Here is a 115343-nt window from a genome sequence, read left to right as displayed (position 1 = left end):
CGGCCTGGGAAAAGGTGGGCGCGCAGATGACGCACGACGTGCTGCCGTATGAAAAGATGAAGCTGCGCCTCTTGAATGCCAGCCACCAGGCCCTGTGCTACATCGGCATGCAGCTCGGTTACACGTTTGCGCATGAAGCGATGGGTGACCCCGGCATCCGCCGGCTGGTGCGGCGCATGATGGATGACGAGGTCACGCCGCTGCTCGATGCGGTGCAAGGCATCGACCTGGCGCAGTACAAGGATACGCTGATCGAGCGCTTTTCGAATCCGGCCGTGCGCGACCAGCTGGCGCGCATCGGCACGGAAGGCTCGGCGCGCATTCCGAAATTCGTGCTGCCATCCGTGCGCGAAGCGCTGGCCCGGGGTGGCGCCATCACGCTGCTGGCGTTTACCGTGGCGTGCTGGTTCCGCTACCTGGAAGGCCACGACGAGCAGGGGCGCGAGATGCCCTTGAACGATCCGTACGGGGCGCGCCTGCGGGCGCTGGCGCTGCAGGGCGGTGCGGACGCCACGGCGCTGCTGTCCTTGCGCGAACTGTTCGGCGACTTGAGCGACACGCCAGCGTTCACGCAGGCGGTGCGGCAGGCGCTGGCCAGCCTGTATGGGCTGGGCGCGCGCGCGGCGCTGGAACAGAGCGTGGCCTGACGGGGAGGGTGCGCCATGCCAACCTCCTTGCCGCAGATGGAGCTGGAACAGCAGCGCGACGCCACGCCCGGCTTCGAGCCGAAAGGCAGTTTCGGCTTCATCCGCTACCTGGAGCATGGCTATCCGAATGCGCTGGTGCGCTGGCATTATCACGACGAGTACGAACTGCACCTGATCGTCGAGACGAGCGGCAAGGTGTTCGTCGGCGACTACATCGGCCAGTTCACGCCGGGCCACCTGGTGCTGACGGGACCGCGCGTGCCACACAACTGGGTCTCGCTCGACACGCCGCCGGAAGGTGTGGCCTTGCGCGACATGGTGATTCAGTTTGGCCATGCGCCGCTGGCGTCGATGGCCGCGGCCATTCCCGAATTGAAGGATATTTTCCCGCTGCTGCGGCGCGCCCTGCATGGCGTGGAATTTTTCGGCGTCAGCGAACAGTCGCTGCGGCGCTTCCTGCGCATCCGCGACAGCAGCGGCCTGCCGCGCTTCATCGAATTTCTCACCTTGCTGGCGGAGCTGGCGCAGACCAGCGACTACCAGCTGCTGTCGACGGTGCCCATGCAGTCGAGCGACGACGACGTGGCGCTGGCGCGCATCAGTTCCGCCATCAACTTCATCGTGCACAATTACAGCAGCCAGTTTTCGCTGAAACAGCTGGCCGAGCAGGTGGACATGCCCGAGCGGACCTTCTCGCGCTTCTTTCGCCACGCCACGGGCAACAGCTTCACGGACTTCGTCAACCGCCTGCGCATCAACAAGGCGTGCCAGTTGCTGATGGAGACGGAGCGGTACGTGAGCAACATCTGCTACGAGGCGGGATTCAACAACGTGGCCAATTTCAACCGGCGCTTCCTGGAATTGAAGGGCATGACGCCGAAGGAGTTTCGCCAGCAGGCGCTGGGCCGTTTTGGCGCCTGAGGCTTTTTTAAGGTACATTCGATGGCACGGGCGGGGACAGCCTGGGAGAGACGAGCATGGAACACCTGCGGCAGAAAGACGGCGAGCGCAAGGCGCCCGAACTGGAACGCGAAAGCTACGATGGCATCATCAATTACCTGGAACACGGCTATCCCAGCTCGCGCGTGCGCTGGCACTGCCATGAAGAATACGAGCTGCACCTGATCGTCGCCACCAGCGGGCGCTTGTTCGTGGGCGACTATATCGGCGAGTTCTCGCCCGGCCACCTGGTGCTGACGGGCCCGCGCCTGCCGCACAACTGGATTTCCAACGTGATGCCGGAAGGTGGCGTGGCCCTGCGCGACATGATCGTGCAGTTCGCCCACGCGCCGCTGGCCGGCGCCGCACGCGTCATCCCGGAATTGCGCGAACTGCTGCCGCTGCTCGAGCGCTCCAGCTATGGGGTGGAGTTTTTCGACATGGGCCATGAGGCCGAGGGGCACCTGGCGCGCATCCGCGCCACGCACGGTGCCGAGCGCTTCGCCGAATTCGTCCAGCTGATGAGCAAACTGGCGCGCACGGCCAACTACCGTTTGCTGTCGAGCGCCTCGCTGCGTTCGTACGACGATGACGCCACTCTGGCCAAGGTCAATTCCGTCCTCAACTACATCACGGACAATTATCGCGAGCCGATTTCGGCGGAAATGCTGGCCGAGCAGGTGGGCATGTCGCTGAGTAAATTCTCGCGCTTCTTCCGCAAGGCGACGGGCAACAGTTTTACGGATTTCATCAGCCGGCTGCGCATCAACAAGGCATGCCAGCTGCTGATGGATACGGACCAATACGTCTCCAACGTCTGCTACGACGTGGGCTTCCAGAACGTGGCCAACTTCAACCGCCGTTTTTTGCAGGTGAAGGGCGTCACGCCCAAGGAATTCCGGCGCCAGGCCGATGGCCGCTTCGGCGGCATCGGCGGACCTGTTGTGGATACGCCACCGCCGTGACGCCTGTCATGGGCTTGTCACTTTGAACAGTTATCCTCCACGGCTTCAACCCCACCCTAGCCGAGGAATGCATGAAGACTGCCGTAACGTCCACCCCGAAACTGACCCTGCTGGCCATCGCCGCCGGCCTGGCCCTGGCCGCCTGCGGCGGCAGCGATAATCCGCCGACGGAGCCTTCCAAGCCCGTGGCGCAGACGGGCGTATTCCTCGACGGCGCGGTGGAAGGACTCGATTACGTGGCCGGCGGCGCGGCCAAGGCCAGCACCAATGCCAAGGGCGAATTCATGTGCAACCCGGGCGACACGGTGGCCTTCAGCGTGGGCGGCCTGGCCCTGGGTTCGGCGCCATGCGGCGCCGTCGTCACCCCGCTGGCGCTGGCCGCCAGCACGAACGTGGCGGACGACAAGGTCGTCAACCGCCTGCTGGCGCTGCAACTGCTCGACGATGACAGCGATCCCTCGAACGGCATCAGGCTGACGGCCGAAGTGAAGGCTGCGCTGGCCGGCAAGACCCTGGACTTCGCCGCCGCCCCGGCCGTCTTCAACGCGGCGCTGGCCGCGCATCTGGCCACGGTGGGCGCGAAATTCGCCGGCCGCACGGTCGATGCGGAGCGTCGCGCCCTGGTGCGCGAGCATTTTGAAGATACCCTGGCCTCGAAAGCGGGCGCGCCCGTCAACGAAGCGCTGACGCAAGCCAATCCGGTCGGCGAAGTAAAAGTGACCGTGACGCGCTACCAGATCCAGGCGGCCGACAAATTCTACGTGCCGTACGAAGGCGCCAACGCCAAGATCAAGGGTGAATTTCCGACCGGCTTCCTGCCGTCGTACGGCTCGGGCCTGGCGTATAAAGGCAAGAACGCGGCGGGCGACCTGGAATTCTATGGCTTGACGGACCGCGGCCCGAACGGCGACGGCCCGCTGGTGCCCGACCCTTCGGGCAAGGGCACGATCGGCAGCAAGATCTTCCCGTCGCCGAGCTTCACGCCCTCGTTCGGCGTCATCACGGTGGGCAAGAACGGCGCCGTGCTGTCGTCCAGCACGCCGATCAAGGTGTCGGCCACGGTCAACAGCTCGGGCTTGCCCGTGCCCGTGGGCGCGGTCGGCAACTCGGCCGAGATTCCCGTCATGGATGCGATGAAGTTCGACGCGACCGGCAAGGCCGTCTTCAACGCGGGCGGCCTCGATTCGGAAGCCATCGTCGTCGACGCCAAGCGCAATGCGCTGTGGGTCTCCGACGAATACGGCCCGTTCATCGTCAAGATCGATGCGGCCACCGGCATCATTCAGGCCAAGTACGAGCCGGGCAAGGGCTTGCCGGCGCTGTTCGCCAAGCGCCGCGCGAACCGCGGCATGGAAGGCATGACCCTCGACACGAGCAACGACAAGCTGTACGCCTTCCTGCAAAGCCCCCTGTCCGACGGCACGGCGCCATACACGGTGACGAAGAAGAATGAACAGGTCGAGCGCTTCGCTCGCTTCACGCGCTGGATCGAATTCGACCCGACGACGGGCACCAGCGGCAAGATGTACGCGTATCCGCTGAACGCGGCCGATTACCAGGATGGCCGCACGGGCAACGCCAAGCTGGGCGACATGGTGGCGCTGGGCGGCGGCAAGTTCCTCGTCATCGAGCAGGGCGCCGCGCCGTCGGGCAAGGTACTCAATAAACTGATGCTGGTTGAATTGAAGGGCGCCACCGATATCGCGGCCGCCGCCTTCAATGCGACGACCTCGGACCTGGAAAAGAGCAGCATGGGCGGCGTGGCCGTCAATGGCGCCGACTGGACTGCCGTCACGCCGCTGAAGAAAACCCTGCTGCTGGACTTGAACGCCATCGGCTGGGCGGCGGAAAAGGCGGAAGGCTTGACCCTGATCGACGACTCCACCATCGCGCTGGCCAACGACAACGACTTCGGCCTGAAAACCAAGATCTTTGACGCGAACGGCGTGGAAGTCGATGGCGCCGACGTCACCAAGTGCACGGTCGACGCCAACGGCGCCATCGTCACGAGCAGCGCCGCCGGCTGCAACGCGGCCAACACCATCCGCGTGGCGCGCGGCGACGACCGCGAGCGTCCTAGCCGCTTGTGGATCGTGAAGTTCTCCAAGGCGCTCAATACGTATTGATGGTGTATTGATTTGGCTTAATTGATGGGTGAAAAAAAGCCGCACAGTGCGAACTGTGCGGCTTTTTTACGCTGGAACAGGCTTACTTTTTAGTGTAAGTATTGAGCCAATCGAGCACCGTGTGATGCCACAGCAGCGAATTGGCCGGTTTCAGCACCCAGTGGTTTTCATCCGGGAAGACCAGCAGCTTGCTCGGGATACCCTGGCGCTGCAGCGCCGTGAAGGTGCCCAGGCCTTGCGCGGTGGGGATGCGGAAGTCCAGGTCGCCTTGCACCACCAGCATCGGCGTCTTCCAGTTCTTCACGAAGTTGACGGGATTGAACTGTTCGTGCTTGGCCGGCGCGTCGTAGTACGGGCCGCCGTTTTCCCACTCGGTGAACCACAGTTCTTCCGTCGCGTAAGCCATGCCGCGGTTGTCGAACACGCCGTCATGGTTGACCAGGCATTTGAAGCCGTCCGGCCAGTTACCGGCGATCCAGTTCATCATGTAGCCGCCGTAGGACGCGCCCAGCGCGCAGCTGCGTTCGCGGTCCAGCCACGGGAATTTCTTGGTGGCCGCCTCCAGGCCCTTCTGCAAGTCGACCAGCGGCTTGCCGCCCCAGTCGCCGCTGATGGAATCCGTGAACTTCTGGCCATAGCCGGTGGAGCCGTGGAAGTCGATGAAGACGGTGGCGTAGCCGGCGCCCGCATACACTTGCGGATTCCAGCGGTAGCTCCAGCTGTTGCCGAAGCTGCCTTGCGGGCCGCCATGGACCAGGAAGGCGACCGGATACTTCTCGCCGGCCTTGGCGTTCCATGGCTTCATGACGTGGCCGTAGACGGTTTCGCCATTCGCGCCGGCGAACGAGAACTGTTCATATTCGCCGAAGCGCACGTCGGCCAGGGCTTGCGCATTCTGCGTCGTCAGCTGCACCATCGGCGCGTTTTCCGCCTTGGCGTCGAGCTTGCGCGTGTACAGCTGCGCGCCCGAGGCCAGGTTCGCCTGCGTCAGCACGATGGTATTGCCGCGCACGTCGAAGTCGCCCACGGCGCCTTTGCCCGTCAGCGCATTGACCTTGCCGCTGGCCGCGTCGATGTGGAACAAACGGTGCTGGCCCACGTCATCGGCGGCGACGAGGAAAGCCTTGCCGTCCGGCGTCCAGCGGAAGTCGGCCACGGAACGGTCCCAGTCGTCGGCCAGGGTGCGCTTCTTGCCGGTGGCGACATCCATCAGCACCAGGTGGAAACGGTCCGCTTCGAAGCCCGGCTTGGTCATGGCGACGTACGCCAGGGTGCGGCCATCGGGCGAATACGTGGCTTTCGCATCCCAGGCCGGATTGTCGGCCGTGAGGTTGCGCGGCGCCTGGCCGCCGATAGCCGGAATCGTGTAGACGTCGAAGTTGGTCGACCACGCTTCCGTGCGGCCCGCCACGCGCACGGAGAAGGCCACCGTCTTGCCGTCCGGGCTGAAGTGGTATTCGCCATTGTCGCCGAACGGCTTCGATGGCGCGTCGCCATCGAGGGTGCCGCTCAGGCTCACGGGCGTGGCGCTGACCTTGCCGGTGGCGTCGATGGGCGCCGAGTACAGCGCATTGCGGCGGCCGTCGGCCCAGGTATCCCAGTGGCGCACGAACATCTGGTCGTAGACCATGCCGGACGCCTTGTTCTTCGCTTTTTCATCGAGGCGCTTCTTGGTGCAGGCGAGGTCCGCGCAATCGAGGAAGACGCCCATGCTGAAGGCCAGGCGGTCGCCCTGCGGCGACAAGCGGTAGGTGTCGACGTCCAGCGCCAGGTCGGTGACCTTGGCCGCTTCGCCGCCGTTCAGGGGCAGCTGCCACACTTGCGAGGAGCCGGAGCGGCCGGACAGGAAGTAGATGGCGTCGCCGTTCGGCGACCATTGCGGGTCGCTGGCGCTGGCATCGCCGCGCGTGAGCTGGCGCGGCGCCGCATTCGGCGCGCGCAGGTCGATCATCCACAGCTGCGTGTTGCCGCGGTTCTTGTCCAGGTTGGTGGTACGCACCGTGTAGACGACGCGCGTGGCGTCCGGCGACAGCACCGGACTGCCCACGCGTTCCATGGCAACCATGTCCTCGACGGTGAAACCGCGCGGCGCGGCCAGCGCAGGGATGGCGGCGGTGGTGGCCATGGCGGCACTGAATGCTCCCAAGAGCAGCAGACGTAAACTCATTCAAACTCCCGATTCTGATGACGACGTTATCGATATGGTATTGACGTGGCCGGCTGTACCGCCGGCAGCCCGACATCATAGCAATAAAGACGCGCCCGCTGCGGGAGTTGACCGCCGGTTAGCCGGCCTTGTGCGCCAGTTGGTCGAGCGCCACGTGGCCCAGGAAACCGCCCTGGCTGGCCGCCGGCACGCCGTCCTCGATGGCGTGGGCGAAGCGGATGCCGGGGTCTTGTTCCAGCGCCGCCAGCACGCGCGCCACGTGCGGATAGTCGGCCAGGCTGGCCAGCTGCAGCGGTTCCGCCCAGCGCGCCGTGGCGGCAAGGTAGGCGTCGGCGATGGTGGGCGCCGCGTCCGAGGCTAGCCAGGCGCGGCCAGCGAGCAGGCGCTCGAGGTGCGCCAGGCCTTTGTTGACCTTCTCGACGGCCATCTCGCGCCAGACGGCCGCGCGCGTATCGCCGGCGCTAGCGCGCGACGCCTGGAAGGCGGGCATGAAGGCCGCGTGGAAGGTCGTGTGCAGGAATGACAGCACGCTATTGAGGCGGTCGTATTGCGGCGTGCCTTGCGCAAAGCCCAGGCGGCTCTCCGGTGCGCGCGCGGCGAGGTGCAGCAGGATCGCCATGCTTTCCAGCAGCGGCGTGCCCGCGTGCGTGAGCAGGGCCGGCGTCTGGCCCAGGGGATTGATGGCGAGAAAGGCCGGATGCTGCTTGCTGGCCGGCTCGCGCGCTTCCACGCGGGCCAGGTGAAAAGGCAGGCCGCTCCATTCGAGGGCGGCGATGGCGGCAAACGAGCAGCCGAACGGCACGCTGTAGATCAGGGTGGTTTCCAAGTCGAAACTCCATAGGGGCTGAGGGAAGGGCAGTCTACGGCGTATGGTTACTATTTGGAAGAAGACAGAATAATGTGGTATAGGTACATTTTTTATACCAGGTAGGGAGCGAACCATGAAAGACAATGTCTCCGGCTGCGCCGTGGAAGAAGCCATGCGGTTGCTGGGCGGACGCTGGAGGATGGTGCTGCTCAGCTACCTGATGGCGGGGCCGAAGCGCTTCAGCGAAATCCGCCGCGCCGTGCCGAATATCTCGCAGCGCATGCTGACCCTGGACTTGCGCGCGCTGGAAGAGGCCGGCTTGCTGACGCGCACGATTTACGCGGAAGTGCCCGTGAAGGTGGAATACCGGCTGACGGACGAAGGCTTGCGCCTGAGGGAACTGGTGGAAATGCTGCGTGCCATCGGCCTGCGCCTGCGCGGACAGGCGGACGCGGGCGGCGCCTTTCTTGCGCCCGACGCCGGGTAAATGGTTCTAGAGAAACAGCTGTCTTTATGTAAAGTGCTAGACTGCCGGCCTTTGCTCACTACTTTCGACACCCATGCGCCTGACTTCCCTCGCCCTGACCGCCGCCGCCCTGTTCGCCGCCTTGCCGGCCCAGGCGGCCACCATGCCGACACTCGAACACATCCAGGCCGCCGTGCAGGCGGGCGTGGCCAAGACCCAGGCCAAGTCGCAATCGACTGTGCCGGTACCGATCGCCGTCAAGGTCACCAGCCTGCAGGGCTGCCAGGAGTCGCAGGAAGTGCCGGGCGAAGTGGTGTGCCTGGTCGCCATGAGCGCGGGTATGCGCGACGGTTTTAACGTGTTGCCGCTGCGTAACGAGAACGGTACCTGGGTGGGCGTCGAGCGCAAGCATGCCAAGTTCGCTGGGCCGTCGCCGGCCGAGGCGCAGGCGATGATACGCGCCTGGGCCAAGGAGGAAGTGGCGCGCAATCCGGAGGCGGCCAAGGATGTGCAGATGCGGGAAGCGCAGAGCACCATGCAGGTCACGGCCGTCAACGAGTGCGACGTCAAGCGCAAGACGGGCTACCTGGTATGCGACACGCAATTGAGCGTGCCGAGCCGTCCGGAAGGCATCAAGACGGAACTGACCTTCATGCTGGACGGCGGCAACTGGCGCTACGTGCCGCGCTAAGAGCCTGGCCCAGTAGAGAATACGCTCCCTACTGGGATAGGCACTTAGGCTGCCGGCCGCCACGCCGCCCGGGCATCATCCGGCGGCGGGCAGACATTCCTCTTCTCCTCGCGCCAGCCCCTCCGCAGGGCGCCTGAGCTGCACCTCCATGGCGTTCGCGCATTCCTTTCCAGCACATCATGCCAGTCCGGCGCCCCATGAGGCCGCTGACAGGCGTATCGCATCCCTCATTGGCCGGACACAGGCAATCCAGCGAGACCTGGATGGCTTAATTGATATATTTGCCGATTTAATATTTTTTATGTCGAAAACGATATAATTGGTGATTATTGCTGTATTTGTTGTGATTTGGCCATATAAGTAATTTATTTGGATTAATCATTATTTTTTGGAATATGATATTGATACAGCGCAAGTAAATGTCGCGATCTGCATGTCTGGAGAACCGTCGTGCTTGCGCCGGCCGTCATCGACCGCTACCGGGCCCGGGGCGGTGGGCTTGCCGTGGCATGACGACTGGCAAGGCTGGAGAGAAGTGCATTTTTGATAATAATAAAATATTAAAATAATGGTGCCAGTGCCGTGCCCGTTTTTTGTCTGGCAACCGTTCCTTGTCCGCCTACCCGTCACCGTACGGGCTACTTCCGAGGATGTCACCATGCGACTCAATCTTCCCGTCACCGATACCGAAGTCAACTTGAGCGATACCGAGACCATCGTCTCGACTACCGACTTGCAAGGCAATATCACGTATGCCAACCCGTATTTCATCGCCGTCAGCGGCTACAGCGCGGAAGAATTGATCGGCGCGCCGCAGAATATCCTGCGCCACCCTGACATGCCGGTCGAGGCGTTTGCCGATTTCTGGGCCACCATCCGCTCGGGGCGCTCCTGGAGCGGCATGGTGAAGAACCGCTGCAAGAACGGCGATTACTACTGGGTGCTGGCGAACGTGACGCCGGTGGTGGAAGATGGCGTGGCCGTCGGTTACATGTCGGTGCGCACCAAGCCCACGCGCCAGCAGGTGGCGCAGGCCTCGGCCCTGTATGCGCGCATCAAGGCGGGGCAGGCCGACGGCATCGCCCTCAGCCAGGGCGCCGCCGTGCGCACGGGCTGGCTGGCCCGTATCGCGGCGCTGCGCGACCTGGCGCTGGCCAAGCGCATCGGCTGGAACCTGGGCTTGCTGAGTTTCGTCTTGCTGCTGCAGCTGGCCTGGAATGCGGGCGTGTTGCCCGATGCCGTACACGGCTGGCTGACGGGCCTGTCGGTGGTGGCCTTGTGTGCGACCCTGTATTTCTGGCACGGCTTGCACCGCGCCGTGCTGCAACCCTTGCAGCAGGCGCGCCAGGCATGCGACGTGATGGCGGGCGGCGACCTGACGGGCGAGCTCGACACCACGCGGCGCGACGAGATGGGGCAGTTGCTGCGCTCCTTGCGCCAGTTGCGCGTGAATTTGCACTCCATCGTCGGCGACGTGCGCGGCAACTTCCTGCGCATCAGCATGGCCAGCCAGGAAATCGCCGCCGGCAATATGGACTTGTCGGGCCGCACGGAAGCGCAGGCGTCAGCCTTGGAGCAGACGGCGTCGAGCATGGAACAGCTGGCCGCCACAGTGCAGCAAAACAGCGGCAACGCCGTGCAGGCCAGCGACATGGCGGGCAAGGTGCATGGCCTGGCCGGACGCGGCGGCGAAATCGTCGGCCAGATGGTGAACATGATGGCGGACATTAACGCCTCGTCGAAGAAGATCGGCGACATTACGGGCATCATCGAAGGCATCGCCTTCCAGACCAATATCCTGGCCCTGAACGCGGCCGTGGAAGCGGCGCGCGCCGGCGACCAGGGGCGGGGATTCGCCGTCGTGGCGGGAGAAGTGCGCAGCCTGGCCCAGCGCAGCGCGTCGGCCGCCACGGAAATCAAGCAATTGATCACGGCGTCTTTGACGCAGGTACAGGCGGGCGCGAAGCTGGCCGAGCAGGCGGGCGCCAGCAGCGCCGAGATGCTGGGCGCCGTGCAGGGCGTGCACGGCATCATGGCGGAAATCGCCTCCGCCTCGCGCGAGCAAAGCAACGGCATCGGCCAGGTCAACAAGGCCGTCACGCAAATGGATGAGGTCACGCAGCAGAACGCGGCCCTGGTGGAACAATCGGCCGCCGCCTCGGCCTCGCTGCAAGACCAGGCCTTGCAGCTGGAGCAGGCGATGGCCCTGTTCAAGCTGGAACGGCGGCGCAGCCAGGCAGGACTGGCCACGCCCCCGCGTGCGCATGAGCGCCGCCGCGCTACAGCAGGCGCTCTGACAGCGCCTTGAAGGTAAGCTTGGGCACGAGAAAGGCGAACGGTGGTGACAGGGGCGGCAACTGCCCCAGCAAGCCGCAGTCGGCGCGCAAGGCCGTCAGCGCGCGGACTTGACCGATATCAACGGGCAGGTCGATTTCGCCGAAGACCAGCTTGCCGTTGCGTGGCACGTGCGCGATGGCGGCATCCTGGCAGGCGAGGAAGGTCACGGCGGCGCGCCAGTCGCCGAACAGTTGCCGCCAGTCTTCGTCAAGGGTCTGCTTGCCGGCGATGTGCGCCTGCACCTCGAGCGCGGGCGCGCTGCCGGCGCCGGACGCGATGCCGCAGCGCGCTTGCGTGGCGCTGACTTCCAGCGTCATGTTGGCGGCCAGGTGGGTCGGCAAGATGTCGCTGAACAGGCGCGTGCCCAGTGCATGCGGCAGGCTGTCCATGATGTTTTTTAAAAAAAACACGCAAGGCACGTCCGGCGCGCCCGGCGGCGTATGGCCCAGATATAAACGCCAGTTGCTTTGCAGGGGCGACGGTAGCAGCTTGCGTAACGGGCCCGGAAGGGCCGGACCGAAATGCCCGTGGCGGTAGGTCAGCACGGTAAACGGCGTCTTGCCGCCGCGCTGCCACAGGGTCGCGCCGGCCGGCAGCAGTTGCTGCGCGGCAGCGGCGTCAACCAGCCAGCTCACGTAGACGACGTCGCGCACGTCGCTGTGCAGGGTCAGGAAGGGCAGGCGCGACAGGATCGCCTGGCGCGCGTTGGCGACATGCGTGCAGTTGGCGAGCGCGGCAAACAGGCGCCCCGGCCAGCCCGCACGCGGGTGGCGGTAAGTGTTGTCTTGCAATTGGGAACTTTCGGGGTAGATACCGGGGGAATACGCTGATGCAAAAGCGCCCGTCCACATCATCGCGAGCGGCAGCGATGTGTGGCCGAGACGCGCAGCTGTGCTGGAGCACAGCGAGCATCGCAGGCCGCACAGGGCGCCGCGCAGCCGATGTGGGCGGGTGTCACTATTATTGCATGTGCCAGCCGTGGCTGACGACGATCGATTGGCCGCTCAGTGCGGTCGACGGGAAGGCCGCCAGGAAGACGGCCGTTTGCGCCACGTCCTGCGTGGTGGTGAATTCGCCATCAATCGTGTCTTTCAGCATGACTTTCTTGATCACGTCTTCCTCGCTGATGTTCAGCTGGGCCGCCTGTTCGGGAATCTGCTTGTCGACCAGCGGCGTGCGCACGAAGCCGGGGCAGATGACGTTGGCGCGGATGCCATCCTTGGCGCCTTCCTTGGCCACCACCTTGGCCAGGCCCAGCAGACCGTGCTTGGCGGCCACGTAGGCGCTCTTGAACGGCGAGCCTTCGTGCGAGTGCACGGAACCCATGTAGATGATGGCGCCGCCGCGGCCGGCCTTGATCATTTCGCGCATGCAGGCGCGCGTGGTGAGGAAGGCGCCGTCCATGTGGATGGCCAGCATCTTTTTCCATTGCTCGAACGGGTAGTCGACGACGGGGCTGATGATCTGGATGCCCGCATTGCTGATCAGGATGTCGACGCCGCCGAAGTGGGCCACGGCATCGGCCACGCCCTGGTCGACCTGCGCTTCGCTGGAGACATCCATGGCGACGGCAAACGCCTGGCCGCCCGCTTGCTGGATTTCCGCGGCCGTCTTGCTGGCCGCTTCCAGGACCAGGTCGGCGATGACGACCTTGGCGCCTTGTTTCGCGTATTCGATGGCCATTTCCTTGCCGATGCCACTGGCGGCGCCGGTAATCAGTGCGACTTTGTCTTTGAGTTGCATATTAATCCTTTGCAGTGCGGGTTGGAGTGATCGTGGAAAACCTGACTATGCGAGTATAGCGAGAAAACGGCGGCGCATGCCCCGCGCACGCCTAAACGGCTTGCTGCCGGTCAAGCTGCCGCTCCAGCCGCCTCTCCTGCATTTCCCGCAGGCGCCAGGCGCCGGGATTGGTGCCGGACCAGGTGCGAAACGCGTGGTTGAACGCGCTTTGTTCCTGGTAGCCGAGCAGGAAGGCGATGTCGACCAGCGACAAATCCGGCGCGCGCAGATAATCGCGCGCCAGGCCGTACCTGGCCTGGTCCAGCAGGGCCTGGAAGCTGGTGCCCGCGTCGGCCAGCTTGCGCTGCAGGGTGCGCGGCGTGACGGCCAGTGCGGCAGCCACGGTGGCCAGCCGCGCCGACCCCTGGCGCAAGCCGCCCACGATGGCCGCGTGCACTTGCGCGTCGATGGCGCCGCCAGTGTCCGTTTCGGCCTGGCGCTGCGCCAGCAATTGTTCCGCATGCTGGCACAGCACGGGGTACAGGCTGACGTCGGCGTTCGGCACGGGCCAGTCCAGCAATTGCGCGTCGAAGGTGGCCGTGTTGGCGTCCGCGCCAAAGGCGGGCAGGCTGCCCAGCACGCGCACGTATTCGTCGCGGTGCGCCGCGTGGCGCAGCAAGTCGCCGCCGCCATCGTGGGTGAACGCCAGCCGGGCCGGCGGCAGCGGCATGCCGGCCAGCCAGTCGCCGGACACCTTGACGCCGGCAAAGACGCTGTCGACCAGGTGCCGGCTGGCGCCCGGGTAGTTGCTGGCCCAGCGGTAGTGCGCGACGGCGCCATCGCGCTGCAGGGTCGAGCGGCCCAGGTCGTGCGCCAGCCGTTCGTAGCGGGCAGTCTGTTCCAGCGCCTGGCCCACGTTGCTGCAACTGAGCAATATCAAGCCATACGCGCTGTAGGTGCCCATGCGCACGCGCTGGCCCACGTGCAGGCCGAAATGCGCGTCGCCCGCCAGCCGTGCCGCCGCATCGAGCAGGCGCACGTAGTCGCGCGCCGCCAGGCTGGCTGCGCACGCTTCCAGCTTGTGCGGCGCCACGCCGGCCGCCTGCGCCAGGGTGTCGGCGGGGATGCCGTGCGCGCCGGCCGCTTCCAGCAGCGGCAGCAGATAGGCGCCGGCGACCCGGCCTTCAGTGCTTGTCATGATGGAACAATGCGATTGTCATGAAAAACCAATACCCTGGGCTCGTGGCAGCATATGCTGTTGATCAGGCAATAGATCAGGAAATACAGTATAGCAAGCCGCTGTGGCGCGCAACTGGGTGAAGATAGGGGATGTCGATGCGACGCTGGAATGGCTGGGGAGACGAGAGCATCACGTATGCGCTGAGCGAAGAGGCGCTGGTCTTCTTGCGCGAGCGCCTGGGGCCGGGCAGCGGCATGGTCGATGCCACCTTTGACGACGCCTGCGCGCAGGTTCCCGCCTCGCGCCTGGCGCCGCATCCGCTGATCGACACCCTGCCTGCCACGCGCGTGCGCCATGCGCTCGGCCAAAGCCTGCCCGACTGGTTTAAATTGCGCCATGGCCGCATCGGCGCCGTGCCCGACGGCGTGGCCTTTCCCGACAGCGCGCCGCAGGTGCGCCAGCTGCTCGCGTATGCGCGCCAGGCGTGCGTGGCCGTCATCGCGCATGGCGGCGGTACCAGCGTGGCCGGGCATTTGACGGTGGCGGCGGGGCCGCGCCCCGTGCTGGCGATCAGCCTCGCGCGGCTGTGCGCGCTGGGCCACCTGGACCGCGAAGCGCAGCTGGCCACGTTCGGCGCGGGCGTGTATGGTCCCGACCTGGAAGCGCAGCTGCGCGCGCACGGCTACACCCTGGGACACTATCCGCAGTCGTTCGAATATTCGACCCTGGGCGGCTGGATCGCCACGCGCTCGTCGGGCCAGCAATCGTTGCGCTATGGCCGCATCGAGCAGCTGTTCGCGGGCGGCGAAGTGGAAACGCCGGCCGGCACCCTGAGCATCCCCACGTTTCCCGCCTCGGCGGCAGGCATCGACCTGCGCGAAATGGTGCTCGGTTCCGAAGGCCGGCTGGGCATCCTGACGCAGGCGACGGTGCGCGTCTCGCCGCTGCCGCCATACGAAGCGTTTCACGCCGTGTTTTTCGCCGGCTGGGGCCAGGCGCAGGCGGCCGTGCGGGCGCTGGCCCAGTCGCGCCTGCCCCTGTGCATGCTGCGCCTGTCGAATGCGCTCGAAACCCGGACCATGCTGACCCTGGCCGGCCATGCCAAACTGGTGGGATGGCTGGAGCGCTACCTGACCCTGCGCGGCTGCGGCGATGGCAAGTGCATGCTGATGCTGGGCGTCAGCGGCGAAGCCGGGCCGGCGCGCGCGGCCCTGCGCGGCGCCCTGGCGCTGGCGCGGCGGCACGGGGGCGTGCACGTGGGACGCCATATGGGAGATAAATGGAAGCAGGGGCGCTTTCGCAACGTCTACCTGCGCAACGGCGCCTGGGAACACGGCTACGTGATCGACACGGTGGAAACGGCCGTCGACTGGCCGCGCGTGGCGCCCATGATGGCGGCGCTGGAGCAGGCGGGCGCCAAAGCGCTGGCGCGGCACGGCGAGCAGGTGCACGCGTACACGCACCTGTCGCACGTGTACGCGCAGGGCGCCAGCGTCTACACCACGTATGTCTACCGGCTGGCGCCCACGTACGAGGAAAACATGGCGCGCTGGCGCAGCCTGAAAGACGCGGCCTGCGCCGCCATCGTCGCCAACGGCGGCACCATCAGCCACCAGCACGGCGTGGGCACCGACCACGCGCCGTGGCTGATAGCCGAAAAGGGAGAGCTGGGCATCGCCGCCATGCGCGCGCTGCTGCGCCAGTTCGACCCGCAGGGCATGATGAACCCTGGCAAACTGCTGCCCGACACCGGGGGCGGCTTGTGAACCGGGCGGAGTTGCCTGGCATCCTGGCGCGCGAGTGGGACATCTTGATCGTCGGCGGCGGCATCACGGGCGCCGGCATCCTGCTGGAAGCGGCGCGGCGCGGCTTGCAGGCGCTGCTGGTGGAGCAGCGCGATTTCGCCTGGGGCACGTCGAGCCGCTCGTCGAAGCTGGTGCACGGCGGCCTGCGCTACCTGAAGCAGGGACAGTTCGCCATGACGCGCGAGTCGGTGCATGAGCGGCAAGCCTTGCTGACGGATGCGGCGGGGCTGGTCGAGCCGCAGGGCTTCGCCTTTGGCGATTACACGGGCAGGAAGCCGGGCCGGCGCCAGTTCATGCTGGGCCTGGCGATCTACGACGTGATGGCGGGCCGGCGCGCGCGCCGCTATGTCGATGCGGCCGACTTTGCCATGCTGGCGCCGCATGTCAACCGCGATGGCCTGCGGGGCGGCATGCTGTACCAGGACGCCAAGACGGACGATGCGCGCCTGGTGCTGCGCGTGCTGCAGGAGGCGCGGCGGCATGGCGGCGTGGCCGTCAATTACCTGGGCGTGGACTCGCTGCTGCGCGAAGGAGATAAGGTCGTTGGCGCCAGCTTGAGCGATGCGCTCGATGGCCGGGTGCTCGCTGCGCGCGCGCGCCTGGTGATCAGCGCCACGGGCGCCTGGGCCGACGCCTTGCGCGGCCAGGTGGGAGAACAGCCGAAACTGCGGCCCTTGCGCGGCAGCCATCTGCTGCTGCCGGCCTGGCGTTTGCCGCTGGCGCAAGCCGTCAGCCTGATGCACCCGCGCGATGGCCGCCCCGTGTTCGCCTATCCGTGGGAGGGCGTGACCCTGGTGGGCACCACCGATGTCGACCACGGCGCCAGCCTGGACCTGGAACCGGCCATCACGCGCGGCGAGCTCGATTATCTGCTGGCGGCGCTGTGCTGGCAGTTCCCGCAGCTGGCGCTGGGCGAAGACGATGTGCTGGCCACGTTTGCCGGCGTGCGTCCCGTGATCGGCAGCGGCCAGCTTGACCCGTCGAAGGAAGCGCGCGAACATGCACTATGGCTGGAAAACGGCTTGCTGACGGTGGCGGGCGGCAAGCTGACGACGTTCCGCGTGATCGCCCTCGACGCGCTGCGCCGCGCCGCGCCGTTGCTGCCGGGCTGGCAGGCCGATTTGACGCCCTTGCCGATTTTCGACGCCACGCCGCCCTTGTCGGGCAAGGCGCTGGCGCTCGACGGCGACCAGCGCGAACGCCTGCTGGGCCGCCATGGCGCGCAAGCGCAAGCGCTGTGCGAGGCGGCGCAGGACGGCGAGCTGGCGCCGATTCCCGGCACGCAGACCCTGTGGGCGCAGCTGCGCTGGGGCGCGCGCGCGGAGGACGTGCGGCACCTGGACGACTTGCTGCTGCGGCGCACGCGCCTCGGTTTGCAGCTGGCCGGCGGCGCGCTTGCTATCATGCCGCGCCTGCGCGCCATTTGCCAGGATGAACTGGGCTGGGACGATGCGCGCTGGGACGCGGAACAGGCGCGCTACCTGGCCCTGTGGCGCCGCCATTACAGCGTGCCGCAAGGCGATTGAAACACCATAACAATACAAAAGAGGAGAGCATCATCGAGACCACCCTGTTTGGCGAGGCCCTGGAACTGGGCGACGCCCGCATCACCTACGACAGCCTGTCGCCGCTGGACCTGCGCCTGGGCGTCGACGTCCTCGCCGACGACCTGGGCGAAGACCTGCTGCAAATCAGCTGCGCGAACGGCGACATCGTCGACGTGGGCTGGTATCCGGCCTGGAATGCGCAGGGACGCTTGCGCGTGGTGGCCGTGCGGGGGCAGGACTGGGAAGCGCCCGTGTTCAGCGCCCGGCCGGAAAAAGATCCGCAGGCGCTGCTGCAGGCGCTGCGCGCCGCGCTGGCCAGCCTGGGCTGAGGCCATGGCGAGCGTATCGGGCCAGGGGCCGTACATCCTTGCCATCGACAATGGCACGCAAAGCGTGCGCGCGCTGCTGTTCGACCGGGAGGGGATGCTGGCGGCCAAGGCGCAAGTGTTCCTGGAAGCGTATTACTCGGACCACCCCGGCTGGGCCGAGCACGACGCCGACGGCTACTGGCAAGCCGTGTGCGCAGCGTGCCAGCAGCTGTGGCGCGGCACAGATATTGCCAAATCCTCGGTGGCCGGCGTGGCCGTCACCACGCAGCGCGGCACGGTGGTCAACGTGGATGAACACGGCGCCCCGTTGCGGCCCGCGATCACCTGGCTGGACCAGCGCAGCACGCGCGACATTCCCCGGCTGGCGCCGTGGTGGCGCGCCCTGTTCCGTGCCACGCGCCTCGATGGCACGATCCGCTATTTCCGCCGCGAGGCCGAGATCAACTGGATTCATGCCCACCAGCCCGACATCTGGCACCGCACGCACAAATTCCTGCTGCTGTCGGGCTTCCTGAATCACCGCCTGTGCGGAAAGTATATCGATTCGACGGGCTCGCAAGTGGCGTATATTCCGTTCGACTACAAGCGCCATGCCTGGGCCGGGCGCTTCGACTGGAAGTGGCAGGCGCTGGCCGTTCGACGTGCCATGCTGCCGGAGCTGGTGGCGCCGGGCGCGCGCATGGGCGCCATCACGGCCGCCGCCGCCGCGGCGACGGGCATCCCAGAGGGCACGCCCCTGCTGGCGGCGGCCGCCGACAAGGCCTGCGAGGTGCTGGGCGCCGGCTGCGTCGAGCCGCATGTGGCGTGCCTGAGCTACGGCACCACGGCCACCATCAACACGAGCAACCGCAAGTACGTGGAAGTGACGCGCTTCATTCCGCCGTATCCGGCCGCCATGCCGGGCGCCTACAGCACGGAGGTGCAGATTTTCCGCGGCTACTGGATGGTCAACTGGTTCAAGGAGCAGTTCGGCGACCGCGAGCGGGCGGCGGCCGCCGAAGACGGCACGGGCCTATCGGCCGAGGCGCTGTTCGACCGCCTGGTCGAGGCCGTGCCGCCCGGTTCCATGGGGTTGATGCTGCAGCCGTACTGGAGCCCCGGCATCAAGGTGCCGGGCCCGGAAGCGAAGGGCGCCATGATCGGCTTTGGCGACGTGCACACGCGCGCGCACATTTACCGCGCCATCCTCGAGGGCCTCGCGTATGCGCTGCGCGAAGGCAAGGAGCGCATCGAACGGCGCAGCGGCGTCGCCATCACGGAGCTGCGCATCGCGGGCGGCGGTTCGCAAAGCGACGCGGCCATGCAGCTGACGGCTGACATCTTCGGCCTGCCGGCCGCGCGCGCCCACGTGTATGAAAGCTCCGGCCTGGGCGCGGCCATCGCCGCCAGCGTGGGCCTGGGCTGGCATGCGGACTTTCCAGCCGCCGTGCAGGCGATGACGCGCAAGGGCAAGGTCTTCCAGCCGCATCCCGAACACCGCAAAATCTATGAACAGCTGTACCGGCGCGTGTACCGCAAGATGTATGCGCGGCTGCAGCCCCTGTACCGCGAGATTGCCGACATCACCGGCTATCCGGAATAGTTGGCTCTGTAATCGTATTGCGAATCATTCGCATCCGTTATATGATGTGTTCCGCATTTCACTAAGGCAACTTATCCCGGTGACTGCGGTGCGCCGCCGGCCATGCGCCGGCGGCGTGTCCGCGCGGGCAGACTTCCGCCGCAACGCTTCCTTCAACGCCGCCGCTTGATCGTGCACCGCCTTCCTCTGCCCCAGCATTTTTTCATTCCAGCAGTATGCAAACCAGGCAAGGATAGCGATGAAGAGCAGCAGCAGACAAGTATTGACCCCGCTGGCCGCCGCGCTGGCGCTGGCATTGGGCGGCGCGCACGGCCATGCGTGGGCGGCGGCGATGGCCGACATGGCCGAGAAGTCTGACGCCGTGCAGATGCCCGCCATCAGCGTGTTTGGCGACGCCATCAGCGCCGGCACGGCCGGACGCTCGCACATCAGCAGCGCCGACATCGAACGCCAGCAGGCCGACAATGTCGCGTCCTTGCTCGACACCTTGCCCGGCGTGGACCTGGCCGGCACGGCCCGTCCCAGCGGCCAGAGCCTCAATATCTGGGGTTTTAATAAAGTGCAGGACGTGAAAGTCATCCTCGACGGCGTGCCCAAGGGCTTCGAGAAATACCGCCAGGGTTCCATCTTCATCGAGCCGGAACTGATCAGGCAGATCGAGGTGAACAAGGGCGCGCATACTAGCTTGTATGGCAATGGCGGCTTCGGCGGCGTCATCACGGTCGAGACCAAGGATGCGCAAGACTTGCTCGAAGGCGCAGAGAAGGTGGGCGCCATGCTGAAGTATGCGCGCCACTCGAACAATGGCGAAAATGACGCCACCGTGGCCGTCTACGGCCGCACGGAAGATGGCCGCTTCGATGCGATGGCCTTCACCACGCGGCGCAAGTCCGACGATTTGCGCAAGCCCGATGGCAAGCCGTTCCGCTTCTCCGCCATCGATGCGCCATCGAGCCTGGCGAAACTGAATATCCGCCTGACGCCGCAGCAGCTCCTGACCCTGACGGCGATGAAGAGCGGCAGCACGGGCTGGGGCCCGTTCGCCGCCATGGGCGAGGACGTGCCCACGCCGACGGAGGCGGAAATCAGGAAGTACGGGCTGGAGGAAGCGTGGCGGCGCAAGGCCGTGTACCGCGACCAGGACGACGACACGTATGCCGTGAAGTGGCAGTACGCGCCGCAGGACAATCCGTGGATCAAGCTGACGGCCAGCGCCGGCTATTCGCACACGGACCAGCATGACAAGCGCCTGCCGTCCGCTTCGCCGGGTTCCTACCTGGGGTCGCTGGGCAACGAGAACTGGGCTTCGTACGTGGACCGCATCGCGGAGGTGCGCAACGAAAGCGTGTTCGCCACGGGCGCCGTGTCGCACGTGCTGCAAACGGGCCTGCAATGGCACAAGAACGTGCGCGACACCCTGATGTACTACCCGTCGTCGACGGCGCTGAAGGACCCCAGCTACAACCATGGCTACTTCCAGCCCTACTACATGCCGGCCGGGCGCCAGGAAACGAGGGGCCTGTATCTGCAGGACGCGATGACCTATGGCAGCGTGACGGTGACGGCGGCGCTGCGCCACGACCGGGTCGTCTCCGAAGGCGTGCCGAACAAGGCGTCGCGCTACAACAGCCCGCTGGCGGCGGCCGGCCATGACTTCAGCGAGAAAACGCACGCGGACTGGTCGCCCCGCCTGGGCCTGTTCTGGAAGGCGTCCGCCACGCTGGCCTTGTTCGGCGACGTGAGCCGCACCTGGCGCGCGCCGACGATCGACGAGATGTATTCGAATGAATACTATGTGTCGTCCAGGCTCGGATCATCGACGCCGGGCACCAGCCGCGAGCTGGCCGTCGAACGGGTGACGGCCGTGCGCACGGGCGTCATGCTGCACCGGCGGAACGTGTTGATGGAGCGCGACGACGTGCAGCTGCGCCTGACGGCCTACCGCAACCGTGTCAGCGACAATATCGGCCCGCGCCTGGGCATCCTGATCGAAGGTTATGTGCCGGGATCGGGCAAGGTGCCGCCGGCCCTGTCGTCCTACCGCAACCTGGCCGGTTTCCGCACGCAGGGCGTGGAGGTCGAGTCCTATTACAACTCGCCGCGCCTGTTTGCCAGCGCGTCGCTGTCGAAGCAGCGCGGCACGCGCACCGGTTCCCAGCGCGACCCGTGGGGCCAGGATGAACCCGTGTCGACCATCGCGCCGGATAAACTGATGGCGGGCCTGGGCTGGCGCATGCCGGACCTGGGCGCCAGCATCGGCTGGCAGGGCCGCTTCGTGGCGAAGCAGGAGCGCGTCCTGCCGGTGGGGAGTGTCTACCGTTTGCCGCCGTCGCAAGGCTATGCGCTGCACACCATGTTCGTCTCGTGGAATGGCAGGCAGGGCATCTGGCGCGGCACGGAAGTGCGCCTGACGGTCGACAACGTCTTCAACCGCAACTACATGCCGTACTTGAGCGAAGCGGTTACCGGCGTGGGGCGCAATACGAAGTTGAGCGTGTCACGTAAGTTTTGATTAATTTTAAGAATGGCGGGCCGGAGACGCGGGGTGCCTTTTTTTGTGACTTGGGCCTACTCCCGGTTCGCCGTATCCTTAACGTAACACCAACGCCTTGACCGTTTCCCAGGATGCGCTGTCCGACTGCGTGACGCGCACCTGGTTGCGGCCTGCTTCCTTGGCCTCGTACAGGGCGCGGTCGGCGGCGACGAACAGCGCTTCGCGTTGGTCCAGCTGGTGCGGGCGGATGGTCGCCACGCCGATGCTGACGGTGATCCACGGCGAGGTGATCGATCTCGGGTGCGGCAGTTGCAGCGACTCGATGTGCGCGCGGATGGCTGCGGCCAGGCGCAGGGCGCCCTCGGCGTCCGTGTCGGCGAACAGCATGACGAATTCCTCGCCGCCGTAGCGCGCCGCCAGGTCGCCCGGGCGGGCGGCGTGCGAGGCGATGGCTTGCGCCACCTGCTGCAGGCAGCTGTCGCCGGCCGGGTGGCCCAGGCTGTCGTTGTACAGCTTGAAGTGGTCGACGTCGAGCACCACCAGCGACAGGGTACCGCTAGCGCGCACGGCGCGCTGCCATTCCTTTTCCAGGAAGCTGTCGAAATGCCGGCGATTGGCGATCTGCGTCAGCGGGTCGAGGTAGGCGGCGCGCTGCAAGGCGTCTTCCGACTGCTTGTGGTGCGTGATGTCGTGCAGCAGGCCGATATACAGGGGCTGGCGCAGGTACATGGGCGTCAGGGTCAGATCCATGCTCAGCGCCTCGCCATTGCGGTGGCGGATCGCCACTTCGCGCGTGCCGTGGTTGTGCGCCTTTTCCGGATTGGCTGCGTACATGGCGAAGTAATCGAGGTATTCCTGCGTTACCAGGGGGCTGAGCAGCTCGCCGATGAAGCGCCCGGCCAGTTCGTCTTCGCGGTAGCCCAGGTACTGGTCGCAGGCCGGGTTGGTGTACTGGATGCGGCCATCGGCTTCGATGATCAGCAAGCCCTCGGCCATGTTGTTGACGATGGTGCGCAGGCGCTCGGCCTGTTCCTGCTGGGTTTCATTGTTGCTGCGGATTTGCAGCTGGGCGCGCACGCGCGCGCACACTTCGGCCATGCGCAGCGGCTTGCTGATGTAATCGACGGCGCCGCAGTCGAAGCCGGCCACCACGTCTTCCGTATCCGTCTTGGCGCTCATGAAGATGACGGGGATGCCCTGCGTCAGCGGATGCTGCTTGAGGCGACGGCACGTTTCGATGCCGTCCATGTCCGGCATCAGCACGTCGAGCAGGATCAAATCGGGATGGGCGCGCTGGGCGATCGCCAGCGCCCGTTCGCCGGACGTGGCGACATAGGTTTGATAACCTTGCTCGCTCATCAGCTTGCGCAGCAGCTCAAGGTTGGCCGGCGCATCGTCGACAATCAAAATGGCGGCGTCGCGCCGCCGGGAATGCTCCACACTGCCTGGACTCATTGCTTCCGGCCTTCTCGATGTACTTTGCGCTGCCAGCGTTTGCTGCACTTTCGGAGATGCCGAGCGGGTTCAAATCCGCTACAGCGGTCAAATCATACCGCTTCGCCAATTTTTTGGGTGAAAAAATCGATGCCGCGGGAGATATGAAAATATTATTTTTATGATATTTTTAAAAATAAATAAACGAAGTTGCTGTCGTGAAGGCGGTTTTTGGGCGGAAAAGACGCGCGCCCCGTGGTGCAAGGGGGGCAGCAGTGACACGCCCCGCGGCAGGCGGGGCGTGGAGAGGAGAATTACATTTTTGCGGCGATCAGTTTGCCCAGGATGGCAATGCCTTCCCGGATGCGTTCCGGCGGCACCGTCACGAACGACAGGCGCAAGGTGTGCGTTTCCGGCGTGTTCGCGTAGAACGGCGCGCCAGGCACGAAGGCCACCTTGTTGGCGATGGCTTCATCGAGCAGTGTCATGGCGTCGATGTGCTTCGGCAGGGTGACCCAGATGAACATGCCGCCTTCCGGTTTCGTCCACGTGACGCCGGCCGGGAAGTGCTCTTCCAGTGCCGACAGCATGGCCTGGCACTGGTTGCCGTAGAGGCTGCGGATGCTGGGGATGTGCCGGTCCAGGAAGCCGTCCTTGATGACTTCATGCACGACCATCTGCGTCAGTTGCGAGGTGTGCAGGTCGGCCGCCTGCTTGGCCAGTTCCAGGCGGCGCACCAGCGGCATCGGCGCCACCACGTAGCCGAGGCGGATGCCGGGCGTGAGCACTTTCGAGAACGAGCCCATGTAGATCACGCCGTCCGGATTCATGTTGATCATCTTTGGATACGGCTCGCCGCTGTAGCTCAGGGCGCCGTACGGATCATCCTCGATCAGCGGCAGGCCGTGGCGGGCGCAGGTTTCCACCAGTTCCACGCGGCGCGCCACGGACAGGCTGCGGCCCGTCGGGTTCTGGAAGTTCGGCAGCGCGTACAACAGGCGCGCGCCATCGGCGACGGGGTTGATCGACGACGGCACCAGGCCTTCGTCATCGGTATCGACGGAAACGAATTCGGGACGGTAGACGGAAAACGCCTGCAGCGCGCCCAGGTAGCTGGGGGTTTCCACCAGAACCTTGCTGCCTTCGTCGATCAGGACCTTGCCCAGCAAGTCCAGCGCCTGCTGCGAGCCGGACGTCATCAGCACTTGTTCCGGCAGGATGGTGCCGCCATTGCCGGAGAGCGAGTCGGCGATCCACTGGCGCAGCGGCAGGTAGCCGTCGGTGGGGCCGTATTGCAGGGCCACCTTGCCATTGTTCGACAGCACCTTGTCGAACGCGGTCTTCATTTCTTCCACGGGGAAGGTGGCGGGCGAGGGCAGGCCGCCGGCAAACGAGATGATCTCGGGACGCTGCGTGATCTTCAGGATTTCGCGGATGAACGAGCTTTGCAGCTGGTCCGCGCGTTCGGCAAAGCGCCATTGGATCGGATTCGGATTTTCAATTTTCATACGAGTCTCACAGAAGATGCCGAGCTGCGCCGGCTGGATTTGGTGGCCCGCTTGTGGCGGTGCATGCGCAAGCGGCGCCGGATAGGCGTCGCCATGGTGCTGCGGTATTGTACGGCTTGCGCGCCGCCGTGCCCATCCGCACGCGCAAGGGCGTTGCAAATGGGCGTCAGGGAGCGCTACTTCAGCCTGCGTCCGATCCCCACGACGGCGATCACGGCGCCGGCAAACAGCAGGCTTTCCCCCGTCAAGGGCTCGTGCAGCAGCACGGCCGCGCCGACCAGGGTGAGGAAAGGCTGCAGCAGCTGCGTCTGTCCCACGCGCGCCACGCCGCCCAGCGCCATGCCCCGGTACCAGAAAAAGAAGCCGATAAACATGGAAAACACGGAGATATAGGCAAAGCCCAGCCAGGCCGCGCCGCTGGCCTGCGCCATCAGCGCGCGCTGCGGCCAGGCGTTCCACAGCACCACGGGCAAGACAAAAGGCAGGGCCAGCAGCAGCGCCCAGGAAATCACGTGCTGGCCCGGCATGGCTAGCGCCAGGCGTCCGCCTTCGGCATAGCCGAGTGCCGCCAGCAGCACGGCGGCAAAGATCAGCCAGTCGGCCAGGTGAAAGCTGCCGCCGCCCTGGCGCAGCGCGAACGCCACCACCAGCGCCGTGCCGAGCAGTGCCATCAGCCAGAATCCCGGCGATGGGCGCTCCTTGCCGCGCAGCACGGCAAACACGGCGGTGGCCAGCGGCAGGATGCCCACCAGCACGGCGCCGTGCGAGGCGGGCAGGCTGCGCATGGCGATCGACGTCAGCCAGGGAAAGCCCAGCACGCAGCCCAGCGACACGAACGCCAGCGGCAGCCATTGTTCGCGGCGCGGCAGCGGCGCGCGCTGCTGCCACAGCCACAGGCCGGCCAGGCAGGCGGCCACGAGCGCGCGGCCCAGGGCGACAAAGGTGGGGTCGAATTCGGCCACGGCCAGCCGCGTAAAGGGCAGGGTCAGGCTGAAGAGGGCGACGGCGATCAAGCCCAGCAACAGGCCTGTGCGGTCGGCGCCGAGGCGCGGGAGGAAACTGGGGGAGGTGGTGGCGGGCGATGGCATGGCTGTCCTGGTGCGGGTGGCTTGGGTCTGGGGATGGGGTGGATCAATCCGCCCCGTACTGCTATCCTAGAGATGAATAGCAATACAGTACAAATACACTTCGGCGCATAATTTCACATACTGTCATGGTTATATGAGCAATACACTCCCTTTGTTGTCGCGCGCCTCGGGCGAAACCCTGATCGACCAGATCGCGCGCTCGCTGGCGGCGCGCATCGACGACAAGCTGCTGCGCGGCGGCGCGCGCATGCCCTCGATCCGCCAGTGCGCCGCCAGCCTGGAGGTGTCGTGCGCCACGGTGGTGGCCAGCTACGACAAGCTGGTGGCGCGCGGCTACCTCGAGTCGCGGCGCGGCGCCGGCTTTTTCGTGCGCGAGCGCTCGTCCCTGAACACGCCGGCGCCGCCGGCCGGCGCGCAGGATGCGGCGGCGCAGCCGATGGATGTGGTTTGGCTGATCCGCAACATGTTCCGCCAGACGCCCGCCATCCCCGCGCCGGGCACCGGCATGCTGCCCGCCGAGTGGCTCGATGGCGACCTGGTGGCGCGCGCCTTGCGCGACGTCAGCCGCCAGCCCGGCAGTTTGCTGCTGGGCTACGGCGCGCCGCAGGGCTTCCTGCCGCTGCGCCAGCAGCTGGAGCTGAAACTGGCGGGGCTGGAAATCGCGTGTCCGCCCGAGCAGATCGTCACCACGGTGGGCGTGATGCAGGCGCTGGACCTGGTGGCGCGCGAGTTTGCCCGCCCCGGCGAGACCATTTTCGTCGACGATCCCGCGTACTGGCTGATGTTCGGCGCCTTTGCCGCCATGGGCATGCACGTCATCGGCATCCCGCGCCTGGCCGACGGCCCCGATATCGCCGTGCTGGCCGAGCTGGCGGCGCTGCACCGTCCCAGGCTGTACGTGATCAATTCGGTGCTGCACAATCCCAGTTCGACGTCGCTGTCGGCGGCCAAGGCTTTCCAGGTGCTGCGCCTGGCCGAACAGCACGATTTCCTGATCGTCGAGGATGACATCTATTGCGACATGCATCCGGGCGGCGCGGTGCAGCCGGCCACGCGCCTGGCCGCGCTGGACCAGCTGCGCCGCGTGATCTACCTGGGCGGTTTTTCCAAGAGCCTGTCGGCCAACCTGCGCGTGGGCTTCATCGCCACCTCCAGGGAATGGGCGCAGCGCCTGGCCGACCGCAAGATGCTGGCAACGCTCACCACCAGCGACATCGGCGAACGCGTGGTGTACAAGATCCTCTCGCAGGGGCTGTACCGCAAGCATGCCGAGCGCCTGCGCGCGCGGCTCGACAAGGTGCGCGAGGGCACGTATCGGCGTGCCGAGCGGGCCGGCCTGCGCTTCGATCCGGCGCCGGCCGGCATGTTCGTCTGGGCCGAGGCGGGCTGCGACACGAACGTATTGGCCGAAAAGGCGCTGGCCGAGGGGCTGGTGCTGGCGCCGGGCAGCCTGTTCTCGCCGCGCCAGCTGCCGTCGACCCGCATGCGCCTGAACCTGGCCACGGTACAGGACCAGCGCGTCTGGACGTTTTTCGAGCGCGCGCTGGGATAAGCGCCTTTGCGACAAGCCCCTTGAAATCGCTTATATAATCCCCAACTCCGTAAAGTCCGTCCCATCCACAAGACTATGAGGTAAAAATGGCTGTCTCCGAAAAGCAAACCCTGGGTTTTCAGACCGAAGTGAAGCAAATGCTGCACCTGATGATCCATTCCCTGTACTCGAACAAGGAAATCTTCCTGCGCGAATTGATCTCGAACGCGTCCGACGCGGCCGACAAACTGCGCTTCGAAGCGATCGATAACGACGCCCTGTACGGCAACGATCACGAATTGAAGATCAAGGTCAGCTTCGACAAGGATGCGCGCACCATCACCATTTCCGACAACGGCATCGGCATGACCCGCGACGAGGCGATCTCGCACCTGGGCACCATCGCCAAGTCGGGCACCAAGGAATTCTTCGGCAAGCTGTCGGGCGACCAGCAGCAGGACGCGGCCCTGATCGGCCAGTTCGGCGTGGGCTTTTATTCGGGCTTCATCGTCGCCGACAAGATCACCGTCGAAACGCGCCGCGCCGGCGCGGACGCCTCCGAGGGCGTGCGCTGGGAGTCAAGCGGCGAAGGCGATTACAGCATCGAGACCATCGACAAGCCGTCGCGCGGCACGGACATCATCCTGCACCTGCGCGAAGGCGAGGACGAATTGCTGTCGAGCTGGAAGATCAAGTCCATCATCCGCAAATATTCGGACCACATTTCGCTGCCGATCGTGATGCAGAAGGAAGAGTGGGACGACGAGAAAAAAGAAACCGTCCTGAAAGACGAATTCGAAACCGTCAACCAGGCCAGCGCCCTGTGGGCCCGCAACAAGGCCGACATCACGCCGGAACAGTACGACGAGTTCTACAAGCACGTGTCGCACGACTTCCAGTCGCCGCTGACGCACACGCATAACCGCGTGGAAGGCCGCAGCGAATACACGCAGCTGCTGTACATCCCGGCCAAGGCGCCGTTCGACATGTGGGACCGCAACAAGCGCGGCGGCATCAAGCTGTACGTCAAGCGCGTCTTCATCATGGACGATGCCGAGCAGCTGATGCCGACCTACCTGCGCTTCGTGCGCGGGGTGATCGACTCGGCCGACCTGCCGCTGAACGTGTCGCGCGAGATCCTGCAGGAATCGCGCGACGTCAAGGTGATCCGCGAAGGCTCGACCAAGCGCGTGCTGGGCATGCTGGAAGAACTGGCGAACGCCGACGAGCAGGACAAGAAGGACAAGTACGCCGTCTTCTGGAAGGAATTCGGCCAGGTGCTGAAGGAAGGCATCGGCGAGGACGCGGCCAACAAGGAACGCCTGGCCAAGCTGCTGCGCTTTGCCTCGACGGCCAACGACAGCGACGAGCAAATCACCTCGTTCGCCGACTACGTGGCGCGCATGAAGGAAGGCCAGGACAAGATTTACTACGTCACGGCCGACAACTACGCCGCCGCGAAAAACAGCCCGCACCTGGAAATCTTCCGCAAGAAGGGCGTCGAAGTGCTGCTGCTGACGGACCGTGTCGATGAATGGATGCTGTCGTTTATCCAGGACTTCGAAGGCAAGGAACTGGTTTCCGTCGCCAAGGGCGGCCTGGACCTGGGCGCGCTGGAAGACGAAGCGGAAAAGAAAGAGCACGAAGAAACGGAAACCTCGTACGCCGACCTGGTGGGCAAGATGAAGACCGTGCTGGCCGACAAGGCCAAGGACGTGCGCGTCACGTTCCGCCTGACCGATTCGCCAGCCTGCCTGGTGGCCGATGAAAACGAATTGTCGGGCAACCTGCTGCGCATGCTGAAGGCGGCAGGCCAGAGCGCGCCGGAATCGAAGCCTATCCTGGAGATCAACCCGAATCACCCGCTGGTGACGCGTCTGAAGTACGAAGACGCGGAAGGCGGCAAGTTCGGCGACTGGGCCAACATCCTGTTCGACCAGGCCATGCTGGCCGAAGGCGGCTCGCTGGCCGATCCGGCCAGCTTCGTCAAACGCCTCAACGAATTGCTGCTCAATTCGGCGAAGTAATCGCTTAGCGGTAAACGTCATCAAGCCGGTCCTTTCTGCGTGAAGGGGCCGGCTTTTTCTTTAAGGAGCATCATGAAAATCCGCCTGATGGCGGGCCTGGGCGCGCATGCGCTGGGCTGCCTGCTGTTTATCGCATTGAGCTGGCTGGGATTTTTCCTGTACACGCAGCTGTTCGGCAGCCTCGGCTCGCGCGGCGTGGCGGGCGGCCTGGCCCTGCTGCTGGTGTTTTACGTGTATGCGGGCACCAACTTGCTGCTGGCGCTGCTGCCTCCCGGCCGGTGGAAGCCTGCGCTGTGCGCTCTGCTGGGCGCGGCCGTGCTCGCGTACCTGCTGCCCCAGCATCCGCTGCGGGCCATCTACTTCAGCGTGCTGTCGGGCGGCGTGAGCTGGCTGGCCGTGCTGGCTGGCGCGCGTTTAAGCGGATACCTGCGCGGCTGACAGGCCGTTGACAAAGGCGGCGACGGCTGCGGCGGCCGCTTCCGGCGCCGCCTGCAGCAGCATGTGCGGCGCGGCGATGTCGACCAGCTGCGTGCCGGGCGCCTGCCGCAGTATCTGCGCGGCGTTCGCCGGCGGCACCAGGCGGTCGTGGCGGGCGCGCAGATACAGCACCGGCAGGCTGCCGCGCGCGAAGCTGCGCGAGGCGTCGGTTTCCAGCACGGCGCGCAGGCGCTGGCGCAGCACGCGGGGCGGCACGTGCGCCAGCGCGGCCGCCAGTTCCGCCTGCAGACGTGGCGTGGAGCAGGGCGCCAGCAGCGCCTGGCGCAGGGCGAAGCCGGGCATGGCGCCAAATGGCACAAGGCCGAGCAGGTGGCGCAGGGGCGCCAGCATCGGGCGCGGATTGCGCACGAACGAACAGCACAGGATCAGGGCGCGCATGCCCGGTGGCGGATCGGCGCGCAAAGCTGCCCCCAGCGGTCCTGAAAACGATTCGGCCAGCACGATGAAGGGGCGGCCCTGCGGCAGGCGCTCGCGCACGAACGCTTCCAGGGCCGCATAGCCGAGCGGCGCGGCCGGATAGGCGATGGCCTGGGTGTCGATGGCGCCCAGCGCGCGCACGGCGGCGTCAAAACGGTCGAATAGCCGGGCCGTGCCATCCATGCCGGGCAGGAGGACAAGCAGGGGCGAGGCGTGGGTTGGTGTCGTCATTGCGGCCATCATAGCAGCCGCGCCGGCATATGCGCCGTCCGCCAGCCGCACGGCATGGGCGCTGGCGCCATGCTAGAATCGCCGGCGCGCCATGCGTGGCCGTAAGAACGGCCAAATCCCCGACAGACAGAATCATGCATATCATTTTTTCGAATTACCGCACCCTGGGCGGCGCCTTGCTGGCAGCGGCCTGCGTCCTTTCCCAGCCCGCCGGCGCTACGGCGGCGCCCGCCGCGCCGGCGGGGAAAAGCCTGTCCTCCCTGCTGGCCGGCGGCCCCTTGCCGCGCCTGAGCGACGATGCGCAGGTGCGCGCCACCCTGTTCGACTTCTTCGGTTACGCGCGCGGCAGCTACACGGAAGATGATGAACTGCTGCTGGCGCAGGCGCTCGAAGCGATCAGCGAAAAGCGCGACGCCACGCGCACCGTGCTGCCCGATGGCCGGCAGTTGCTGGCGTCGATGAATGACCGCAAGCAGGGCCGCGAACGGGGCGCCATGCTGCTCGACAAGCGCGGCGCCATCATCGCCTTTGGCCTCGTCAACGGCCATTGCCGCCTGGAGGGCCAGCCGCTGGCGAAAGTCTGCAATCCTGATCCGAATACCGTGCTGACCGTGTTCCACCGCAAGGGCATGCTGGTCGGCGAAGCGGCGCCGCTGCTGGCCTGGGCCAGGCAATTGCCTCCCATGCTGGCGCTGATCGCGGGCGACAAGGAAGCGGGCGCCGACGGACAGAAGATCGCCACGGTCGAATACGTGCTGGCGCAGCCGGCCCTGCCGGGCTGGAACCGCGCCCAGCTGCCGCCCGCCTATCCGCCGGCGCTGCTGCCGCTGCTGCTCGATAAATCCACGGTGCTGACGTCGGCCGGCGCCGGCGTGTTTGCCTATCCGCTCACCCTCAAGGGCAAGAAACAGAACAATGTGCTGGACCACGCCGAGGGCCGCCCGCCGCGCGACCTGGAAGTGGCGCTGCGCAGCTATGCCAGTTTCGACACGGTGGTGGAGCGCTACCGGCAGATGGCCAAGGGCGCCAGGGTGCAGCGCAACGAGCGCACCGCCTACCTCGATGGCGACATGGGGCAGGGCAGCTATCGCGTCTACATCCGCAACACGGGGGCCGATGGCGTGATGATCGACGTGGCGCTGTGGCAGCGCAAGCTGGCGGCCGGCCGCTGATGTCAACGTCGTTTTCAAAACGCTGTTGTCAATAGTAGGGTGCCTTGGCGTAACCGAGCTGCGTCAATTGCGCGTCGATTTCCGCGTCGCGCTGTCTTTTCCCCGTGCCAAAGCTGAACTGCCGCAGTGCGCGCGGCAAGCCCTCGGCCACCAGCATATCGAAATCGAGCTGCGTCTGGCTCACCGCCAGGGCGCGTAGCGCAGGCAGCGCCGCGACACCGCGCAAGCGCTGCAACGTCTTGCAGTTGCGCAGAACCAGCCATTCGAGCGTCGGATTGGCGCCCAGGCTGATTTCCGTCAATTTGATCTGCTCTTCCACCGATAGCCGCGCCAGCAGCGGAAAGCGTCCAATATCGCCCAGGTTTTCCATGCCGCGCACGCGTACCACTTCCAGCTCCTCCAGCCGCGGCGCCGTGATGTGGGCGATCGATGCGCGTCCACCAAGGATGAAGCGCAGCCGCCTCAAGGCCGGCATGGCGCTGACGAAGTCCACCTCATCCCTGCTCTTGACCTGCGACAGCGACAGTTGCGTCAGCGCGGGCAGGGCCGTGATGGCGGCGATGTTTTTCACGTGGCCCGTCGTGTGCAGCTGCGCCAGCCGCGGCCAGTGACGCAGCGGCGCCAGGTCGATCTGGCCCTTGCCCGTCTCGCCCAGGCTCAGTGCTTCCAGGCCGCGCAGGGTGTCCAGCGCCAGGATGTCGAGTTCGGCCAGGTGATGCACGCCCAGGCGCAGGCGCTTCAAGCGGCCCAGTTCGCCCAGCCGCTCGAGGTGGATGGCGCGCATGTGGCAGTCGAGCGACAGGTTGACGGCATGCGGCAGCGCGCGCAGCACGTCGGCGTCGAACGGTTCGGCACTGGCGCCGAAAAAGCGGATTTCCAGCGCCGGCCCGCAGGTGGCGGCCAGCGCGTCCAGGTCGGCCAGCAGCGGCGCCGGCAAGCGGTCCTGCGTAAACTGGACGATGACTTGCTCGCCGTTGCCGATGAGCGTGCGGATGGCCGCCGCGTCGATGCGCGCGGGCTGGTGGATGCGGTGCTGGGTGGCAGGCTGGTACATGGGGTGATTCCTGTGCGAGAAGAGCGATGCCTTACAGGCGCGCGTTGCTGTAGCCGCGCTCCGCCAGTTGCGCCGCGATGGCGTCGTCGCGTGTTTTTTTGCCCGTGCGCAGGCGCGCATGCGTCAGCGACGCGGGCAGATCCTGCAGCAGTGCGTCCACGTCGAGCAGGGTTTCCGATGCCGACAGCTGGCGCAGGGCAGGCAGGGCGGCGAGGCCGGGCAGGCTGTCGAGCGTCTTGCAGGTGTGCAGGTTCAGGCGTTCGAGCAGGGGATTGGGCCCCAGCGCGACCTGCCGCAGCTTGATCTGGTCTTCCACCCATAGCGCCTGCAACAGGGGGAAGCGGCCGATATCGCCCAGCGTTTCCAGGCCGCGCACGCGTATCACTTCCAGCTGTTCCAGCAGTGGCGCTTCGATGTCCGCCAGCGATTCGCGGCCGCCCAGCTGCAGTTTCAGTTGCCGCAGGCGCTCCATGCCAGACACAAAATCCAGCGCCACCTTGTTCTTGATGCGGTACAGCGACAGGTCACGCAGCGCCGGCAGGCTGGCCAGGGTGTCGATATGCTGGTGGTGGCCTTCGATGGTCAGGCTGGACAGGTGCGCATAGTGGTGCAGGGGCGCCAGGTCGATATTGTTCCTGGCCGACTCGCCCAGGTCCAGGCATTCGAGGCCGCGCAAATTCTCCAGCTGCAGGATGTCGGCCTCCGCCAGCTCGTATACGCCCAGGCTCAGGTGCTTCAGGTGGCGCAGTTCGCCCAGCGCTTCCAGATGGATGGCTTGCCGGTGGCAGTCGATGGACAGGCTGGCCACATGCGGCAGCGCGCGCAGGATGCGGGCATCGAACACCCTCGGGTCGTAGCCGTAGATGCGGATGGTCAGCGCCGTGCCGCAGGTGGCGGCCAGGGCGTCGAGGTCGGCCAGCAGCGGCTGCGGCTCGGCCAGGGTGTTGAACTGCACCAGCACCTGCTGGCCGCCCGCGATGGCGGCGCGGATCGCCCCGGCGTCGATGCGTTCGGGGTTCTGGATGCGCAGCGGCTGTCCTGTTTGCGTCATGCTCACAGCCCTATCGGATAGTCTACTTGCCTGGGGGGCGGGCAGCCTTGCGGCCCCGGGAAGGTCTGCTTGCCCGTGTCATCGTAGCGCTTGCCGCATTCCACGAGCACGCGCTTGCGGAAGGTGTAGATGCTGGCCACCTTGCCGTTCGGGTGGTAGCAGATATTGTCGCCATCGCGGTCGGCCGACGCATAGCTGATCATGGTCTGGCCATTCACCGTGCGCGTGCTGTGGCCGCTGCGCGGCTCCGTGCATTTGAGCTGGCCGCTTTCGTAGTACGCGTTGACGACGGAGGTGTCGGCGGCGCGGTCGACCAGCAGTTCGTCCTTGCGCTTGCCGTTCGGGTAGTTCGAATAGCCTTCCTGGCGCTGGCCGTACTGGAAGGCATAGTAATACTGCGGCTTGCCGTCCGGGTAGTACATGTGGTGGTATTCGCACACGTCGTCGCGCGTGCTGCCGTACTCCTTGAAGGTGCAGCGGTGGATGTCGTTGAGCAGCTGGCCGTCTTCATAGTATTCGCGCAGGTGCGTGAGCAGGCGGCCCTGGTCGATGACGGCCAGGCGTTCCGGCTTGCCGTTCGGGTAGTAGCGCGCGTCGAGGCCCTGCTTCTTGCCGTTGTCCCACAAGGTATCGAGACGCAGGATCTTGCCGCTGTCGTCGAACGCCTGTTCGCGTCCGTCCAGCTGGCCGTTGCGGTAGGTGGCCGTGTAGACCGCGTATTCCTTGCCGGCCGGACCCAGATAGCGCGTGCGGCTGCCATCGAGCACGCCCGCCTGGTAGTGGTCGCGCAGGCGCAGCGCGCCTTGCGCATCCGTGTCGATCGCTTCGCCCTGCTTCTTGCCTTGCACGAAAGTGACGCTTTGCGTGACATTGTCCTTGAGCCTGAGCTTCCACGGCCCGTCGCGCAAGCCCTCGACGAAGCTGCCTTCGCCGTCTTCCGTGAGCCACGGCCCATGGCGCGAGCCGTTGACGTAGTTGCCCTGCGTGCGCAGCTTGCCGCCCATGCGGCGTTCGTGCGGACCGTTCAATTGGCCGCCGGCGTAGGTGTCGAAACCCGTCACTTCCTCTGCATCGGCATAGTTGACGACGGTCCAGCGGCCTTCGCGCTTGCCGGCCCGGTACATGCCGCTCTCGCTCTGTCTGGGGTAGTCGAAGCGCCACAGGCCTTCGCGCAGGCCGTTGACGTAATGGCCTTTCTCGCTGCCTTCATGCATGCCCTCGCGCACCCACAGTCCCTGGCGCTTGCCCTTCACGTACTGGCCCCGCTCGACCACCGAGCCGTCATCCCAGGCCAGGCTGTAGAGGACGGAAGGGCCGTCCTCGCTGCCCGTGAACTGCTGCGGCGCCGTTTCCCACGTCACTTGCCACAGCCGGTAATTGGGCAGGATGCCGGCGCCCGCATCGCTGTACAGGGTGTAGCTGGCGGTGAGAAAACGCTCGCCTTTTTTCCGGAAGGTTTTCTTGTAGGTGATGGCATCCTCGGCGCCGGGCGCCACCGGCGTGCCGTCAGTGCTGTAGTAGCCGACGATGGTGCCTTGCGTATGGTCGATGGCGTCGAAGTCCGCATTGCCGCTCTTGCCGCGCGGAACGCTGTAGTCCATCGGCGCCAGTTTCGCCAGCGCCGCCTTGACCGTCCCCGCGTTGGGAGAGCCGCCTTGCGTCACGATGCGGTTCAGTGCCGGCTGCAAGCCGTCCAGGCGCCGGTACTTGCCGGAGCCGCGATGATAGCGGTAGGCGCGCAGGCCGTTCCTGTCGCCCTGGCGGAACAGCACCAGCATGGTTTGCACGCTGGTGTCCGATTCCTTGTCCAGCGACGCGTAGAACACGGAGCGGATGACGGCGTTGCCGAACTGGTCGAGCTGGAAGGTTTTCGAGCCGCTGCTGGTGCACTCGCAGTAATAGCCGTTGACGCCATCCTTTTCCTTGAGGAAGGCGACGTCAAACCCGCTGTCCTGCGCGGCGTGGATGGCGGGGTGGGCGAGGGTCTTGCCTTCGTAGAAGGGCGCGCCGTGGGCGAGGGCGGAGCAGAGCAGCAAGGGCAGGAGAACTGGCAAAAGCGGACGTTTCATCGTGGGGCTGGCGTCGGGGCGCCGCAATGGAAAGGCCACGATTCTGCCTGCGTTCTTACTTGTGGGCAAATATGCGCCTATCGTGCGCAGGTGCGCGCCCTGCGGTTCAGGGCTGGTGGGCGGCGCAGAAGTCCAGCAGCAGCTGTTCGCCGTCCGGCCAGGGGCCGTAGCCGGCGTCGCCATTGATATGGCCGGCGTCGCCGATCATGGTGAAATCGCTGCCCCAGGCGGCGGCAAACGCGCGTGCGCGCGCGAAGCTGACGTAGGGATCGTCGCCGCTGGCCACCACCAGGCTGGGGAATGGCAAGGCTTGCAGCGGCATCGGCGCAAAGCCCGTCGTGCCGGACGGGTAGGAGGGCGCCTCCACATCGCTGGGCGCGACGAGGAAGGCACCGGCGATCCTGTGCGGCGAGCCGCTGGCCGCCCAATGGGCCACCAGCGTGCAGGCCAGGCTGTGCGCGGCCAGCACGGGAGGGCGCTCGCAGGCGGCGATGGCGCGGTCGAGCTCCGCCACCCATTCGTCCTTGTCCGGCGTCTGCCATTCCCGGTGCGGCACGCGCGACCATTGCGGGTGGCGCGCTTCCCAATGGGTTTGCCAATGCCGCGGCCCGGAATTCCACAGGCCGGCCAGGGTCAGGACGAGAGGCGACATCAAATCTCCTTGTAAAATCAAAGCTCCGTGCGCAGGGCGAATAGCTCCGGGAACAATACCACGTCGAGCATCTTGCGCAAATAGCTCACGCCCGCCGTGCCGCCCGTGCCCGTCTTGAAGCCGATGATGCGCTCCACCGTCGTCACATGGCGGAAGCGCCAGAAGCGGAAGGCCGTTTCCAGGTCCACCAGCTTTTCGGCCAGCTCGTACAGGGCCCAGTGTTTCGACGGGTCGCGGTAGACTTCCAGCCACGCCGCCTTGACCGAGGCGTCGGAGGCGGTCGGCAGGCTCCAGTCGGCGTCCAGGCGCTCGGCGGCGATGGGCAGGCCGCTGCGCGCCAGCAGCTTGATGGCTTCATCGTAGACGGAGGGCGCGCGCAGGGCGGCGTCGAGTACCGCATAGGTATCGGGCGCCGTCGCGTGCACGTTGAGCAGGGCCGCGTTCTTGTTCCCCAAAATGAATTCGATCTCGCGGTACTGGAAGGACTGGAAGCCGGACGAGGCGCCCAGGTAGGGGCGGATGGCCGTGTATTCGGGCGGCGTCATGGTGGCCAGCACGTCCCAGGCATGCACCAGTTGATCCATGATGCGCGCCACGCGGGCCAGCATCTTGAAGGCGGGCGCCAGGTCGCCGCTTTGCAGGTTGGCGCGCACGGCGTGCATCTCGTGCAGCATCAGCTTCATCCACAACTCGCTCGTCTGGTGCTGCACAATGAACAGCATCTCGTTGTGATTCGGCGACAGCGGATGCTGGGCCGTCAGGATGCGGTCCAGCGCCAGGTAATTGCCGTAGCTCATCGATTCGCTGAAGTCCATCTGCGCGCCATGCCACTGCGCATCCTGGCCGCCGGCATGCATGGGGCAGCCGCTGGTGTTTTCCTTGTTCATATTCTTGTCGTCGTTCATGGGTGGTTCAGGTGACGGCATCGCGCTTGGCGGCGATGTCGTAGGCTTGCGTATCGAGGATGTCGCGCAGGATCTCCACGGCATCCCACACGTCGGCAAAGCGCGTGTACAGGGGCGTGAAGCCGAAGCGCATGATGGCCGGTTCGCGGTAGTCGCCGATCACGCCGCGCGCGATCAGCGCCTGCATCACGGCATAGCCGTGCGGGTGCGTGAAGCTGACCTGGCTGCCGCGCCGCGCATGCTCGCGTGGCGTGACGAGGCCCAGCGGATGGCTGGCGCAGCGCTGTTCCACCAGCGCGATGAACAAATCGGTCAGGGCCAGCGACTTGCGGCGGATGGCTTCCATGCTCGTTTGCGCAAAAATATCGAGGCCGCATTCGACCAGGGCCAGCGAGAGGATCGGCTGCGTGCCGCACAGGGCGCGGGCGATGCCATCGGCGGGCGCGAAGCCCGGGTCCATGGCGAACGGCGTGGCGTGGCCCCACCAGCCGGACAACGGCTGGCGGAAGCGCGCCTGGTGTTTTTGCGGCACCCAGATGAAGGCGGGCGAGCCGGGGCCGCCATTCAGGTATTTATAGGTGCAGCCGACGGCCAGGTCGGCGCCTGCGCCGTTCAGGTCCAGCGGCACGGCGCCGGCCGAATGGGCCAGGTCCCACAGCGCCAGCGCGCCCTGCGCATGGCAATGGCTGCTGACGGCGGCCATGTCGTGCTGGTAGCCGGTGCGGTAGTTCACGTGCGTGAGCATGGCGACGGCGCATCCGGCATCGATGGCGTGCGCCAGGTCGTCCGGGCTGTCGACCAGGCGCAGCTGGTAGCCGCGGTCGAGCCAGGCGACCAGGCCTTGCGCCATGTACAGGTCGGTGGGGAAGTTGCTGCGTTCGCTGACGATGATGCGCCGCGCGGCGCGGGCCGGATCGCTGGCCTGCATCTGCAGGGCGGCGGCCAGGGCCTTGAACAGGTTGACGGAAGTGGTGTCGGTGATCACCACTTCGCCCGTGTGCGCGCCCAGCAGCGGGGCCAGGCGGTCGCCCAGGCGCCTGGGCAGGTCGAACCAGCCGGCCGTATTCCAGCTGCGGATCAGGTCGGTGCCCCATTCGGCCGCGATGACGTGCTGGGCGCGGGCCAGGGCCGCTTTCGGCCGGGCGCCCAGGGAATTGCCATCGAGGTAAATCACGCCTTGCGGCAAGTCGAATTGCTGGCGCAGGGGCGCCAGGGGATCGTCGAGGTCGCGCGCGCTGCAGTCCTGTCGAGAAATCATGGTGGCTTTCATGTCGATGCTTGTCTGGATGGCATGATATTGCTTGAAGCTTAAAGTATCACGCGGAAGTGGCAGTGTAGCAAATCCCCGCCGCACGGCGCGCTTTCCGGCAGAAAAGGCGGCGAAAAAATGTCCGCTTGCGGGGCATCAACGAAAAAAATCACGATTTTTAAAAATATTTCCAGATAGCCCTAAAGTTCCGCCATTCGCCGCCGTCAACAACTACATGAACAGCGGTAATCGGTCAGGCAGGCGCCGACAATTTTTAAATATTTTTAAAAACAAGCCTAAAGTTCCCGTCGGAGCTGCCGTTATCTCTGTAGACAGACTTGATTCTGATCAAGTTGTTGTAAAAAAGTGATATTTTTTACAGGCCAAAAGTCGGGCAAATCCGACGCAGAGCCAAACTCCCACACCCGCGCCGTTACTGGCGCGCGACCATGATCGAGTAGTGTTTGTCAGACAAACACCTACGATCGTCTCCGCCATTCCCCGACCAAAAATACAGTGCTTTGCCTCTGTTGCGTTTAATGTTGCTCCTGCAGAATGTATCTCACTGGCAACATACAACGCCAGCTGAATTCAACGGATTGAGGAGATGGAAATGACTGCTAACGATATGATGGCTGAGATTCGCGACGCTAACCTGAGCTACCTGATGCTGGCCCAGCAAATGATTCGTGCGGACAAGGTAACGGCCATCTTCCGTTTGGGCATTGCCGCCGAAATCGCCGAACTGATCGAAGGCATGAGCAATGCGCAGATCCTGAAGCTCGCTGGCGGCAACATGATGCTGGCCCGCTTCCGCTTCGACGACAGCGCCATCCTGGGCATGCTGACGAACTACAATAAAGACCGCTCGCTGGCCCAGTCGCACGCTGCCATTCTCATGGCCGGCCAGGGCGTCGAAGAAATCGCTTAAGGTTCCCCTCAAAACGTCCATGGCGGCGTTGCATTGCCTCGCCGTACATTCGTACTGTCTTCGGCAACGCGCCTTGCCCTGAACATTTTTCTGGCAACCTCATCAGTCAGTATCAGTTAGTTAGCATCAGTCAGTCGCGGAGTACACAGCATGGCCAAGAAAAGTGTCGTATCGGAAGCGCAGGAAATCCAGCTGGCCATTGAATTGATACAGCTGGGCGCCCGTTTGCAACTGCTGGAGACGGAAGTCTCGCTGTCGCGCGAACGCCTGCTGAATCTGTACAAGGAATTGAAGGGCGTCTCGCCGCCCAAGGGCATGCTGCCGTTTTCCACCGACTGGTTCCTCACCTGGCAACCGAATATCCATTCCTCGCTGTTCATCAATATCCACAAATTCCTCGTCGACCACGCCGGCGCCACCGGCATCGAAGCCGTGATGAAGGCATATAAGCTGTACCTGGAACAGATGCCGCCCGAAGCGGGCGAAGAGCCGCTGCTGTCGCTGACGCGGGCCTGGACCCTGGTGCGCTTTTTCAGCAGCAAGATGCTGGACATGGCGCCCTGCGGCAAGTGCGGCGGCAAGTTTGTCGTCAACTGCCTCGACCTGAATGCCGATTATGTGTGCGGCCTGTGCCACATGCCTTCGCGTGCCGGCAAGACCAAGAAGGCGCGCGATGAAGCGGCCGCCATCGCGCCGCCGGGTGTCGCCGCCTGATGCTGTTGCAATCATGGCCTCAGTGAAAGCCGGAGCGGTCGCCAGACCGGACTCCGGTTTTTTCATGGTGCTTTCGCTTACACTGGCGTTTTCCCCCTTTGACTGTCCTGTGACTGCCTCATGCTGCAACAAATCCTGCGCGCGCCCGCGCTCAAGGCCGTCCTGATCCAGGTGCTGGCTTTTCCCTTGCTGTTGCTATTGGTATATGGCCTGGCGCGCGCCGGCGTGGCCATGTCGCTGCCGGCCGTGGCGCTGCTGCAGGGCGTGCTGGCGGCGCTCATCACGTGGCGCGCGGGCCTGGCGCGCTGGTGGTGCGCCATCGGCCTGCTGTTTGCGCCCGCCCTGCTGGCGGCCAGCCTGCTCGATCTGCCGCCGGCCGTCTTCCTGGCGGCCTTTGTTTTCCTGCTGAGCCTGTATTGGTCCACGTTCCGCACGCAAGTGCCGTTTTATCCGTCGGGGCCGAAGGTATGGCAGGCGGTGGCCGAGCTGGTCGCGGACCGTCCCGGCGTGCGCCTGGTCGACATCGGCAGCGGCCTGGGCGGCCTGGTGCTGGACCTGGCGCGGCGCCGCCCCGACGGGCAGTTTTCCGGCATCGAGCTGGCGCCGTTGCCTTGGCTGGCAAGCCGTTTGCGCGCAGGGCTGGCGGGGAGCCGCGCGCGTTTCCTGCGCGGCGACTACGAGGCGCTCGATTTCGGCCGCTACGATGCGGTGTTTGCCTACCTGTCGCCGGCGGCGATGGCGGCCCTGTGGCGCAAGGCGGAAAGGGAAATGTTGCCCGGTAGCATGCTTCTTAGTTACGAATTCCAGATTGCGGCACGCGAGCCCGATAAGACCATCGCCGCCACAGAGGGTGGCCCTTTGCTTTACATATGGTGCTTTTAAGCAATTGTCTGCGTTATTTGCTTGCCCGGAGGACAATCTCACGTTATTGTAGTTCCACACGGCATTTTCTCGGATTTGCATTGAAAAGCAGCGCATTTCAATTAACTTCCGGTTGCTTTTTTTGCCGCTGTCTTTGCCGGCGGCGCAGCCGCCAGAAGACAGGAACAGGTTTGTACATGCCGGGGACACAGTCCCGGCCATTATTGGGAGTCAGGGCACTTGTTAGTCATAATCGGATACATCGTCGTCTGCGCCTCGGTTTTTGGCGGTTTCGCGCTGGCGGGCGGCCATCTGGCGGCGCTGTTCCAGCCGGTCGAGTTGCTGATGATCGGCGGCGCCGCCCTGGGCGCCTTCCTTGTCGGTAACAATAACAAGGCGATCAAAGCCACCCTCGCCGCCTTGCCCGGCCTGTTCAAGGGTTCGCGCTATACCAAAGAGCTGTACATGGAACTGATGTCGCTGCTGTTTGAAGTGCTCAGCAAGGTGCGCAAGGAAGGCTTGATGTCGATCGAAGGCGACATCGACAAGCCCGAGGAAAGTCCGCTGTTTTCCAAGTATCCGGCCGTGCTGGCCGACCACCATATCATCGAATTCATGACCGATTACCTGCGCCTGATGGTATCGGGCAACATGGATGCCTTCCAGATCGAAAACCTGATGGACAATGAAATCGAGACGCACCATCACGAAGGCGCCGTGCCGGCCCACGTGATCGCCAAGGTGGGCGATGGCTTGCCCGCTTTCGGTATCGTCGCCGCCGTGATGGGCGTGGTGCACACGATGGAGTCGGTGGGCATCCCGCCGGCCGAGCTGGGCATGCTGATCGCGCACGCGCTGGTCGGCACCTTCCTCGGCATCTTGCTGGCCTACGGTTTCGTCGGCCCGCTGGCCAGCCTGCTGGAGCAGAAGCTGGAAGAGTCGAGCAAGATGTTCCAGTGCGTGAAAGTGACCCTGCTGGCCAGCCTGAACGGCTATGCGCCGGCGCTGGCCGTGGAGTTCGGCCGCAAGGTGCTGTTCTCGACCGAGCGCCCGACGTTCAATGAGCTGGAAGACCACATCAAGAAATCGAAAACGAAGTAAGCAGTGAATATACGCCTGGACACCATGAGTCATTTGCAGCACACGGAAGGGGGACGCCATGGCCGATGAAGGCATGCGCCCGATTATCGTCAAGCGTATCAAGAAAACGGCTGGCGGACACCATGGCGGGGCGTGGAAGATCGCCTACGCTGACTTTGTCACGGCCATGATGGCCTTTTTTCTGCTGATGTGGTTGCTGGGCTCCACCTCGAAGGGCGACTTGAACGGTATTTCCGAATTCTTCAAGACGCCCTTGAAAGTGGCCATGGCGGGCGGTTCCGGCAGCGGCGAAAGCAATTCCGTGATCCAGGGCGGCGGCCAGGACCTGTCGCGCCAGGATGGGCAGGTGCGCAAGGCGCAGGAAGAGCAACAGCGCAAATCGTTCGACCTCAATTCCGCCAAGGCCGCGCTGGAACGCGAGGAAGGCAAGCGCCTGCAGGCGCTCAAGGCGCGCATCGAAGCGACCATCGACGCCAATCCCCTGCTGAAAAAATACAAGAACCAGTTGCTGCTCGATATCACCAGCGAAGGCTTGCGCATCCAGATCGTCGACGAGCAGAACCGTCCGATGTTTGCGCTTGCCAATGCGAATTTGCAACCGTACACCAAGGAAATCCTGCACGCCATTGGCTCCGTGCTCAATGAGGTGCCGAACCGCATCGGCCTGTCCGGCCATACGGATTCGACGCCCTACATGAGCGATGCCGGCTACAGCAACTGGGAATTGTCGGCCGACCGCGCGAATGCGTCGCGGCGCGAACTGGTGATTGGCGGCATGAAGGAAGAGAAAGTCTTGCGCGTGGTGGGACTGGGTTCGGCCGCCCACCTGGACAAGCTCGACCCCTTCAATCCGATCAACCGGCGCATCAGCATCATCGTCATGAACAAGCGCACGGAAGAAAATGTCCTGCGCGACGGGGCGGCGATCGAGCTGCCGGTGACCGATGCCGCGTCCGCCGCTGTCGCTTCAGGGCTGGCGGCCGGTGCGCCGCCCGCGGCGGCTCCAGCCCCCAGCCCGGTAGCGGCGAAAAAATAACACGCAAGGCCGTCGACGCGTGGTGTATTGAAACAATGAGACCTTTATGACAAGAAAGAAAATACTTGGCTCGCATGTAAAGCGCCTGCTGTCTGGCGTGTCGGACCATGGCCGCAAGCACTTGACGGAGGTGGAAACCGACCTGGTGCAGACCGGCATCTTGCTGGAAGAGGCGATCGAGAAGCTGTCCTTCAATTTCATGGCGATACATGCGGCCGTCGCCGCGCAGCAAGACACCATCGCCCTGCTGCTCGACGGCGGTATTCCGGCCGAGCAGCAGCGGGAAAAACTGCTGGCGTTGCAGGATGAGGTGGGGGGCTACGTGAATGCCGCCATCACCAGCCTGCAGTTCCAGGACATGACCAGCCAGCTGATCGAGCGCACCTTGAAGCGCGTGACGGGCTTGCGCGAGTTCCTCGGTACCCTGGGCTCGCATGGCGCGGAGATGTTGCCGGAGAGCGACAATGAAGAAATTGTCGCCTTGCTGGGGCGGGTCAGCATGGCGCTGGCGATTCAAAGCCTGGAGTTGCGCAGCGTGCTGCGCAAGGCTGTCAGTCAACAGCATTTGGAAAGTGGCGACATCGAGCTGTTCTAGCATGCCAGTGCGGAACGCTTGTGGTTGCATGGATTGATTAATCAAATACTCGGGCAGGATGCCCGGAATAAGTGGGAGCAAAGATGGCCAAAACGATACTTGCAGTGGACGATTCCAGCTCATTGCGCCAGATGGTGGCGTTCAGTCTGAAAGCCGCCGGTTACCAGGTGGTGGAGGCCGTCGACGGCCAGGACGGACTGGAAAAAGCCAAGCTGCAAACCGTGGACCTGGTATTGACGGACCAGAACATGCCGCGCATGGATGGCCTGGAGCTGATCAAGCTGCTGCGCGAACTGCCGACCTATCAAAAGGTGCCCATCCTGATGCTGACGACGGAGTCGTCGGACGAGATGAAGTCGAAGGGACGCGCCGCCGGCGCGAATGGCTGGCTGGTCAAGCCCTTCGATCCGCAACGCCTGATCGAAGTGGTCAAAAAGGTGATCGGCTGATGCCAGCCGCGCAGCGCAACGATGCAATTGACGGAGTCACCCTATGACCATCGATATTAGCCAGTTTTTTCAGGTCTTTTTCGATGAGGCCGAAGAACTGCTGGCTGAAAAAGAACGGCTGCTGCTGGCCGTTGATATTGCGGCGCCCGACGCCGAAGACCTGAATGCCATTTTCCGCACCGCCCATTCGATCAAGGGCGGCGCGTCGACGTTCGGCCTCTCCGACATGAGCGAGGTGACGCACATCCTGGAGTCGCTGCTCGACCGCATCCGTCAGGGCCAGATGGCCCTGACGGCGGAACACGTCGACGCCTTTTTGGCGGCCAAGGATATCCTCAAGATGCAGCTCGACGGCCACCGCCTGGGCAGCGCCGTCGACCAGGATGCCGTGGCCAATGTGCGCATGATGCTGCAGTCGTTCTCGCAGGACGTGCCCGTGGCCGCGCTCACGCCCGTCGCGCCGGCCTTCCATACGGCGGAAAAGGCCGCGGTCAGCCATGCCGGCGGCCATCGCATCCGCCTGGAGCTTCCCAGCATGGAGCCGCGCGAAGTCGATGCGCTGGCGGCCGAACTGGGCTTGCTGGGCGACGTCGCCGTGTCCACCTCGCCCGACGCGCGCACGGTGCTGGAAGTGACGACGCACGAAAGCCTGGACGATATCCTGGCCATCTGCTCGTTCGTGCTCAATCCCGACGACATGGTGATCACGCAGGCGCCGCCACTGGCGCCAGGCGAAGCCGAAGCGGCCCGCGCGGCGCAGGAAAAAGCCCAGGGCTACGGCTTCTTCGACCCGCTGCCAGGCGCGCCTGGCGCGCAGGGCGCGGCGGACCCCGGCTATGGCTTCTTCCAGCCGCTCGAGGACATCCGGGCCGCCGCCGGCGTGCAGGGCGACGCCGAACAGGGCTACGGTTTCTTCCAGCCCCTCGAACAGATTCGCGCCGACGCGGCCAAGGCGGGCAACGCCAGCGCTGCCGCCACGCCGGTCGTGGCCAGCGCCGTGGCCGAAGCGGAGCAGGAAAAGAAACCGGCCAAGAAAGAGGGCGACAAGGCCGGCGCCGAGTCGTCGTCGATCCGCGTCTCGATCGAGAAAGTCGACCAGCTGATCAACCTGGTGGGCGAACTGGTGATCACCCAGGCGATGATCGAGCAGCGCGCCAGCGCGCTCGACCCGATGCTGCATGAAAAACTGCTCGACAGCGTCAGCCACCTGACGCGCAATACGCGCGACCTGCAGGAAGCGGTCATGTCGATCCGCATGATGCCTATGGATTTCGTCTTTTCGCGCTTCCCGCGCATGGTGCGCGACCTGGCCACGAAACTGGGCAAGAAGGTCGATTTCATCACGAATGGCGCCGCCACGGAGCTGGACAAGGGCCTCATCGAGCGCATCGTCGACCCGCTCACGCACCTGGTGCGCAACAGCATCGACCATGGCGTGGAAATGCCGGCCGCCCGCGTGGCCGCCGGCAAGACCGAGGCCGGCCGCCTGTTCCTCTCGGCCAGCCACCAGGGTGGCAACATCATCATCGAAGTGTCCGATGACGGCGCGGGACTGAACCGCGAGCGCATCCTGGCCAAGGCCGCGCAGCAGGGCCTGGACGTGTCCGAGACGATGAGCGACGCCGACGTGTGGCAGCTGATTTTTGCTCCGGGCTTTTCCACCGCCGAAGCGGTCACCGACGTGTCGGGCCGCGGCGTGGGCATGGATGTCGTCAAGCGCAATATCAGCGCCATGGGCGGCGTCGTCGACATCCGTTCGGCGAAGGGGTTCGGCACGACGATTTCCATCTCGCTGCCGCTGACCCTTGCCATCCTCGATGGCATGTCGATCCGCGTCGGCGATGAAGTGTATATTTTACCGCTGGGCTTTGTCATCGAATCCCTGCAGCCAGCCGTTGAGGATATCAAGGACATCAGTGGCAAGGGGCAAGTGGTGAAGGTGCGCGGCGAATACCTGCCATTGATCCCGCTGTACCAGATGTTCGACATCGCGCCGCGCTTTACCAGTCCTTCGGAAGGCATCTGCGTGATCCTCGAGACGGAAGGGCGCAAGGCGGCCCTGTTTGTCGACGACCTGGTGGGACAGCAGCAGGTCGTGGTGAAAAACCTCGAATCGAATTACCGCAAGGTGGTGGGCATTTCCGGCGCCACCATCCTGGGCGACGGCGGCGTGTCGCTGATCCTCGATGTCGCCGCCCTGATCCGTTCCTCTCGCCAGCTGGCCGACGAGTCCATTTTTTCGTAACACCGATAGATAAAAGATAGGAAAACGCACCATGTCAGATACTCAACAAACATCCGGAAGCAATGCGGGCGACGGCAAGGACATCGCCGGTCGTGAATTCCTGGCCTTCACCCTGGGCTCCGAAGAGTACGGCATCGATATCCTGAAGGTCCAGGAAATCCGTGGTTACGAAGCGGTCACCCGCATCGCCAACGCGCCTGAATTCATCAAGGGCGTGATCAACCTGCGCGGCATCATCATTCCCGTGGTCGACATGCGCATCAAGTTCAACCTGGGCACGCCCGTGTACGACCAGTTCACGGTGGTGATCATCCTGAACATCGGCGGCCGCATCGTCGGCATGGTGGTCGACAGCGTTTCCGACGTCACCACCCTGACGCCGGAGCAGGTGAAGCCGGCGCCGGAAATGGGCACCGCCTTCTCGACCGACTACATGATCGGCCTGGGCACCATCGACGAGCGCATGCTGATCCTGGTCGATATCGACAAGCTGATGTCGAGCAGCGAGATGGGCCTGATCGACAAGCTGGCGGCGTAAGCGGCAGCAAGCAGGCAGCAAGGCGGCGCCCGGTGCGCCGCCGTATGAGCACGCAAAGAATCACTACAGATATGCATGTACCGGCGCGGGCAGAGGCGCGCCGGCAGGCTGCAAGGTCCGTCAGAGGCCAGGCCACAACACGGCGCCGTCCGGTTGAACGGGCGCCGTTCACATAAATATTGGAGACTGTAATGAGTTTGCGCGATTTCAAGATAGGCACCCGGCTGGGCATAGGTTTTGGCAGCATCCTCGCCATCCTGGTGGTGGTGATCGTTTCGGCGAATGCACTGAATTACCGTAACAAGGCCCAGTTGCTCACGGGCCTGGCGCTGGCAAGCGAAAAGAATACGCAGGCGTCGCTGATGAAGAGCGCGATGCTGGAAACCGGCATCGCCATGCGCAATATCGGCCTGCAGGGCGACGTGGGCCTGATGCAGGCGGAAGAGGGCAAGGTGCGCGAGCAGCGCAAGCTGTACGACGGCGCGCGCGGCAAGCTGGCCGGCCTGGGCCTGTCCGAGAGCGAGAAGGCATTGCTGGCCAATATCGCCAAGGTCGACGGCGAGGTCGATGCCGCCTTCAAGGAAGCGATGGGGCAGGTGCTGGCGTTTAACAGCGAGGGCGCGGCGAAGGTGATCGCCACCCGCATCGACCCCTTGAACAAGACGACCCTGGCCGACATCAACAAGCTGCTCGACTTGCAGCACGTGGCGCAGCAAAGCTTCATGGACGACTCGCTGGCGGCCGATGCGCGCCTGATGACGGTGTTGTTCATCCTGGGCGGCGCGGCGGTGGCGATCGGCGCCTGGTGCGCCATCTTCATCACGCGCTCGATCACGGTGCCGTTGTCCGGCGCCCTGGCGGTGGCGCAGAAGGTGGCGGCCGGCGAACTGACGGCGCGCGTGGTGGTCGAGGGCAAGGATGAAACGAGCGCGCTGCAGCAGGCGCTGAAGGACATGAACGAGAGCCTGGTGCAGACGGTCAGCGACGTGCGTAACGGGACCGACACGATTACCGTGGCCTCGCGCGAGATCGCCAGCGGCAATGCGGACCTGTCGGCGCGCACGGAAACGCAGGCCAGTTCGCTCGAAGAGACGGCATCGTCGATGGAGGAGCTGACGTCGACCGTGAAGCAGAACGCGGACAATGCGCGCCAGGCCAATCAGCTGGCCGTATCGGCATCGTCGGTGGCGGAGCAGGGCGGCAAGGTGGTGGCGCAAGTGGTCGATACCATGGGTTCCATCAAGGACAGTTCGCGCAAGATCGTCGACATTATCGGCGTCATTGACGGCATCGCGTTCCAGACGAATATCCTGGCCTTGAATGCGGCCGTCGAAGCGGCGCGCGCCGGCGAACAGGGGCGCGGTTTCGCGGTGGTGGCGTCGGAAGTGCGCAATCTGGCGCAACGATCGGCGGGCGCGGCGAAAGAGATCAAGGGCCTGATCGGCGACTCGGTCGACAAGGTCGATGCCGGCAGCCGGCTGGTGGACGAGGCGGGGCAGACCATGGGCCTGATCGTCACGTCGATCCGGCAGGTGGCCGACATCATGGGCGAGATCACGGCGGCGACGCAGGAACAGAGCCATGGCATCGAGGAAGTGAACCAGGCCATCGCGCAGATGGACCAGATGACGCAGCAAAACGCGGCGCTGGTCGAGGAAGCGGCGGCGGCCGCCGAAAGCATGCAGGATCAGGCGCAGAAACTGGCCGACGCCGTCAGCATCTTCAAGCTGGACGGGGAAAGCGCGGCGCCGGCGGCCATGCCCGCGCCCGCGCCAGTAGTGAAAGCGGTGGCGCGGCCGGTGCCCGGCGTGGCGGGAAATACACGGCGGTTGGCAAAGACGGCGCAAGCCGGCACGCCACCGCCCGCGAAAAAGCTGGCGGCGGCCGGCGGCGACGATTGGGAAGAGTTCTGACGCCAACCCCGGTCCCGCTAGTTATACTTGCAAAGGCATTGGTCAGAGTAGTCATAGAGAGGTAAAAACAAAATGCCGCAAACTAAAACGGATTCGGTCAAGGAATTTGATTTCACGGGCAAGGACTTTGAACGGGTCCGCGCCATGATTTACAAGCGGGCCGGCATCGCGCTGGCCGACAGCAAGCAGGAGATGGTCTACAGCCGCCTGGCGCGGCGCCTGCGCGCGACGGGCATCTCCTCGTTCGTCCGCTACCTGGACGACCTGGAAGCTGGCCGCATGGGCGACGAATGGGAAGCGTTCACGAATGCGTTGACGACCAACCTGACGTCGTTCTTCCGCGAGGCGCACCACTTCCCGCTGCTGGCCGAACACGTGAAGAAACTGAGCGGGCCGATCACCATCTGGTGTTCGGCCAGTTCCACCGGCGAGGAACCGTATTCGATCGCCATGACGGTGTGCGAGGCGTTCAACACGCTCACGCCGCCGGTCACCATCATCGCCACGGACATCGACACGAACGTGCTGGCCACGGCCGCCAATGGCGTCTACAACCTGGACCGGCTCGACAAGATGCCGGCCGACCGCGCGCGGCGCTTTTTCTTGCGCGGCAAGGGCGATCGCGAGGGGCAGGTGCGGGTGCGCCCGGAACTGCGCCAGATGATTACCTTCAAGCCGCTCAACCTGCTGGCCGACAGCTGGCCATTGACCGGCCAGTTCGACGTCATCTTCTGCCGTAACGTGATGATTTATTTTGACAAGGCGACGCAGCGCAAGATCCTGTCGCGCTTTGTGCCATTGATGAAGCCGGATGCCCTGCTGTTCGCGGGCCATTCGGAGAATTTCCTGTACGTGTCGGATTCATTGAAGCTGCGCGGTAAAACAGTCTATGAGCTCGACCAGCCTCGGGGCGTCGCGCCCAAGGCATCGTCGCATCGTACATGAGAGTGAAATATGAGCCTGGAACCCAAAGAGCAATTCGCCACCAACGTCTATTACGACAGGACGTTCAATTGTGACGCCGCCAAGATCTTGCCTGGTGAGTATTACTTTACCAACAAGGACATGCTGATCGTCACCGTGCTCGGCTCCTGCGTATCGGCCTGCATCCGCGACCGCGTCACGGGCCTGGGCGGCATGAACCACTTCATGCTGCCCGATGGCGGCAGCGATCCGAGCAGCCCGATTTCCGCGTCGATGCGCTATGGCACCTACGCCATGGAGATATTGATCAACGATCTGCTGAAGGCGGGCGCGCGGCGCGAGAACATGGAAGCGAAAGTGTTCGGCGGCGGCGCCGTGCTGCGCGGCTTCACGGCGATCAACGTGGGCGAACGCAATGCGGCCTTCGTCATCAATTACCTGAAGGCGGAAAAGATGCGCGTGGTGGCGGAAGACCTCAACGACATCCACCCGCGCAAGGTATATTTTTTCCCCCGCAGCGGCAAGGTGCTGGTGAAAAAGCTGATGCAGACGCATAACGATACGCTGGTACGCCGCGAACTCGATTACGCCAGCCGTCTCAAGGTCGCGCCAGTCGGCGGCGAGGTCGAGCTGTTCTAGCAACACCCGAGCAAATCTGCTGCGCGTCGCGCTGTGCGGCCTGCGGCGGTTTGGTCCGCTGTACTAATTTAATAGAGAAGAAGGGCCGCAAGGCCTGGAAGGATAACTATGAAGATCAAAGTATTGATCGTGGATGATTCGGCGCTGATCCGCAGCGTCATGACGGAAATCGTGAACAGCCAGCCCGACATGGAAGTGGTGGGGGCGGCGCCCGATCCGCTGGTGGCGCGCGAGATGATCAAGCAGACCAACCCTGACGTGCTGACCCTCGATGTCGAGATGCCGAAGATGGATGGCCTCGACTTCCTGGAAAAGCTGATGCGCTTGCGCCCGATGCCGGTATTGATGGTGTCGTCGCTGACCGAACGCGGTTCGGAAATCACCATGCGCGCGCTGGAACTGGGCGCCGTCGATTTCGTCACCAAGCCGAAGATTTCCATCCAGAGCGGCATGCGCGAGTACACGGACATGATCGCCGACAAGATCCGCGCCGCCTCGAAGGCGCGCATCCGCGCGCGTACCCTGCCGTCGGCCGGCGACAAGGTGGCCGCGCCGCTGCCAGCGCTGCGCAGCCCGCTGACGTCGAGTGAAAAGCTGATCATCGTGGGCGCCTCGACGGGCGGCACGGAAGCGATCCGTGAATTCCTCATGCAGATGCCATCCGATTGCCCCGGCATCCTGATCACGCAGCACATGCCGGAGGGCTTTACGCGCTCGTTCGCGCGCCGCCTCGATTCGCTGTGCAAGATTTCGGTGCAGGAAGCGGCGGGCGGCGAAAGGGTGCTGCCCGGCCATGCCTACATCGCGCCAGGCCATTCGCACCTGACCCTGACGCGCAGCGGCGCCAACTACATGACCAAGATCGACCAGGGCGAGCCGGTGAACCGCCACCGCCCATCGGTCGATGTGCTGTTCCGTTCGGCCGCGCAATCGGCCGGTAAAAATGCCGTCGGCGTGATCCTCACCGGCATGGGCAAGGATGGCGCACAAGGCATGTTGGAGATGAAGGCGGCGGGAGCGTATAATTTTGCGCAGGATGAAGCCAGTTGCGTGGTGTTCGGCATGCCGCGCGAGGCGATCGCCGTCGGCGCCACGCATGAGGTTGGCGCTTTGACGGCGCTGCCTGGCATGGTGCTGGGACACCTGGCTGCACATGGCATGCGTGCTTTGCGCGTGTAAGCCACGTTTTATATGATCTGAGGCAAGTTTGTTCGCCTAAAAGCAACGAAAATGCTATCCTACAACTTGCTGCCGTAGTGTCGACCATAATGTCGGCATTCATGTCGATATTATTAACAAACCGCTACAGAAACAACGGAGTTATTCATGGCTGATCCAAAGATGAAATTTTTAGTCGTTGACGATTTTTCGACGATGCGCCGCATTGTCCGGAATCTGTTGAAGGAACTGGGTTATGCCAACGTCGATGAGGCGGAAGACGGCGTGATGGGCCTGGCCAAGCTGCGCGCGGAATCCTTCGATTTCGTCGTGTCGGACTGGAACATGCCGAACATGGATGGCCTGACGATGCTGCAGCATATCCGCGCCGATCCCGCGCTGGCCAAGCTGCCCGTGCTGATGGTCACGGCCGAAGCGAAAAAAGAAAACATCATCGCCGCCGCCCAGGCGGGCGCCAGCGGTTATGTCGTCAAGCCGTTCACGGCCGCGACCCTCGATGAAAAACTGAACAAGATTTTCGAGAAGCTGGAAAAAGCCGGCGCCTGATCACGGCGTGATACCGATCAAGAGAAACGCTGCCAATGCGAATTGGCAGCGTTTTTTTTGGGGTTATGTCACCGTCAGACGTGGGAATGCTCCCAGCGTTGCTTTCAATAACGTTCAACTGCGCAAACTGCGCGATAAAGCTGATCCATTCGGCTGGCTGCATGGTCTGCTCGCTGTGTGGTAGGGATGCGGAGTCAGACAGCGCCGCCACGGCAAGATTCCGGCATTTCCCCTATTTTGCGAGGACAGAGCTTTTTTCGTCGGCGTGCGCCTCGCCCGTCAATAATATCAACAGTGGCATGGGTTTGCCTGGTACGCACAGGCAAGCTCCCGCTGTCCGTATTAAATTGCGCAAAGGAATGAAATATTTCCACAAGTTAACTTTACACTTCAACTAAAGTGGCCCATGATCGCTGCAGTATTCCACCTCTGTCCTCGACCTCGACAAGAAGGAGCGCACGATGCGCCGAGCACCCGTCTTATTTTTCGCCCTCTGCACGGCCCTGTTGGCGGCCTGTGGCGTGAGCCTTGAACAAACCGCCGTTGCGCCTGTCGCGTCTGTCGAGATGCCGGAGCCGCATGCTGAGGCTGAGGGCCGGCATGCCTATCTGCATCGCCTGGGTGGCCATGCCTATGTCAGCCTGAGCCCGCATGGCCCGCAGGGCGGCTTGCCGATACTGATGGGTACGCAGCACCATGCGCACGCCATCCGCCTGCTGGCGGCCGATCCTGCCCAGGTGCGGGCCATCCTGCGCAGCCTGAGGTTGCCCGCGAACCAGCGCAAGCTGTGGGCGGGCGAGGAAATCGCGCTCGATGCGGCCAGCTATGACATGTTGCAAGCGGCACGCGGCAGCAACAAGCCGCTGTTTGCCGAGCTCAGGCTGGTAGGCATAGAGAAATAGATAAAGAAACGGGGCCGCATGGCCCCGTGGTGATAATGCTTAAATTTCCAGGTTGTCGATCAAACGGGTCTGTCCCAGCTTGGCGGCGGCCAGTACCACCAGCGGTTCGCCGGCGGCCAGTTCTGCGGCGTTCGGCGCTTGCAGGTTGGCGCGCTTGCGCACGGCGATGTAGTCCGATTTCCAGCCGCGGCCGTCCAGCAGCTGCATGGTCGCCCGTTCCAGTTCACCGACGGCCAGGTTGCCCTTGCGCACTTCATCGGCGACGAAATTGAGACCCTTGAACAGCTCCGGCGCTTCCACCCGTTCGCTTTCCGACAGGTACATATTGCGCGAAGACAAAGCCAGGCCATCGTCGGCGCGATACGTTTCGGCGGCGATGATTTCCGTCGGCAGCGCGAACTGGCGCGCCATGTTGCGGATGATCATCAGTTGCTGGTAATCCTTCTTGCCGAACACGGCCACGCGCGGGCCGACGCACGAGAACAGCTTGGTGACGACCGTGCACACGCCTTCGAAGAAGCCGGGACGGAATTCGCCTTCCAGGGTATTGCCCAGGTCATCGGGCGGGCGCACGCGGTACTCCTGCGGCTCCGGATACAGTTCTTTTTCCGTCGGCGCGAACAGCACGTACACGCCTTCCTTTTCCAGCTTGGCGATGTCGGCCGCCATGGTGCGCGGATACTTTTCGAAGTCTTCGTTCGGGCCGAATTGCAGGCGGTTCACGAAGATCGAGGCGACGACGGGGTCGCCATGCTTGCGCGCCAGGCGCATCAGCGACAAATGGCCTTCGTGCAGGTTGCCCATGGTGGGGACGAACGCCGTGCGCAGCTGTCCGCTGAGCTGGTCGCGCAATTCTTCGATGTCGGAAATAATTTTCATGGATTGCTTTCGCTAAAACCCCGTTGTACGGTGGTCAGTGACAAAGGGAAGGGATCAGGCGGGCGAATAGGCCAGCCGGACATAGATGGGGGCAAACGGTTCTGCCTGCGTGATTTCGATCAGGGTTTCCTTGGCCAGTTCCAGCAGGGCCACGAAATTGACCACCACCACGGGCACGCCGCCGGCGATGTCGAACAGCTCGCTGAATTCGACGAAGCGCGACGATTGCAAGTGGCGCAGGATGCTCGACATGTGTTCGCGCACGGACAGTTCCTGGCGGCTGATACGGTGATGCTGGGTCAGCTTGGCGCGTTTCAGCACGTCGAGCCACGCCTGCTGCAAGTCCACCGCTTCCACGTCGGGCCAGGTGGGCGTGAGGCTTTGCTCGATGAAGATCTGCGTGCGCACGAAGTCGCGCTCGAACTGGGGAATGGCGTTCAGGTCATAGGCGGCCAGCTTGATCTGCTCGTACTCGAGCAGGCGACGCACCAGTTCGGCACGGGGGTCGCCGCCATCTTCCTCGACGTCGCTTTTGCGCGAAGGCAAGAGCATGCGCGACTTGATCTCGATCAGCATGGCCGCCATCAACAAATACTCGGCGGCCAGTTCCAGGTTGCGCACGCGGATCTGGTCCACATATTTCAGATATTGCAGGGTCACCTGCGCCATCGGGATATCGAGGATGTTGAAGTTTTGCTTGCGGATCAGGTAGAGCAGCAAGTCGAGCGGGCCTTCGAAGGCTTCGAGGAAGATTTCCAGCGCGTCCGGCGGAATGTACAAATCCGTCGGCATGCGCAGCAGCGGCTCGCCATACAGGCGGGCGATGCCCAGCGGGTCGGCGGCGGGCGCCGCGTCCGTCACCGTGCTTGCGGATGCTGCAGGGTCGCCGCTGCCGTCGCCGTCAGCGACAGGTGCGGGCAACGCGATGACTGCGGCGGCGCCGGAAAGGTCGTCTTCCGGCGTGACTGCAGACTCTTCAGGCAACATCGTGCCGGTTCCAGGTCTTAGTTCTTGTTCTGGTAAACGTAAGCCTGTTGCTTGACGGCCGACGCCAGCTGGCGTTCCTGCTCATCGATGCTGACGGCCGGCTTGTCCCACAGCAGGGCGCGGCCCGCTTGCTGGCCCGCTTCCATGCCAGGATTCTTGGCCTTCAGTTCAGCGATGAACAAGGTGTGGTCGGATACGTAGTTGTTGTGTTTTGCAGGCAGTTTCATATTCTCTTCTGAGTGTCTTATGGGTAAGGTCAGCCGGCCGTATTTTACCGCGCCGTGTCGTTGCGCGGGTTGTAGTATCGGCAAGTCCGGGGCGAAATTGCTAAAAATCAATAACGTAGCAAACGTCGCATCACCATCGGCGCCGGTTCGGCGGGGTTGGCGTGCGAATATTCCAGTTCTTCGGCCAGGTCGAATTCGAAGGCCGCATAAAAATCGATCAGCTTGCGCTGGTCGCGCCGCACGGCCAGGCGCAATTCCTCGGCCTGGCATGACAGGCCGTGATGAATGATGGCTTCGAGCAAGTGCTGCGAGACGTGGCTGCCCCGGTAGGCGGGCAGCACGCCCATGCGCGAAATCTTCCAGATGGCGGGGTCGCTGTCGAGCGGCATCCAGCGCAGCGAACCGGCTGGAATGTCGTCGATCAGCAACAGAAAACCGCCGCCGTGGCGCAATTGCTCTTCCACCTGCTGCGCCGTCTCGTGGTGCCCGCTGGACGAGGCGGCGACCTTGCCGGCCCACGCGGCGCGGGTCAGCTCGGCGATCAGTTGTGCATCGGCATTTGTTGCTTCGCGCACCACGATATTCATCATCGGTCCTTGTGCTCGCTTAGCGGATGCGCATGCCGGGTTCGGCGCCTGGCCATGGGTTCAGGATGTAGATGCCCGGATTGGCCTTCTCGTCGGCGGCGGAGGCGGCCATGACCATGCCTTCGGAAATGCCGAACTTCATCTTGCGCGGCGCCAGATTGGCCACCAGCACCGTCAGCTTGCCGACCAGCTCTTCCGGCTTGTAGGCCGAGCGGATGCCCGAAAACACATTGCGCAAGCGGCCTTCGCCCGCATCCAGGGTCAGGCGCAGCAGCTTGTCGGAGCCATCGACCAGTTCGCAGTTGACGATTTTCGCGATGCGCAAGTCGACCTTGAGGAAGTCGTCGATCTTGATTTCGGGCGCCAGCTCCTCGATGGCGCAGGCCGGTGTTTCAGCGGCTGGCGCGGCGTCGTTGGCGGCGTCGGCAGCGGGCGCCGCCACGGTCGCCGCTTGCGGCGCGTCGAACAGCGCTTCGATCATCTTCGCATCCATGCGCGTCATCAAATGGCTATAGGCGCCGATGGTGCGGCCCAGCATGCTGTTCGAGACGGCGTCGCCGAACACTTGCGTGTCCGCCCAGGTGAACTCGGCGTCGTTGAGGAAGGCGGCCACGTTCTTGGCCACGCCCGGCAAGACCGGCGACAGCAGGATCGTCAGCTGGCGGAACAGGATCAGGGCCGTCGTGCACACGTCGTGCAGTTCGGCCGTTTTTTCGACATCCTTGGCGAGGATCCACGGCTTGTTTTCATCGACATACTGGTTGGTGATGTCGGCGATTTCCATGATTTCGCGCAAGGCCTTGCCGAATTCGCGGTTCTCGAAGTGCGCGGCGATGCTGGCCTGGCGCTCGACGATGACGCCGTTGGCGTCCACCGTCAGCGCGCGGTTGATCCAGCTTTGCGCGCCTTCCGACAGCGTCGACGCCAGCTTGCCGTCGAAACGCTTGGCGATGAAGCCGGCGCAGCGGCTGGCGATGTTCACGTACTTGCCGATCAGGTCGCTGTTCACGCGGGCCACGAAGTCGTCGCCGTTGAAGTCCAGGTCTTCCACTTTCGAGTTCAGCTTGAAGGCGATGTAGTAGCGCAGCCATTCCGGGTTCATGCCCAGGTCCAGGTAGCGCAGCGGCGAAATGCCCGTGCCGCGCGACTTCGACATCTTTTCGTTGTTGACCGTCAGGAAGCCGTGGACATTGACTTTCAGTTTGTCGATCACCGGGTGGCCGGCGAATTTCAGCATAGCGGGCCAGAACAGCAGGTGGAACGAGACGATGTCCTTGCCGATGAAGTGGATTTGTTCCGTGGCAGGATCATTCAGCAGGGCGTCGAAATCGAGGCCCTTCTTGTCGCAATAGTTTTTCAGGCTGGCCAGGTAGCCGACGGGCGCGTCCATCCATACATAGAAGAACTTGCCCGGCGCGTCGGGAATCGGGATGCCGAAATAGGGCGCGTCGCGCGAGATATCCCAGTCGGCCAGCTTTTCGCCCGCTTCGCCCAGCCATTCGCTGACCTTGTTGACCATTTCCGGCTGCAAGCGGCCTGGCGTATTCAGCCAGCTTTTCAGGAATTCGAAGCAGCGCGGGTCGGACAGCTTGAAGAAATACTGTTCCGACGGCTTCATCACGGGCGTCGCGTTGGTAAAGACGGAAAATGGGTTGACCAGATCGGTCGGCTGGTAGGCGGCGCCGCACACTTCGCAATTGTCGCCATACTGGTTCTTGGCGCCGCATTTCGGGCATTCGCCCTTGATGTTGCGGTCGGCCAGGAACATGCCCTTGACCGGGTCGAAGAAGCGGTCGACGGTTTTCGTGACGATCAGGCCCGTATCGCGCAGCTTGCGGTAGATCGATTGCGACAGGTCGACGTTTTCCGGCGAATCCGTCGAATACCAGTTGTCGAAGGCGATATGGAAGCCATCGAGGTACTGGGCGCGGCCGGCGGCGATGTTGGCGACGAATTGCTGCGGCGTGATGCCTTCCTTTTCGGCGGCGATCATGATGGGCGTGCCATGCGTATCGTCGGCGCCCACAAAGTGTACTTCGCGTGCGGCTGCGCCATCGCGTTGCATTCGCTGGAACCGGACCCAGATATCGGCCTGGATGTATTCCATGATGTGGCCAATGTGAAAAGCGGCGTTTGCGTAAGGCAGGGCAGTGGTGACGAACAGCTTGCGAGTCATGATTGATGCACTTTTGGGATGGATAATAGGTCATTTTAACAGCGGAAAGCCAATATGAGCAGATGCAGCGCCGGCAAGTGATGCTTTTGCCGCCATCGCGCCATGCAAATTTGCGCTAGACTGCGCGTATTGCACAGATGTAGTACACACGGAGATTTACATGAGCATCACAGTAGAAGACGTCAAGGCCGCGCTGGCCCAGGTTATTGATCCAAATACACATAAAGATTTCGTTTCCAGCAAAACCGTCAAGAATCTGAAGGTCGATGGCGATGATATTTCGCTCGACATCGAACTGGGCTACCCCGCCAAAAGCCAGATCGACCTGATCCGCAAATCCGTGCTGGCCGCGCTGCGCATGCTGCCGGGCGTGGGCAACGTCAGCGTGGGCGTGTCGTCGAAAATCATTTCGCACACGGTGCAGCGCGGCTTGAAGCCGATGAGCAACGTGAAAAACATCATCGCCGTCGCCTCGGGCAAGGGCGGCGTTGGTAAATCGACCACGGCCGTCAACCTGGCCCTGGCCCTGGCCGCCGAGGGCGCCACCGTCGGCATGCTCGACGCCGATATCTATGGCCCGTCGCAGCCGATGATGCTGGGCATTAGCGGCCAGCCGAAGACCCTCGATGGCAAGAGCATGGAGCCGATGGAAAACCACGGCCTGCAAGTCTCGTCGATCGGCTTCATGATTGATCCGGACGAGCCGATGGTGTGGCGCGGCCCGATGGTCACGCAAGCCTTGCAGCAACTGCTGGACCAGACCAACTGGCGCGACCTCGATTACCTGATCGTCGACATGCCGCCAGGCACGGGCGACATTCAATTGACGCTGTCGCAGAAAGTGCCCGTCACCGGCGCCGTCATCGTCACGACGCCGCAGGACATCGCGCTGCTGGACGCGCGCAAGGGCTTGAAAATGTTCGAGAAAGTCGGCATCCCGATTTTGGGCGTGGTGGAAAACATGAGCACGCACATCTGCTCGAACTGCGGCCATGCGGAAGAAATCTTCGGCGCCGGCGGCGGCGCGAAGATGTGCGCGGACTTCGGCGTGGAATTCCTCGGCGCCTTGCCGCTGACCATGGCGATCCGCCAGCAGACGGATTCGGGCACGCCCACCGTGGTGGCCGAGCCGGAAGGCCCCGTCGCCGTGATCTACAAGCAAATCGCCCGCACCATCGCCATCAAGGTGGCGGAAAAGGCGAAGGATATGACCAGCAAGTTCCCGTCGATCGTCATCAAGAACGATTGATGATCGGCCATGGGGTCAGACCCGCCGGGTCTGACCCCAGCAGCTCCCCGGCGCCATTGTCGTCAGGAATATGGTTTCATGCAGTCCGTGTTGTTACTAAACAAGAGGAGACATCATGCAATTGACCACCGTATTCCTGCGCCAAGCCGCAGCCGTGATCGCCGGCAGCCTGCTGGCCGCCAGCGCGTTTGCGCAATCCGTGTCGTTCGTCGAGCCCGTCGATGGCGCGACAGTGACCAGTCCGTTCAAGGTCAAGTTTGCCGTCAGCGGCATGGACGTAAAGCTGGCCGGCGACATGACGGCCAAGACGGGCCACCATCATTTGCTCATCAATATGGGGCCGATGAAGGCGGGCGAGATGATCCCCATGGACGACAAGCATTTGCATTTCGGCAAAGGCCAGACGGAAACGGACGTCACCTTGCCGCCGGGCCAGTACACGCTCACCATGCAGTTCGCCAATGGCGCGCACCAGTCGTACGGGCCGGAGCTGAGCAAAAGCATTAACGTGACGGTCAAGTAAGCCAGGCAAATAAGTCAGGCAAATTCCTCCGTTTCAGTAAAGGCCGGGTTCCAGCGATGGAGTCCGGCTTTTTCATGTTGTTGCCTCTTGTCATTGTTGTGTCATATAGTCGGCGTATGCTGCCCGGTGGCCTAACTTTTGATGAGCGGATATGACGAAACATTTCTCCCTTTCCCGACAACTGGCGCAGGCGCTGCTGCTGGTTGCTGGCGTGGCGGCATGCCAGGCGCACGCGGCCAAGGCCGCTCCCGATGCTGCGGCGCAACCTAAGCTGGTGGTGGTGCTGGTGGTCGATGGCTTGCCGCAAGAGCAGGTGACGCGCTACCGCGAGCAGTTCGGCCAGGGCGGCTTCCGCCGCCTGCTGGAGCAGGGCGCGTGGTTCAGCGACGCGCACCAGGCCCACGGCATTACGGTGACGGCCATCGGCCACTCGGCCGTGCTGTCGGGCGCCTACCCGTACCAGCATGGCGTGATCGGCAATAACTGGATCGATCCCGTGACGAAAAAATCCGTGTACTGCACCGAGGACGGCAATTTCCATTACATCGGCGAAGACACGCAGCCCGATGACGGCACGGCGCCGACCAGGCTGCGCGTGAGCACCCTGGGCGATGAGCTGCGCTATTCCACGGGCGACAAGGCCAAGGTCGTCACGGTGTCGGGCAAGGACCGGGGCGCCATCCTGCTGGCCGGGAAAACGGGCACGGCCTATATGTACATGGAAAAGACGGGCAATTTCGCCAGCAGCACTTATTACATGCAGCAGCACCCGCAATGGGTGCAGCGCTACCAGGCGGCCAGGCCGCAGGACCGCTATTACGGCAAGAGCTGGACGCCGCTGCTGGCCGATTCCGCCTATGCGCGCGATGCCCGCGATGATCTGGTGCCGGCCAAGCCGGGCACGCGCAACACCTTCCCGTTCGCCTACTACAGCGACAGCGGCAAGCTCGATGGCGAATACTACAGCCGCTTGAAGTCCGGTCCCTTCCTCGATGAACTGACCCTGGAATTCGCGCGCGCCGCCATCGACGGCGAAAACCTGGGCCGCAACCCGGCCGGCGTGCCCGATATCCTCGGCGTGAGCCTGTCCGCGCACGATTACGTGAATCATGCCTACGGCCCGGAAAGCAAGATGTCGCACGACCACCTGCAGCGCCTGGACCGCATGCTGGCCGGCTTCTTTGCCGACCTGGATAAAAAGGTCGGCATGGACAACGTGCTGGTGGTGCTGACGGCCGACCATGGCTTTGCCAACGTGCCGGAATTCGCCGAAACGCGCGGCTTTTCCGCCAGGCGCATCGACGGCGCCAAACTGGTCGATGCCTTGAACCAGCACCTGGCGGCCAGTCTGGGCGTGGACAAGCTGGTGACGACGTCGTCGCTGCCGAATATCTACCTCGATTACGCGCTGGCGGAAAAGAGCGGCATCCATCGCGCCGCGCTGGAAGACGCGGCTTCCCGTTTCCTGCTGCAGCAGGACGGCCTGGCGCAGGTCTATACGCGCACGCAGATGGAATCGGGCGCCGTCGCCACGCGCATGGATACCCTGATGCGCCGCGCCTGGAACCGCCAGCTGTCGGGCGACCTGATGCTGGTGACGAAGCCGGCCTGGTACTTCGGCAAGGGCGCCGGCGGCACCTCGCACGGCACGCCGTACACGTATGATACCAACGTGCCGCTGATGGTGTTCGGCCCCCGCTGGATCAAGCCGGGCGCCTATGGCCAGTACGCGGAAGTGGTCGACATCGCCCCGACGCTGGCCCATCTGCTGCGCATACGCCAGCCGTCCGCGTCGGAAGGGCGGGTATTGACGGAAGCGGTGCGCTAGCAGCCCGTTACAGCAGCCAGTCGATCGGCAGCACCGACAGTATCGCCACCCCGATGCGCTTCCACACGCTGGCGCCCGGCTCCGTGTCGTAGCGCGTGATGCCGCCGCCGGCGTCGCGGGCGATCCAGTACAGCGCGCCGTCGTCGCCCAGCAGCACCTGGTAGGCGCGCTGCGGGATGGTGGTGCGCATGGCCAGGCCCAGCTGGCTGGCCAGCACGGGGCTGTCGATGACGAGGCCCATTTCCGTGTTCAATGCGATCGAGCGCGGGTCGAAGTTGAAGGAGCCGACGAAGATGCGCCTGTCGTCGACGGCAAAGGTCTTCGCATGCAGGCTTGAGGCGGAACTGCCGAAGCGGCCCGGCTGTTCACGCGCGTCCCCGGCTTCCCACGAGCGGCGCGACTCGTACAGCAGCACGCCCGCCTCCAGCAGCGGCTTTCTCCACTTCGCATAACCGGCATGCACGGCCGCCACGTCGGTTGCTTCCAGCGCATTCGTCAGGATGCGCACGCCCACGCCTTTGTGTGCCAGGTCGGCGAAGGCCTGCGTGCCGGCCTTGCCGGGCACGAAATACGGCGACACCAGGTCCACTTCCTTTTCCGGCACGCCCAGCAGGTTTTGCAGGTTTTCCGCCACGCCCGTGCCGGGCCTGGCCTTGTCCAGCACCTTGGCCGGGTCGTCGCTGACCATGCGCGTCCTTGCCCATTCGAAGGGCAGGGTGCGTTCCATCATTTGCCTGACGAAGGGCGAGGTGCGCAGCGCCTGCACGTATTCCTCGGCCGCCTTGGTGTCGTCGATGCGGTCCGCCTCGGCGGCGATGGTGGCCGCGTCGCCGTCGACCGGCTTGGTCAGCAGCAGCCTGGCCGGGTAGGCCGAGGCGCTGTTCCAGTAACGGTCGAAATCCCGCGAGACCTCGTTGACGACGGGGCCGATGGCCAGCACGTCAAGGTCGGCGAACAGCACGTCGCCGGCCGCGCCAAAATATTCGTCGCCCACGTTGCGCCCGCCGACGATGGTGGCCTGGTTGTCGGCAGTGAACGATTTGTTGTGCATGCGCCGGTTCAGGCGAGAAAAATCCGTGGCAAAGGCCAGCGCGCGCGGCGCGCGGGGGACGAAGGGGTTGAACAGGCGGATTTCCAGATTGGGCTGCTTGCCCAGCATGCTCAAGGTCTGGTCCAGTCCCGCCGTGTTGTTATCGTCGAGCAGCAGGCGCACGCGCACGCCCCGTTCGGCTGCCTGGCGCAGGGCGTCGAACAGCAGGGTGCCGGTGATGTCCTTGTGCCAGATGTAGTACTGCACGTCCAGGCTGCGCTGGGCGGCGGCGGCCAGCAGCGCGCGCGCGGCGAAGGCGTCGCGCCCGTCGACCAGCGGGTAAATGCCGGAGGTGCCCGGATGCTGCGCCGCCATGGGTGCGATGGCCATGGCCAATTGGGTATGCTGTGTGTCGGTGATGACGGTCGACGCGTTGCGGCCTTCCAGCGAGGGCAGCGAGACGCAGCCGGCGAGGACGGCCGACAGCAGCAGGGGCAGCAGCAGCCGGGTGCTGCTGCGGAAGGTAGGTACTTGGGCGGGCATGGCGGGCTTTCATCGAGTTGCCCCGATGTTAGCAGATGCGCATGCCCGCACGCGGGCGAGGTTTTACAGTTGTTCCAGCGCGATCAGCTCGGCCACCGTCTGGCGGCGGCGGATCAAACGCGATTGTTCCCCATCGACCAGGTATTCCGCCGCATGCGGGCGGCTGTTGTAGTTCGACGACATCGACGCGCCATACGCGCCGGCGCCTTCGAAGACGACGTAGTCGCCCACCTGCGCCACGGGCAGGAGGCGCGTTTCCACCACGCCGCCATCGCGCTGGGTGAAGACGTCGCCCGATTCGCACAGGGGGCCGCCGACCACGGTGGCGCGCTGCGTATCGAGAGCGCGGCCGTCATGCGCGATCACCGACATTTCATGGTAGCTGCCGTACATGGCGGGGCGCATCAGTTCATTGAAGCCCGTATCGAGCAGGGTGAAATGGTTGCCGCCCATTTGCTTGGTGGCGCGCACTTCGGCCACCAGCAGGCCGGCGTCGGCCACGAGGAAGCGGCCCGGTTCGATTTCCAGGTGCACGGCGTGGCCCAGGTGCGCCTCGATCTGCTTGCGCGCCGCATCCCACAGCTGGAAGTAGTGGTCCGTGTCGACGGGCTGCTCGCCTTCGCGGTAGGGCACGGACAGGCCGCCGCCCGTGGAAATGGCTTCGATGTCGTGACCCATGTTTTTCACCAGGTCGACCATGGTGCCGCAGACGGTTTCCAGGTGGCTGTAGTCGACGCCCGAGCCGATATGCATGTGCAGGCCCACCAGGTGCAGGCCATGCGCGCGGATGACGGCCAGCGCCTCCGGCAGCTCTTCGTGCCAGATACCGTGCTTGCTGTTTTCGCCGCCCGTATTGGTCTTGTTGCTGTGGCCATGGCCATAGCCGGGATTGATGCGCAGCCAGACGCGGTGGCCGGGCGAGACGGGGCCCAGCTGGCGCAGCATGTCGACGGAGCCGCAATTGACTTCGATCTTCGCCGCCGCCACGCGCGCCAGGGTGGCGCGGTCGAACAGGTCGCAGGTGAAGACCACGCCGGCCGCGCCGTTGGTTTGCGCCGGCGTGAAGCCCGCCTGCAGCGCGCGCTCGATCTCGCCCAGCGACACCGCGTCCACGTGCACGCCCGCCTCGCGCATCAGGGTCAGCAGGTGGATGTTCGAGTTGGCCTTTTGCGCGAAGCGCACGGTGTCGAACTGCGCCAGCTGCGCCACGCGCGCGCGGATGGTGGCCGCGTCATACACCCACAGTGGCGTGCCGTGTTCTTGGGCGAGTTGGGCGAGGGTCTGGTCGGTGACGGGCTTCATCGTGTGCTTTCGGTGGTATGAGGAGATAGCGCATGATGGCCGATTGCGCTTCGACTATAAAATATCTATTTGGGGCTACCTTATTCATTTATGATATGGTCATGACTATCTCCCTGCGCCATATCGAAGTCTTTCGCGCCATCATGACGACGGGCAGCGTGACGGCCGCCGCCACGATGCTGCACACGTCGCAACCCACCGTCAGCCGCGAGCTGGCGCGCCTCGAGCATTTGACGGGCTTGACCCTGTTCGAGCGCGAGCGGGGGCGGCTGCGTCCGACGGCCCAGGCGCTGCAGCTGTTCGAGGAGGTGCAGCGCGCGTATTTCGGCCTGGAGCGCATCGTCAGCACGGCGGCGGCCCTGCGCCAGTTCGACCAGGGGCAGTTGTCGATCGCCTGCCTGCCCGTGTTTTCCCAGTCGCTGCTGCCGCAGGCGTGCAAGCGTTTCGTCGCCGATTTTCCCAAGGTGAGCATCAGCATCACGCCGCAGGAGTCGCCGCTGCTGGAAGAGTGGCTGTCGGCGCAGCGCCACGATATCGGCCTGACGGAAGTGGGTAATGCGCCGCCGGGCACCGCGCTCGATACCTTGATGTCCGTCGATGAAGTGTGCGTGCTGCCCGATGGCCATGCGCTCGCCGGCAAGGCCGTGCTGCAGCCGGCGGACTTCGCGGGCCAGCCTTTCATCAGCCTGGCCGCCGTCGACCCCTACCGCCAGCAGATCGACGCCATCTTCGCGCAGGCCGGCGTGGAGCGGCGCATGGCGCTCGACACGCACAGCGCCGCCTCCGTGTGCGCCATGGTGCGCGAGGGCGTGGGCCTGGCCATCGTCAATCCGCTCACGGCCCTCGATTATGCGGGGCAGGGCTTGCAGATCCGCCGCTTCGGCGTGTCCCTGCCGTTCACGGTGAATCTGGTCAAGCCCCTGCACCGGCCCTTGTCGCAACTGGTCGCCCTGTTCGAGCAGGCGCTGCATGCGCAGGCGGCGGAGGTAAAAAGGCGCTTGCTGCAGCTGTGACGGCGCTTGTGGAGCGGCGGCGGTCAACAGAGTAAAATGGCGTTTTACTTATTCAAGCCTGATTACTTCGATGACCACAACCGCTACTCCCGTCCGTACCCGTTTCGCTCCCAGCCCGACCGGCTATCTGCACCTGGGCGGCGCCCGCACCGCTTTATACAGCTGGGCGTATGCCCGCCACTTCGGCGGCACCTTCGTGCTGCGCATCGAAGACACGGACGTGGAGCGTTCCACGCCCGAAGCCGTGCAAGCCATCATCGAAGGCATGAAGTGGCTGGGCCTGGACCACGACGAAGGCCCGTTCTACCAGATGCAGCGCATGGACCGCTACCGCGAAGTGGTGGCGCAGATGCTGGCCGAGGGCACGGCGTATCACTGCTACTCGTCGCCGGACGAAGTCGAAGCGATGCGCGAGCGCATGCGCGCCGCCGGCGAAAAACCGCGCTACGACGGCACCTGGCGTCCGGAGCCTGGCAAGACCCTGCCGGCCGTACCGGCCGACCGCAAGCCCGTCGTGCGCTTCAAGAATCCGCTCGATGGCGACGTGACGTGGGACGACGTGGTCAAGGGCACGATCACGATTTCCAATCGCGAACTGGATGACCTGGTGATCGCCCGCCCGGACGGCACGCCGACGTATAACTTCTGCGTGGCCGTCGATGACTGGGACATGCGCATCACCCACGTGATCCGCGGCGACGATCATGTCAACAACACCCCGCGCCAGATCAACATCCTGCGCGCCATCGGCGCTCCGCTGCCGCTGTACGGCCACCTGCCGATGATTTTGGGTGCGGACGGCGAGAAGCTGTCGAAGCGCCACGGCGCCGTCAGCGTGATGGATTACCCGGCGCAGGGCTTCCTGCCGGAAGCGATGCTGAACTACCTGGCGCGCCTGGGCTGGAGCCATGGCGACGATGAAGTATTTTCGACCGAGCAGTTCTGCGAGTGGTTCAACCTGAACCACCTGTCGAAATCGGCGGCCCAGTTCAACAATGAAAAACTGGCCTGGCTGAACAACCACTATATCAAGCAAGCCGACAACACGCGCCTGGCCGACCTGGCGCGTCCGCAAATGCTGGCCGCCGGCGCCGTCTTCGAAGGCGCGCCTGACCTGGCGCTGGTGCTGGGCATGATGAAAGAGCGCGCCAACACGGTCAATGAACTGGCTGCCGCCTCGATGCTGTTCTTCCGCGAACCGCAGCCGGAAGCGGAACTGGCGGCGCAGCACATCACGGATGCCATCAAGCCCGTGCTGGCGCAGTTCGCCGAGCGTATCGCCACGGTGGAGTGGAGCAAGGAAGCCGTCGCCGCCATGATCAAGGAAGTACTGGCCGCCAACACCATCAAGATGCCGTTGCTGGCCATGCCTTTGCGCCTGATCCTGACGGGCCAGCTGCAGACGCCTGCCATCGACCAGGTGGTGGTGATCTTCGGCCGCGACACCGTGCTGGCGCGCCTGGCAAAGTGGCTGTAAGCATTGCGATCCAATCGTCGTAAAAACAGGGTGCGGAAACCGTCCCTATGAAAAGTTGCTCATAGACGAAAAAGGGTATTTGCAGAGTGAAACTTCTTTGCTATACTCTTGTTTCTGCACCAACGGGGGTATAGCTCAGCTGGGAGAGCGCTTGCATGGCATGCAAGAGGTCAGCGGTTCGATCCCGCTTACCTCCACCAGCAGCAAAATCGCAGTCAGATTTTGTCAGTCGTTGAAGTGGTGCAGATGTTGTTTGGAAGTTCCGCGGTCCCCATCGTCTAGAGGCCTAGGACATCACCCTTTCACGGTGAGTACAGGGGTTCGAATCCCCTTGGGGACGCCAGTTCAGTCTGGTGTTGTGGTTGTAAAGAAGTAGCAGTGTTTCTGCGCCCGGGGGGTATAGCTCAGCTGGGAGAGCGCTTGCATGGCATGCAAGAGGTCAGCGGTTCGATCCCGCTTACCTCCACCAACAGCGCAGAAGTAAGGTAGCAAACTGTAGTTCCGTGGTCCCCATCGTCTAGAGGCCTAGGACATCACCCTTTCACGGTGAGTACAGGGGTTCGAATCCCCTTGGGGACGCCAGGTAGTTGTGTTATAGTAGTGGCAGTTGTTTGTACTGATTGTTGTAAGTTCAGGGCCGTAAAAAGCGGAATCTGGATGGAAAGCAAGTAGTGGAACAAAGTCGCCAAGTGCGGCTTTTATTATTTCTGCGCCCGGGGGGTATAGCTCAGCTGGGAGAGCGCTTGCATGGCATGCAAGAGGTCAGCGGTTCGATCCCGCTTACCTCCACCAACAGCGCAGAAATCACATGATAATCAAAGTCGCCTTGAGCGGCTTTTTTTATGTCCGGAATATTTCCGCCATACCCCTCGGGGAATATGGCTAAGCTGTTAGTGCGCTGGCATGGCATGCAAGAGGTCAGCGGTTAGCTCCCGCTTACCTCCACCAACAGCGCAGAAATCACATGATAATCAAAGTCGCCTTGAGCGGCTTTTTTTATGTCCGGAATATTTCCGCCATACCCCTCGGGGGAATATGGCTAAGCTGTTAGTGCGCTGGCATGGCATGCAAGAGGCCGGCGCTTAGTTCGCGTCTTGCTTCCTCCGGCAGTGCGGAGGTCGCATGATCATCAAAGTCGCCTCGGGCGGCTTTTTTTATTTCCGCGATATTTTCCCCACTTCTTCCAGTCCTCCATTTATCGCATCACTTTCTTTGCGCGTGCGCACGGCATATCCGCATCAATTGCATTCCAGAATGCCATTTTTGCCGTTCATCGTTTTTTGGCGGACATCGTGCCGTCGGGTGTCTAAGATGCCTTGGTTCGAGCATTGGATGGGCGGGGCCGCGCCTGCCGTCGTTTTTGCGTATGCGTATCGTCATGAAATCACTCAATCCCGGAGGTGGAATGTCCCGTTTATTTGCCAGCATGCTGTTCGCCGCTTGCGTCCCGGCGTGCGCCGCCACGGCGCCTGCCGCGCCCTTCGATCCCGCCGCCCACAAATTGCAGTCAGGGCGCATCAACGAAGTGATGGTGCTGGGCACGCCGCACCTGTCGCAGTTGCCGAAGTCGTTTGATGCGTCGCAGTTGAGTGCTTTGAACGCACGCTTGCTGGCGTGGCGGCCGCAAGCGATTGCCATCGAGGCCTTGTCCGGGCTGCAATGTGCGTACCTGCGCAGCTATCCGCAGCGCTATGCAGACGCGATCAAGTCCTATTGCTGGGATCCTGCCGCCGCGCAAGCGGCGACGGGTCTGGATGTGGTGGCGGCGACCGTGCAGACGCAGCGTTTGCTGGCCGCATGGCCGGCGGCGCCGTCCGCCGGGCAGCGGCGCACCCTGGCGTCGCTGTTCCTGGCGGGTGGTGAGCGGGCGTCCGCGCTGGTGCAATGGCTGCGTCTGCCGGAGGCGGAGCGACGGGCGGGCGACGGGCTGGATGCGGCGCTGGTGGTCATGCTCAATGTCCTGCTGCAGCGGCGCGGCGAGGATATGCTGATCGCTGCCGTGGTGGCGGCGAAGAGTGGTCATGAGCAAGTGTATGCCATGGATGATCATACGTCGGACGCGCCCGCCGACACTGCGCAAGACGAAAAGGCCTACGGCGAGGCGCTCATGAGGGTATGGGATAACCCGCATATGGTGCAGCGCAAGCGTATCGGTGCGGAGCTGGTGGCTGCATCGACAATGCCGGCCGCCGTGCTGGCCATGTATCGTGCCTATAACGCGTCTGATCAGGCCGAAATGGTCTTTCGCAGCGACTTCGGCGCGGCGCTCGAGGAGGTGTCACCACAGCAATTCGGCCGCAATTACGTGGCCTACTGGGAGACGCGCAATTTGCGCATGGCCTCGAATATCCGCGAAGTCATGATGGCGCGCCCGGGCATGCGCGTGCTGGTGGTGGTGGGGGTGTCGCACAAGGCTTACCTGGAAGCCTATTTGCGGCAGATGCATGACGTGCGCATCGTCGGCACGGATGCTGTGCTGCGCCAGGAGGGCTGATCGCCCGTTTGCTTGCTTTCCCGTCATCATCGCGTTTCCATGGGGCGGGCGTGCAATAAGGTGGAAAATAAGAAGGCCGGCAGTTGATTTCGTGAATCGCTTCGTGTTAAACTTCGCGCACGCTTTTTTGAGGGGCTAAGCAAAGCCTTCAACGAAGAGTCCGCTGAGAGTAAAGCCAGCACAGGTCCCCATCGTCTAGAGGCCTAGGACATCACCCTTTCACGGTGAGTACAGGGGTTCGAATCCCCTTGGGGACGCCAGATTCGCGTAGTAACAAGGTCGGGATGCAGGGTAGCGCATCCAGGACAGATTTTCTGTCCCCATCGTCTAGAGGCCTAGGACATCACCCTTTCACGGTGAGTACAGGGGTTCGAATCCCCTTGGGGACGCCAGACCGGCTGAATCAGCCAACAACAAAGCCGCCTGGTAACAGTGCGGCTTTTTTGTTGTTTGCTGCCATGCCACGTTTTTCTCTTTCCCTTTGAATATGCCATTAGCTACCGATCACGCGCCAACCTTGGCTATCTTCTGCAAAGTCGTCGACAACTACGGCGATATCGGCATTTGCTGGCGTTTGGCGCGGCAGTTGAGCGGCGAGCATGGCGTGGCCGTCACCCTGTGGGTCGACGATTTATCCAGCTTCCAGCGCATTTGCCCTCCGATCGACGTGGCGGCCGACGTGCAGCGGGTGGCTGGCGTGACTGTGCGCCACTGGCGCGACCAGGAGGGTGAGTTCGCCCCCGCCGATATCGCCGACATCGTCATCGAATTCTTTGCCTGCGACATCCCGCCCGGCTATATCGCCGCCATGGCGCAATGCGCGCCGCAACCGGTGTGGCTGAACCTGGAGGGCTTGACGGCGGAAGAGTGGGTCGAGGGCTGTCATGCGCTGACGTCGCCGCGCCACGGCATGATCAAGCATTTCTTCTTTCCCGGTTTCACGAACAAGACGGGCGGCTTGCTGCGCGAGGCGGCGCTGGACGAAAAAAGGCTGGCGTTCCAGGCTGATGCGGCCGCCATGGCGGCCTTCCTCGGGCAATTCGGCGTGACGGCAGCGGAAATGCGCGCCTTGAAAATATCGCTGTTCTGCTATCCGTCCGCGCCGGTTGCCGAGCTGTTTGCCGCCTGGCGGGAAGGGGGCGAGCCCGTGACGTGTTTGGTGCCGGAAGGCGTCGCGTTCGATGCCGTTCAGGCGTTTATCGGCGACGAAGCGGCGGTGGCGGGCGCGGCGCGCACGCGCGGCGCGCTCACCGTGCGCGTGCTGCCATTCGTGCCGCAAGACGATTACGACCGCCTGCTGTGGGCGTGCGACGTCAATCTGGTGCGCGGCGAGGATTCCTTCGTGCGCGCGCAATGGGCCGGCCAGCCGTTTCTCTGGCATATCTATCTGCAGGATGAGAACTTGCATCATGTGAAATTGCGCGCCTTCCTGCAGCGCTATGCGGCCGATGCCGATGGTGTCATCGACAGCCTGGTGCAGGCGGCGCTGGCCTGGAATGGCGCCAGCGCGGACGCCTTGCCGTGGGCGCGGCTGTGGCCCGCCTTGCTGGCCGATCTGCCGCGCATCCGCGCGCGCGCGCAGGCCTGGCAGCGGCAGATGCAGGCTAATGGCGATCTGGCAAGTAACTTGCTGGCGTTCGCCGGCGCGACGAGATAGGCGCTTGCCCAAAATTAAGGTAAAATGCCCGGTTATTTCTAACGTATTTTTAACCGATCAAACGCAAGCTTGCGGCGCTGATGGCGCACAGGCGGCAGATGGTCTTCATGCAACCCACTTTTTACGTACATTCCTATGAAACCCGCAAAAGAAATTCGTGTTGGCAATATCATCATGGTCGACAGCAAGCCAATGATCGTGTTGCGTTCTGATGTCAACGGTTCGAGCCGCACGGGCTTCACCTACAAATGGAAGATGAAAAATCTTCTGACGAACACCCCGATGGAAAACGTGTTCCGCGGCGACGACAAGTTCGACGTTGTTGTTCTGGATAAAAAGCCAGTCACGTATTCGTACTTCGCCGACCCGCTGTTCGTCTTCATGGACGCCGAGTACAACCAGTACGAAATCGAAGAAGAAAACCTGGGCGAAGCGCTGAACTACCTGAAAGATGGCATGGAATGCGAAGCCATTTTCTACGACGGCAAGGCTATCTCGGTTGAACTGCCGACGACCATCGCCCGCCAGGTGGTGTACTCGGAGCCAGCGGTCAAGGGCAACACGTCGGGCAACGTCCTGAAAGAAGCCAAGATCGAAAACGCCATCGACGCACATCGCCACACCGTGCAAGTGCCGCTGTTCGTGGCGCAGGACGACGTCATCGAGATCGACACCCGTACCAACGAATACAAGCGTGTCGTACGCAACTGATCGATCCTCGCACTGCGCTGTCCCAGTGCTTGATCATCAAGAAACGCTGCCTTCGGGCGGCGTTTTTTTTGCTTAAAAAATAATTCCCCTCAGCAACAATTAAGTTGCAAGAACTGCTATGCTATGGCTAGTACATTATTGCGGTAGAAACATTGAGGTTTCCTGGAGATACCATGCAGCGCAGTCAGATGTTAGGCAGTGGCGCGTCCCGGGGCGTGGCGCGCCCTGTATTGTCCCGTGCCACGGCGCCAGCCAGCCCCATGGCCCATCTGCTCGATGCCGGCGTCTTGCCGCAACAGCAGATGATGCAGGCAGGCAAACTGAGTTCCCACGCGCTGACGTCGCAGTACCTGGGGCGTATCCGTTCCCTGTGCAGCATCGGCGCGCGTGCCTATCCCGGCATTGACATCAATCCCGACGCGCTGAAAATTGCCCTGGAAATGGACCGCGAACGGCAGGTGCACAAGGTGCGCGGCCCCTTGCACGGCATTCCCGTCGTCCTGCGCGACAATATCGCCACGGGCGACCGCATGAAGACGCGCACGCAGTCACCCCTGGCCACGCATGCCAGCTGCGATTCCTTTGTGGCGGCGCGCCTGCGCGCGGCCGGCGCCGTCATCATCGGCAAAAGCAATTTGCGCCAGTGGGCCGCCGTCAGCGTGCCGCATGCCAGTGCCAGCTGGGCCGGGCTCACCATCCTGGCCGTCGACAGCGCGGCGGACGGTTCCATCGTCGCGCCTGCTTCAAACTGCGGCCTGGTCGCCATCAAGCCCACGGGCAGGACTGCCGCAGGGCAGGATGGCGAGCCGGCCACGGCCGGACCGATGGCGCCCAGCGTGCGTGAAGCGGCCTGGCTGCTCGCGGCCCTGCGCGGCGAGCGTCTGGCCGATAGCGTGGTGCTCGATGCCGCCGGCTTGCGCGGGCGCCGCATCGGCGTCGCGCGCAGCCTGTTCGGCCTGTGCGCCGGGACCGATGCCGTGATCGGGCAGGCGCTGCTGGCGTTGCGCGAGCAGGGCGCGGAACTGATCGAGATGCCGCCCGCGCCAGTGCCTGGCGGCATCGAAGCGTTGCTGGGTTCGCATGGACTCGATGCGCTCGTGGGACCCACAAGCCATGGCGTCGCGCAAGCGCCGTCGGCCTTGCCGCATATCACGGTGCCGGCCGGCATGGTCGGGAACTTGCCTGTCGGTCTGTCCTTCATCGGACCAGCGCACGGCGACATGCCGCTCATTGCCATGGCGTATGCCTATGAGCAGGCGACTTTGCACCGGCGCACGCCCGCGCTGCCGTCGAGCATTACCCTGGCGTTGCGCTTGCCATGATGATTCTTTTCGTTTTCTTTCGATAAACTATGCTTGCAACCTTGCTGCTGACTGCGGCCGTGACGGCCATTCCGACTCCTTTTGATGCCGCGCAATTGTCTGGCAGCTGGTCCGACAGCGTCAATACGAATAGCGTTTGCGAAGAAGCGCGGCACTTTACGCGCATGCAGCTGTCTGACGATCATCAGCGGCTGGCGATCTTCAACGACCGCACGTGGAAAAGCAAGCTCGGTGAAACCAACCGCTTTGCCGCCACGGTGGTGGCGGAAACGGAGCGCAGCCTGACCTTACGCTATGACAATGAAACCCGCCGCAATGCCGATGGCAAGCTGGTGGAATGGCAGTTGATCATCGTTGCGCCCGGCGTGTACCGCTGGCGCGAGACGGGCTGGCCGGAAGGCAAGGTCAACGGGGTGATCGGTATCCGCTGTTCTCCCTGAAGCCGCTGCACAAGCATGCCATTCTGCTATGCTGCTCGCATTACTGAATGCTTTTAGGAGATTGCATGTCCGGACGTTTGCTGTTCCCCCTGTTCCTGGGCGCCGCCGTGGCGCTGGCCAACGTGCCGGCGCAAGCGCGCACGCCGCAACTGTCGCTGATCGAGCAGGCGCAAAGCTGCGATGGCGGCCACACCTGCCCGTATTTCCCCGATGTCTACAAGGCGGACTACGCGTTTCGCAATGCCTTCAATGTGGGCTTGAAAAAGGCGGGCCTGAAACGGCAGCGCTGGGTGCCGAATGGCGTGGCCAGCCCGCTCAAGCCTGTCGAGATCGACGGCAAGGCGCGTCTGCTCAGCAGCATCTGCGAGCCGCACAATTGCGGCCACCGCTATAGCATTTTGTACGACCCGGTCGAGCGCAGCATGACGGGCGTATATATCGGCAGCGATGGCAAGGGCGGCTCGCGCACCGTGTACTTCGGCGAGCCCAGCATCGCCGAAGCCGACTTGCTGTTCAAGAACTGATGCACGCGCCGCTACACATTTCCAGCGCACGCGGCCAGCTGGACGTGCCCATGATCAACCGCTACCTGGGCGAGCAATCGTGCTGGAAGCGCGGCGTGGCGATACTGGCGTGACGTGTTCGTGCTGCCGCAAGAGCCGCGAACATGCATGCGCCGCCCGGCGGCGCGGGAATTATCAAAACAACCTTTATATGTCAAGAGAACTATTAACATTATTATACGTAATAATGTTGCATTGATAATGACAGCATGTCATTATTCGCGCTCTGCAGCGTGCGGTGCGTTGTTGGTGCTGTACTTTGTCCTCGCCCCCGGGCGCGGACAAAGGTGGTGAGCGGTCCGATTGGTCGTCCCTGGCACGTTTTCTCGTCACTTTAAAGGAATACATCATGAAACAATATGGCGCCGAGTTTCTTGGCACGTTCTGGCTGGTGCTGGGCGGTTGCGGCAGCGCCGTGCTGGCTGCTGCCTTTCCCGGTCTTGGCATCGGTTTTGCCGGCGTAGCGCTGGCGTTTGGCCTGACGGTGCTGACCATGGCTTACGCCATCGGTCACATCTCGGGCTGCCACCTGAATCCTGCCGTGTCGATCGGGCTGTGGGCCGGCGGCCGCTTTCCCGCCAATCAACTGTTGCCATACATCATAGCGCAAGTGCTGGGCGCCATCGTGGCCGGCGGCGTGCTGTACGTGATCGCCAGCGGGCAGGCCGGTTTCGACGTCAGCAAGGGATTTGCCTCGAACGGCTACGGCGCCCATTCGCCGGGCGGCTATTCGATGCTGTCGGCGCTGGTCATTGAAATCGTGCTGACGATGTTCTTCCTGATCGTCATCCTGGGCGCCACCGACAAGCGCGCGCCGGCCGGCTTCGCCCCGCTGCCGATCGGCCTGGCGCTGACCCTGATCCACCTGATCAGCATTCCCGTCACCAATACCTCCGTCAATCCGGCCCGCAGCACGGGCGTGGCCCTGTATGTGGGCGACTGGGCCACGAGCCAGCTGTGGCTGTTCTGGCTGGCGCCCATCATCGGCGCCTTGCTGGGCGCGCTGGCCTACCGCCTGATCGCCGGCGAAAAAGAGTAAGTTGCCGAGTGAACAGCCCACAGGCTGCTTTTTCGTTCAGTCGGCGGCGCGCCACTCGCTCAGGTAGTGCTGCGGCGTGCGGCCCAGGATGCGGCGGAACATCGCGCTGAAGGCGCTGGGGCTGGCATAGCCCAGCGCATAGGCGATGGCTGCCACGCCTTCGCCCCGGTCCAGGCGGCAGAAGGCTTCCGCCAGATGCACTTGCTGCAACCATTGGCGGTAGTGCAAGCCCGTTTCCTTGGGAAACAAGCGGATCAGGGTGCGCGCGCTGGCGCCCGCGTCCTGCGCCCAGTCCTCGATGCTGCGCCGGCTGCCGGGCGCGCTCATGATGGCCGAGCAGACGGCCACCAGGCGGCGGTCGCGCGGCCAGGGGATGGCCAGCGGCACGGTATCGGCGGCGGCCAGTTCCGACAGGATCAGGTGCGCCAGCCAGTCGCCGCGTCCCGCCAGCGCATATTCGATCGGTTCGGCCAGCAAGGCCAGGATCAGCTCGCGCAACAGCCGGCTCACTTCCAGCACCTTGCAATCGGCGCCATATTGGGCCGCCACCTGCGCATCGATGTACACGGTGCGCATGCTCAGTTCGCTCAAGATGTGGACTTCATGCACGACGCCCACGGGGATCAGCAGGGCGCGCCGCGGCGGCAGTATCCACACGCCATGCTCGGTGGAGACGCGCATCACGCCTTGCGTCGCATACAGCAGTTGCGCCCGCACATGGCTGTGCGGCGCCGTGTAGTCGCCCGCCGCATACTGCCTGGACATGGCCGTCACGGGACGCGGCACGTGCTGGTAATCGTGCGAACTGGTGCTGCGGCTGAACGGCACGCCGTCGGGATGGGTCTGGACGAGTTGCTGGGTATACATATGAATCGTTGGCTGGTCTCTTGGTTGTCACTTGGGCGACGATTATTGGAAGTTATCAGTTCAGCGACCATACTATACTGGCTTCTTTGCCGGGCCGCCCGCCGTGCCCGATTATTGCGGATGACACATGCACACAACCACACCTGCCCCGGCATTGGCCAAGTCCGTGCCGGCGGCTCCCTCGCTTCATCGTTCCCAACAACAATCCGGTCTGGCCATGCACGTCCTGGGCGCCGTCGCCTTCGTGCATTTGCTCAATGACTTGATCCAGGCATTATTGCCGTCGATTTATCCGATGCTGAAAGCCGAGTTTTCACTCAGTTTTACCCAGGTCGGCCTTATAACCCTGACGTTCCAGTGCACGGCCTCCTTGCTGCAGCCCTGGATCGGCTTGTACACGGACCGCCGTCCGCTGCCGTTCCTGTTGCCGGTCGGCATGTGCTTCACCCTGGCCGGCGTGCTGATGCTGTCCATCGTCTCGACCTTCCCGACCCTGCTGATCGCCTCGGGCCTGATCGGCGTCGGCTCGTCGACCTTCCATCCGGAAGCGTCGCGCGTGGCGCGCATGGCCTCGGGCGGGCGCTACGGCTTCGCCCAGTCGCTGTTCCAGGTGGGCGGCAACGTCGGTTCCGCGCTGGGACCGCTGCTGGCGGCCGCCGTCATCGTGGGACGGGGCCAGGGCAATATCGCCTGGTTCAGCCTGCTGGCCGTGCTGGCCATCGGCGTGTTGTACAAGGTCAGCCACTGGTACAGCGGCCACCTGGCCAGCTTCAAGCCGAAGGCGGGCGGCCATGGACCGAACTTGTCGCGCAACAAGGTGATGGCGGCGCTGGGCGTGCTGGCGCTGCTGGTATTTTCCAAATACATCTACATGGCCAGCCTGTCGAGCTACTACACGTTTTACCTGATCGACAAATTCCACCTGTCGATCGGCTCGGCCCAGCTGTACCTGTTCCTCTTCCTCGCCGCCGTGGCGGCCGGCACCTTCATGGGCGGCCCCATCGGCGACCGCATCGGCCGCAAGCGCGTGATCTGGATTTCCATCCTGGGCGCCGCGCCGTTCACCCTGCTGCTGCCATACGTCGACCTGTTCTGGACGGCCGTCTTGACGGTGATCATCGGCTTCGTGATTTCCTCCGCGTTTTCCGCCATCGTCGTCTTCGCGCAGGAACTGGTGCCGGGCAAGGTGGGCATGATCGCGGGGATCTTCTTTGGCCTGATGTTCGGCGTGTCCGGCATCGCGGCGGCCGCCATGGGCCACCTGGCCGACGTGGCGGGCATCGCCTATGTGTATAAGCTCTGCTCCTACCTGCCGCTGCTGGGCATCCTGACGGTGCTGCTGCCGCATATCGAGCAGGCGAAAAAATAAGCCAGCGTCGCGGGAGGGCTTGACGGCCCGCCCGCGCGCATGCGATATTTGTCCCATGATCTCTTCCATCCTCCTTCCAGTCCTTGCATACCGCGCCGCAGCCGCGCTGTGTCCGTGTACCTGGCTTCGTGAGGATGCGGCCCGGCGCCGTTAAACTTGTCACTCCTCATTCCGATGGCCACAGTGTTGAAAAACCTGTGGCCATTTTCTTTTGCCGCATCACTTTGCAAGGACCCGCATGACACTCCATTTGTACGACACGTATAGCCGCAGCCTGCGGCCCTTCGAGACCATCACGCCGGGCCAGGCGGGCCTGTACGCCTGCGGTCCCACCGTCTACGATTATGCGCACATCGGCAACCTGCGCACCTATCTGTTCGTCGACGGCTTGCGCCGCGCGCTCGAGTTCAACGGCCTGCGGGTGCGCCACGTGATGAACATCACGGACGTGGGCCACCTGACGTCGGACGCGGACAGCGGCGACGACAAGATCGAGGCGCGCAGCGCCCGCAGCGGCAAGTCGGCCTGGGACATCGCTGCCGAATTCACGCGCGCGTTCGAGGGCGATCTGCGCCAGCTGAACATCCTGCCGCCCACCGTCTGCTGCCGCGCCACCGAGCACATCGCCGAGCAGATCGCATTCATCCGCGACCTGGAAGCGAACGGTTACACCTACCGCACGGACGACGGCATCTATTTCGACACGACGCGCCAGGACAGTTATGGCAAGCTGGCGCGCCTGAACCGCGACGGCCTGCAGGCGGGCAAAAGGGTGGACCTGGGCGAGAAGCGCGATATCTGCGACTTCGCCCTGTGGAAGTTCAGCGGTGTGCCGGGACAGCGCCAGATGGAGTGGGACAGCCCGTGGGGCCTGGGTTTCCCCGGCTGGCATATCGAATGCTCGGCCATGGCGGAAAAACACCTGGGTGCGTATTTCGACATCCATTGCGGCGGCGAAGACCACGTGGCCGTCCACCACAGCAACGAGATCGCGCAGACGGAAGCGCGCCACGGCACGCGCCTGGCCAACTTCTGGCTGCATGGCGCCTTCCTCAAGACCCAGGATGCGAAGATGTCGAAATCCTCGGGTGATTTTTTGCGCCTGCAAAGCCTGGTGGAGCAGGGCGTCGATCCGCTGGCCTATCGCTACCTGTGCCTCGGCGCCCACTATCGCAGCAGCCTCAATTTCACGGACGACGCCCTGCGCGCCGCGGCCAGCGGCCTGGCGCGCCTGCGCTCGGGCGTGCATGGCCTTGGCGAGGCGCAAGGCGATGCCGATCCGGTATGGCTGTCGCGCTTTGCGGCGCAGCTGAACGATGACCTGAATTTCCCGCGCGCGCTGGCCGTGGCCTGGGAACTGCTGAAAAGCGATTTGCCGGCCGCCGTGAAGAAAGCCTCCATCGCGCGCTTCGACGCGGCGCTGGGCCTGGACCTGCTCCGCTGGCAGCCGACCGAGCTGGCGGTGCCCGCGCAGGTGAGCGCGTGGCTGGCGCAGCGCGAGACGGCGCGCGAGGAGCGGCGCTGGCACGATGCCGACACGCTGCGCGCGCTGGTGCGCGAGGCTGGCTACGACATCGACGATACGCCGCAGGGACCGCAGGCGAGGGCGAGGGCGTCATGACTGTGTACGCTGAAGAGCAGGCATTCCCCGCGGCCTTGCGGCCTGCCGTGCACACCATCGTGCAGCAAGTGGCGGGCGGCGCGCCGGAGCGTCTGCCTGCCGGCTACCGCGTCGTGCATGCGGGTGAGGCCCTGCTGCTGCCCGTGCGCGTGTATTACCCGCCGGCCGCGCTGCTGGCCGGCGCCGCACGGGAGGGGGAGGCGGGACTCGTCGCGCTGTGTCTGGGCACGCGCCACCATGACGGCCATGTGCGCGAACGCTGTATTCAGGGTGTGCTGGAAAGAGGGGTGCCATGGGCCATGCCCTTCGTGCTGCAGGCGCTGGGCGATTACGTGCTGCCGGTGGTGTTGCACATCGAGGCGGGCCGCGCTGCCAGTGCGCGCGGATGGGACGAGGGCGTGGCGGCGCGGCTGGCCGGAGACAGCCCGGCCTGGTTCGCCACGTTGGAGCGGCGCGCCATCAGCTACTGGAATGAATATCACCGCGCGCGCTACCCGCAGCGGCAGGCATATCCCGCCTGCCGCGTGCTGGCCGCGCTGCGCGGCGACGCGGCGCTTACGCCTCGATGAAGCGCATCTTGAAGCTGCGGCCCTTGATGTTGCCGAAGTCGCGGCCCAGGGTATTGCCCGCGTTCAGGCGCTTGAAGGCCGCTTCGGCCACCTTGCGGTCGATGGCCACGTAGGTCATGAATTCGAACACGTTGATCTTGCCCACCTGCTCCTTGGTGAGACCGGCGTCGCCCGTCAGCGCGCCCAGCAAGTCGCCCGGACGCAGCTTGTCCTTCTTGCCGCCCATGATGCACAGGGTGACCATCGGCGCCGGCAGCGCCTCCATCCCGTCATCTTCGGCCAGTTCCTTCAGGTCGTGCCATTCGGCGGCGCTGTTCTGGTACTGCTCGATCAGCTTGACCCATTTTTTCTCGTTCGGCGCGCACAGCGACAGGGCCAGGCCCTTCTTGCTGCCGCGGCCCGTGCGGCCGATGCGGTGGATGTGCACTTCCGTGTCTTTCGACACGTCGACGTTGATCACGGCGCCCAGGTCGGAAATATCGAGGCCGCGCGCGGCCACGTCGGTGGCCACCAGCACGGAGCAGCTGCGGTTGGCGAACAGCACGAGGATTTCATCGCGCTCGCGCTGTTCCAGCTCGCCGTACAGGGCCAGCGCGGAAAAGCCTTGCTGGCGCAGTTCCTCGGCCAGTTCACGGCAATGCACCTTGGTGTTGCAGAAGGCCAGGGTCGATTCCGGCTTGAAGTGTTTCAACAGCTTGCCGACGGCGTCATTGCGCTCGTCGAAGCCGATTTCATAGAAGCGCTGCTCGATCTTGTCGTTGTCGTGCTGCGCCTCGACCGTCACTTCCAGCGGATTGACGAGGAACGACGCCGTGGCGCGGCGGATGTCTTCCGGGTAGGTGGCCGAGAACAGCAAGGTCTGGCGGCGCGACGGGCAGGCGCTGACGATGCCGGCGATTTCCTCGTAAAAGCCCATGTCCGTCATGCGGTCCGCTTCGTCGAGCACCAGGGTCTGCACGTGGTTCAGGTTGATGGTGCCGCGGCCCAGGTGGTCGCGCAGGCGGCCCGGCGTGCCGACGACGATGTGGGCGCCGTGTTCCAGCGAGGCGATTTGCGGGCGCATCGGCGCACCGCCCGTCAGGGTCAGGATCTTGATGTTGCCGGCCGCGCGGGCCAGGCGGCGCAATTCATTGGCCACCTGGTCGGCCAGTTCGCGCGTGGGGCACAGCACCAGGCCCTGCACGGCGAACCACGCCGGATTGAGCTTGTGCAGGATGCCGATGCCGAAGGCGGCCGTCTTGCCGCTGCCTGTTTTCGCCTGGGCGATCAGGTCGCGGCCATCGAGCACCGCCGGCAGGCTTTGCGCCTGGATGGTGGTCATTGCGTGGTAGCCGAGCGAGTCCAGGTTGGCCAGGAAGGCGGGCGTCAGCGGCAGGCTGGCAAAGGAAGTGGTGGTGTCAGTGGTGGTGTTCATAGGGGCGGAGCCGGTAAAAAGCGGGTGGATGGGCACAGTCTACAGGCGTTCTACGCCCTTGTGCGGATGGTGGTGTGGAAGCTGGCGGCAAACGGCCGCCCGCGTGTGGTATTAATTGTCGGGCGCCCAGATGGGCAAGCCGGTGAGATCCAGGCCGGCGTCGCGCGTCCACACGGGCAGGCCCGTGGCGTCGGTCGGCTCCAGCAATTCGAGCTGCACCTGCTTCAAGGCCACCTTGCGCGCGCGTGCGCGGCGCTGTGGCTCCGGCGCCGGCTCTGGCGCCGCGGGCGCAGGCGGCGGGCCGAAACCGGGCAAGTCGATGGTGGCGTTGTCTTTTTTATCTCTCATTTCTGAACCTCTGGTCCCTGGCAGCGACAAAACCGCGCCGGGGAGCGGGCAAGAAGCTGCCCGCCATGTGAATACTCTGCGCGCTTCGTCCACAAAACAAAAGCCCGGCTACAGGAGTCGGGCTCATTATGGAACAACCTTCAGGAAAACTTCTCCTGCGGAGTTAAGTGCGGCACGCAGTGTATCACAGGCGTACCGCATTGTGGGAGGCTTAACGGAAGCTGAGGGCGCCCGTCAGGTCGCCCGGCGGCAGCGCGCCACGGGCCGCGAACGCGTCGTTGCGTACTTTCAGGCCTTCGAGCAGCGGCAGGTCGTGCAGGCGCGTGATCAGGCGCAGGATCGACGTCGTGTCGTAGAAGCTGTGGTCGACGGCGCCTTTCTTCGCGTAGGGCGAGACGACGATGGCGGGAATGCGCGTGCCCGGACCCCAGCGGTCGCCCTTCGGCGGCGCCACGTGGTCCCACCAGCCGCCGTTTTCATCGAACGTGATCACCACGATCATGTCCTTCCACTGCGGCGACTCCTTCAGATGCTGGATGACGTTGGCCACGTGCTGGTCGCCCGATTCGATGTCCGAATAACCGGCGTGCAGGTTCAGGTTCCCCTGCGGCTTGTAGAAGGTCACGGCCGGCAGCTTGCCCGCCACGGCGGCGGCGAGGAATTTGTTCGAGATCGGGCTGTCGCCCGTGCCGCCGTCGCGCAGGTGCTCGGCGCGCGCTGCCGTGCCGGGGGCGAACTGCTTGAAGTAGTTCAGCGGCTGGTGGTGGAACTGGAAGTTCGGCTTGCTGCCGCCGCCCTTGTGGTCGAGCGCCGCTTGCCAGCCGCCGCCATACCACGCCCAGCTGACGCCCTTGCGCGACAACAGGTCGCCGATGGTGTCATAGGTTTGCGGCGGCAGGGTGTTCGCGTCGGCCGGGTCGGCGTGCAGCGGGTCGCCGTCGAAGGCGGGGCGGATGTAGCTTGGCTGGTAGGGCGGCGCCATGGTGTTGACGGCATAGCCGTCCGGCGTGATGGCGCCGTCGTTGACGTATTTCGGCTTGCCGTCCAGCGCGGAAGGCGGGCAGTCGGGCGCGATGGCCAGGCGCACGCCTTGCGGTCCGTCGGACAGCACGGCGATCTTCTTCTTCGCCGCCGTCTCGGACGCGTTGAAATATTCGTTGGCGCGGCCCGTGACGAGGAACTGATGGTTCATGTAGGAGCCGCCGAAGGCCGCCATGAAGAAATTGTCGCACAAGGTGTACTGTTCGGCGATCTGCCACAGGTTCAGGTTTTTCGACGTTTCGCCGTAGTGGCCCATCACCAGGCCGCCGCTGTCGGCCCACGCGGCAAAGCCGTCGTTCTTGCCGCCGTTGATCTGCATCTGGTTGTTATAGAAGCGGTGCACGAGGTCGCGCGTGATGATGCTCTCGGGCAGGGGCTTGCCGGCCGCGTCGCTCAATTTGTAGGGCGCGTTGGGCAGGCCGGAAATCTGCTCTTCCTTGATCAGGTAATCGATGCCGCCGATATTTTGCTGGTTCGGCACCAGGCCGCCCCAGATCTTCGGCAGGGTGGCCAGCGGCTTGCCGTCGCGGTCCAGTTGCTGCGCCTGTTCCGCCGTGACGGCGGACAGGGGCGCGCTGGTGCCGGGGAAGTTGGCGAACAGGTTGTTGAAGCTGCGGTTTTCCAGGTAGATCACGACCACGTTCTTGACGTGCGCCTTGAGTTTCGCGTCGAGCGAGCCCTTGGCGATGGTCTTCCTGGCTGGCGCGGCGTCGGCCAGCGCCGGCAGGCTGGCTGCCAGGCCGACCGCGGAAGCGGCCTGGAAAATGCGCCGGCGCGAGGGATTGGCGGGTTGGTCGGCCGGATCGGCTGGCAGGGCGGGGGCGAGGTCCTTCACACATTCTCCTTGGGTGGCACGGGCCATGGTCTATGCCCGTGAAGCGGAAAATTGTATCACTGGCCCTTCGGTAGTGTGAAATATTCGCCCTCCTTCAGCGCATCAGAACTGATAGCGCACGGTCAAATCCAGCTTGCGCGCCGGGCCATGCATGCCCGAGTACCACCAGTCCGACACCGACGCCGTGTACCGTTTGTCGAACAGGTTGGCCACGTTGACGGTGGCCGACAGCTCGTCGCTGGCGTCGTAGCGCGCCATCAGGCTGGCCACCGCGTATGCCTTCTGTTCCCAGTGCAGCGTGCGGTCGATCTGCCACGCGTCGATGTCGGAATACACGCGGCTTTGCCAGTTCATGCCGCCGCCGATGGTCAGGCGATGCAGCTTGCCGGGCAGCCGATACGTGCTCCACAGTTTCACCAGGTGGCGCGGGAAGGTGGTCAGGATGGCCTTGCCGGTATGGTCCTCCGTCTGGCTGTAGGACCACGAGGCCGAGATGTTCCAGCTTGGAGTGAGGGCACCCGTCGCTTCCAGGTCCACGCCCCGGGTCCTGGCGCCCTTGATGGCGCGGTTCGCGGGATTGTTCGTGCCCGGCACGGTGTAGCCAGGGTCCGATTCGGACAGATTGCTCTGGCGGATCTGGTACAGCGCGGCAGCCGTGTTCAGGCGGCCATCGAGCCAGCCGCTCTTGATGCCCGCTTCCAGGGTCTTGCCTTCGCGCGGCGCCAGCAGCTTGCCGTAGCGGTCTTGCGATGCTTGCGGCTGATGGATGGTGGAATAGCTGGCGTAGGCACTGTGCGTGCCGTCGATGTCGAACACCAGGCCGCCATACGGCGTGAAGACGCGGCTTTCCGAGGCCGGGGACGCGCTGTAAAAGGGCACGGAAGGCGCGTTCGAGATGTAGTTCTCGCTGTAGCGCAGCACCTTCGCGCCGGCGATCAGTTTCATGCGCTCGGACAGCGTCAAACGGCTGGCCGCGTAGGCGCTGGCCTGGCGGCGCGTGCTGTCGTAGGTGACATAGGTGTCGCCGAACACGGGTGTCGCCGTGCGGTTCCAGCGGTACAGATTGGCGGCCTTGCCCTCGATATTCCAGTCGAACCTGCCGTCGGTCGTGCTTTGAAATTCGCTGTAGTCCATGCCCAGCACCAGTTCGTGCTGGCAGCCGAACGCGCCGAAGGGGCCGCGCACGTTGACGTCCACGCTGTTGACCTGGAGCCGGTAATCGCGGTAGTCGGCGCTCAGCAGCAGGCCGTCGCCCGTGGCCTGCTCGGGAAAGCCCCCGCTCACGGTCAGGTAGACGGCGCGCTCTTCCTGCGACGACTGCACGCGGTTGGCCGAGATGTTCAGCTTCCAGTCGTTTGCCAGCGCGTGTTCCACAGTGGCGAAGAGGTCGGTTGAATTGGTATCGAAACGATTCGACGTGGCCGCCGGGCTGAAGGAGCGGGGCAGGTCCGTCATCGCGCCATTGCTGTAGAACAGGGGGAAGCCCAGGTAGGACAAGGATCCGTTCGAGCGCTTGCGCTGGTGCGTGACGCCGGCCGTCAGTGTCGTGTTGGCAGACAGATCCGCCTCGACCACGCCGTAGACCACTTTCTTGTCGCGGCTGTAGCCGTCGATGCTGCTGTCGCCTTCTTCGTACACCGTCACGAGGCGGCCGCGCAGCGTGCGCGCCTCGTTGAGCGGGCCGGCAACGTCGGCCATGGCGCGTCGTTCATCAAGGGAACCCAGCTCCCCCTCGACGGACGCCTGGAATTGCGCCGTCGGCTTCTTGCGCACCATGTTGATGGCGCCCGAGGCATCGCCCGCGCCCGTCATCAGGCCGGAGGCGCCGCGCAGCACTTCGATGCGGTCGTACAGCGCCATGTCGGCCAGGCTTTGCGACGGTATCGCATTGAGGCCCAGGTTTTCCGAATGCGTGCTGACGCCATCGAGCTGGTAATTGGTGATCGAATAGCCGCGCGAGGTAAAGCCCGTGCGTTCGCTGCCCAGCGAGAACAGGGTGATGCCCGGCGTTTGCGCCATCACTTGCGCGATGGTGTGCAAGCCCTGGTCCTGCATGCGCTGCTGCGTGATGACGCTGACCGACTGCGGCGTTTCCCGGATCGACAGTCCCAGCGGCGTGGCCGTGGCGATCGGCAGGGCGGAGATATATGCGCCCGAGCCTTCCGTCGCATCCTGCTGCGCCTTGACCGACACTTCCGGCATCATCGACAGCGCTTCGCCACCCGCCGCGGCATCGGCCGTGCGCAGCACGTAGCTGCCGTTGGCGCTGCGCTCGGCCTTCAGGCCCGTGCCGCGCAGCACGCCGTTCAGGGCGGCCAGCACGTCGTGGCGGCCCGTGAGGCCGGCCGACGTCTTGCCGCGCGTCTGCTCCGGCGTAAAGCTGAGGATCACCCTGGACTGGCTGGCCACCTGGCGCAGGGCGGCGGCCAGGTCGCCGGCCGGCACCTGGAAGTCGAGGCTGGCCGCTGGCGCTGCCGCGCCTTCCTGCGCCAGTGCCGGCGCCTGGGTGTTCAGCAGCAGGACCGAACCGATGAAGACGAGCTCGATGGCATGCGCCATGCGCGTGCGCCGTCGGCGCGGCGGGGAAGATATAACTGGAAACATGGTTACCTTGTGGTGTAGTCGTCAAAAAGAACGTTGCCTACACAGGTCACGCGAGAAACGGAAACGGGTAAGATTTTTTTGCGCTGCACGCTAAATAAATGCTCAGCGCTGCTGGCGCGCCTCCACCTGCACCCAGTAGCGCGTGCGCAGGCGCACGTCCACCGGCAGGGAATCGGGCAGCGACAGCAGCACGGCATCGAGGTCGGCCAGCGGGAAGACGCCGGAAATGCGCAGGCCGGCGACGGCGTCGTCGCAGCCCAGCCAGCCGTGGCGGTAGCGGCTCAATGCATGCAGGAAGTCGCGCAGCGGCATGGCGTCGGCCAGCAGCAAGCCTTGGCGCCAGGCCCAGGTGTCGGGCGAGACGGCGTGCGCGGGCAAGACGCCTTGCGCCGTCATGCCGCCGCCCTGGCCCGCGCGGATCACCTGCCTGGCGCCGCCATGGCGCGGCATCAGCCGCACGGCGCCTTCCTCGACGGCGACCACGGTGCTGCCTTCGGCCTGGCGCACCGAATAGCGCGTGCCCAGCGCCTGCGCGTGGCCTTGCGCCGTTTCGACGAGGAAGGGACGGTAGGGCCTGCCCGTTTCGCGGGCCGTGGCGATGAACACTTCGCCCCGCACCAGTTGCAGCAGGCGCTGCGTGCCCGTGTAGCGGAGGTTCACGGCGCTGCCGCTGTTCAGGTGCAAACGGCTGCCGTCGGCCAGGGTCAGCTCGCGGCGTTCGCCCACGCCCGTGGACAGGTCGGCCAGCGCGGCGCGGGCAACGTCGGGCGCATATGCCGAGCGCGCGCCGAACCAGCCCGTGAGGCCGATGGCGGAGACCCATGCCAGCAGCCGCAGGCTGCCGCGGCGCGAGACTGAGTACGCGTTGGTATCGTGCTGCAGCGCCTTGCGGCTGGCCTGGGCATCGAGTTCGCGCAAGCCGCCGCGGACGCTTTCGATGTGTTGCCATGCCCGTTCATGGTCGGGGTGCGCCTGGCGCCACTGCCGCCAGGCCGTTGTTTCCGCCGGCGTGGTGGCACCACTCATCAGGGTGGCCAGCCATTGCGCCGCCTGCATGGCGATGGCCAGGTCGATGGGCTGGCCCTGCGCGTAGATGGTGGCGGCGCGCATCTCAAGGGGCGGCAAAATCGGGCACGGCGAAAAAGCACAGCAGGTTGGCCTTGCTCAGGTATTTTTTCACGGAATGCGTGGTGATGCCCAGTTCGGCGGCGATCTCGGCGTAGCTCATGCCGTCCAGGTGGACCAGCAGGAAGGCGGCCCTGGCCTTGGCGGACAGCTGGTCCAGCGCGCGGTCGACCAGTTGCAGCGATTCGAGCAGGATGGACATCGCTTCCGGCGACGGCATGCACGCTTGCGGCTGGTGCAGCAGGGCGTCGAGGTAGGCCCGTTCCAGCGCTTCGCGGCGGCAGTGGTTGGCCAGCAGGCGCTTGGCGATGGTGGCCAGGAAGGGGCGCGGCTGCGCGATCCCGGCACTGCTGCGCGCTACGAAGATCTTCAGGAAGGTGTCCTGCGCCAGATCGCCCGCCAGCCCCGCATCGTGCAGGCGGCGCTTCAGCCAGTGCAGCAGCCAAGAGTGATGCTCGGCATACAGGGACTGGAAATCGGATGGCGGGGAAGGAGCGGACAGCATGCGGACAGGATGGGATATCTTAATCTAAATGAGAATTGTTCTCATAATAGCGCAGCGACGCACGTCGGGCAATCGGGAAAATGCCGCGTTGCTGAAATGCGACTGCGCGCCCGGGCCGCGCGCGGCGCCGGATTTGCGCCCGCGCACGGCAGATGTAAAAGTTTCCTTGGCGCAAGCTTTCATGTGAGAAAATGCGGGCTGTCGATGTGGTGCGGAGCGAAAAATGATGTGGATGGTTGGCGGTGCCCTGGTTCTATTGGTCGCCAGATTCTTATGGTTGGCCTATTTTCATCGCGTGCAGGCGATGTCGCGCCAGGCGGAAGTGATGAACTGGCTCGACATCGGCCGGGTGTCGAATGCCGATGGCGGCAAGGATATTCTGTTGGCGAGAAATGAGCGCGGCGCGAGGATAGACTGGCGCACGGGCGAGGTCTGGCTGATGAATCCCAAGGTGGAAGAACCGTTTGCCGACTTTCTCGCCGTCGAGCGCTGGCTGACGTTGCGCGACATGCCGGCGGCGGACAAGCCGGCCGCCGCCGCGCCCGCGCCAGCGGAGCCGGAGCCCGAAGCGCTGCCTGAGCCCGGACCCGTGCGCGACACCTTGCCGGCCTTCCAGCAAAAGGTCGACGCTTGCCTGGCCAAGGCCGAAGGTGGTCAGGAATTATTGGAAACCAAGCAGGCGTTCGAGGCGGGCAGCGAGCCCTATCTTGAGGCGTCGACGGAATTGAGCAAGACGGCGCTGGAGCTGGAAGTGTCGCCGGCCATGGTGGCCACGTTTCATATCAGCGCCTTCGCCGCGCTGGCCGAAACGGCGGGAGCCGACAAGCTGGAACGGGTGGCGGCCAGCCTGCACGCGGCGGCCAGGCAGATCAGGGCCAGCGCCGCCGTGTAAAAGCAGGGGGCAGGCCAGAAATGCAAAAACCGCTGCACCCTTGGCAGGAGTCAGCGGTTTTATGTATTGGTTGCGGGGACAGGATTTGAACCTGTGACCTTCGGGTTATGAGCCCGACGAGCTGCCAGACTGCTCCACCCCGCAGGCGAATTATAACCGAGTTTGCTGCATTGCGAAAGAGCGGATGGCATTTGCTGTGCAGGATGGTCGCGGGCATCGCGCGACGCAATGGAAAAAGCCGCCGATTCCTTTCCAGGCATCAGCGGCTTTCATGTATTGGTTGCGGGGACAGGATTTGAACCTGTGACCTTCGGGTTATGAGCCCGACGAGCTGCCAGACTGCTCCACCCCGCAGGCGAATTATAGCGGGGTTTGCTGCAATGCGCAATGGCCAGGGTTTCAGACCCTGGATTATGCCGCCGCCAGGCGCCACAGCGACGTGATTTCCTGCGAGCGGGCCGCGTGCAGGCTGTCCGTCGCATCCTGCGCGCGCGGGTGCGTGGGTTTCACGTCCAGGCGGTCGATGACTTTCAAGCCCGCCTGTTCTATCCATTCCAGCAATTGCGCGCGCGGGCGCAGGCCCAGGTGCTCGGCCAGGTCCGACAAGATCAGCCAGCCTTCGCCGGCTGGCTCCAGGTGGTCGGCCAGGCCGGCAAGGAAGCCGCGCAGCATGCGGCTGTCCGGATCGTAGACGGCGTATTCGATGGGCGAGCTTGGGCGGGCCGGCAGCCATGGCGGATTGCACACGACGAGTGGCGCGCGGCCGGCGGGGAACAAATCGGCCTGCACCACCTCGACCTTGTCGATCAAATCGAGGCGGGCCAGGTTTTCGCGCGCGCAGGACAGGGCGCGCGGGTCCTGGTCGGTGGCGACGATGCGGTCGATGCCGCGCTGCGCCAGCACGGCGGCCAGCACGCCCGTGCCGGTGCCGATATCGAAGGCCAGCCTGGCGCGCGCTGGCAGCGGCGCTTCGGCCACCAGGCCCACGTATTCGCCGCGGATGGGCGCGAACACGCCGTAATGCGGGTGGATGCGCTGGCCCAGGGCCGGCAGTTCCACGCCCGTGCGGCGCCATTCGTGCGCGCCGATCAGGCCCAGCAGTTCGCGCAGCGAGGCGACGAACGCTTCTTCGCCGCGGCCATACGCTTCATTGCACGCCAGTTTCACGTCCGGCGCGCGGCGCAGCGGGATCGCGTAGTCGGCGTCAAAAGGCAGCAGCAGCATGGCCAGGGTGCGGGCGCGCTGCGACTGGGCCTGGCGGTGCAGATGGAACGCTTGCGTGGCGGTGGGTTCGGGTTTCGCCAGCTTGGCGGCCTTGGCCTTCTTGCTCGGTTTGTCGTTCTTGTGGTCGGCGCGCCGCGCCAGCGCCTGCAGCAGCTGGCGCGCGTTCTGGAAGTCGCCGCGCCACAGCATGGCCGTGCCTTCGCAGGCCAGGCGGTAGGCCTGGTCGGCCGTCGTGCGGTCGTCGGCGATGACGACGCGCTTGGGCGGCGGCATGCCGCTTTCCGAGCGCCAGCGGGCCGAATGCTCGGCGCCGTTTTCGCTCCAGTGGATCTGCGGATGTACGGTAGGGGAAGAAGTGTCGGACATGGGTTTCAATCGATAGAAGGGGGCGCGCGGCATGGTCGCCTGCGCAGGCCGTCTTCCATTATACGTCGCTGGCCGTGCCGTCAGCAGTGTCCGTGCCATAGGCGAGTGCCAGCGCGCGGGCGCGCGCCGGTGCTTCGGGCGTTGCGCCCGGCTGCACCAGCTTGAGCAAACGCAGGCTCAGGCTGCCCGCCAGGTCGCCATCCTTGCCGCTGGCGCTGGCGCCTTCGGACGCGCCTTGATGGACATTGCTTTGCAATTGCAGGCCCAGCAGCTGGAACAGGTCGTGCAGATTGCCGCCGAAGCGCGTGGCGGGCAAGTCCCTGGCGGGCAGGCCGGCGTCATCGGCGGAGCTGGCTTCCTCGCCTGCCTCTTGCGTTTGCTCAAGGACGCCCGCGCTGATGTTCGATTGATATTGCACTTCCACTTCGAAGTCGAAGGTCTGGCCATCGGCCGTGGTGATCTTGCCCTTGCCGATGAAATGCGCGTTTTCATCGAGACTGAAGGCGGCCGCGCGGCCGCTGCCGTTGGCGCCCGCGACGCTGGCGCTGCCGCCGCTGAAGCTGGAGCCGGCTTGCAGGTCGACGGAATCGAAGGCGACCGTGGCGCCGTCGCCGAACAGCTGGCGCGTCATGGTGCTCAGAAAATCCTGCGCCACGTCGACGGTCGCGTTGCCCAGCGCGTCGGTCCGTTGCGACAGTCCCTTGGCCGACAGGTCCAGGCCATTCTTCGACAGGGCCACCACGTCTTGCGCCGTGCGCTGCATCAGGGGCGAGCCAGCCAGGCCGGACGTGCCGGCGCCCGCTTTTTGCGGCGTCTGCCCTGCCAGGGTAGTGGCGGCGGGTTGGCGTGAGCCGGAGGCGAGGGCGGGAAGCTGGGACATGGTCGGTTCAAATGGGGAAGATAAGCGAATTAACGGCAATATCGCCCCATTCTTTAACCATTAGTGGTGGTGCGACCAGCTACCGTCCGCCGACTCCAGGTAGGACTTGACGGCATCGGCCTGGCCCGTGGCGTGACGCTTGAGTTCGCCGCATGCGCACATGCCCTGATACGGCTGGATATGCGAGCAGGCGGAGACTTTTTGCAGGTAGACCTGCATCGATTTGTGACATTTTACGCACTTGAAGGTGAGGCTGCGGGCGGCTTTCATGGGGTTCCTTGAACTGTTGCGGGGCGTAGGCGGTACCTGCGCGAAGGCGGCGATTTTAACCCACTCTGCCCATCGTTACACGTTGTTGCATCTGCGCCACGCGCACGTCAACTGAATCCGTGCCATGGCGTTGAACGTATATAGGAGGTCGTCTGACCGCCATTGAAGAGGTAGTACCATGGACAAGCATGACAAGGAAAAGCCGGCACGGCCCGCCAAGGAGCTGGTGAGGAAATGGCTGAAAGCGGAACTGGAACAGCGCCGGCCTCCGCCCGACCCCGAGCAGATCCGGCGCGAACTGGGCTGGGACATGCTCAGGCTTTGCCGGGAACCCCTGCCGCGCTGATGCTGGCGCGCCCGCTGGCTTCCCTCAGCGCACCGTCACCACGCTCTTGCCGCCGGCCCCCGGCTGCACCAGGATGCGGGTGGCGATGCGCTCCGTCATTTCCTGCACGTGCGAGATGACGCCCACCTTGCGGCCCATCGCTTGCAGGCCGTCGAGCGCATCCATGGCCACGCGCAGGGTTTCCGTGTCCAGGCTGCCGAAGCCCTCGTCGATGAACAGCGATTCGACGCGCACGCGGTTCGAGGATAGCGAGGCCAGGCCCAGCGCCAGGGCCAGCGAGACGAGGAACGATTCGCCGCCCGACAGCGAGTGCACGGAACGCAGTTCGCCGCCCATGTCCTGGTCGCGCACCATCAGGCCCAGCGACGGGTTGTTCGGGTTGTCGATGCGTTCGAGCCGGTAGCGGCGCGCCAGGTGGTTCAAGTGGGCGTTGGCATAGCCGAGCAGCACTTCCAGGGTGAATTGTTGCGCGTAGTTGCGAAATTTCTTGCCGTCGGCCGAACCGATCAATTCACTCAGGCTGGCCCAGCGCCGCTCGATGGCGGCTTGCGCCTCGATCTGCGCCAGCATCGCCTGCGCGCCGTGGCGCCGCGCGTCGTCCTGCGCGATGGCCAGGCGCAAGCGCGTCGCTTCCTGGTTGGCCGCCTGGCGTTCGGCGCCCAGCGATTCCAGCGCTGTCCGCAGCGCGGCCTCGTCCATTTCCAGCGCCTCCGGCGGCTGCTGCACGTGCATTGCCAACTGCTGCCGGCGTTCGGCCAGCACGGACACGGCCGCCGTGTGGCGATCGGCGATCGCTTGCAGGGCGTCGCGTTCGGCGCGCATGCTCTCCGCGGAGACGGCCAGGCGTGTGCGCAGCGCTTCGATCGTGGCGGGCGCCTGGCTGGAGTGACGCTGCTGGAACTGGCGCAGCCAGTCGCGCAGGGCGGCGGCGGCGCTGTCTTCCTGTGCATGCAGGGCGGCCAGGCGCTGCGCCAGCTGCGCGCACGCTTCGTCGAGGCGCGCGCGCTGCTGGCTGGCCGCGTGGGCTGCCGCTTGCTGCTGTGCCAACTGGTCCCTGGCTTGCGCGATGGCCGCCGCCAGGCTGCGTTCTACCTCGGCCACGCCCTGGCCTTGCCATAGCGCGTTGCGCTCCGCTTGCAGCGCCGTGAGCTGCTTGTCGACGGCGGCGAAGGCGGCATGGGCCTCCTGCGCCGTTTGGCGTGCCTTGCCGGCGGCCAGCAATGCCGCTTCCAGCTGCGCGGCCAGGGTGGCCAGCGCGTGGCCGCGCTGGTCCTGCTCCGCCTGCTGCTTCAGCCATTGCCGGCTTTCCGCGTCGCGCGCCGCGCGGAAGGCGGCGGGGCCGGCGCGCCAGTTGTCTTTCCAGCCTTCGGCGCCTTCCACGTCGGCAAACGCGGCATCGAGCTGCGCCAGCAAGCCGTCGAGCATGCCGCGCGACGTCTCCGCCTTGTCCTGACTGGCCGTCTGCTGCGCCTGCAACTGCGCCAGCCGGGTCTGCGTTTCGGCGACGGCGCTGGTGCAGCGTGCGTGTTCGGCGCCGGCCAGTTCGTGCGCCGCCTGCGCCTGCTCGCGCCGCGCGCTGGCCTGGCGCAGCGCCGCTTCCTGCCGCGCCAGCGCCTGCAGGGCTGCCGCATTGGCCGCCAGTTGTTGCGCGAACCAGTCCGCGCACTGGTGTTCCGGCGGCAGATGCAGGGTGTCGGCATGCGGTTGCCATTGCGCGTGCAAGCGCTCGATGGCGGGCGGCAGGGCCGCCAGTTCGGCATCCGTTTGCGCCTGTTCGCGCGCCGTCGCCGCCAGCGCCGCCTTGTGCGTGGCCAGCCGCTCCAGATTGCCGCGCGCTTGCGTGCGGCAGGCCAGGACTTCATCCTGCAAGCTGGCCAGCATCGCCTGCAGGGCGTGATCGGCGTGGCTGTAAGGGTGTTCCAGCGCGCCGCAGACGGGGCAGGGCTGCTCGTCCTGCAAGGTGGCGCGCAATTGCTCCACGCTGGCCGCGCATGCCGCTTGCGCGCCTTTCAAGGATTGCTCCGCCTGCGCCAGGCGCGCTTCCAGCAATGCCGTTTCTGCCGCTGCCGCCGCCAGCGCCGTGTTTTCCGTGTGCGCGGTTTGCGCCAACTGTGCGGCCCGCGCTTGTCCCTGCGCCAGCGCCTGCTGCTGGCGGGCCAGCTCCGTCCACGTCTTTTCCGCCGCGTTCAGCTGGCGCGCATGCTCTTCCAGCTGGCCGCGCTTTTGCTGCAGCAGTTGCCCATCGATGGCTTGCACGGCGCACTGCGCCTCGCGCCGCTGCGCATCGTGCGCGGCGAGCGTGGCGGCGGCGGCCGTCAACGCGGCTTGCGCCTCGTGGCCCGCCTTGCCCGCCGCGCGCAGCAGTTGCGCCGCCTCGGCCGCCCTGGCATCGGCCGCATCGGCTTGCGCGGCGGCTTGTCCGGCCTGGGCGAACAACTGGTCCGACAATTGCCACGACGTGGCCAGCGCCTGCCACTGCTGGTGCGACGCCAGCCACAGGCGGCCCGCTTCCTGTTCCGCCTGCAGGGCGTGCTGGCGCTGCTGCAGATCGTGCAGCGCGGCGCGCGCCGTCTCGTTGGCCTGGTCGGCGGCCAGCACGCCATCCTGCGCCTGGCGGTGCGCGGGCACGTGGGCGGCGATGCCAGCGTCCAGCGCCTTGGCCTGGTCGAGCAGGGGCGCCGCATCGCGCTGCGCCGCTTCCCTGGCTTGCAAGGCCTCGGCCGCCTGCTGCGCGGCTTGCGCCAGTTGCGCCTCGCCGGCGCCGGCGTGCGCCGCCTGCAGGCGCGACGCTTCCAGCGCGGCGCCGGTGCCGGCGATGTCGCTGGCCAGGCGCGCCACGTCATCGATCAGGGGGCGCGCCGGCTGCAGCAATTCCCATTGCGCCAGCGCCGCGCGGCGTTCTTCGGCGGCGGCCCGTTCGGCTGCCGCGCCATCGAGCGCCGCTTGCGCCGCCGTCACCTGGCTGTGCAGCTTGTGCGTCTCGTGGTGCCAGCGCTGCTGCAGTTCCAGCACCGCCTTGCGCACGTCGATGGCGTGCAGGGTGGTCTCGGCCGAGCCGCACAGCGCTTCGGTGTCGGCCCGTTCCTCCGGCGACAGGGGCCGCTGGTCGGCCAGTTTTTCGCCCAGGCGTTCGAGGACCTGCTTTTCCTGTTTCGCCCGCTCGAAGGCGCGCACGGAAATGTCGGTATAGATGCTGCTGCCCGTCAGGGTTTCCAGCAACTCTCCCCGTTCATTGTCTTCCGTCTTGAGGAAGGTGGAAAACTCGTTTTGCGCCAGCAGCACGGCGCGGGTGAACTGGTCGAAGGACAGGCCGATGCGCTTTTCGATCTCTTCCTTGACTTCCGTCTTGGTGCCGCCGATGGGCTGCAGCGCGGGCAGCTGGTGCAAGCTCATGGCGGTCGATTGCAGCGCGCCTTCGGCCTTCGTGCGCGAGCGGCGCACGCTCCAGCGCGCGCGGTAGCTGGTACCGTCGTTGCCGACGAAGTCCACTTGCGCGTAGCCGTCCGGCGTGCCGCGGCGCAGCAGGGTGCGCGTATCCTGGGCGTTGACGGTTTCCTTGCCCACGTCGGGCAGGGCGCTGCCCCGGCCCAGCACCTTCAGCAGGCGCGGCGTGGCGTCGTACAGGGCCAGGCACAGGGCGTCGAGCAGGGTGCTCTTGCCCGCGCCCGTGGGGCCGCTGATGGCGAACAGGCCGGCGGACGCCAGCGGCTCCTGCTGGAAGTCGACTTCAAATTCGCCGGCCAGCGAGGCCAGGTTCTTGCCGCTGATGTTCAGGATTTTCATGGTTTTTCAGGAGTGTTCAAGCGCCGGGCAGCAGCAATTCGGCCAGGGCCGAGAGGAGTTCGGGCGGCGCTTCCTTGGCGTATTTTTGCTGGTGCAGGCGGCGGAAGATGTCGTCGGGCTGCAGCTGGCCCAATTGGTCGAGCGTCATGTTCTCGGGCGCGCTGCCGCGCGCGGCGCTCGACGTCTCGATCTTCGCCAGGCGCACCGCCTTGCCGTCCAGCGCCGTTTCGATGCGCGTGCGCAGGCCCGGTTCGGGCGCGTCCAGGCGCACGCGCACTTCCAGGAAGGGCTGCGCTTCCGGTGGCGCGGCGGGCACGTCGAGGGCGGCCAGCTGCGCCAGCACCTCGGCGATCGGCGCCGGCGTGGCGGGCACGCGCAGCAGGGGCACGGCGCGCGGCACGGCGATGACGCGTACCTCGCGTAATTGCTCGCCCTCGATATCGAGGCACAGCACCTGGTGGCGGTAGTTCACTTCCGCGAACGACAGGGGAATCGGGCTGCCGCAGTAGCGGACGTGCTCCTGGCCGCCCACGGCCTGCGCCTTGTGCAGGTGGCCCAGCGCCGCATACGCGATGGCGGCGTCGAAAATCCCCGACGGCAGCATCTCCGTGCCGCCGATGACGATGCGGCGTTCGGAATCGTTCGACATTTCGCCGCCCACCATGTGGCAATGGCCCATGGCCAGGATGGCTTGACCGGGCTGGCGGCGCGCCAGCGCCAGGTCGGCCAACTGGTGGTACAGCAGCGCGATGCCGCCCAGGTAGGCGTCCTGGGTGTCGCCGGCCGGCAGCTTCGGCACGTCGCCGGGGCGCAGGAAGGGCACGGCCAGGCACCAGGCCCGCACCTGCCCATCGCTGCCGGTGAGCGGCAGCAGCAGGCGTTCCAGGTCGATCTGGCCATCGTCGCCGCGCAGCACATGGCCGATCACGTGCGTGCCATGCGCGGCAAGCAGGGGGCCGGGCGCTTCCAGCCGGCCGGCCGAATCGTGGTTGCCGGCGACGACGATCAGCTGCAGCGCGGGCAGGCGCGCGCGCGCCTGCTGCAGGAACACGTACAGCTGCTTTTGCGAGGCGGCCGACGGGTTGGCGTTGTCGAACACGTCGCCGGCGACGAGCAGCACGTCGACCTGCTCGGCGACGAGCGTGTCGAGCAGCCAGTCGAGGAAGCGCTGATGCTCGTAGCCCCTTTCAAAATTGTGCAGGGTCTGGCCCAGATGCCAGTCGGAAGTGTGCAGCAGGCGCATGGTGGGGCAAGGGTAGGGGAGGACAGGCGCCAATATAGCAGGAATGGCGCCACGCGCCAGCGGCCATCAAGTCGTCAATGCGCCGGCCCTGTAGGTATTGCGCCCATCCTGCTTGGCCTGGTACAGCAGCACGTCGGCGCGCTGCAGCAGCACGGCGGGCGAGATGTCTTCGTCGCGGTAGAAGGCCAGGCCGATGCTGGCGGAAATGCGCACGCTGATGCCATCGAGTTCGAACGGCTGCCGCATGGCGGCGACGATTTTTTCCGCCAGCACGGCCGCGTCGTCGGGCCGGGCGATCTGTTCCATGATGATGGTGAATTCGTCGCCGCCCAGGCGGGCGATGATGTCGGTGGCGCGCATGGTTTGCGTCAGGCGCTGGGCGAAGGCGCGCAGCAGGGCGTCGCCGGTGCCGTGGCCGTGCGTGTCGTTGACGGGCTTGAAGCGGTCGATATCCATGTACATGACGGCCATCAGGTGCTGCTGCTGGCGGCTGGCGTGCATGGCGTCGCTGAGTTTTTGCTGGAAGCCGGCGCGGTTCGACAGGCCGGTGAGCGCATCGACCTGGGCCAGCTTCAGCAAGCGCTGTTTTTCGCGTTTTTGCACGGTGATATCCTGGCGCATCACGTGAAAGCCCACCACCTGCAGCTTGTCTTCGCCGATCTGCGGGATGTAGATCACTTCCATGCAACGCTCGATGCCTTCCTTGTCGTCTTCTTCCTCGAAGCTCAGGGTTTCGCCCGCCAGCACGCGCTCGATATACGGCGCCACCGTGCGGTAGCGCGCCTCGCCCACCGTGTCGCGCACGCTCTTGCCCAGCGCCTGCTGGCCCGTCAGGCCGAATTCGCGCTCATAGGCGATGTTCAGGAAACGGTAGACCTGGTCGGCGTCGATGTAGGCGATCATGGCGGGCAAGGTGTCGGCGATGGTGCGCAGGCGCGCTTCGCTTTCCAGCAGCGCCACTTCCGATTCGCGCAAGGTGGTGATGTCGTCCAGGCTGCCCACATAGCCTTCGATCCGGCCGTCGATGAGGATGGGGGCGATCTTGACGGAGACCCAGACCAGCCTGCCGTCGCGCTGCAGGCAGCGCAGGGTGGACTGGATCGGGGCATGGCTGTGCGTGAGCTGTTCCAGCGCCACGTGCATCAGCGGATAATCGTCCGGATGCAGGGCGCTGGTCCAGCCGGCGCCCAGGGCGGCGGCGCGCGGCAGGCCCGTGATCGATTCGAAGGTGCGGTTGACGTAGGTGCAGCGGCGCTGGCGGTCCAGGCGCACCAGCCCGAGCGGCGAGGCGTCGTTGACGGCGGCCAGCTCGGCCTGTTTCTGGCGCAGTTCCAGTTCCTGCTGGCGGCGCAGCGAGATATCCTCGGCGATGCACAGGATATGCTCGATCTGCTGGCGCTCGTCGAACACGGGCACGGAGACGGCGCGCAGGTAGCGCAGGCTGCCGTCAGCCAGGCGCAGCGGCTTTTCCGTATGGTCGATGACGCCGCGCTCGGCCAGGATGGCGCGGTCGTCCTCGGCGTCGTGCAGGCCGAAGTCGGGCGGGAAGGCCTGGCAATCGGTCTTGCCGATGACGTCGGCGGCCAGGTGGCCGGTGATATCCTCGGCCGCCCTGTTCCACACTTCCATCTTGCCGAAGTTTTCCGGGCGCGCGCTTTTCACATAGACCAGCACGGGCAAATGGTCGATCAGCGATTGCAGGAAGCTGCGGTTGTCCTGCAGCGCCAGTTCGTCGTGCTTGCGCGCGCTGATGTCGCGCGAGGTGACGGCCACGCCGTCGGCGATCGGCACCACCTGGTGGCGCAGCCAGCGCGTGCCGCCCGAGGCCAGCGGAAGCTCGAATTCATCTTCCAGCGGCTGGCCCGTTTCCATCACCAGCACGAAGCGCTTGAAGAAGCGCTCGCCGCGCAGCAGCGGCATCAGTGGCAGCACGCGCTGGCCCAGCAGTTCGGCGCGCGGCTTGCCCAGCATGTCGGCGGCCCGTTCGTTGATGTCGGCGAAAATGAAGTCTTCCACCGGCTTGCCCGGCGCGGGACGCCAGGCTTTCAGCAGCAGCACGGCATCGAGGCTGCCCTGGTGCGCCGCGCGCAGCAGCGCCTGGGCTTCCTTGGCCTGGCGGATGCTGCGGCGCAGGCGCGCGCTCTGGCGCATCAGCAGGGCCGTGAAGGCGGCAATGAGCACGCTGGCGGCGAGCAGCGCGCCGACATAGATCAGGCGGCGGTGTTCGAAGCGGGCCAGGGCGACGGCGCGGCTCACGCCCACCACGGCCAGCAGCGGGTAGCGCGGCAGTTCGCGGTAGCTGTAGATGCGCGGCGTCGCGTCGACGGGCGGCTCGATCAGCAGTTCCTCGGGCGCATGCCGCGGCGGTCCCGGCATGCGGAAGTCGATACGGTCGCTGACGATCAATTGCTCGCCGATGCGCCCCGCCGTCAGGCCGCTGTCGCGCGCCACCAGCATCAGCGCGCCCTGTTCATCGAGGTTCAGGCGGTCGTAGTCGTCGACAAAATACGTGGGGTCGACGAGGATGACGATGGCGCCTGCAAAGCGGCCCTGCGCATCGTTCAGGCGGCGCGCCAGGCGGATGGTCCAGCGCTTGCTGCTTGCATCGAGCATGGGCGTGTCGACCAGCGCCGTATCGGCTGCATTCGCGGCCAGCGCCCTGAAAAAAGCCTGCGTTGCAAGGTTGTCCGGCAAATAGGCGTTGGCGCTGTCGAGCACATTGCCCTGCGCGTCGACGAGCGCGATCGGCAGTTCCAGCTTCGACGGCAGCACGCTGTCGAGCAGCCCCTGGCGGCGCGTGAATTCGTTGAGGCGCAGGCCGCCGTCCGTTTCCTCGTATTTCAGCTTGAACAATTGCGTGGCGTGATCGGTCTGGCGCAGGATGTAGCTGGTATGGTCGGCCAGGGTGCGCGCCAGCGACTGGCTGACGGCCACGGCGTCGCGCACGGCGCTGGCCCGCTCCTGGCCCACCTGGTACAGGACGGCCGTCCACAGCGCCAGCAGCAGGATGAGCGCGAACAGGGGCACCAGGCTGAAACGGTACAGGCGGCGGGCAAGGCGTTGCAGGGGTCTTGTTATCGCTATCACGGGCGCTTGCAGGCTATGTTCATGGAAAAGGGAGGGGCGGCGTGGCGCGCATGATAGCCGAAATCGGCCGCCTTGCGCGTCAGCGTGTTGCCGCCGCTGCCATCGTCTGTTCGCGGTCTGTCGCTGGGCTTATTTTGCGTTAAATCAAGTATTTGTGGTGCCGCGCACGCTAAAAAAAGCACGCCGGCGGCGACAGGGGCTGGCGGCGTGGCAGAAAAAGTACAATTGCGCCGCCATCCTCATTAAAATGGGCGCTTCTCCCTCCCATATCGAAAGTTGTCATGCAGAGTAAAAAGCCCGACGCGGCAAGACTGGACAAGATCGTGGCCGAAGCGCGCCGCGCCGCCGACCAGCGCGAGAGCGGCTACCGCGAGCGCTCGCTGAAGATGTATCCGTGGGTCTGCGGCCGCTGCATGCGCGAATTTACGCGCGCCAACGTGCAGCAACTGACGGTGCACCACCGCGACCACAATCACGACAACAATCCGCCCGACGGCAGCAACTGGGAACTGCTGTGCCTGTATTGCCACGACAATGAACACTCGCGCTATCTGGAAGCGGACCGTGGCGCCGGCCTGCTGTCGGCCGAGGTGGCGCCCGCCACGCACAATCCCTTCGCCGCGCTCGCTGGCCTGATCAAGAAAAAGGACTGAGCGGGCCGCGCCGCTTCCCCATGCGCATCTTGCTGACCGAAGACGACCCGCAGCTGGGCCGCGCCACGCAGATCGGCCTGGAGCAGGGCGGCTATGCCGTCGACTGGGTCACCAGCGCGGAACAGGCGCACACGGCCGTGCGCCTGCACGACTATGGCTGCATCCTGCTCGACCTGGGCTTGCCGGGGCAGGACGGCATGCAGGCGCTGGCCGCGCTGCGCGACTATGGCTACAGCGGGGCCGTGCTGGTCGTCACGGCGCGCGACACGGTGGGCGAGCGCATCGCCGGCCTCGACGCGGGCGCCGACGACTTTTTAGTGAAACCGTTCGACCTCGACGAGCTGGCCGCGCGCATCCGCAGCGCCTGCCGCCGCGCCGCCGGCCGCTTGCGCGAACAGCTCGTGCATGGCGACCTGGTGCTCGATATCGCGCACCGGCACCTGACGCAACGGGGCATGCCCGTGATGCTGACGGAGAAGGAATTTCGCATCCTGCAACTGCTGCTGGAACACGACGGCCGGGTGCTGAGCCGGGAACAGCTGGAGAAAAACCTGTACGGCTGGGGTGATGAAGTGGAAAGCAATGCCGTGCAAGTGCATATCCACCACCTGCGCAAGAAGCTGGGGCGGGACGTGATACGCACCGTGCATGCGATCGGCTATTGCATCGACAGGCCCAAAGCGGCTTGACGAAGGCGGCCCGCAGGCCGCCCGTTCGATCAGAAATCGACGGTCGCCGACAGCCACAGGCGGCGGCCGTCCAGGCTGTTGACATAGCGGTTGGCGTAGGTCAGCGCCGGACCCGCGCCTGCGCGGTAAGGCTGGTAGTCGATGAAGTCCTTGTTGAGCAGGTTGTACACGGCCGCGTTGAGGGTCACGCGCTGGTTCAGCTGATAGCTGCTGCCCAGGTGCAGCATGGTATAGCCCTGGTAGTCGCCCAGCGCGGCCTTGGCGGCGCGCGTGGACGCCGAGGTGCCAGGATCGCGGAAGCGCTCGCTGCGGTATTCGGCGCGCAGCCAGCCGTTCCATGCGCGCGAGATATCCCACGAGAGGCGCGCGTTGAGGGCGTGCTTCGGCGTGTCGCTCAGGGGCTTGCCGGCGTTGCTGCCGCTCTTCTGTTCGCTCTCCGTGTAGGTGTAGTTGGCGCTGGCCGACAGGGTCTTGCCCAGCGGGAAGCGCGTGTTCAGCTCGACGCCGCGCGTGACGGCCTCGTCCACGTTGACCGATTGGCCGAACGCGTCGACGTTGGGCCAGTTGCCGAAGCTGACGCAGCCGGGACGGTTCGGCGCCGGACGGTAATCGCAATTGACGAGGCCCGTGCCCGTCGTGATCTTGTCCTTGAAGGTATTGTTGAACACGGTTCCGCTGGCGGTCCAGCCGGCCAGGTTGTCGAAGTACGCGCCGATTTCCGTCGTCGTGCTCGTTTCAGGCTTCAGGTCCGGGCTGCCGACGAGGGGGATCGTGCCCTGGCCGCCGAAACCGTTGATGCCTGGCGACAGTTGTTCCACGCGCGGCGTCTTGTAGCCCTTGCTGACGCCGCCCTTGACGGTCCAGCCTGGGGACGCGTTCCACACGGCATAGGCGCGGGGGCTGGTCTGGCCGCCGAAGATGCTGTGGTCGTCATAGCGGGCGCCGAAGGTCAGGGCGACGTTGTCCAGCACCTGCCATTCGTCTTCCAGGAACAGGGCTTTTTGCGTGAATTCGAATTTTGTCGGCGCCACGCCATCCGTCATTTCCGCCTTCCACCACTGCACGCCGACGGTGGCTATGTGTTTGCCCAAGGGCATGACCAACTTGGTGTCGAACACCTGGCTTTCCACTTCCAGGGTGCGCGCGCTGCCGGCCACGGCGCCCGGCGTGCCCGGCGGAATCGTGCGGCCCAGGGTTTCCGTCTGGTTCACCATGTAGCTGCTGTCGAGGGTGCCGAAGCCGAAGCGGCCCGTGTGCGCCACGGTCCACTGGTCGCGCTTGTATTTCTGCTCGGGGCCGTAGCCGCCCTGTACGCTCTGGGTGCCCAGTTGGCCGGTCGAACTGTCGTAGGTCTGGCGGCCCGCGTCCGCGTCGAGGGTGACGCTGTGGTAGCGGTTGGGCGTGAAGGCCAGGCGCGCGCCGAAGTTATCGATGTCCGCGCGCACGGGATTGGCGCCCATGCTGGCGGGCACTTGCGCGCCGGCCGCGTTGGGGACGCGGATGTCGGCCGCGTCGCGGCGTTGCTTGCTGCCGCGCAGGGACAGGCCCAGCAGGTCGGTGGCGATGGGGCCGCTCAGGTAGAAGCGGCCGCTTTTCACGTCGCCGAAGTCCGCTTCCTGCTGCACGGTGTAGTCGGCCGAGACGGAACCCATCCACTGCTTGCTCACCTTGCGCGTGATGATGTTGATCACGCCGCCCATGGCGTCCGAGCCGTACAGGGTCGACATGGGGCCGCGGATGATCTCGATGCGCTCGATGGCGGCCAGCGGCGGCATGAAGCTCGTCTGCGTGCCGCCGAAGCCGTTCGGCGTGACGTTGCCGGCCGCATTCTGGCGGCGTCCGTCGATCAGCACCAGGGTGTAGTCGCTGGGCATGCCGCGGATGCTGATGTTCATGCCGCCCGTCTTGTCGCCCGCCGCGCCCACGTCGATGCCTTCCACGCTTTCCAGCGCCTGCGTCAGGTTGCCGAAGCGCTCCTTCGACAGTTCATCGCGCGTCAGCACCGTGATCGAGGCGGGCGCCTGTTTGATGTCCTGCTCGAAACCGGAGGCGGAGACCACCACTTCCGGCATGCTGGCAGGCGTGCCCGTCTGGGCGTGAGCCGGCAGGCAGGACAGGGCGGCCAAGGCCAGGGCCAGGGTGGTGGGGCGCGGCAGGCGCGCGCGGCGGAAGTGCTTGGACATGCAAACTCCTGGAGAATGGATCAGTGATTGGTCTGGACTGCCTTGGTAATGGGAATCATGGAAATAATAAGAATCATTCACAATTGCGGGCATGGCTTCCCACAAAATATTTCGCCGTGGAGCATGCGCAGAAGTTCTTAAGAGATTCTTAACCAGCGCGCCAGCATGCGAACGCTGCGCCAGTCCCGCCATGCGCCTTGTCTTCGGTGACGGCCGTGTCCTCCCATGTAGCGGCAGCGGCGGCGCGCTCCGATAGCGAGAAAACGCACAAGGCGGGCGCGGAATGCGGTATCTTTCTGCTATGCACAGCCCACCCCAGTCCCTTCCTCCCGACGTCCCTCCCTTGTCGCTGGCCGCCGCGCGCGCCCTGCACCTGGCAGCGCAGGGCTTGCTACAGGCGCGGCGCAAGAAAGCCGTGAAGGCCGACGTGCTGGCCGCCATCCGCCAGATGGGCGTGCTGCAGATCGACACCATCCACGTGGTGGCGCGCAGCCCCTACCTGGTGCTGTGGAGCCGGCTGGGCGACTATCCGCAGCCGTGGCTGGAGCAGCTGCTGGCCGAGGGCGCGCTGTTCGAATACTGGGCGCATGAAGCGTGTTTCGTGCCCATCGAGGATTACGGCCTGTACCGCCACCGCATGCTGGACCCGGCCGCCATGGGCTGGAAGTATTCGGTCAAATGGATGGCCGAGCAGGGCGACGCCGTCGCTTCCGTGCTCGAACACATCCGCGCCAACGGCGCCGCGCGCTCGGCCGACTTCGAGCGCACGGATGGCCAGGCGGGCGGCTGGTGGAGCTGGAAGCCGGAAAAGCGCTCGCTCGAAGTGCTGTTTACGTCGGGCGTGCTGATGATCGCCAAGCGCCATCAGTTCCAGCGCTATTACGACCTGGCCGAACGGGTGCTGCCGGGCTGGCACGACGGCTTGCTGCCGTCCGAGGAGCAGGTGCGCCGGCGCCTGTTGCTGGCCAGCGTGAAGGCGCTGGGCCTGGCGCGGGCCGGCTGGATCAGCGACTACTTCCGCACGAAACAATCGCGCGCCAGCCTGGCGCACGATCTGCAGGCGCTGGTGGACGAGGGCGCGCTGCTGCGCTGCACGGTGGACGGCTGGGATGATGGCGTGTACGTGCATGCCGATCACGCGGACCTGGCGCGCGACGCGGCGGCCGGCAAGCTGGCGCCCACCCTGACGACGATACTCTCGCCGTTCGACCCGGTCGTCTGGGACCGGCGCCGCGCCCTGGAATTGTTCGGCTTTGACTACCGGCTCGAATGCTACACGCCGGCCGAAAAACGCCGCTATGGCTATTTCACCTTGCCGATCCTGCGCCGCGGCGCGCTGGTGGGACGGCTGGACGCCAAGGCGCACCGCGCGCAGGGGCGCTTCGAGATCAAGTCGCTGGCGCTGGAAGAGGGCGTGCGCCTCAGTGCCCGCCTGGTGCAGGACGTGGCCGGCGCCGTGCAGCGGCTGGCGCTGTGGCATGCCTGCCCCGATATCGAGATCGCGCAGGCGCGCCCGGCGCTGTTTGGCGCGCAGCTGGCCGAGGCGCTGCATGGCGGCGCCGCAGCCGCGAGGCGGGCCGCATGATGCTGCCACCGGCGCCTTCCCAGCTGCTCGACGCCAATGGCGTTCCCTGCTTTGGCCGCTACACGGGGCAGCTGGACGCCTTCGACTGGGCCGCGCTGGCGCCGCCGCACGCGCGTGGCGCCGTCTGGCGCCTGTTCCACCACAAGCGCTGGCATTACGTGGCCCTGTCCACGCCCACCCTGTTCTGCGGCGTGGCCATCGTCGACCTGGGCTGGACCAGCACGGCCTTCGCCTATGCCTTCGACCGCCACAAGGGCAAGATCGTGGCGAACTTTTCGCAGGATGGCATTCCCGGCCTGTGCGCCACGCTGGCGCCGCATGCGGGCGGCAGCAGCCGCTTCCGCTTCCTCTCGCAAGTGATTTCCATCGAGGCGCAGCCGCAGCAGCGCTACCGTTTGCGCCTCGATTGCGGCCATTTCGGCATCGATGCGGAATTCGGCCCGCCCGTGGCGCCTACCTTGCTGGCCGTGGGACCCGTGGGCGAGGGCGGCAGCGTGCATGCGACGCAAAAGTCGGGCGGCCTGCCCCTGTGGGGCAGCGTGCGCTGCGGCGCCATCGGCTACAGCTTGGACGACGGCGTGGCCAGCTTCGATTATTCGAACGGCTTGCTGGCGCGCGAGACGGAATGGCGCTGGGCCTCGGCCCACAGCCTGGACCTGGGTTTCAATCTGCAGGCCGGCTATTTCGGCGCGCATGAAAACGCGCTGTGGCTCGATGGCCAGCTGTATCCGCTGGGCCGCGCGCATGTCGACTTCAATCCCGACAACCCGCTGGCGCCGTGGCATGTGTGGACGGACGACGATCTGCTCGACCTGCACTTCAAGCCGGAAGGGGCGCGCCGCGAGGACAAGAACCTGTGGCTCGCCGCCAGCCGCTACATCCAGCCCATCGGCACGTTCAGCGGCTGGGTGCGCACCAGGGCGGACGCTCCCAAGCGCATCGTGGCGCAGCTGACGGGCGTGACGGAAAGCCACCGCTCGCGCTGGTAGGCGTATTGTTTTTTCGTGAAACGCACGACAAGGTCAAATTTTTTTGGCAACGCATCCTATACACTGGCGCATAGTCGCTCCGGCAATCCATGAGGCCAGAACATGAGTATCCGTAATCTCGACAAGCTGTTCAAGCCGGCCTCGGTGGCCCTGATCGGCGCCACGGCGCGCGAACGCAAGCTGGGCGCCATCGCCCTGTACAACCTGCTCGGAGGCGGCTACCAAGGTGACATCTGGCCCGTCAATCCCAAGTACGACGAACTGATGGGCCTGAAATGCTACCGCAAGCTGGCGCACTTGCCGAAGGCGCCGGACCTGGCCATCATCTGCACGCCGCCCGCCACCATCACGGCCCTGATCCGCGAACTGGGCACGCTGGGTACGCGCGCGGCCATCGTCATGACGTCGGGCCTGGACCCCGTGCGCGAGCAGTCGCTGCGCCTGGCCATGCTGAAGGCGGCCAAGCCGCACCTGTTGCGCATCCTGGGCCCGAACAGCATGGGGCTGCTGGTGCCGAAGCTGGGCTTGAACGCCAGCTACGCCCATGTGGGCGCGACGAGCGGCAAGATCGCCTTCGTGTCGCAGTCGGGGGCGCTGGTGTCGGGCGTGCTCGACTGGGCCAACGCGCACGGCGTGGGCTTTTCCAAGTTCATTTCGCTGGGCGCCAGCTACGACATCGATTTCGGCGACTTGCTCGACTACCTGGCTGGCGACGTCGACACGGCCGCCATCCTGCTGTACATGGAAGACATCCAGGCGGCGCGCAAATTCATGTCGGCGGCGCGCGCGGCCGCGCGCAGCAAGCCCGTCATCGTGCTGAAGGCGGGACGCGAGGCGGAAGGCGCGGCCATGGCGGCCTGGCATACGGGCGCGCTAGCCGGCTCCGACGCCGTGTACGACGCGGCCATCCGCCGCGCCGGCATGCTGCGCGTGTATTCGGCCGAAGAACTGTTCGACGCCGTGGAAACGCTCACGCACATCCGCTCGCAGCGCGGCGAGCGCCTGGCGATCCTGTGCAACGGCGGCGGCCTGGGCGTGATGGCCACCGACGCCCTCGTGGGCAGCGGCGGCAAGCTGGCCGAACTGTCGCCCGATACCGTGATCGCGCTGGAAAAGGCGCTGCCGCGGGGCTGGTCGCACGACAACCCCGTCGGCTTGCCCGGCGACGCGGCCGTGCAGCGCTATGCCGACGCCATCGTGCCGCTGCTCGACGAGCCGCAGGCGGACGCCTTGCTGCTGCTGCACGCGCCCACGGCCATGGTCTCGTCGATCGACATCGCCGAAGCCGTCACGCCGCTGATCAAGGCCACCTCGCGCACGGTGCTGTCGTGCCTGCTGGGCGGCACCACCGTGGCGCCCGCGCGCCAGGTCTTCAACCGGGCCGGCATCCCCACCTACGACACGCCGGAAAAGGCCGTGCATGGCTTCATGCAGATCGTGCAGTACCGGCGCAACCAGGAAACCCTGATGCAGGTGCCGGCGCAGCTGCCCATGTCGGCCACGCCGCGCCGCGCCAGGGTGCGCGAAATCGTCGCCGCCGCGCTGGCCGCCGGCCAGACGGTGCTGGGCGAATGCCGCTCGAAGGAAATCCTGGCCGCCTACGGCATTCCCGTCGCCACCACGCGCATGGCGGCCGACGTGGAAGAGGCGCTGGCCGTGGCGGCTGACATCGGCTACCCCGTCGCGCTGAAGATCCATTCGCCCGACATCGCCCACAAATCCGACGTGGGCGGCGTGGCGCTCGACCTCGACACGCCCGACATCCTGCGCACGGCGGCCGCCGCGATGCTCAAGCGCGTGCGCCGCATGCGTCCCGACGCGCTGATCGACGGCTTCACGGTGCAGCAGATGGCGCGCCGGCCGCAGTCGCACGAATTGATCGTCGGCGTCACCACGGACGCCGCCTTCGGTCCCGTGATCCTGGTGGGGCAGGGCGGCATCGCCGTGGAAGTGACGGCCGATCACGCCATCGGCCTGCCGCCGCTGAACCTGGTGCTGGCGCGCGACATGCTTGCGCGCACGCGCGTGTCGAAACTGCTGGCCGGCTACCGCAGCCAGCCGCCGGCCGACATCGACGCCATTTGCCATACCCTGATCCAGGTGGCCGAACTGGTGGCCGACATCGGCGAGCTGGCCGAACTCGACATCAATCCGCTGGTGGCCGATGCGGATGGCGTGATCGCCCTCGACGCGCGCATCCGCCTGCAGCCGGGCCAGAAGCGCGACCGCCTGGCCATCCGCCCGTATCCGCAGGAGCTGGAAGAGCAGGTGACGTGGATGGACCAGCCCATTCTGCTGCGTCCCATCCGCCCCGAGGACGCGCCGCAGCACATGGACCTGTTCCACGCGCTGGACCCGGACGACGTGCGCCTGCGCTTTTTTACTTCCATGCGCGAGCTGCCCGTGTCGCAGCTGGCGCGCCTGACGCAGATCGATTACGACCGCGCCATGGCCTTCATCGCCACGCACACGGGCCCGGACGGCCAGCCGGAAACCCTGGGCGTGGTGCGCGCCGTGGCCGACCCGGACAATATCCACGCCGATTTCGCCATCGCCGTGCGCTCGGCCCTGAAAGGCAAGGGCCTGGGACACATCCTGTTCGAGAAGCTGGTCGACTACTTCCGCAGCCGCGGCACGGAAGCGCTGGTGGGCGAGGCGATGGCGCGCAACAAGGGCATGCAGCGCTTGGTGAAAAGCTTCGGCGGCGAGGTCACGCCGTCGGAAGAGCCTGGCGTCGTCAACCTGCATATCGGCTTGCGCGCGCCGTAAAAGAAAGCGCGGCTGGCCAGCCGCGGGTTTGTGCAGGATCAAACCCGCCCCTGTCGGTAGTCTTTACACTTTCACTTCCAGGATGAGACATCCAGCGCGTTTTCGGGAGTGAGTGCATGCTTACTGCAACATACATATTGGTTTCCCTGTCGGTGGAACAGGCCAGCATCCGCATGAGCCTGCTGGCTTTTCAGAAGTACATGCATGTGCAGCTGCGCCAGCAGAGCCGGCTCAGCCTGGTGCAGCTGCAGTATGCGGGCGACTGGCTGAACCGGCTGTACCAGGGGGGCTACTGGCGCAAGGTGGAGATGTATCTGATCCCCGCCATCCGCCAGGCGGCGCCGCATGCGGACGGCTTGCTGGACGAGTTGAACGGCTTGAACCACGCGGCGCTGGACAGCATCAACGTCGTGCAGCAGCGCGCGGGCGCCGCCATCGACCATTCCGAAATGCAGGCCGAGCAGCTGTGCGCCGCCATCGACGCCTTTTGCGCAACCTTGCTGCTGCGCCTGGAAAAAGAAGAGCGCGAGCTGTTCGTGCTGGCGCGCAAGGTGATCGTGGGCGAAGCGTGGTTCGCCATCGCCTACCAGTTTCTCGCCCACGATGCGCGCGCGCAGGAAGCGCGCCGTGGCAAGGCGCAGGTGCTGCCCTTTGTCTTGCCCGTGCCGGATACGCCTGACGGCATCGTCGAGGCCAGCGGCAACGGGGACGCCGTGCCCGCCATGCCGCTGCCGCTGCGCGCGCAGGCTTGAAGCGGTAGCGAGCGCCCACCCTGTCAGGCAGCGCGTGCCGGGACGGCTTTTGCTCTCCTGAAGCAGGCTCTGTCATAGGAAAAGGAATCGTTTTACTCATTTGATAACTTGTTCAGTCCTGTCCGATGCAATACCCCGGGCTTTGTTATGATGGTGGTTTTGATCCACGCGAAACCCGTCATGTTCGAATTTCTCTTCAAACGTTCTGCCAGCAAGACTGCCGTACCCGATCCTGTCGTGGCAGAACAGGCCGCCGCCTCGGCGCAGAGCGCATCGCGCCGCGCCGAACAGGTTGCGCGTGCCCATGCCGTGGTGGGCGACGAAGCCGCCGCCGTTGAATTCATCCTGTCGAGCGAATTTGCCGATGCCCGTTTGATCGCCGCTGAACACGTCCACGCCTTGCCTTTGCTGGAAAAAGTCCACCACGCCATGCGCAACACGGACCGCCGCGTTGCCAAGCTGATGCAAGGCCGCATCGACCTGATCCGTCATCACGCTGCCGAGACGCAGCGCGCCCAGGCCAGCATCGATACGGCCCAGCGCCTGTTGAACGATGAAAAGCTGAGCCCGAACCAGGTCGCGGAGCTGGACCGCCAATGGCAAGTCATCAAGGCCACGCCCGGGCTGGCGACGGCCTTCACCGCCGCGCGCGCCGCGCTGGCCGCCCGCCTGGAAGCGCAAGTAGTGCTGCAGCGCGCCGTGATCGACGCCGTCGTCGCCGCGCGCGCGCTGGCCAGCAATGGCCAGTCCGCCGGGGAGCTGGCGCAGGCGCTGGCCAGCCTGGACGCTGACCATGCGCGGCATGCGCAATCGCCCGAGCGCGCGTCTTTGCCGAAACACCTGGAAAACGATTTCATCCAGGCGCGCGAGCAGGCGCAGTCCGCCTTGCAAGCGCTGCAGCAACACCAGGCCGTGTTCGACGCGCGCCAGGCCGCGCTGACCGAATGGCAGGCGCAGGACGCCGCCACCTTGGACGTGGATGTCTTGAAGCGCGCGTGGCAAGCCCTGCCGCGCCTGCCCGAATCGAGTTTGTCCGACAGCTTGCAGCAGCAATTCGCGGCCCTGCTGGCCAGCGCGCCGGCACCCGTGCAGGCGGCGGAAACAGCGGCCGCACCGGCCCCTACTGCACCTGCAGCTGTACCTGCGCCGCGCAAGCCGCGCCAGGAGCACGCGCCCGTGTCGAAAGAAGCGACCGAGCAGTTCGTCAAGACGCTCGACGCCATGGAAGCGGCCCTGCAGGAAGGATTGCTGCACGTGGCGTCCGAGCACGACAAGACCTTGCGCGATAACAAGCACGGCCGTTTGACGCCGGCGCAAGCGGACCGCCTGGCCCATGTGCGCGCGCAATTCAAGCAACTGGCCGATTGGGCGCGCTGGGGCGGCAACGTGTCGCGCGAGGAACTGGTCAAGGCGGGCGAGGAATTGCCGGCGCAGCAACTGCCGATGGCCGAGCTGGCCAAGAAAGTGGGCAGCCTGCGCGAGCGCTGGAAGTCGCTCGATACCTTGTCCGGCCCGGCGCCCAAATCCCTGTGGGAGCGTTTCGATGCGGCCTGCAGCGTGGCGTATGCGCCGGCGGCCCAGCATTTCAAGCAGCTGGCCGAAGAGCGCCACGGCAATGCGGCCAAGGCCCAGGAGCTGATCGCGGAAACGGCGGCCCTGGCCGCCGAAGAGAGTACCGACTGGAAACACGTCGCCTCCGCCTCGCAGCGCTTGCGCCAGGCGTGGACGCGCCTGGGCACCATCGACCGCAAGGAAAAGAAGCGCCTGGACGCCGAATTCGGCGCCGCGCTGGACGCCCTGTCGAAGCCGCTGGACACGCAGCGCCAGATCGAGACGGCGCGCCGCGAACAATTGATCGTCGAAGTGGGCTTGCTCAAGCCATCCGAGCGCAACACCGTCGACATGCTCAAAGCCTTGCAGGATAAATGGCAGGAACTGGCGAAAGCCTTGCCGCTGGAGCGCCGCGCGGAACAGGCGCTGTGGCAGCGCTTCCGCGCCGCCTGCGACGATATCTTTGCCAAGCGCAAGGAAACGGCCCATGCGGCCGACCACGAGCGCCGCGAACACCTGCATGCGCGCGAAGCGCTGTGCGCCGCGCTGGAAACGGCCGTCGTGCCCGAGGGCGACGACAAGGCCCGCACCGCCTTCATCCATCACTTGCTGCGCGACACGCGCGCCGCCTGGAACGCCACCGGTCCCGTGCCGCGCGCCAGCGAAGCGAAGATCGACCAGCGCTACCAGGCGGCTGTCGCCGGCGTGCAAGCGCAGGCGGACGCCATCGCCGAGCGCGCGGGCGCGGCCCAGGCCAACGCCTTGCGCGACAAGCTGCGCCTGGCGCAGGCGCTGGAAACGGCCCTCATCGACGGCGATGCCAGCACGGATGCGGCCGCCTGGTCCGAGCGCTGGAGCGCCTTGCCGCCGCTCGACACCCAGTACGAACGCAGCCTGCAGCAGCGCTTTGCCGCCGCCCAGGCCGCGCTGGGCGAGGGCGCTGGCGCCTACGTGCGGCAATTGCAGGCCAACCAGGAGCGCTTGCTCGATGAAGTCTTGCGTCTTGAAATCGTCGCCGGCGTCGACAGCGGCGCCGAATTTGCCCGCGACCGCTTGAAAATGCAGGTGGAAGTGTTGCAATCGTCGCTCAAGTCCGGCCACAAGCCGCTCACGCAAGTGTCGCAGCTGATGCAGTTGTGCGCGATTGCCGCCGCCACCGACGCGCGCACGGCCAGCCGCATCGAAACGTTGCTGCGCCGCATCGGAGGCCACGCCAAATGAACACTTCCGTCCGTGTCCAGCACGCTGATTTTGACTTGAGTCAAGAAATTGCACAATTGCGTGCAGGCAACCCCAAGGTGGGCGCCGTGGTCGGCTTCGTCGGCACGGTGCGCGACATGAACGAGGGCCTGGACGTGGCCGCCATGGAGCTCGAGCACTATCCGGGCATGACGGAAAAGTCGATTGAAGCCATCGTCGAGCAGGCGCGGGGCCGCTGGCCCCTGTCCGGCGCGCTGGTGATCCACCGCGTGGGTCCCCTGCTGCCGCAGGAGCAGATCGTGCTGGTGGCGGTCTCGGCCGCGCACCGGGGCGAGGCCTTCGCCGCCTGCGAGTTCATCATCGACTACCTGAAGACGGAAGCGCCATTCTGGAAGAAGGAAGACACGCCGGAAGGGGCGCGCTGGGTCGATGCGCGCGACAGCGACGAGACGGCCCTGGACAAGTGGACGGCAAAAGCAAGCCGCGTTTGAATCGTACGCGCCGCGCACGGTAGCAATGCCCAAGTGCATCGATTCCTTGCATTGTGTATCCTTGAAAAGCACTGCCTCACCCCAATTTGGTTAACAACTAATTAACCGGGAGCGCTTTTCATGCGACAAGACAAACTCACTACCAAGTTACAGGAAGCCCTGGCCGACGCACAAAGTCTGGCCGTGGGCAACGACAACCCCTATATCGAACCAGTCCACCTGCTGACGGCCCTGTTGAACCAGGACGACGGCGGCGCCCGCTCGCTGCTGCAGCGGGCCGGCGTCAACGTGGGCGGCCTGTCCAAGGCCCTGGGCGCGTCCCTCGAACGCTTGCCGAAAGTCTCCGGCACGGGCGGCGACGTGCAGGTCAGCCGCGAATTCGTGGCCCTGCTGAACCTGGCCGACAAGGAATCGCAAAAGGCGGGCGACCAGTTCGTGTCCAGCGAAATGGTCTTGCTGGCCATGACGGACGACAAGTCCGACTGCGGCAAGCTGGCGCGCGAAAACGGCCTGACCCGCAAGGCATTGGAAGCGGCCATCGACGCCGTGCGCGGTGGCAACAAGGTGGACTCGCAAGAGGCCGAAGGCCAGCGCGAAGCCCTGAAAAAATACACGCTGGACCTGACGGAACGGGCGCGCAAGGGCAAGCTCGACCCTGTAATCGGCCGCGACGATGAAATCCGCCGCACCATCCAGATCCTGCAGCGCCGCAGCAAGAACAATCCCGTGCTGATCGGCGAACCGGGCGTGGGCAAGACGGCCATCGTCGAAGGCCTGGCGCAGCGCATCGTCAATGGCGAAGTGCCCGAGTCCTTGAAGGGCAAGCGCGTCCTGTCGCTGGACATGGCCGCCTTGCTGGCCGGCGCGAAATTCCGCGGCGAGTTCGAGGAGCGCCTGAAATCCGTGCTGAAGGAACTGGCCATGGATGAGGGGCAAACCATCGTCTTCATCGACGAGATGCACACCATGGTGGGCGCGGGCAAGGCCGAAGGCGCGATGGACGCCGGCAATATGCTCAAACCGGCGCTGGCGCGCGGCGAGCTGCACTGCGTGGGCGCGACCACGCTCGACGAGTACCGCAAGTACATCGAGAAGGATGCGGCGCTGGAACGCCGTTTCCAGAAAGTGCTCGTCGACGAGCCGACCGTGGAGGCGACGATCGCCATCCTGCGCGGCTTGCAGGATAAATACGCGCTGCACCACAAGGTGGAAATCACGGACGCGGCCATCATCGCCGCCGCCGAGTTGTCGCACCGCTACATCACGGACCGTTTCCTGCCCGACAAGGCGATCGACCTGATCGATGAAGCGGCGGCGAAGATCAAGATCGAGATCGACTCGAAGCCGGAAGTGATGGACAAGCTGGAACGCCGTCTGATCCAGCTCAAGATCGAGCGCGAAGCCGTCAAGAAGGAAAAGGACGAGGCGTCGTTGCGCCGCCTGGCCCTGATCGACGAGGAAATCGTCAAGTTGCAGCGCGAATATAATGACTTCGAGGAAATCCTGAAGGCGGAAAAAGCCGTGGTGCAGGGCAGCACGCACATCAAGGAAGAGATCGAGAACGTCAAGCTGCAGATGGAGCAGGCCACGCGCGAGAGCAACTGGCAAAAAGTGTCGGAGCTGCAGTACGGCAAGCTGCCGCAGCTGGAAGCCCAGCTCAAGCAGGCTGACAGCGGCATGCCGAAGGTCGATCCCGACCAGCCGAAGCTGCTGCGCACGGAAGTGGGCGCCGAGGAAATCGCCGAAGTGGTGTCGCGCGCGACGGGCATACCCGTGTCGCGCATGATGCAGGGCGAGCGCGACAAGCTGCTGCACATCGAAGAGAAGCTGCATGAGCGCGTCGTCGGCCAGGATGAAGCGATCACGGCCGTGGCTGACGCCATCCGCCGCTCGCGCGCCGGCCTCTCCGACCCGAATCGTCCGTATGGATCCTTCATGTTCCTGGGGCCGACGGGCGTGGGCAAGACCGAGCTGAGCAAGGCGTTGGCGACTTTCTTGTTCGATACGGAGGAATCGATGATCCGCATCGACATGAGCGAGTTCATGGAGAAGCATTCCGTGGCCCGTTTGATCGGCGCGCCACCCGGCTATGTGGGCTACGACGAGGGCGGCTACCTGACGGAAGCCGTGCGCCGCAAGCCGTACAGCGTGATCCTGCTCGACGAAGTGGAAAAGGCGCATGCCGACGTCTTCAACGTGTTGCTGCAAGTGCTCGACGATGGACGCATGACGGACGGCCAGGGCCGCACGGTGGACTTCAAGAATACCGTCATCATCATGACCTCGAACCTGGGCTCGCACAAGATCCAGGCCATGGAGAGCGATGATCCCGGTGTCGTGAAGCTGGCCGTGATGGCCGAGGTGCGTTCGCACTTCCGTCCCGAGTTCGTCAACCGTATCGACGAAATCGTCGTGTTCCACGGCCTCGACGAGAAAAACATCGGCGCGATCGCGAAGATCCAGCTGAAGATACTCGAAGAACGCCTGGCGCGCATGGACATGCAGCTGAGCTTGACGGACGCGGCCTTGCAGCAGATCGCCGAAGCGGGCTACGACCCGGTGTATGGGGCGCGTCCGCTGAAACGGGCGATCCAGCAGCAGATCGAAAATCCGCTGTCGAAGCTGATCCTGGAAGGCAGGTTCGGCCCGAAAGACGAGATCCGCATCGACGCCCAGAACGGCAACTTGGTGTTTACGGGGGCGCAAGTGGGGCTGGACAAGGTGTAATGTTGACCCCAGCGGCGAAAGGCTGGGGTCGGACCCTCAGGGTCCGACCCCGGT

Annotated in this window: 94 protein-coding genes and 9 tRNA genes (1 of these 103 running past the window's edge); 65 read left to right on the top strand and 38 right to left on the bottom strand. The window is 64.8% G+C overall.

Annotation, left to right across the window (positions count from 1 at the left end):
* From J0O65_RS18080 to J0O65_RS18065, 4 genes are all read left to right on the top strand, one after another.
* Positions 1–647, top strand: the final stretch of a protein-coding gene (locus tag J0O65_RS18080; protein ID WP_215408668.1) for a mannitol dehydrogenase family protein. 829 nt of this gene lie to the left of the window's left edge; the window shows 647 of its 1476 coding nt (coding positions 830–1476); the start codon falls outside the window, past its left edge; the stop codon is at positions 645–647.
* Between the two features lie 15 nt (positions 648–662).
* Positions 663–1568: a helix-turn-helix domain-containing protein gene (locus J0O65_RS18075; protein WP_215408667.1), complete on the top strand. Its 906-nt coding sequence runs from the start codon at positions 663–665 to the stop codon at positions 1566–1568.
* 56 nt (positions 1569–1624) lie between these two features.
* A complete protein-coding gene (locus tag J0O65_RS18070; protein ID WP_215408666.1) occupies positions 1625–2551 on the top strand; it encodes a helix-turn-helix domain-containing protein in 927 nt (308 codons plus the stop codon).
* Positions 2552–2622: 71 nt separating this feature from the next.
* Positions 2623–4677, top strand: a complete 2055-nt coding sequence (locus tag J0O65_RS18065; protein ID WP_215408665.1) for an esterase-like activity of phytase family protein — start codon at positions 2623–2625, stop codon at positions 4675–4677.
* Positions 4678–4759: 82 nt separating this feature from the next.
* Here the strand turns inward: J0O65_RS18065 and J0O65_RS18060 are convergent, their stop codons facing one another.
* The gene (locus tag J0O65_RS18060) at positions 4760–6844 is read right to left on the bottom strand and encodes a S9 family peptidase (RefSeq protein ID WP_502793575.1); all 2085 of its coding nucleotides are present in this window, start codon (positions 6842–6844) and stop codon (positions 4760–4762) included.
* Positions 6845–6962: 118 nt separating this feature from the next.
* Complete coding sequence (locus J0O65_RS18055; protein WP_215408664.1) at positions 6963–7670, bottom strand: glutathione S-transferase family protein; 708 nt, start codon at positions 7668–7670, stop codon at positions 6963–6965.
* Between the two features lie 115 nt (positions 7671–7785).
* Here J0O65_RS18055 and J0O65_RS18050 point away from each other — a divergent pair, with 115 nt between their 5' ends.
* From J0O65_RS18050 to J0O65_RS18040, 3 genes are all read left to right on the top strand, one after another.
* Positions 7786–8139, top strand: coding sequence for a winged helix-turn-helix transcriptional regulator (locus J0O65_RS18050; protein ID WP_215408663.1), 354 nt, complete (start codon positions 7786–7788; stop codon positions 8137–8139).
* A gap of 73 nt (positions 8140–8212) precedes the next feature.
* Entirely contained in the window at positions 8213–8809 is a 597-nt protein-coding gene (locus J0O65_RS18045) for a hypothetical protein (protein ID WP_215408662.1), read from the top strand.
* Positions 8810–9467: 658 nt separating this feature from the next.
* A complete protein-coding gene (locus J0O65_RS18040; RefSeq protein ID WP_215408661.1) occupies positions 9468–11117 on the top strand; it encodes a methyl-accepting chemotaxis protein in 1650 nt (549 codons plus the stop codon).
* Here the strand turns inward: J0O65_RS18040 and J0O65_RS18035 are convergent.
* The 3 genes from J0O65_RS18035 to J0O65_RS18025 form a co-directional block, all read right to left on the bottom strand.
* Positions 11089–11937, bottom strand: a complete 849-nt coding sequence (locus J0O65_RS18035; RefSeq protein WP_215408660.1) for a DUF2071 domain-containing protein — start codon at positions 11935–11937, stop codon at positions 11089–11091. The two genes, J0O65_RS18040 and J0O65_RS18035, sit on opposite strands and share 29 nt — an antisense overlap.
* Before the next feature lie 169 nt (positions 11938–12106).
* Positions 12107–12889 carry a 3-hydroxybutyrate dehydrogenase gene (locus tag J0O65_RS18030; RefSeq protein ID WP_215408659.1) on the bottom strand — a complete coding sequence of 261 codons (783 nt, stop codon included), beginning with the start codon at positions 12887–12889 and terminating at the stop codon, positions 12107–12109.
* A 91-nt stretch (positions 12890–12980) separates the two neighbouring features.
* A complete protein-coding gene (locus J0O65_RS18025) occupies positions 12981–14066 on the bottom strand; it encodes an AraC family transcriptional regulator (protein ID WP_215408658.1) in 1086 nt (361 codons plus the stop codon).
* A gap of 137 nt (positions 14067–14203) precedes the next feature.
* Here J0O65_RS18025 and J0O65_RS18020 point away from each other — a divergent pair, with 137 nt between their 5' ends.
* The 5 genes from J0O65_RS18020 (at position 14204) to J0O65_RS18000 (ending at position 21823) form a co-directional block, all read left to right on the top strand.
* Complete coding sequence (locus J0O65_RS18020; protein WP_215408676.1) at positions 14204–15814, top strand: FAD-binding oxidoreductase; 1611 nt, start codon at positions 14204–14206, stop codon at positions 15812–15814.
* Positions 15811–17379, top strand: a complete 1569-nt coding sequence (locus J0O65_RS18015; protein WP_215408657.1) for a glycerol-3-phosphate dehydrogenase/oxidase — start codon at positions 15811–15813, stop codon at positions 17377–17379. The genes J0O65_RS18020 and J0O65_RS18015 overlap by 4 nt, the downstream gene beginning before the upstream one ends.
* Positions 17376–17729 carry a hypothetical protein gene (locus J0O65_RS18010; protein ID WP_215408656.1) on the top strand — a complete coding sequence of 118 codons (354 nt, stop codon included), beginning with the start codon at positions 17376–17378 and terminating at the stop codon, positions 17727–17729. The genes J0O65_RS18015 and J0O65_RS18010 overlap by 4 nt, the downstream gene beginning before the upstream one ends.
* Positions 17730–17733: 4 nt before the next feature.
* Positions 17734–19311 (top strand): FGGY-family carbohydrate kinase, encoded by a 1578-nt coding sequence (locus J0O65_RS18005; RefSeq protein WP_215408655.1) that lies wholly within the window; start codon positions 17734–17736, stop codon positions 19309–19311.
* 238 nt (positions 19312–19549) lie between these two features.
* Positions 19550–21823 carry a TonB-dependent hemoglobin/transferrin/lactoferrin family receptor gene (locus J0O65_RS18000; RefSeq protein ID WP_215408654.1) on the top strand — a complete coding sequence of 758 codons (2274 nt, stop codon included), beginning with the start codon at positions 19550–19552 and terminating at the stop codon, positions 21821–21823.
* A gap of 78 nt (positions 21824–21901) precedes the next feature.
* Here J0O65_RS18000 and J0O65_RS17995 read toward each other — a convergent pair whose 3' ends face one another.
* The 3 genes from J0O65_RS17995 to J0O65_RS17985 all read right to left on the bottom strand — a co-directional run bounded on the left by J0O65_RS17995 (position 21902) and on the right by J0O65_RS17985 (position 25835).
* Positions 21902–23260 (bottom strand): diguanylate cyclase, encoded by a 1359-nt coding sequence (locus J0O65_RS17995; protein ID WP_215408653.1) that lies wholly within the window; start codon positions 23258–23260, stop codon positions 21902–21904.
* Between the two features lie 293 nt (positions 23261–23553).
* A complete protein-coding gene (locus J0O65_RS17990; RefSeq protein WP_215408652.1) occupies positions 23554–24747 on the bottom strand; it encodes an aminotransferase-like domain-containing protein in 1194 nt (397 codons plus the stop codon).
* A gap of 176 nt (positions 24748–24923) precedes the next feature.
* Entirely contained in the window at positions 24924–25835 is a 912-nt protein-coding gene (locus tag J0O65_RS17985; protein WP_215408651.1) for a DMT family transporter, read from the bottom strand.
* Between the two features lie 133 nt (positions 25836–25968).
* On the opposite strand from J0O65_RS17985, the gene J0O65_RS17980 reads away from it, so the two are divergent.
* The 3 genes from J0O65_RS17980 (at position 25969) to J0O65_RS17970 (ending at position 29831) form a co-directional block, all read left to right on the top strand.
* Entirely contained in the window at positions 25969–27387 is a 1419-nt protein-coding gene (locus J0O65_RS17980; RefSeq protein ID WP_251373825.1) for an aminotransferase-like domain-containing protein, read from the top strand.
* An 86-nt stretch (positions 27388–27473) separates the two neighbouring features.
* Complete coding sequence (htpG, locus tag J0O65_RS17975; RefSeq protein ID WP_215408650.1) at positions 27474–29393, top strand: molecular chaperone HtpG; 1920 nt, start codon at positions 27474–27476, stop codon at positions 29391–29393.
* A gap of 72 nt (positions 29394–29465) precedes the next feature.
* Complete coding sequence (locus J0O65_RS17970; protein WP_215408649.1) at positions 29466–29831, top strand: hypothetical protein; 366 nt, start codon at positions 29466–29468, stop codon at positions 29829–29831.
* On the opposite strand, the gene J0O65_RS17965 is transcribed toward J0O65_RS17970, so the two are convergent.
* Positions 29808–30539 carry an alpha/beta fold hydrolase gene (locus J0O65_RS17965; protein WP_215408648.1) on the bottom strand — a complete coding sequence of 244 codons (732 nt, stop codon included), beginning with the start codon at positions 30537–30539 and terminating at the stop codon, positions 29808–29810. The genes J0O65_RS17970 and J0O65_RS17965 overlap by 24 nt on opposite strands.
* Positions 30540–30673: 134 nt before the next feature.
* On the opposite strand from J0O65_RS17965, the gene J0O65_RS17960 reads away from it, so the two are divergent.
* Positions 30674–31711, top strand: coding sequence for a hypothetical protein (locus J0O65_RS17960; protein ID WP_215408647.1), 1038 nt, complete (start codon positions 30674–30676; stop codon positions 31709–31711).
* 28 nt (positions 31712–31739) lie between these two features.
* On the opposite strand, the gene J0O65_RS17955 is transcribed toward J0O65_RS17960, so the two are convergent.
* The 6 genes from J0O65_RS17955 to kynU form a co-directional block, all read right to left on the bottom strand.
* Complete coding sequence (locus tag J0O65_RS17955) at positions 31740–32765, bottom strand: leucine-rich repeat domain-containing protein (protein ID WP_215408646.1); 1026 nt, start codon at positions 32763–32765, stop codon at positions 31740–31742.
* A gap of 31 nt (positions 32766–32796) precedes the next feature.
* Positions 32797–33816: a leucine-rich repeat domain-containing protein gene (locus J0O65_RS17950; protein WP_215408645.1), complete on the bottom strand. Its 1020-nt coding sequence runs from the start codon at positions 33814–33816 to the stop codon at positions 32797–32799.
* Between the two features lie 2 nt (positions 33817–33818).
* A complete protein-coding gene (locus tag J0O65_RS17945; RefSeq protein ID WP_215408644.1) occupies positions 33819–35885 on the bottom strand; it encodes a toxin-antitoxin system YwqK family antitoxin in 2067 nt (688 codons plus the stop codon).
* A gap of 106 nt (positions 35886–35991) precedes the next feature.
* Positions 35992–36537, bottom strand: coding sequence for an RBBP9/YdeN family alpha/beta hydrolase (locus J0O65_RS17940; RefSeq protein WP_215408643.1), 546 nt, complete (start codon positions 36535–36537; stop codon positions 35992–35994).
* Positions 36538–36554: 17 nt separating this feature from the next.
* Positions 36555–37424 (bottom strand): tryptophan 2,3-dioxygenase, encoded by an 870-nt coding sequence (gene kynA, locus J0O65_RS17935; RefSeq protein ID WP_251373827.1) that lies wholly within the window; start codon positions 37422–37424, stop codon positions 36555–36557.
* Positions 37425–37449: 25 nt separating this feature from the next.
* Complete coding sequence (gene kynU / locus J0O65_RS17930) at positions 37450–38700, bottom strand: kynureninase (RefSeq protein ID WP_215408641.1); 1251 nt, start codon at positions 38698–38700, stop codon at positions 37450–37452.
* A gap of 43 nt (positions 38701–38743) precedes the next feature.
* On the opposite strand from kynU, the gene J0O65_RS17925 reads away from it, so the two are divergent.
* The 16 genes from J0O65_RS17925 to J0O65_RS17850 all read left to right on the top strand — a co-directional run bounded on the left by J0O65_RS17925 (position 38744) and on the right by J0O65_RS17850 (position 53264).
* The gene (locus J0O65_RS17925) at positions 38744–39061 is read left to right on the top strand and encodes a hypothetical protein (protein ID WP_215408640.1); all 318 of its coding nucleotides are present in this window, start codon (positions 38744–38746) and stop codon (positions 39059–39061) included.
* Between the two features lie 243 nt (positions 39062–39304).
* Positions 39305–39622: a flagellar transcriptional regulator FlhD gene (gene flhD, locus J0O65_RS17920; RefSeq protein ID WP_034758381.1), complete on the top strand. Its 318-nt coding sequence runs from the start codon at positions 39305–39307 to the stop codon at positions 39620–39622.
* A gap of 150 nt (positions 39623–39772) precedes the next feature.
* Positions 39773–40336: a flagellar transcriptional regulator FlhC gene (gene flhC, locus J0O65_RS17915; protein ID WP_215408639.1), complete on the top strand. Its 564-nt coding sequence runs from the start codon at positions 39773–39775 to the stop codon at positions 40334–40336.
* 120 nt (positions 40337–40456) lie between these two features.
* On the top strand, positions 40457–41218 hold the full coding sequence (locus J0O65_RS17910; RefSeq protein ID WP_215408638.1) for a class I SAM-dependent methyltransferase: 762 nt from the start codon (positions 40457–40459) through the stop codon (positions 41216–41218).
* A 219-nt stretch (positions 41219–41437) separates the two neighbouring features.
* Positions 41438–42298 carry a flagellar motor stator protein MotA gene (gene motA / locus J0O65_RS17905; RefSeq protein ID WP_215408637.1) on the top strand — a complete coding sequence of 287 codons (861 nt, stop codon included), beginning with the start codon at positions 41438–41440 and terminating at the stop codon, positions 42296–42298.
* A gap of 58 nt (positions 42299–42356) precedes the next feature.
* Positions 42357–43334, top strand: a complete 978-nt coding sequence (gene motB / locus J0O65_RS17900) for a flagellar motor protein MotB (protein ID WP_215408636.1) — start codon at positions 42357–42359, stop codon at positions 43332–43334.
* A gap of 46 nt (positions 43335–43380) precedes the next feature.
* Positions 43381–43929, top strand: coding sequence for a chemotaxis protein (locus J0O65_RS17895; protein WP_077401991.1), 549 nt, complete (start codon positions 43381–43383; stop codon positions 43927–43929).
* An 83-nt stretch (positions 43930–44012) separates the two neighbouring features.
* A complete protein-coding gene (locus J0O65_RS17890; protein ID WP_034758362.1) occupies positions 44013–44378 on the top strand; it encodes a response regulator in 366 nt (121 codons plus the stop codon).
* 43 nt (positions 44379–44421) lie between these two features.
* Positions 44422–46623, top strand: coding sequence for a chemotaxis protein CheA (cheA, locus tag J0O65_RS17885; protein ID WP_215408635.1), 2202 nt, complete (start codon positions 44422–44424; stop codon positions 46621–46623).
* 31 nt (positions 46624–46654) lie between these two features.
* Entirely contained in the window at positions 46655–47161 is a 507-nt protein-coding gene (locus J0O65_RS17880; RefSeq protein ID WP_034758356.1) for a chemotaxis protein CheW, read from the top strand.
* A 191-nt stretch (positions 47162–47352) separates the two neighbouring features.
* A complete protein-coding gene (locus J0O65_RS17875) occupies positions 47353–49074 on the top strand; it encodes a methyl-accepting chemotaxis protein (protein WP_215408634.1) in 1722 nt (573 codons plus the stop codon).
* A gap of 72 nt (positions 49075–49146) precedes the next feature.
* Positions 49147–50019, top strand: coding sequence for a CheR family methyltransferase (locus J0O65_RS17870; RefSeq protein ID WP_215408633.1), 873 nt, complete (start codon positions 49147–49149; stop codon positions 50017–50019).
* 9 nt (positions 50020–50028) lie between these two features.
* Positions 50029–50637: a chemoreceptor glutamine deamidase CheD gene (gene cheD, locus J0O65_RS17865; protein WP_215408632.1), complete on the top strand. Its 609-nt coding sequence runs from the start codon at positions 50029–50031 to the stop codon at positions 50635–50637.
* 108 nt (positions 50638–50745) lie between these two features.
* Positions 50746–51816 (top strand): protein-glutamate methylesterase/protein-glutamine glutaminase, encoded by a 1071-nt coding sequence (locus J0O65_RS17860; protein ID WP_035826603.1) that lies wholly within the window; start codon positions 50746–50748, stop codon positions 51814–51816.
* A 147-nt stretch (positions 51817–51963) separates the two neighbouring features.
* Positions 51964–52362 carry a chemotaxis response regulator CheY gene (gene cheY, locus J0O65_RS17855; RefSeq protein ID WP_026132837.1) on the top strand — a complete coding sequence of 133 codons (399 nt, stop codon included), beginning with the start codon at positions 51964–51966 and terminating at the stop codon, positions 52360–52362.
* Positions 52363–52823: 461 nt separating this feature from the next.
* Complete coding sequence (locus J0O65_RS17850; protein WP_215408631.1) at positions 52824–53264, top strand: hypothetical protein; 441 nt, start codon at positions 52824–52826, stop codon at positions 53262–53264.
* Positions 53265–53303: 39 nt separating this feature from the next.
* On the opposite strand, the gene panC is transcribed toward J0O65_RS17850, so the two are convergent.
* The 5 genes from panC to metG form a co-directional block, all read right to left on the bottom strand.
* Positions 53304–54143, bottom strand: coding sequence for a pantoate--beta-alanine ligase (panC, locus tag J0O65_RS17845; RefSeq protein WP_215408630.1), 840 nt, complete (start codon positions 54141–54143; stop codon positions 53304–53306).
* A gap of 54 nt (positions 54144–54197) precedes the next feature.
* A complete protein-coding gene (locus tag J0O65_RS17840; RefSeq protein WP_215408629.1) occupies positions 54198–55130 on the bottom strand; it encodes a segregation and condensation protein A in 933 nt (310 codons plus the stop codon).
* Positions 55131–55147: 17 nt separating this feature from the next.
* Positions 55148–55357, bottom strand: a complete 210-nt coding sequence (locus J0O65_RS17835; protein WP_034778041.1) for a DUF3460 family protein — start codon at positions 55355–55357, stop codon at positions 55148–55150.
* A gap of 107 nt (positions 55358–55464) precedes the next feature.
* A complete protein-coding gene (locus J0O65_RS17830) occupies positions 55465–55944 on the bottom strand; it encodes a GNAT family N-acetyltransferase (protein ID WP_077409049.1) in 480 nt (159 codons plus the stop codon).
* 19 nt (positions 55945–55963) lie between these two features.
* A complete protein-coding gene (metG, locus tag J0O65_RS17825) occupies positions 55964–58120 on the bottom strand; it encodes a methionine--tRNA ligase (RefSeq protein WP_215408628.1) in 2157 nt (718 codons plus the stop codon).
* A gap of 160 nt (positions 58121–58280) precedes the next feature.
* Here metG and apbC point away from each other — a divergent pair, with 160 nt between their 5' ends.
* The 3 genes from apbC (at position 58281) to J0O65_RS17810 (ending at position 61720) form a co-directional block, all read left to right on the top strand.
* On the top strand, positions 58281–59369 hold the full coding sequence (apbC, locus tag J0O65_RS17820; protein WP_215408627.1) for an iron-sulfur cluster carrier protein ApbC: 1089 nt from the start codon (positions 58281–58283) through the stop codon (positions 59367–59369).
* A 115-nt stretch (positions 59370–59484) separates the two neighbouring features.
* Positions 59485–59892 (top strand): DUF4399 domain-containing protein, encoded by a 408-nt coding sequence (locus J0O65_RS17815; RefSeq protein WP_215408626.1) that lies wholly within the window; start codon positions 59485–59487, stop codon positions 59890–59892.
* Between the two features lie 151 nt (positions 59893–60043).
* Positions 60044–61720, top strand: a complete 1677-nt coding sequence (locus tag J0O65_RS17810; RefSeq protein WP_251373824.1) for an alkaline phosphatase family protein — start codon at positions 60044–60046, stop codon at positions 61718–61720.
* A gap of 7 nt (positions 61721–61727) precedes the next feature.
* On the opposite strand, the gene J0O65_RS17805 is transcribed toward J0O65_RS17810, so the two are convergent.
* Together J0O65_RS17805 and lysA are read right to left on the bottom strand one after the other, a co-directional pair.
* Positions 61728–63293, bottom strand: a complete 1566-nt coding sequence (locus J0O65_RS17805; RefSeq protein ID WP_215408625.1) for a phospholipase D family protein — start codon at positions 63291–63293, stop codon at positions 61728–61730.
* Between the two features lie 63 nt (positions 63294–63356).
* Positions 63357–64595: a diaminopimelate decarboxylase gene (gene lysA / locus J0O65_RS17800; protein WP_215408624.1), complete on the bottom strand. Its 1239-nt coding sequence runs from the start codon at positions 64593–64595 to the stop codon at positions 63357–63359.
* Between the two features lie 101 nt (positions 64596–64696).
* On the opposite strand from lysA, the gene J0O65_RS17795 reads away from it, so the two are divergent.
* The 16 genes from J0O65_RS17795 (at position 64697) to aqpZ (ending at position 75311) form a co-directional block, all read left to right on the top strand.
* Complete coding sequence (locus tag J0O65_RS17795; RefSeq protein ID WP_215408623.1) at positions 64697–65608, top strand: LysR family transcriptional regulator; 912 nt, start codon at positions 64697–64699, stop codon at positions 65606–65608.
* 70 nt (positions 65609–65678) lie between these two features.
* Positions 65679–67085, top strand: a complete 1407-nt coding sequence (gene gltX, locus J0O65_RS17790; protein WP_215408622.1) for a glutamate--tRNA ligase — start codon at positions 65679–65681, stop codon at positions 67083–67085.
* A gap of 124 nt (positions 67086–67209) precedes the next feature.
* Positions 67210–67285, top strand: a tRNA-Ala gene (locus tag J0O65_RS17785).
* Between the two features lie 67 nt (positions 67286–67352).
* Positions 67353–67428: transfer RNA gene (locus tag J0O65_RS17780), tRNA-Glu, on the top strand.
* A 50-nt stretch (positions 67429–67478) separates the two neighbouring features.
* Positions 67479–67554 (top strand) — tRNA-Ala (locus J0O65_RS17775).
* 37 nt (positions 67555–67591) lie between these two features.
* Positions 67592–67667, top strand: a tRNA-Glu gene (locus tag J0O65_RS17770).
* Between the two features lie 134 nt (positions 67668–67801).
* Positions 67802–67877 (top strand) — tRNA-Ala (locus J0O65_RS17765).
* 613 nt (positions 67878–68490) lie between these two features.
* On the top strand, positions 68491–69579 hold the full coding sequence (locus J0O65_RS17760) for a DUF5694 domain-containing protein (protein WP_215408621.1): 1089 nt from the start codon (positions 68491–68493) through the stop codon (positions 69577–69579).
* A gap of 184 nt (positions 69580–69763) precedes the next feature.
* Positions 69764–69839 (top strand) — tRNA-Glu (locus J0O65_RS17755).
* Positions 69840–69895: 56 nt separating this feature from the next.
* Positions 69896–69971: transfer RNA gene (locus tag J0O65_RS17750), tRNA-Glu, on the top strand.
* A gap of 95 nt (positions 69972–70066) precedes the next feature.
* Positions 70067–71236 carry an elongation factor P maturation arginine rhamnosyltransferase EarP gene (gene earP, locus J0O65_RS17745; RefSeq protein WP_215408620.1) on the top strand — a complete coding sequence of 390 codons (1170 nt, stop codon included), beginning with the start codon at positions 70067–70069 and terminating at the stop codon, positions 71234–71236.
* Positions 71237–71371: 135 nt separating this feature from the next.
* Positions 71372–71947 (top strand): elongation factor P, encoded by a 576-nt coding sequence (locus J0O65_RS17740; protein ID WP_034778059.1) that lies wholly within the window; start codon positions 71372–71374, stop codon positions 71945–71947.
* Between the two features lie 173 nt (positions 71948–72120).
* Positions 72121–73269 (top strand): amidase family protein, encoded by a 1149-nt coding sequence (locus tag J0O65_RS17735; protein WP_215408619.1) that lies wholly within the window; start codon positions 72121–72123, stop codon positions 73267–73269.
* A 29-nt stretch (positions 73270–73298) separates the two neighbouring features.
* Complete coding sequence (locus J0O65_RS17730; RefSeq protein WP_215408618.1) at positions 73299–73709, top strand: hypothetical protein; 411 nt, start codon at positions 73299–73301, stop codon at positions 73707–73709.
* A gap of 65 nt (positions 73710–73774) precedes the next feature.
* Positions 73775–74233 (top strand): Ivy family c-type lysozyme inhibitor, encoded by a 459-nt coding sequence (locus J0O65_RS17725; protein ID WP_215408617.1) that lies wholly within the window; start codon positions 73775–73777, stop codon positions 74231–74233.
* A gap of 388 nt (positions 74234–74621) precedes the next feature.
* Entirely contained in the window at positions 74622–75311 is a 690-nt protein-coding gene (gene aqpZ / locus J0O65_RS17720; protein WP_102121034.1) for an aquaporin Z, read from the top strand.
* 36 nt (positions 75312–75347) lie between these two features.
* On the opposite strand, the gene J0O65_RS17715 is transcribed toward aqpZ, so the two are convergent.
* Positions 75348–76178, bottom strand: a complete 831-nt coding sequence (locus J0O65_RS17715; RefSeq protein WP_215408616.1) for an AraC family transcriptional regulator — start codon at positions 76176–76178, stop codon at positions 75348–75350.
* Between the two features lie 217 nt (positions 76179–76395).
* Between J0O65_RS17715 and J0O65_RS17710 the strand changes: the two genes are divergently transcribed.
* From J0O65_RS17710 to J0O65_RS17700, 3 genes are all read left to right on the top strand, one after another.
* Entirely contained in the window at positions 76396–77547 is a 1152-nt protein-coding gene (locus J0O65_RS17710; protein ID WP_215408674.1) for an MFS transporter, read from the top strand.
* 238 nt (positions 77548–77785) lie between these two features.
* Positions 77786–79168: a cysteine--tRNA ligase gene (gene cysS, locus J0O65_RS17705; RefSeq protein ID WP_215408615.1), complete on the top strand. Its 1383-nt coding sequence runs from the start codon at positions 77786–77788 to the stop codon at positions 79166–79168.
* The gene (locus tag J0O65_RS17700) at positions 79165–79737 is read left to right on the top strand and encodes a hypothetical protein (protein WP_215408614.1); all 573 of its coding nucleotides are present in this window, start codon (positions 79165–79167) and stop codon (positions 79735–79737) included. The genes cysS and J0O65_RS17700 overlap by 4 nt, the downstream gene beginning before the upstream one ends.
* On the opposite strand, the gene dbpA is transcribed toward J0O65_RS17700, so the two are convergent.
* The 6 genes from dbpA to J0O65_RS17670 all read right to left on the bottom strand — a co-directional run bounded on the left by dbpA (position 79724) and on the right by J0O65_RS17670 (position 87609).
* On the bottom strand, positions 79724–81151 hold the full coding sequence (dbpA, locus tag J0O65_RS17695) for an ATP-dependent RNA helicase DbpA (protein WP_215408613.1): 1428 nt from the start codon (positions 81149–81151) through the stop codon (positions 79724–79726). The genes J0O65_RS17700 and dbpA overlap by 14 nt on opposite strands.
* Before the next feature lie 111 nt (positions 81152–81262).
* A complete protein-coding gene (locus J0O65_RS17690; protein ID WP_215408612.1) occupies positions 81263–81499 on the bottom strand; it encodes a hypothetical protein in 237 nt (78 codons plus the stop codon).
* Between the two features lie 211 nt (positions 81500–81710).
* On the bottom strand, positions 81711–83402 hold the full coding sequence (locus tag J0O65_RS17685; protein ID WP_251373822.1) for an acid phosphatase: 1692 nt from the start codon (positions 83400–83402) through the stop codon (positions 81711–81713).
* Between the two features lie 75 nt (positions 83403–83477).
* Positions 83478–85934 carry a TonB-dependent siderophore receptor gene (locus J0O65_RS17680; RefSeq protein WP_251373821.1) on the bottom strand — a complete coding sequence of 819 codons (2457 nt, stop codon included), beginning with the start codon at positions 85932–85934 and terminating at the stop codon, positions 83478–83480.
* 147 nt (positions 85935–86081) lie between these two features.
* A complete protein-coding gene (locus J0O65_RS17675) occupies positions 86082–87089 on the bottom strand; it encodes a FecR domain-containing protein (protein WP_215408609.1) in 1008 nt (335 codons plus the stop codon).
* A 1-nt stretch (position 87090) separates the two neighbouring features.
* Positions 87091–87609 carry a sigma-70 family RNA polymerase sigma factor gene (locus tag J0O65_RS17670; RefSeq protein WP_215408608.1) on the bottom strand — a complete coding sequence of 173 codons (519 nt, stop codon included), beginning with the start codon at positions 87607–87609 and terminating at the stop codon, positions 87091–87093.
* Between the two features lie 277 nt (positions 87610–87886).
* Here J0O65_RS17670 and J0O65_RS17665 point away from each other — a divergent pair, with 277 nt between their 5' ends.
* Entirely contained in the window at positions 87887–88501 is a 615-nt protein-coding gene (locus tag J0O65_RS17665; protein WP_215408607.1) for a hypothetical protein, read from the top strand.
* Positions 88502–88568: 67 nt separating this feature from the next.
* Here the strand turns inward: J0O65_RS17665 and J0O65_RS17660 are convergent.
* The 5 genes from J0O65_RS17660 to J0O65_RS17640 all read right to left on the bottom strand — a co-directional run bounded on the left by J0O65_RS17660 (position 88569) and on the right by J0O65_RS17640 (position 91241).
* Positions 88569–88645 (bottom strand) — tRNA-Met (locus J0O65_RS17660).
* A 133-nt stretch (positions 88646–88778) separates the two neighbouring features.
* A tRNA-Met gene (locus tag J0O65_RS17655) sits at positions 88779–88855 on the bottom strand.
* 57 nt (positions 88856–88912) lie between these two features.
* Entirely contained in the window at positions 88913–90091 is a 1179-nt protein-coding gene (locus tag J0O65_RS17650) for a methyltransferase (protein ID WP_215408606.1), read from the bottom strand.
* A 58-nt stretch (positions 90092–90149) separates the two neighbouring features.
* On the bottom strand, positions 90150–90971 hold the full coding sequence (locus J0O65_RS17645; RefSeq protein WP_215408605.1) for a hypothetical protein: 822 nt from the start codon (positions 90969–90971) through the stop codon (positions 90150–90152).
* A 60-nt stretch (positions 90972–91031) separates the two neighbouring features.
* Positions 91032–91241, bottom strand: coding sequence for a hypothetical protein (locus tag J0O65_RS17640; protein WP_215408604.1), 210 nt, complete (start codon positions 91239–91241; stop codon positions 91032–91034).
* A gap of 178 nt (positions 91242–91419) precedes the next feature.
* Here J0O65_RS17640 and J0O65_RS17635 point away from each other — a divergent pair, with 178 nt between their 5' ends.
* Entirely contained in the window at positions 91420–91587 is a 168-nt protein-coding gene (locus tag J0O65_RS17635) for a hypothetical protein (RefSeq protein WP_215408603.1), read from the top strand.
* A 24-nt stretch (positions 91588–91611) separates the two neighbouring features.
* Here the strand turns inward: J0O65_RS17635 and J0O65_RS17630 are convergent, their stop codons facing one another.
* The 3 genes from J0O65_RS17630 to J0O65_RS17620 all read right to left on the bottom strand — a co-directional run bounded on the left by J0O65_RS17630 (position 91612) and on the right by J0O65_RS17620 (position 99700).
* Positions 91612–95370 carry an AAA family ATPase gene (locus J0O65_RS17630; protein WP_215408602.1) on the bottom strand — a complete coding sequence of 1253 codons (3759 nt, stop codon included), beginning with the start codon at positions 95368–95370 and terminating at the stop codon, positions 91612–91614.
* A 16-nt stretch (positions 95371–95386) separates the two neighbouring features.
* Positions 95387–96613 (bottom strand): exonuclease SbcCD subunit D C-terminal domain-containing protein, encoded by a 1227-nt coding sequence (locus tag J0O65_RS17625; RefSeq protein WP_215408601.1) that lies wholly within the window; start codon positions 96611–96613, stop codon positions 95387–95389.
* A 66-nt stretch (positions 96614–96679) separates the two neighbouring features.
* Positions 96680–99700, bottom strand: a complete 3021-nt coding sequence (locus J0O65_RS17620) for a PAS domain-containing protein (protein WP_353056211.1) — start codon at positions 99698–99700, stop codon at positions 96680–96682.
* A 281-nt stretch (positions 99701–99981) separates the two neighbouring features.
* Between J0O65_RS17620 and J0O65_RS17615 the strand changes: the two genes are divergently transcribed.
* Positions 99982–100353, top strand: a complete 372-nt coding sequence (locus tag J0O65_RS17615) for a YajD family HNH nuclease (RefSeq protein ID WP_034755042.1) — start codon at positions 99982–99984, stop codon at positions 100351–100353.
* A gap of 20 nt (positions 100354–100373) precedes the next feature.
* Entirely contained in the window at positions 100374–101042 is a 669-nt protein-coding gene (locus J0O65_RS17610; protein WP_215408600.1) for a response regulator, read from the top strand.
* A 29-nt stretch (positions 101043–101071) separates the two neighbouring features.
* Here J0O65_RS17610 and J0O65_RS17605 read toward each other — a convergent pair whose 3' ends face one another.
* Positions 101072–103225 (bottom strand): TonB-dependent receptor domain-containing protein, encoded by a 2154-nt coding sequence (locus tag J0O65_RS17605; protein WP_215408599.1) that lies wholly within the window; start codon positions 103223–103225, stop codon positions 101072–101074.
* Positions 103226–103526: 301 nt separating this feature from the next.
* On the opposite strand from J0O65_RS17605, the gene J0O65_RS17600 reads away from it, so the two are divergent.
* The 7 genes from J0O65_RS17600 (at position 103527) to clpB (ending at position 115289) form a co-directional block, all read left to right on the top strand.
* On the top strand, positions 103527–104810 hold the full coding sequence (locus J0O65_RS17600) for a winged helix-turn-helix domain-containing protein (protein WP_215408598.1): 1284 nt from the start codon (positions 103527–103529) through the stop codon (positions 104808–104810).
* Complete coding sequence (locus tag J0O65_RS17595; RefSeq protein ID WP_215408597.1) at positions 104807–105799, top strand: DUF2804 domain-containing protein; 993 nt, start codon at positions 104807–104809, stop codon at positions 105797–105799. The genes J0O65_RS17600 and J0O65_RS17595 overlap by 4 nt, the downstream gene beginning before the upstream one ends.
* Before the next feature lie 102 nt (positions 105800–105901).
* Positions 105902–108568 (top strand): bifunctional acetate--CoA ligase family protein/GNAT family N-acetyltransferase, encoded by a 2667-nt coding sequence (locus J0O65_RS17590; RefSeq protein ID WP_215408596.1) that lies wholly within the window; start codon positions 105902–105904, stop codon positions 108566–108568.
* A 116-nt stretch (positions 108569–108684) separates the two neighbouring features.
* Positions 108685–109320, top strand: coding sequence for a hemerythrin domain-containing protein (locus tag J0O65_RS17585; RefSeq protein ID WP_215408595.1), 636 nt, complete (start codon positions 108685–108687; stop codon positions 109318–109320).
* 180 nt (positions 109321–109500) lie between these two features.
* Entirely contained in the window at positions 109501–112092 is a 2592-nt protein-coding gene (locus J0O65_RS17580; protein ID WP_215408594.1) for a DUF349 domain-containing protein, read from the top strand.
* Positions 112089–112562, top strand: coding sequence for a molybdopterin synthase catalytic subunit MoaE (gene moaE / locus J0O65_RS17575; protein WP_215408593.1), 474 nt, complete (start codon positions 112089–112091; stop codon positions 112560–112562). The genes J0O65_RS17580 and moaE overlap by 4 nt, the downstream gene beginning before the upstream one ends.
* A gap of 120 nt (positions 112563–112682) precedes the next feature.
* The gene (clpB, locus tag J0O65_RS17570) at positions 112683–115289 is read left to right on the top strand and encodes an ATP-dependent chaperone ClpB (RefSeq protein ID WP_215408592.1); all 2607 of its coding nucleotides are present in this window, start codon (positions 112683–112685) and stop codon (positions 115287–115289) included.
* The last annotated feature ends 54 nt before the right edge of the window (positions 115290–115343 follow it).

The organism is Janthinobacterium sp. JC611 (genome assembly GCF_018682595.1).
In the GTDB taxonomy this organism is placed as follows: Bacteria; Pseudomonadota; Gammaproteobacteria; order Burkholderiales; family Burkholderiaceae_D; genus Janthinobacterium.
Note: the sequence above shows the minus strand (reverse complement) of the source record. Positions and strands in the feature narration are given on the sequence as shown.

Coding starts and splice junctions, on each gene's coding strand:
- J0O65_RS18075 (WP_215408667.1), top strand. CDS start 663: ATGCCAACCTCCTTGCCGCAGATGGAGCTGGAACAGCAGCGCGACGCC.
- J0O65_RS18070 (WP_215408666.1), top strand. CDS start 1,625: ATGGAACACCTGCGGCAGAAAGACGGCGAGCGCAAGGCGCCCGAACTG.
- J0O65_RS18065 (WP_215408665.1), top strand. CDS start 2,623: ATGAAGACTGCCGTAACGTCCACCCCGAAACTGACCCTGCTGGCCATC.
- J0O65_RS18060 (WP_502793575.1), bottom strand. CDS start 6,844: ATGAGTTTACGTCTGCTGCTCTTGGGAGCATTCAGTGCCGCCATGGCC.
- J0O65_RS18050 (WP_215408663.1), top strand. CDS start 7,786: ATGAAAGACAATGTCTCCGGCTGCGCCGTGGAAGAAGCCATGCGGTTG.
- J0O65_RS18045 (WP_215408662.1), top strand. CDS start 8,213: ATGCGCCTGACTTCCCTCGCCCTGACCGCCGCCGCCCTGTTCGCCGCC.
- J0O65_RS18040 (WP_215408661.1), top strand. CDS start 9,468: ATGCGACTCAATCTTCCCGTCACCGATACCGAAGTCAACTTGAGCGAT.
- J0O65_RS18030 (WP_215408659.1), bottom strand. CDS start 12,889: ATGCAACTCAAAGACAAAGTCGCACTGATTACCGGCGCCGCCAGTGGC.
- J0O65_RS18025 (WP_215408658.1), bottom strand. CDS start 14,066: ATGACAAGCACTGAAGGCCGGGTCGCCGGCGCCTATCTGCTGCCGCTG.
- J0O65_RS18020 (WP_215408676.1), top strand. CDS start 14,204: ATGCGACGCTGGAATGGCTGGGGAGACGAGAGCATCACGTATGCGCTG.
- J0O65_RS18005 (WP_215408655.1), top strand. CDS start 17,734: ATGGCGAGCGTATCGGGCCAGGGGCCGTACATCCTTGCCATCGACAAT.
- J0O65_RS18000 (WP_215408654.1), top strand. CDS start 19,550: ATGAAGAGCAGCAGCAGACAAGTATTGACCCCGCTGGCCGCCGCGCTG.
- J0O65_RS17995 (WP_215408653.1), bottom strand. CDS start 23,260: ATGAGTCCAGGCAGTGTGGAGCATTCCCGGCGGCGCGACGCCGCCATT.
- J0O65_RS17990 (WP_215408652.1), bottom strand. CDS start 24,747: ATGAAAATTGAAAATCCGAATCCGATCCAATGGCGCTTTGCCGAACGC.
- J0O65_RS17985 (WP_215408651.1), bottom strand. CDS start 25,835: ATGCCATCGCCCGCCACCACCTCCCCCAGTTTCCTCCCGCGCCTCGGC.
- J0O65_RS17980 (WP_251373825.1), top strand. CDS start 25,969: ATGAGCAATACACTCCCTTTGTTGTCGCGCGCCTCGGGCGAAACCCTG.
- htpG (WP_215408650.1), top strand. CDS start 27,474: ATGGCTGTCTCCGAAAAGCAAACCCTGGGTTTTCAGACCGAAGTGAAG.
- J0O65_RS17970 (WP_215408649.1), top strand. CDS start 29,466: ATGAAAATCCGCCTGATGGCGGGCCTGGGCGCGCATGCGCTGGGCTGC.
- J0O65_RS17965 (WP_215408648.1), bottom strand. CDS start 30,539: ATGACGACACCAACCCACGCCTCGCCCCTGCTTGTCCTCCTGCCCGGC.
- J0O65_RS17960 (WP_215408647.1), top strand. CDS start 30,674: ATGCATATCATTTTTTCGAATTACCGCACCCTGGGCGGCGCCTTGCTG.
- J0O65_RS17955 (WP_215408646.1), bottom strand. CDS start 32,765: ATGTACCAGCCTGCCACCCAGCACCGCATCCACCAGCCCGCGCGCATC.
- J0O65_RS17950 (WP_215408645.1), bottom strand. CDS start 33,816: ATGACGCAAACAGGACAGCCGCTGCGCATCCAGAACCCCGAACGCATC.
- J0O65_RS17945 (WP_215408644.1), bottom strand. CDS start 35,885: ATGAAACGTCCGCTTTTGCCAGTTCTCCTGCCCTTGCTGCTCTGCTCC.
- J0O65_RS17940 (WP_215408643.1), bottom strand. CDS start 36,537: ATGTCGCCTCTCGTCCTGACCCTGGCCGGCCTGTGGAATTCCGGGCCG.
- kynA (WP_251373827.1), bottom strand. CDS start 37,424: ATGAACAAGGAAAACACCAGCGGCTGCCCCATGCATGCCGGCGGCCAG.
- kynU (WP_215408641.1), bottom strand. CDS start 38,700: ATGATTTCTCGACAGGACTGCAGCGCGCGCGACCTCGACGATCCCCTG.
- flhD (WP_034758381.1), top strand. CDS start 39,305: ATGACTGCTAACGATATGATGGCTGAGATTCGCGACGCTAACCTGAGC.
- flhC (WP_215408639.1), top strand. CDS start 39,773: ATGGCCAAGAAAAGTGTCGTATCGGAAGCGCAGGAAATCCAGCTGGCC.
- J0O65_RS17910 (WP_215408638.1), top strand. CDS start 40,457: ATGCTGCAACAAATCCTGCGCGCGCCCGCGCTCAAGGCCGTCCTGATC.
- motB (WP_215408636.1), top strand. CDS start 42,357: ATGGCCGATGAAGGCATGCGCCCGATTATCGTCAAGCGTATCAAGAAA.
- J0O65_RS17895 (WP_077401991.1), top strand. CDS start 43,381: ATGACAAGAAAGAAAATACTTGGCTCGCATGTAAAGCGCCTGCTGTCT.
- J0O65_RS17890 (WP_034758362.1), top strand. CDS start 44,013: ATGGCCAAAACGATACTTGCAGTGGACGATTCCAGCTCATTGCGCCAG.
- cheA (WP_215408635.1), top strand. CDS start 44,422: ATGACCATCGATATTAGCCAGTTTTTTCAGGTCTTTTTCGATGAGGCC.
- J0O65_RS17880 (WP_034758356.1), top strand. CDS start 46,655: ATGTCAGATACTCAACAAACATCCGGAAGCAATGCGGGCGACGGCAAG.
- J0O65_RS17875 (WP_215408634.1), top strand. CDS start 47,353: ATGAGTTTGCGCGATTTCAAGATAGGCACCCGGCTGGGCATAGGTTTT.
- J0O65_RS17870 (WP_215408633.1), top strand. CDS start 49,147: ATGCCGCAAACTAAAACGGATTCGGTCAAGGAATTTGATTTCACGGGC.
- cheD (WP_215408632.1), top strand. CDS start 50,029: ATGAGCCTGGAACCCAAAGAGCAATTCGCCACCAACGTCTATTACGAC.
- J0O65_RS17860 (WP_035826603.1), top strand. CDS start 50,746: ATGAAGATCAAAGTATTGATCGTGGATGATTCGGCGCTGATCCGCAGC.
- cheY (WP_026132837.1), top strand. CDS start 51,964: ATGGCTGATCCAAAGATGAAATTTTTAGTCGTTGACGATTTTTCGACG.
- J0O65_RS17850 (WP_215408631.1), top strand. CDS start 52,824: ATGCGCCGAGCACCCGTCTTATTTTTCGCCCTCTGCACGGCCCTGTTG.
- panC (WP_215408630.1), bottom strand. CDS start 54,143: ATGAAAATTATTTCCGACATCGAAGAATTGCGCGACCAGCTCAGCGGA.
- J0O65_RS17840 (WP_215408629.1), bottom strand. CDS start 55,130: ATGTTGCCTGAAGAGTCTGCAGTCACGCCGGAAGACGACCTTTCCGGC.
- J0O65_RS17835 (WP_034778041.1), bottom strand. CDS start 55,357: ATGAAACTGCCTGCAAAACACAACAACTACGTATCCGACCACACCTTG.
- J0O65_RS17830 (WP_077409049.1), bottom strand. CDS start 55,944: ATGAATATCGTGGTGCGCGAAGCAACAAATGCCGATGCACAACTGATC.
- metG (WP_215408628.1), bottom strand. CDS start 58,120: ATGACTCGCAAGCTGTTCGTCACCACTGCCCTGCCTTACGCAAACGCC.
- apbC (WP_215408627.1), top strand. CDS start 58,281: ATGAGCATCACAGTAGAAGACGTCAAGGCCGCGCTGGCCCAGGTTATT.
- J0O65_RS17815 (WP_215408626.1), top strand. CDS start 59,485: ATGCAATTGACCACCGTATTCCTGCGCCAAGCCGCAGCCGTGATCGCC.
- J0O65_RS17810 (WP_251373824.1), top strand. CDS start 60,044: ATGACGAAACATTTCTCCCTTTCCCGACAACTGGCGCAGGCGCTGCTG.
- J0O65_RS17805 (WP_215408625.1), bottom strand. CDS start 63,293: ATGCCCGCCCAAGTACCTACCTTCCGCAGCAGCACCCGGCTGCTGCTG.
- lysA (WP_215408624.1), bottom strand. CDS start 64,595: ATGAAGCCCGTCACCGACCAGACCCTCGCCCAACTCGCCCAAGAACAC.
- J0O65_RS17795 (WP_215408623.1), top strand. CDS start 64,697: ATGACTATCTCCCTGCGCCATATCGAAGTCTTTCGCGCCATCATGACG.
- gltX (WP_215408622.1), top strand. CDS start 65,679: ATGACCACAACCGCTACTCCCGTCCGTACCCGTTTCGCTCCCAGCCCG.
- J0O65_RS17760 (WP_215408621.1), top strand. CDS start 68,491: ATGTCCCGTTTATTTGCCAGCATGCTGTTCGCCGCTTGCGTCCCGGCG.
- earP (WP_215408620.1), top strand. CDS start 70,067: ATGCCATTAGCTACCGATCACGCGCCAACCTTGGCTATCTTCTGCAAA.
- J0O65_RS17740 (WP_034778059.1), top strand. CDS start 71,372: ATGAAACCCGCAAAAGAAATTCGTGTTGGCAATATCATCATGGTCGAC.
- J0O65_RS17735 (WP_215408619.1), top strand. CDS start 72,121: ATGCAGCGCAGTCAGATGTTAGGCAGTGGCGCGTCCCGGGGCGTGGCG.
- J0O65_RS17730 (WP_215408618.1), top strand. CDS start 73,299: ATGCTTGCAACCTTGCTGCTGACTGCGGCCGTGACGGCCATTCCGACT.
- J0O65_RS17725 (WP_215408617.1), top strand. CDS start 73,775: ATGTCCGGACGTTTGCTGTTCCCCCTGTTCCTGGGCGCCGCCGTGGCG.
- aqpZ (WP_102121034.1), top strand. CDS start 74,622: ATGAAACAATATGGCGCCGAGTTTCTTGGCACGTTCTGGCTGGTGCTG.
- J0O65_RS17715 (WP_215408616.1), bottom strand. CDS start 76,178: ATGTATACCCAGCAACTCGTCCAGACCCATCCCGACGGCGTGCCGTTC.
- J0O65_RS17710 (WP_215408674.1), top strand. CDS start 76,396: ATGCACGTCCTGGGCGCCGTCGCCTTCGTGCATTTGCTCAATGACTTG.
- cysS (WP_215408615.1), top strand. CDS start 77,786: ATGACACTCCATTTGTACGACACGTATAGCCGCAGCCTGCGGCCCTTC.
- J0O65_RS17700 (WP_215408614.1), top strand. CDS start 79,165: ATGACTGTGTACGCTGAAGAGCAGGCATTCCCCGCGGCCTTGCGGCCT.
- dbpA (WP_215408613.1), bottom strand. CDS start 81,151: ATGAACACCACCACTGACACCACCACTTCCTTTGCCAGCCTGCCGCTG.
- J0O65_RS17690 (WP_215408612.1), bottom strand. CDS start 81,499: ATGAGAGATAAAAAAGACAACGCCACCATCGACTTGCCCGGTTTCGGC.
- J0O65_RS17685 (WP_251373822.1), bottom strand. CDS start 83,402: ATGGCCCGTGCCACCCAAGGAGAATGTGTGAAGGACCTCGCCCCCGCC.
- J0O65_RS17680 (WP_251373821.1), bottom strand. CDS start 85,934: ATGGCGCATGCCATCGAGCTCGTCTTCATCGGTTCGGTCCTGCTGCTG.
- J0O65_RS17675 (WP_215408609.1), bottom strand. CDS start 87,089: ATGCGCGCCGCCACCATCTACGCGCAGGGCCAGCCCATCGACCTGGCC.
- J0O65_RS17670 (WP_215408608.1), bottom strand. CDS start 87,609: ATGCTGTCCGCTCCTTCCCCGCCATCCGATTTCCAGTCCCTGTATGCC.
- J0O65_RS17650 (WP_215408606.1), bottom strand. CDS start 90,091: ATGTCCGACACTTCTTCCCCTACCGTACATCCGCAGATCCACTGGAGC.
- J0O65_RS17645 (WP_215408605.1), bottom strand. CDS start 90,971: ATGTCCCAGCTTCCCGCCCTCGCCTCCGGCTCACGCCAACCCGCCGCC.
- J0O65_RS17640 (WP_215408604.1), bottom strand. CDS start 91,241: ATGAAAGCCGCCCGCAGCCTCACCTTCAAGTGCGTAAAATGTCACAAA.
- J0O65_RS17635 (WP_215408603.1), top strand. CDS start 91,420: ATGGACAAGCATGACAAGGAAAAGCCGGCACGGCCCGCCAAGGAGCTG.
- J0O65_RS17630 (WP_215408602.1), bottom strand. CDS start 95,370: ATGAAAATCCTGAACATCAGCGGCAAGAACCTGGCCTCGCTGGCCGGC.
- J0O65_RS17625 (WP_215408601.1), bottom strand. CDS start 96,613: ATGCGCCTGCTGCACACTTCCGACTGGCATCTGGGCCAGACCCTGCAC.
- J0O65_RS17615 (WP_034755042.1), top strand. CDS start 99,982: ATGCAGAGTAAAAAGCCCGACGCGGCAAGACTGGACAAGATCGTGGCC.
- J0O65_RS17610 (WP_215408600.1), top strand. CDS start 100,374: ATGCGCATCTTGCTGACCGAAGACGACCCGCAGCTGGGCCGCGCCACG.
- J0O65_RS17605 (WP_215408599.1), bottom strand. CDS start 103,225: ATGTCCAAGCACTTCCGCCGCGCGCGCCTGCCGCGCCCCACCACCCTG.
- J0O65_RS17600 (WP_215408598.1), top strand. CDS start 103,527: ATGCACAGCCCACCCCAGTCCCTTCCTCCCGACGTCCCTCCCTTGTCG.
- J0O65_RS17595 (WP_215408597.1), top strand. CDS start 104,807: ATGATGCTGCCACCGGCGCCTTCCCAGCTGCTCGACGCCAATGGCGTT.
- J0O65_RS17590 (WP_215408596.1), top strand. CDS start 105,902: ATGAGTATCCGTAATCTCGACAAGCTGTTCAAGCCGGCCTCGGTGGCC.
- J0O65_RS17585 (WP_215408595.1), top strand. CDS start 108,685: ATGCTTACTGCAACATACATATTGGTTTCCCTGTCGGTGGAACAGGCC.
- J0O65_RS17580 (WP_215408594.1), top strand. CDS start 109,501: ATGTTCGAATTTCTCTTCAAACGTTCTGCCAGCAAGACTGCCGTACCC.
- moaE (WP_215408593.1), top strand. CDS start 112,089: ATGAACACTTCCGTCCGTGTCCAGCACGCTGATTTTGACTTGAGTCAA.
- clpB (WP_215408592.1), top strand. CDS start 112,683: ATGCGACAAGACAAACTCACTACCAAGTTACAGGAAGCCCTGGCCGAC.